We start from the raw sequence: 114,126 nt of genomic DNA, 5'->3' as shown, positions 1-114,126 counted from the left end.
CCTAAGCGACAACGCCGAAGAGGAGTACAACTACTTGAGGAACGTCATGCTAAAGGAAGGCGAAAAGTACCTCGAGCAGTGGGAGGAAAAGATGATGAGGAACATCTCCAGCAACTTCGTGAGGGAGCTCTACTGGCTGTATAGGAGCAAGTTGCCCCTGGAGAGGGTCAAGTCCCTTTACCCAATCGAGGTGTTTGCCCACTGGCTCATGATAAGGGGAGCTAGCGTTGGGAGGGTAGGGGTCAGGATTTACCCACTAAGCGACGCTGAGGTAATGAAGAGGATACTTAAGGTCTACAACTTCATGCTGAGTAACTACGATGCCTTGTGGGAAAAAGTAGAGAAAGAACAGAAAAATTTAGAACAAAAGAATCTTGAGAGAAAATTGATTATCTAGTTAAGTTTAAATCTAAAAAATAGAAGTAAACTTTTATGACCACATTAGATCTCAGGGGAAAATCCTGCGAGGAGTTTATCCTGGAGCTCTCAAAACACTTGGTCGCCCTTAAACCAGGGGAGAGTATCCAAGTAATAGCGGACTCCGACAGGATCTTGTGCACTCACCTGCTACTTAAGAACGCCCCAAGGTACCTCTTCAAGGGCGATGTTGTAGGGGACCACGCAGAAATAGTCATAAAAAGGCTAAGATAAGCAGATGGAGTTTTTGACCTTCTTTACTTTCAGTTCCTTGTTCTCCAGCCAATAAATAACGTAAGGGGAGAACGACTCGTCAATCCCTATATCGGAAATGTTTATGCATGATCCCTCGCTTAGTGTGCTTATGATCTGGCTGGAATTGCTTTCCATTAGGCTGAATAGGTCCTCCAGCACCTCCTCTTTAGACAGAATGTCCAGCACTTCGTTGACCTCGTCAATAGAGGCTAGGAACTCACTGAACTTGTCGTAAAGGCTCTTGGCGTCTTTTATGCTCTTCTGTAGTTTGTTTCCCGCGTTCAATATCCTTTCGACAAGGAAGGGAGGAAGCTTCCCGTTTGTGCGTGTATTGCTAATCTTCTGCACTTCCGAGTCTATTATCTTGTTTATTTCCCTGGTGGCCGCAACTAGCTGGTTTACTTCGTAGAAGGTTACGTTATCTAGGTCTATTAAGTTCAGATCTCTTGTAAGCTTTAGCTTTAGCTGAGTGATGGAGCTATCGTTGAGCTTGGCTAGAATGTCTTTTTCCATCTCTATTAAGCTCTTCATCCTCTCAATTAATTCCTTATTCAAGAGAGCCTCGGAGGCCTCAACTATCTTGTCTACGTTTTTGCTTAAAAGGAGGTTGAAGTTGGTGCCAAATATCTGGTTTAAGTTCTTAGCTGTCTCGTTGAGACTCTTTACTGTGGCGTCAAGGCTCGAGTTTATTGAAGAGATTACGCTGTATGCGTAGTCCACCCCGCTTGAGTTAAGCGTGAACTTCCTCTCTCCTGGCGGTATCTCTCCTACAGGCAAGTTGAGTTTCCTTAACTTCCTGGCCTTCTCGTTAAACTCTACGATGATTTTGAACAACTCCTCGTCTATCTGCCTTTCTATTTCCTCCTTCGCTCTGCTAAACTTCAGGGATAATTCCTCAGTGCACTTCCTGTCGTTGCACTTAGCTAGGTCGTTGTATACAGAGGCCAAGAATTCTAAGTTCTTTGTGCACAACGAAGAAAGCCTCTCGTCGTCAACCTTGTTGAGCCTTTGCAGAGAGATAATAGCTTCCTCCATACTACCGTTTAACGAATTCCTCAACTGCTCAAATTCCGACCTTTCGATAGACTTGTTCTCCAGGAACTGTAGGGCGACTGGTACCACGTTTATAGCTACAGCCAGGAGGGCGGCCTCAATTACTTGGCTTAGTGGCAAAGAATGTACTGCGTAGTATAGGGCCACTGCGGGCAACACTGCGCCTATCGGGCTAAAGGCTTTCTTGACCCCCATCATCGCTGCCCCTACTATGACGAGTGCTATCGCCAAGGACAGTCTATAGATCGGGGGGTCTACGAAATTGGGGTAGATCATCCAAATAACCAGGGGAAGCGACGATATGGAGTTAATGACCACGCTACGTTTCTCAGATATCCCAGCGAAAAGGAAAAGCGCCGATGCGGGAAAGGCTGTATAAGCCACCACGCTATTTATTCCTATGAAAGCTTGAAGGGACTTAAACTTCAGCTCCACTGTAACCGGTAACAAGATGCCCAGCACCGCGAGGAGAAATACGTCCAAGTAACCTTGGTAAAGGGCAAGTGTGTAATGGGCAGTCATATTGTAAATCATAGTGCTTACGTAGAGTACCGAGATAAACGATGTCATGAAGAACGGTATAAACACAGTTATTATAACTGCGAAGGGCACTAGCGCATACTCGTACAGCTGTGGGAAACCGAAATCCTTAACTAGCTCTATTGCCAAAAAGGAGTTCAATATGGCCAGTGCTCCTCTCTCTACGTAGTCGTTGAACTTCTCGGTGGTTACCTTAATTTTCATTTCTTTATCGCTAATATACTATAATATAAGGAGAATTATAAAATTTTGTTGGCGTTTATTCATTATGGGCTATACGTGGTAATACGATTTTCCTTTGTACTCATTAACTCGAAATAATTAGGATTTCCCGTACTATTTATAGGTTGCTCTCCTGTAGAGCCTTGTAGAGAGCGCCTAAGTCTAGGACTGTAAAGTGCTTGGGACTTCTAGCTAATGCGAAAGAGATAAAAGTTACTATCAATTAATTGTTGTTATGAGTTCTTCCATATCGTTCAAAAAGTACGAACTACCGCCCCTTCCATATAAGGTGGACGCATTAGAGCCGTACATAAGTAAGGACATAATAGACGTCCACTACAATGGACACCATAAGGGATACGTGAACGGGGCGAACTCCTTCCTTGACAGGCTAAACAAGGTCATAAAGGGAGAAGTGCAGTCAGGGCAGTACGACATCCAAGGTATTCTTAGGGGCCTCGTGTTCAACATCAACGGTCACAAGTTGCATGCGCTTTACTGGGAAAACATGGCACCCAACGGAAAGGGTGGAGGGAAGCCGGGAGGAGCACTTGCTGACTTAATAGACAAGCAGTTTGGCAGCTTCGACAAGTTCAAGGCCGTGTTTACTGAGGCGGCCAACTCCCTACCAGGGACAGGGTGGACTGTGCTATATTACGACACCGAGAGCGGTAACTTGGAGATCATGACCTTCGAGAACCACTTCCAGAACCACATAGCTGAGCTACCAATTATACTGATCTTGGACGAGTTCGAGCACGCCTACTACTTGCAGTACAAGAATAAGAGGGCAGACTACGTAAACAACTGGTGGAACATAGTCAACTGGGACTGGGCGGACAAGAAGTTACAGAAATACCTCAACAAGTAAAGCTTTTTTCTGCAGTCCTCTTTTATTCTTATGGTTTCTGCCATTGTCCTAGCTGGAGGCTACGCCACCAGGCTTAGGCCCCTCAGCCTTACCAAACCCAAGGCCCTCTTCCCCGTTTTAGGTAAGCCCATAATAGACTACATTCTGGACTCCATAGAGCTCGCAGGCATAAATGACGTGTACCTTTCCCTGAGGGTGATGGCGGAAAAGGTCATATCCCACTTGGAGGCAATGGGGAGGAGAGCAACGTTAGTGGTAGAAAAAGAACCCCTCGGCGATGCAGGCCCCTTAAAGTACATCTTCTCCAACTACAAACTCGACGAAACCGTACTTGTAGTGTACGGGGACATATATAGCGAGATTGACGTAAGAGAACTGCTCAAGTTCCACGAGAAGTCCGGTTGCCCCGCCACGGTTGTGGGCAAGAGAGTTGAGAACCCGAGGAGGTACGGCGTCCTCATCACGGAGGGAGACGTTCTAGCGCAGATCCAGGAGAAGCCAGAGAACCCCATTTCGAACTTAATCAACGCTGGGATTTACGTCTTCAACAAAAAGGTTTTCTCGCTCATAAGGAGGGACGGGGCAAGCGAGGCCTCAATTGCCAAGGACTTCTTGCCCAAGTTGCTCGACACAACGTGCGTCTCGGTCTACGAGTATAAGGGCGTTTGGGCAGACATTGGAGTCCCAAAGGACTACATGAAGCTCAACTTTAACTTGTTGGCCGAGAAGCATCCAAAGGGCTTCGTCTCCTCAGAGGCTAAGGTGAGCGAGAGGGCAACGCTCTCTCCTCCCTATTACGTCTCCCCTGGTGTGTCGGTAAGCGATGAGGCGGTGATATCCCAAAACTCGGTCATAGGCAAGAGCTCTGAGATAGGCAAAGGAGTCTTCCTGGGGAACTCAATACTAATGGACAACGTGAAAGTAGGGGATTACTCTTACTTAGTTGGGACCATTATAGCCGACAAGTCCAGGATAGGGAAGTGGAACCACCTAAGGGAGGACACCATAGTTGGAGAAGAAGTCCTTACAAGGGACGGAGTCCTCCTGAACAGGGAAACCGTTATATTGCCCAACAAAGAAGTTACTGAGCCGATATACGAAAGGGGGAAGATAATTCTATGATCTTGGAGGAAGCAATAGAGGAGCTGTCTTACGAGCTAAAGCAAAGAAAAGTAATCAACTTGTGTGTAGGAGTGGCCTTCACTTCAGTGATCTTGGACAATCAGAGCGTGGGACTTTCCCACACCGTGACGGAAGGGGAAGTTGAAAACGCGGGGGAAATAGTGGGAAAGAACGCGTATGACGTCGCCAAGGAAATAGACTCCCCCATAAAGAGGAGCATATCCCTCGCCATCTTGAACGCCTTAGGTGGAAGGAACCTAGAGAGGGGAGACCCAATGACCTTGTTCACGGGGAACAAGCTCTGCGTCTTTGGGTATCAGCCCTACGTCAACTCCTCAGGGTTTAAGGAGGTCGTGGCTTACGACTTCTCGAACAGCTCCAACTTCAAGCCGTTCTCCGAGTACAAGGGAGAGGTGTGCGACACTGCAGTGATATTCGCCTCATCCTTTGTCCTCAACACAACGGAGAATGTATTGAAGGGACTGAGGGCAGATCACCTAGTGCTCACAGGTGTGTCCTCCTTTGAGGCCCCACAGACGCTCAAGAAGTACGGTTTCGAGGTAGTTGGGAAGGTGATACCGACGGACAACTATAGGGTGTTTAGAATAGTGTGTGAAGGAGGAGGGGCGAGGCAGTTAAACAAGTTCGTAACTAGAGGCTTTAGAAGACTTTAGGCTTTATCTCCTCCAACGAGTTAAAGCACGTTCCATTAAACTCGAACTTACAGCTGGTGTGCCCAAGGTAGACCCTGTAGTCTGGTTCTGCTACCTTCTCGCTAGTTTTCACCTTCTCGTTGAGGACGACCATGGTAAGGGCTATCCTGGATAGCACCTTTATGTCCCTTGAGCCTGCGAAGGCGCACCTCATAGCCACCTCCACTAACTTCTTTGCCTCCTCGTTCTCTGTTACAGCCCACAGCCTCGCGAAGAACAGGGAAGCCTCTGCGTTGGCCAGGGGCTCCAGGAACAGGGAGGAAGTGACCTTGTCCCTTATTATCACGTCCCTGAAGCCCTTCTCCGTGGACAGGTTTTGCTTGACGAAGGAGAACACCTCCTCCGCCCTCTTCAAGTACTCGCTGTCCCCAGTCCTGTTGTAGAGCGTTATCAGAGCGTTCCCTGCCATGCTCTGATCCACTAGGTAACCGTAGCCCTCCTTCCTTTCGCTTCTGTAAACTAGGCCTCTCTCCCCAAAGAAGCGGTACAGCTCCTTGGGCTCAAGGAGGCCGTAGGACACAAGGAACGCTGTGGTGAAGACGTATTTGGCGTCCAGGGGGGGTCTTTCCCCTGTTACCACAAACTTGGCCAGCTCGTTCTCCGGGTTCAACGTCTTCAACGCCTTCTGGTACTCCTTGTGCACCGTGGACACGAGTTTTACGAACTCCGCACCCCTGAAGTCTACGGTCTCGCCAGACATCGCCCTGTTGAGCACTTCGTACAGCACGTCTAACGAGGGATCGTCCGGTTCAGGGGAGAAGGAAGGTATTTCCTCTCCCTTGTAGCCTTGGGAGTACCTTTCGTAGATTCTCCTCAAGCTTTTATCCACGAAGTTCACGTCGTTTGACTCCACAATACCTAGGAGCTTTACCTCTGGGGACACGACTACTATGGAGGGAACTAAGCCCCTGGTGAGCCTAATGAAGTAGTCGCTCCTCTCTATGGCGTCCACTTCAAAGAGGTAGAACCTCTTGGAGATGCTCAGCTCCTTAACTTTCTCAAACAAGGGCTTGCACACGTCGCAGTCCTCAGTGTAGAACAGCAAAGCTATGGGCTTGTTGTAGAACTTCGCGTCGGAGAGAGCTTTGTCTGTGAGCATATTTACCGTAATATTTATTTAGTATATAACACCTACTTTAGACCATGAGCCGTGCACCTACAAAGTGGACTTGCGATATATGCAAGAACACTATTTACTGGGACGAGTTGTTCACCTTTACCTCTAAGAAGACGGTGGTACACTACACGTGCTTCAGGGACAAGGCCATAAAGACCGCTAAAGTCGACGAGTCGCAAATAAAGGCGGTGCTGGACTCGCTGGAGGACGAGCTGAGGTTAATAACAGTATATAAGCAGAGGATGTCAGTGGTAAGCAACGAGGATGCAAAGAAGTTCATGGAGCAGGCCGAGAAGGACGCCGAGAAGAACGCCGCTATGTTTACTAGGGCTGTGGAGAAACTGAGTGGAGTTTTGGAGTGAGTAGGAGAAATACTAAGTTACTAGCTTTAAACGATGATTTTTATATACAAAGTAAATAAGGAAGCAATGTATGTTTCTCTGGTTTCCTATACCAAGGACGGCGAACGCGTTGTAGCAATCGCGTCGAAGATGAGCAGAAGTAGGAAGGGTTGGAGGCATCACGAGGAGACTATGTCTGACGACGAGGTTGAGACGTGGATAAAGGACGCCATCCTTCACGGGTATTGGTCAGTCCTGGAACACAGTGTGTACACCTTTTCCGTCGAGGGCATAAGCAGGGTAGCCTCTCATCAACTTGTGAGGCACCGTATTGCTTCATACACTCAGATGTCTCACCGCTTCGCCAAGCCAGTTGACGAGTACTATCAGCCTGTTATCCCACCTTCTGCCGAGAAGAGGGAGAAGGAGCTCATAGAGAAGGCGTACAAGGAGGCATATGATCGCTATTACGAGCTGTTATCTGCAGGCGTACCCGAGGAGGACGCCAGGTACGTGTTGCCCAACGGCGTCAACACTAACGTAGTCGTAACTATGAACGCTCGTGAGTTGTACAACTTCTTCGCGTTGAGACTGTGTAGCCGGGCGCAGTGGGAAATTCGCGCAATTGCGTGGAAGATGCTCGAAGAAGTGCGAAAAGTTCACCCACGCCTTTTCCGTTATGCTGGACCCAACTGCGTCATACACGAGAACTTCGTGCGCAACGACCCAGTTACTTTAGACGATGTTATGTCTAGGAAGGTGGAGTTCCTCTCGCAGAGGTGTATAGAGGGGGTACCAAGGGACGGAATTTCAAAGTGCATACTCAACTCGCGCTCAATAGTTGAAAAAATATGACACGCTTTTTTCTTTTAAACTAAAATTTTTAAATGGTATAAGCATTCTCAAACAACACTAAGAAAAATATTTAAGATTGTAGACGACGTAATATTTCTGATGTCCTACACGCAGGCTATCGTGGCTTTTGGCTTACCGGCTGTACTCTTCCTGTTAGCAGGTTACGGTGGGTATAAGGTAATTTCGCTTATAGTCCCACATGAACCGTCGCCTCTAAAGGTAAGTAGGTTTGAGGCTGGAAACATCCCGACCGGCGAGGGGAGGCTCTGGTTCCCTCTCCAGTACTACGGCTACCTTTTGGTGTACACCTCCCTTGAACCGATAGTAGTCCTGCTCTTTTTGATCGCCTCAGCACCTTACTATACTTCCCTTACCTTGTTCAGGAACCTCATGGTGGTGGTGTCATCAAGCGTCGTCGTCCTTTACCCCGTGTTACTCTACGCAGTTAGGCAAATCAACATGGCGTTAAATTGGGAGCTGAGGAGATAGGAAATGCAGAGACCAATAGACAACGTGTTAAACCTAGTTAAGTCAAAGTTTAACGCCCAAGTAAAGGCGGATAGTGACACTAGGGGGCAAATAGAGGTTGACAAGAAGGTAGTAGTGGAGGTAGCGAAGCTCTTGAAGGAGCAGGGCTTTGATCACGTGAAGTCAGTCACTGGGATAGACTTCCCCGAGGAAGAGAAGATACAAGTCGTTTACCACGTTTCCTCGTACTCAAATCCAGAATTGGCTAGGGTCATCTTGGCTTTGAAGACCTACGTGACGTATAAGGAACTGAAGATGCAGAGCCTCTACGAGGTGTGGGAGAGCGCGTGGACTGGGGAGAGGGAGACGTACGAGATGCTAGGAGTGTACTTCGAGGGCCACCCGGACATGAGGAGGCTCTTCTTACCGGAGGACTTTGAGGGAGTCTACCCCTTAAGGAAGAGTTACAAGATAAAGTTGGAGGGGTTGTTTGTTGACAAACAGGCTTGAGGACGTACTTGAGAACTCTGGAATGGCGGTAGACATAGTTCCAGTTGAGGGAGAGCTAAACGTAGGGCCCCAACATCCCGGTTCGGGGCACATGAGGATCCTAGTAAAGCTCAACGGCGACATCATAGAAGACGTTGACTTGGACGTGGGTTACGTCCACAGGGCAGTTGAGAAGCTGGGAGAGAACAGGAACTACATGCACCTCATACCCTTGGTAGAGCGCCCTGCCATCCTCGACTCAATCCACATGAACCTAGGCTACGTCATGGCAGTGGAGAAGATAATTAACGTTGACGTCCCCGAAAGGGCCCAGTACTTGAGGAGCTTCGCGGCTGAGGTAAACAGGATCGCTAGCCACTTGTACGGCCTCGGTATCCTGGGCATATTCCTCGGCCACTCAACTGCCTTCATGTGGGGCTTTGGGGACAGGGAAGTGTGGGTTCACATCCTTGAGATGCTCACTGGGGCAAGGGTGACGAACTCCTACATAATTCCAGGCGGGGTCAGGAGGGATCTAACGCCAGCAATTATAGAGGAGACAAAGAAGGCCATAACCTACATGAGGAAGAAGCTGGAGGACTGGAGGAAGATATTCCTCTACAACCCCACCATTAGGGCTAGGCTGGAGAACGTTGGCGTAATGACCAGGGAGAAGGCAATAGAGTGGGGAGCTGTCGGACCCAACTTGAGGGCCTCTGGTGTGTACTACGACGTGAGAAAGATCGAACCCTACGCCGCCTACCCCAAGTTGGACTTCGAGATCCCAGTGTACAAGGAGGGCGATGGCTACGCCAGGACCATGGTGAGGTTCGAGGAGGTCGAGCAGAGCTTAAGGATGCTCGAGCAGATAATCAAGGAGATCCCGGAGGGGAACATCTTGAGCGACAGGTTCTTCAAGCAGATCCCCCCAACTAGGCTAAAGAAGTGGTGGGAGGGCTACCGCAGGATAGTGCTCCCAGGCTATTACGCCTCATTTAGGCCCCCAAAGGGGGAGGCAGTAACTAGAGTAGAGGCAGCAAGGGGAGAGCTTCTCTACTACGTAGTAAGCGACGGGTCAGCGAAGCCCTATAGGCTGAGGATGGTGACCCCCTCATACCGTCTAATAAACGTGATGAGGAACTTGGCAAAGGGGAGCAGGTTCGCAGACCTGGTCTCGATTTACGGTAGCCTTGATTATTTCCCTCCGGAGGCTGACAGGTAATGGAGATACTAGGCCTTTTGAGGTTCTACATACTCTACCCCTCGTTCTTTGTTACTGTCATCTTCCCGGGGCTCATATTCGCCCTACTCCTGTTGCTGGTGACGATTTGGTTCGAGAGGAAGGCTGCAGCCAGGGTCCAGATGAGGATAGGGCCCTACTACGCCTCTAAGCGCCTCGGCGGAATTCTGCAGTTAGTGGCTGATGCCGTGAAGTTCGTTTTCTCAGAGATAATCATACCCAACGAAGTTAACCCCACGCTCTACGCTCTCGCGCCGGTATTAGTGGTGATAGCATCATTCCTCCCCATAGCTGTTATCCCCCTCTCCGTTATACCGCCCTCCGGCTCTGTGTTCTCCATCTACTTTAAGGACTTCTACGACCCCAACATCAATTCTGGAGTAGTAGCTGGACTGTTCGTCAACTACAACCTCCTGCTCGTCCTAGCGATAGAGTCCGTCTACCCAATATTTGTGGTTCTATTGGCGTGGAGTACCAACAACAGGTTCGCTGTGGTTGGAGCAGTTAGAGAGACCTACCTTTCGGTGAGCTACGACGTAATACTACTCATGTCCACGCTGGCTATAGCGTTGGAGTACCACACCCTAGACATAGCCAAGATAGTAAGCTACGGCATCCCGGGCATAGTTGCTAACCCACTAGCAGCCTTCCTGTTCTTCGTAGCCATGCTTATGGGCTCTTCCAGGTTCCCGTTTGACATATCCGAGGCAGAGACGGAGCTAGTGATAGGGCCCTACACTGAGTACAGCGGTTTCCTCTTCGTCTTGACCATGGCCGGGTCGTACGTGGGCAATTTCATCTACGCGTTAGTGTTTGCAGACGTCTTCCTGTGGGGGTGGTACCCCTTGTCGGGTTTCCCCGGGTTAGTCCTCACAGTGTTGAAGGCCGTAATAGTCCTCTTTTTTGCGACCTTCATGAGGTCGGTATACGGTAGGTACAGGATAGACCAAGCCTTGAGGGGGAGCTGGAAGTACCTACTCCCCTTGGCCTTCGCGTCCTTAATTTTAGGTGTGGTGGTGGGATACGTATGGATAAGGTGAAGGAGTACAAGAAGGCAAACCCGTTTAAGTTATTCGGAGATCACGTACAAGCAATAGGTACAGGGATAAAGTACTTTGTAAGGCCTCAGAGGATAACGTTGAAGTACCCAGAAGAGGCCCTTTCTCTACCCAGCGGTTACAGGGGGCTAATAAGGCTTTACAAGGACGTCTGCATAGGCTGTACGCTGTGTGCCATGGTGTGTCCAGCCGACGCCATGAAGATGGTAACGCAGGAGGGCAAGAAGTTGCCTACAATAAACTACGGCAGATGCGTTTTCTGCGGTTTCTGCGTCGACATATGCCCAGTAGACGCCCTAAAGGAGACCGGGGTCCACGACGCTGCCTTCACTAACAGGAGGGACCTAGTGTTCTACCCTGACAAGTTCAACAAGAGCTACGATGAGCCTCCAACGGAAAGGGTGGTAAAGAAGGTCAAAGCAGTAGTGGACGAAGAGAGGGGGATAAAGTATGTCCCTGATGAGTGACTTCCAGTTCGGGATATTCGCGTTCTTTTCAGTGGTAGCAATGGCGTCAGCAATATTCATAGTGAGGGCGAGGAACGTCTTCTACTCAGCAATAGCGTTGGCCTTCCTAGGAGTTAGCGTGGCAATGCTGATTGCTGACATCTCCCCAGAGGCTTACTCGATTTACTCTGCCTTCCACTTGTTGTTGTATGTAGGAGCCACGGTGGTATTCCTCTCCATATCCCTGGTCATGTTCAAGGGGATTGACGTCAAGGAAGGTAGGATACCTTGGTCGGGCGTCCTCTCCGTCATAGCGACGGCGGTGATATTCATTGTGATCCTAGTCACAGTAGGTAATTTACCGTCTATCTATCCCAAGACCGTGGATCTACAGAGCCTCGCTGTTGAGATACTTCAAGGTTACTGGTTCCCTGCAATAATACTTATCATAGGGCTGTTGACCACTGTGATAGAGGCCATCTCATTGGCCAGGAGGGAGTGAAGGTGCTGGTGTCCTACTTTGGCGTTACCCTCGCCGTAATCCTCCTGGGGATAGGGATTTTTGGGCTCACAAACAGCAAGAACGTAATAAGGATACTCCTATCCTCGGAGGTGATACTCAACGCCTCCATACTGTTCGTTTTCTCCCTGTCCAGCGTGCTGGGCAGAACTTACCTACCCATAGTGTTCTCGATCTTCGCCGTTGGGATGGCGTTAACCGAGGTAGTGGTCGCTTTCGCTGCGATAATCCTTTATTTCAGGCAGAAAGGTTCTCTAGAGGTAGACTAAGATGATCTCCCTGTTCATATTCGCGGTAACCTTTGCCCTCTCTTCCCTGGTTTTTGTAATAAGGGAAAAGAAGACTGCGTTTGCTCTCTCTATGGTAACCATTGCCCTAAACGCCTACTTCCTGTTTAAGAGGGGGCTGTTAGAGGAGTTCTACGTCGCCTCTTCCATTGGGTACTTTGGCTTCACCGTAAACGACTTGAACTTCGCCTTCCTAGTAACGATACTTGTAGTGTCTTTGTCGTCTGCAGTGTACTCACTGAGGTACATGGAGGAGAGGTTCGAGGAGCTGGGAGGTAACTGGGGACTCTACTTCGGCCTTTTCGACCTCTTTGCCATCTCCATGATATACGTTGTACTTTCAGTGAACTTGCTGGAGCTCTACATCTTCCTGGAGGTCGCCCTTATCACGTCTTTTCTGCTCATAATGCTTTATGGCTACGGGGACAGGAGGAGAATAAGCCTCCTCTACTTCATATGGACGCACGTGGGTACTATCCTGCTGTTAGCATCCATAATTGTGATTGGCGTAGCCACAGGGAAGATGGACATATACTCGTCATACGGTACCTTTGAGGACTACTCCTCGGTGAGCTACGCCCTCCTCCTCTTCCTCCTTGGGATAGTAGGGATGATGGTGAAGAGCGCGCAGGCTGGCTTCAACATATGGCTCCCCTACGCCCACGGTGAGGCTCCCACTCCAGTATCGGCACTGTTGAGCCCGAACACTGTGGGGCTCGGGGTGTTCGTAGTTATCCTGTACTTCTACCTCTTTCCCTCCTTTAGCTACTTGGCGGGGGCGTTCATAGGCTGGGCCCTCATAACCATGATATACGGTGGGGTCAACGCCATAGCCCAGAAGGACTTCAAGAGGTTCCTTGCCTACTCCTCCGTGTCCCAGATGGGCTACATGCTGCTCGGTGCCTCGATAGCTTACTTGATGGGGCTCGGTAGCTCTGCCGACGTCTTACCCTTGGGAGTGTTGGCATCCGTGCTGATATATGCCTCCCACGGCTTTGGGAAGGCCATCCTCTTCATGAGCGCCGGAGCGTCAATTACAGAGCTCAAGGAGAGGAACATTTACAATCTGGGAGGGCTCTACGCGTCTTCGCCCCTCCACTCCACGCTCGCCTTCATAGGAATGCTCAACATCTTAGGTCTGCCTCCCTCGCTGGGGCTAGTTAGCGAGGCACTACTCCTCTTCTCCGCTGGGGAGCTGGCAAGGGCAGTCGGGACAACGTGGGTAATAGTTGCGTTGGCGGTGTTCGTGGCCATAGGCATCTCTTCAGCTTACATGACGTACTTGTACAAGAGGGTGTACGGCGGTACCCCCCAGAGGAAGTCCATAGACGGGGTCGTGGAGTACAGCCTGCCAATGGCAATCCTGGCTTTAGTTAGCATGATAACCTTCTTCTTCCCCCAGTACTTGACGGCTTCCCTTAACGACTTCCTGGCGCCGTTGCTTAGCTCGGGGGACTTCTCACTCTTCCTCATAGTCTTCGCTCCCGCGTTAGGATCGCTAGTTGCCTTGGTCACTCCTAAGTCCCTCAACCAAGACGTAAGGGGAGCCATTGTAGTTCTCAGCATAGGCATCTCCATGGTCCTGTCCTACTTGAACTTGACGTCGGCAGTGCAGTTGAACAGGGTCTTCTACGTCCCCACCCAGTACTACCAGCTCTTTGGCTATTTACAGTTCAGCTCCTCCCTCCTCCAAGCTATCCTGGCCACGTTCGTGTCCACCCTGTCCTTCTTCATAGCCCTCTACAGCATAGGCTACATGAAGGAGGACAGCGTCCTCAGGAGGTACTGGGGGTTCTTCGGGTTCTTCGTCTCTTCAATGCTGGCCGTAGTCCTTTCTGACAACGTGCTCCTCTTCCTTGCCGGGTGGGAGGGCACGAGCTTAGCGTCGTACGGGCTAATAGGTTACTGGCTCGACGACAACGACAGGAACGTCGTAGGCGACTTCGGCAGGAAGGTTATTGGAGTTGAGTACTTGAGCAGGCCAACTACCAGCGCCATAAGGGCAATGATCTTCACTAGGGTAGGGGACGTGGGGCTCTTCCTAGGCCTAGGCTACTTGGTGTACTTAACCACAAACTCAGTCTTCTACGGCAACACCCTACTCTACGAGGGAGTCCTACCCTACCTCCACCTGTTTTCCGTCCTACCGCTGGGGTTAGTCCTCTTGGTGTTCACGTACTTGGGCGGTCTGTCCAAGAGCGCCCAGTTCCCCTTCACCCAGTGGCTCGTCACCGCCATGACCGGTCCTACGCCGGTGAGCGCACTGATCCACGCCGCCACCATGGTCAACCTGGGGGCGATATTCACCTTCATCACCTACCCCTACTTGGTGCCGGGAGGTAACGGGGTCGCCGTCACGTTCCTCTCCTTGGTTGCTGGTATATCAATATTTACAGCTGCGTACACCAGCCTCAACGCCCTAGTTTCCAACGAGCAGAAGGTCATACTGGCAAACTCCACTTCAGACCAGATATCGCTGATGATATTCTCCTCTTCCATGGGAGCGTTGTTCACCTTGGTCTATAGCAACCCGCTGTTCCTATACGCTGGGATAGGGGTCGGGCTCATACAAATGGTGGCCCACGGAATATACAAGGCCTCTCTCTTCATGAACGCTGGCTCCGTAATCCACGCTACGGAGACTAGGTACGTGGGAGAGTACCCCAACCTTTACAGGAAGCTGAAAGGCGTTTTCGCGCTGCAGACGCTCGCTGCGTTTAACTTGGCCAACGTCCCTCCCCTCATCGGGTTCTGGGCGCACTCCTTCATCTCCAGCTTTACCTCAAGTTACTTGTCCTACCTCTACGTGGCACTAGAGTTCCTGGGTAGCGTGTACATAATAAGGTATGTGGCTAAGACCTTCCTCTGGGGCAAGGGAGAGAAGGAGTTGGAGGGGCACGTGAGCAAGGTGATGCTCGTGCCGTCCCTTGTCTTGGTGCTGGCCTCAATAGGGCTAGGGGTCCTGATACCTCAAGTGGCGGCGTTCTTCTCCAAGGAGCTACTTGTTCCTGGCTTTGCGTTCCACTTCGACGTGGTCGACCTGGTCGCGTCCTTAGTGGGGATATTCATAGCGCTGGCTGTGTTCACTGGGAACGCAGACTTCGCTAGGTATTCGGCGCTTAGGCCCTTGATAGACTTCCTCTACTATGGCTGGTACGTCTATCCCCTCTTCGATTTGTGGGGGGCAATGTCTTTCAAGTTCTACAACGCTGTCTTTAAGTACATGGAGACTGGAGTAATAGACCAAGGGTTGAACGTGAAGTTGCCGGCTGGCGTTCTAAAGTACGGAGCCATTGCCTTCTCCAAGATACAGACTGGCGTGCTCAGGGATTACTTGGCGTACTACGTTGGGGGAGTGGTGTTGTTGGTTTTGATATTCCTCATTATTCTAGGGGTGGTATGATGCTAGAATACCTTCCTGTAGTAATTCCCTCAATTGTTCTGGTCTTCTCCTCCTTAGCTGTGCTCTTCTTAGACGTTGGGACGGAGAAGGCTTACAAGACAAGCTATTACTTGACCTTAGCCTCCTTGGTACTCGTAGTAGTGGTGCTAATGGCGTTCTTCGGTATGGGAGTCAACAACTTCTACTTGTTCTCCTACACGCTACACGTGGACGTAGTGGGTTACTTCCTTTCTATTGCCACGGCTTTGGGGGGAATTGTATCGCTAATGGGAGCTAAGGAACACCTAGAATCTTGGAAAACTAGGTCGTCAATGCTTTCACTTTCCCTGTTGACAGTCCTGGGCATAATATACATGGCCTTCTCCAATAACGTAATAGTTATCTTAACTGGATGGGGCATAGCGTCTGCAGCGAGCTACGCTATAGTTATGCTAAGGAAGGACTACGGTTCAGTTGTAGCTGGAATAAAGTACCTAGTGATGGGGTTGATCTCTTCCTCGTTCATGATAGCCGGTTTCGCCGCCTATTCCCTTGGCGCTGGTACCTTACAATTCAACTTCGCCTCAATTCCCTACCCGAGCTTGTTCACCCTAGGTCTCTTACTAATCTCCGTGTCCTTCCTCTTTAAGATAGGCGCGTTCCCGTTCCAGGGGTGGTTACCAGACGTGTATACCGGGGCAGACAGGATCTCCGTTTCCTTTATTTCCAGCGTGGGTAAGATGGTGGGAGTAGTGCCCTTGGTTAGGGTTCTTTTGGCTGTAGATCCAGTTCCCCTAGAGAGGACGCTAACCGTGGTTGTGTTTGCCCTAGTCTCTATACTGAGCATGACAATAGGCAACGTAATAGCCTTCTCAAGGAAGGACGTAGCTTCCATTCTGTCTTTCAGCAGTGTGTCGCAGATGGGATTCGTGATTATAGGCTTTGCCACGCTATTGCTCGACAAAGGGCTCGCGATTGCGGGAATAGTTGTGCAAATGATAGCCTACGTCATTGCGCAAGCTGGGCTCTTCAACTTCGTAAACCACGTGGAGAAGGTTTCTGGTACTTCCGAGCTTAGAGGGTTGAGGGGTTTGAGTTCAAAGGATAAGGGACTTGCAGTTTCCTCAACCATTCTGTTGCTAAGCCTTCTAGGAATACCGCCAATACTTGGCTTCTGGGGTAAATTGTTCTTATTCCTTTCTGCCTTTAACTTGCCTTGGCTTGTGGTAATTGCTGTAATTAACAGCGCTGTTTCTGCAGGATATTACATTCCAGTAATAAGGGAGATGTTCAGGGAAGGAGAGGAGTTCAGTCTAGTTAGGAGCTCAGAGAGAGACAGCGTTATATTTGCTTCCACCCTAAGTATAGCCTTGGGGCTAATTGCCCCATTGCTGTTGGTGGTGGTGTCTTGATAAAGGTTGCAATAGCTGGGGTTGGAAATTCCGCATCTGCCCTTCTACAAGGCTTAAGCTTAGCTAAAAAGGGGGAGGAAATTCCTGGGATCCTTAAGCTTCCTATTTCGCCTAGCGAAATAGAGGTTGTCGCTGCGTTCGACGTGGACAAAAGGAAGGTTGGCAAAAAGCTTTCTGAGGCGATCTTTGAGAAGCCAAACGTTGTGCCCAGATACGCGGAAGTAAAGAGCGACGTAATAGTAAAAAGGGGCCCAACCCTTGACGGCATCTCGGGGAAGTTATCAGAAGTTATAGAGGAATCTAGCGAACCTCCAGTTGACGTTATATCAACGTTGAAGGAGGAGAAAGTTGACGTGTTGTTAAACCTCTTGCCTACTGGAGCAGAGCAAGCCACAATGTTTTACGCAAAATCGTCTTTGAAAGCGTCAGTCGCATTTATCAACGCAACTCCCACAGAGGTGGTGAAGAATGCCGGAAAGGAGTTCGAAGAGAAAAGGGTACCGCTATTTGGAGACGATTTAATGAGTCAAGTCGGGGGAACTGCTTTCCACACAGGGATTATAGAGTTTTTGAAGAGCAGAGGGATTAAGGTGATAAGATCATACCAAATTGACATTTCTGGCAACACGGAGACCTACGTGACGTTAGAGGATTGGAGAAAAGAGATGAAGAAGAGGATAAAGTCCAATTTCATAACCTCTAGGTCTGACGGAGAAGTAGTTGCTGGAACCTCTGACTACGTGGAGTTTCTAGGGGATAGAAGGGTAAGCTACATTGTGATCGAGGGCGAATACGCGCTTGGAGAAAAGGTGAGGGTTGACATTTCGTTGAAAACGAGGGATGGGGCAAACGCTGTCCAACCTCTAGTGGATTTAATAAGACTCGCGAAGATAGTGAAGGAGAGGGGAATTGGAGGGGCAATAAAGCCAATTTGCGGATATTACTTTAAGAACTCTTATAGGTATGGAAGCTTTGAAGAAGCAAGAAAAGATCTAGAGGAATTCTTGAGAAAAGTGATGAGTGAACCCCGGACTGAGCGGTGATGCGACCGTGTGAGAGCTGAGCTCCTAAAGATGGTAAGAGGAAGGTAAAGGATTAGGCATAACGCAGTTTTCATGGGCACTAGAACTGGCAGTCTGTAAATCCCCATACCGGTTTTCGTTTAAGTTAGTACGCGATTAAGGTCAGCGTCGCGTTTTCCGGTATTGCTAAAAGGATAGCTTTAGTGAGTATGTGAGGAGGCAAAAAAGTCGGTATGTCGTCAGTTAGGCCAATCCTATAGAAAAATTTATATAGAATAAATTCGTAACTATCTTTAGAACCAAAATGAGATCGCTAAGAGTTAGGTCAACTAAATCCAAGAGGGGAATATCAGGAGCAGTAACAGCCCTAATCCTAGTGATCGCTAGCGTAATCATAGCTTTGGTAGTAGTAGGTTTTGCATTTGGTTTGTTCGGAGCTTTTAGTGGAACCCCACAAGTCACCCAGGTAGGAACTGGGACTATAGACGTTGCGACTGGTACAGCTACCTTTACCCTTAAGAGTTCTGGTAGTGTGCAAATAGTTAGCGCTCAGATAGTAGGGACAAGTTATACAGCAGGGACATCTTCTATAACAGCAACATCATTAACTCCTGGATTGAATACAGTTACTATTAAATTCGGTACTACTCATAACTTGCAGCCCGGCTCTACATACAATATATCTCTAGCCCTATCTGACGGAGAGACAGTTGTAGTATCCGTGATAGCACAATAAAAGTAATACATTATTTTTTGTTTTATTCTAATTATTTTTTGTCTAATCTTCTCAAATCCTTTTATACTTATGATAAAAAGTATTTCAAGTGTGAAATCCTAGGCTATAATGTATTCCAAACATTAGCCTCACTCAACGTATTTATATTTAGTTTTAATGCGATGGCAAGGTCAATCCTATTTTAAGGTCAAGGCTAGTTAAAATATTTATACATCTAAAGTACTTTGCATATATGTCAAAATGTCTAATTTACAGCTAATGGTCATATTGTTTCTTACGTTGCACATAGGGGCTTTTGTTGAATATCAAGCCACAACTTACTTTAATTCGCCTGGCAGTAATTTCATTTCGAATTTAATCATAGAAAAAGTAGTTAAGGTTTTCCCGAACTCCACTTTTGCTTATAACTTAACTGTGGTCTTTTTAAATTATTCAGAAATTTCCCCATCATCAGTCTTAGATAATCTTTCTTGTCCTTCCACTTTTTATTTTATTAATCACCCCGGAGATAAGATGATTCCTAGGAGTATCGGTCTTACGTTAGTTAACTACACCAATGGAACTTACGTTTATGAGGGCACTCAAAACGTTCAAGGCGTTACATTAAAGTATTTCTACTTCGTTAATTCGACGGGAGTTCCCTCAAAAATTGAGATCTTTCAATATTCTGTGACTGGAGAATTAGTGAGTAAGACTGTGTATAAATTGATTTCCTCTAATTTAATTAATCCAAATGCCACTTTGTATATCCCAGATAACCTAACTCAAGCTAAGACAATAAAGATAGTCATTGAAGGTCCTGACTATTACTTTGGCGAATACGTAGTTCTTTTTAATCTAATTGCAATTCCTACAATAATTTTACTTAAGAGAAAAATTTTTAGGTAAATTTTTACCCTTGACTTATAGAGTTAAATTATGGAGAGAAGGACTTTACTGGAGATTCTTGTTGTTCTTTTGCTCTCAGCTATTACGCCTTTGATAGCTCTTCGCCACGTTTTCCTTCATCAAGGCTGGATTTTCCAAAGGGACTCTTACCCCGCTTATTACCTAGACAGACAACAAACTGTGAACGCTTTCCTAGTATTTCCCGCAGTAATGGATAACACTTACGCCCCTCTTCTTCTCCTTCTTTACTTTAATTTAATTACCCCTGAGACCTTTTATTGGTTTCAGTACCTTCTCTTTCCTTTCGCGCTAGCAGTTCCTTCTATGTATTGGGCTGTTAGACACTTTATTTACGAAATTTACGAGAAGGTAGACTTCTGGAAAATGATGGCTATATCTTCTACCACTGCCTTTCTCTACGCGGTTACGCCTACTGCTTACTATTTTAGTCATTGGTCAAATTACGCAGGTTTTTACGCATTTATCCCAGCGCTAATAGCTGGAGTGGATTACTCCTTGAAGAAGAGAAATTACCTGCTATTAGCTCTTTTCATGTCTTTGACTACAACAGATCCTAGAGGTTTTGTTTTCGCTTTCTTCATCGCGCTAACATATCTGTTGGTGAGGAGAGATATCAAAACGTTTCTTTTATCTCTCCCTCTCTACTTCATGATAAATCTAAGGACTTTCATTCTTATCTTCTTCAATATCCCTGCATATAACGAGGTTTCTCAAGGGATATCAACTGTTCAACTTTGGCTAAACTACTATACCTTCCCTCTTTTGGATTCTCTTAGAGGCTTGGGCCTCTTTCACACTTTTACGCCAGCGTTAGGTGGAAATGTGGTAATTACTTATTTCCTTTCTTTCGCTCTTTTGGAATTTTCAGTGTTAGGCTACATCTTTGTGAAGAACAAGTTCACCACTTACTTTCTAGCTCTTTACCTTTTCCTTTCCTTCTTTATTTCCTCCAACGTTGTTTTTCTAGGCCATGTGATCAATCTAAATCCTTCTTACGCTGTGTGGGAAGCTTTACAAAATACTTTTCTCTTTAAGTATCTTTGGATATTTTTACCCACATATATTTCAGAAATGGTTTTGGCTCCTCTCTTTCTTCTCTTTTCCCTTGTCGCATACAAAATTAACGTCAAGACTACCTTACTATTGGTATTCGTGGTTACTGGCCAGCTTACTTTCTCTTTGCCAAACATTTTATCTGGAAATTACCAAGGTTATTACAACCCAATTCAGATCCCTCAGAGCTACATGGAGGTAGCAAAGTTTCTTGAAAGTCACGCAATTGGCAACGTAATAAATCTCGGCTTTCCACTTCTTTTGCCAAATCAATACTTTCCTCCTGTTCCTTTCATTTACCCAAAAAACGAGGGCAAGTTGCTTAATTCTCTGGGAGTTCAGTACGTAGTTGTTTACGCGGAAAACAAATCGCTAATAAACTACTTCACGGCTCAAGCGTTCTCGGTCGCTTTTAACAACTCCCAATACGTTATTTTTGAGAACCCAAACTTTACGTATAATCTTACTTCTCCATTCTATTTGCTTTTTGACTATCCTAACGCTAATCTCTCTCCCTTAAACACGTCTGTGAATTTGGCGCCAGCAGTTGTTAATATTAACAGCAGTTGGGTTGGAGGATACATAGGAAATTCCTATGCAGACTACTTAGTTTATAAAGCTATAAAGAGCGGATTAAAGCCTTTAACCTTTCATTTACAAAACCTCCCTAACCCTACTAACTTTACGTATTCCTTCTATGAAACGCTAAACAACACAGAGATTTATTCGTTTTTCCCTGGAGGTGTTATAAGCGTGGCAAAGCCATCTTCTCTTCACCTAAGCTCCATTTACGGGGATTACGAAGTGGTCTTAGCGTTTATTTCTTATCCCGACGAGGGGAGCTTTGTCGTAGGTAATGGGACCTATAACTTGAGCGTTAGCCCTTTTGGTCAAACTTCCCTAAAGTTTGAATATTTAGGAAATATGTCGTTCTCAGGCAATTTATTCTTGTATTATACTGGCAATTCCCCGGCTTACTTGTACCAAGTGTGGCTTATTCCTCATAACTTAACGTTTTCTAATCATTACATCAACGTTACTACAGTGCCATCAAGCACGTCGCTTTTGGGCAGGGCAGTACCAGTGAACGGCAAAAATTACACCAACGAGGCAATAATCCTTAACGCTTTGAGCTTCTTCCTTGCCATACTCGCAGAAAAGGGGGTAAGGGAACGGATTAGGAAAAGCGTTGGACAAGTAAGGCTAAGGATAATAAGCAGGAACATCTAAGGTAATTCCATCGCTTGTTACTAGTATCACGTAGTAGGTGTTACTATGCGTAAATGACGCTCCAGGAGGTAGAGGAACTGTCACTTTGTTAAGCCCTGTCTTTAAAGGTATGTTAACTGATAGAGAGAGTCCCTCAACTTGTACAGAAGTTATGTTTGCTGGAACGTTGGACATTATAGTAACATTCAAGTAATATGAATTTCCCTCCTGAAAAATTTGGTTTACTCCTCCGCTTACTTGAATCTTTTGGGCTGAAACTGCTCCAAGAAGTCCAAAGAAATACCCAACAACAACCAGCGTAATGACCACTGTGGCAACAAGGATAATTAGCTCTATAATCGGGTTACCCATGCCACCTTTTCTCGATTTCATTAGAGAACATTATCGTAGTCTAATCTATAAAAATCTTTTGTTTGTTATATTACTGCCTTCAGTTCCCTTTTTATTTCCTCCTCAAGCATTGTCTTTATTTCCTGTCTATGAACCCTTGTTAGATGCAAATAAAGTCCTTTCTTCGTGAAAGGACCCCTATTACACAGCTTGCAGTAAAGCAGGCTATTTTGAGTTTCAGCTAACCAAAAGGCTACCCTTTCAACTGCCCTCTCTGCCATTTGTTTCGAAGATATTCCGACTATTCTTTCTAGGTTTTCCTTGCTGGCTATCATTGAAGCCCTCTTGGCCGTGTAATCTACGAGTTTTTCAGCCGTTATTGAGATCCCGCTGTCCATGTCTTATCCCAGACCGAAGCAATTCCTATGGTTACAGTGAATATGGAAATCAGCCTAGAAAACTTTTCGTTGAGGTCGCTTACGTCAAGGAGGTGTGAGAATGCGTTAAGGTCCATTCCCAAAGCTCTCATTACCCTTTCTATCCTAACTTCCACTTCCTCGTAGTTGTACAGAATTTCTCCGTTGTCCAATCCCTTCTTAAACTCAGCTACTACCTCAAGGGTTTCTCCCAATTCGTCTTCCGATACCTCGTTAAAGACTTCCGTTAACTTTCTCTTCAACCGGGAGGATATGAGTTCCGCCAAGCCTGGAAAATACTTTATAGGCACAACTTCAGCTATCCACGCGTCTACGTACCTTCTCACCGTCTCTTTTACTTCCTCAGTCTCTCCCTCTATTGCTTCAACTATTGAGGCTGCGGCTAAAATGTGAGCAGTTGCCTCTCCAATTTTTATTCCGAGAACGTCGCTCGTTCTACTTAACGAATCAACGCTCACCTTAAACCACTGAGTTTTCTCTTCGCGTGATATTAATTAAAGGGGAAAGGAAAATAATACTCGGGGTTCAAGGGAAGAACTCAGATAAAACGGGTTAGGTATCGTCCATGAAGGAGACGGGAAAACGGTTAAAAGGGAATACGAGTTTCTTGTGAATTACAAGATATCAAAATTGAATTAACTGTGTTTCCTAAACAATAATATAATCAAGATAGAAAAGAGGCCAATAAAGATTATTCCCTCTTCAATTTTCTTACCCAAATTGAAGTATAGACTAGAAAGGTTGACCGAAATAGGCTTTATATGCCCCACGTTAAGCTTAGGCAGCGTAGCGTTTGAAAAGAAGTTGCTTGTCCACAAATTTATTATTGATTTACTGAGGAGAGCGCCGTTGGCCACGTCGCAGTCTACTCCCTTTACTACCACCCCCGAGGAGTTGAAGTAGAGTATTAACGTACTCTCTTCCTGTCCATTTAGCACAAGAGCTGACCTACCCACGTACTTGTAGAGCCCGTCTTCAGTGCCATTATATTCCAAGGAAGTGTTTCCGTCCTTTATTGTCTTGCCCAACATTTCTGGATCTACACGATATAGGAGGCCAAATTCAGAAGGATTTTGTATTCCTACTGTTGAGGAAACCGTTGAGTTTTGAGTTACGCTTACCACCGTCGAGTTCACTAAGTAGGAGCCGTTATTGTAGACCGTTAATACTTGCTGGATAATCACTATTTCATTTACTAGCGTTTTATTTTGATTGTAAATATATACAGTTTCGTTGTATACTAAGAACTTCCCTGGCGTAACTGTATATGAAATAGATGCCGTGAAAAGTAAGGGAATTCCCAAAATTAAGGCAATCAACGCTGTGGCTAACTTTTTATTCATCATTTCCTACTTGTTCTCCCCCTTATAAATAACGTTTTTCAAAACTTCCTCTAGACTTATATACTTAGTAGCAGAGTAATTTTTAACAAATACGTGTGAGTCGAGACAGATGGACGAAAAGATAGGTAACCTAAAAGGTGGAATGGAAAGCGTAAATGTAACCGCAAGAGTTCTCGAAGTAGGAGAACAAAAGACAATCCAGACGAAGAATGGTCCCCGAACCATTCGTGAGCTTGTTGTTGGGGACGAGACTGGTAGGGTCAAGCTCACGCTATGGGGGACCAAGTTCGACGACGTCAAGCAAGGGCAGGCAATAAGGGTGGAGAACGGCTGGACGACTGTCTTCAGAGGGCAGGTACAACTAAACGCCGGTAGCAAGTCTACTGTGTCCGAAGTAGAGGACAACTCAGCCCCAAGCGAGGACCAGATCCCAGAGAATATGCCCACCGACAACTCCTTCCAGCCTAGAAGAAGTTTTAGAGGTAGAGGCGGAGGAGGAAGGAGGTTCGGCAGAGGCCCTAGGAGACCTAGGGAAGAAGACGAAGAAGGAGGAGAAGAGGAGTGAACTTCGACGAAATAAAGGACGTAAAGCCGGTTAGGAAGGGAGAGGTAATAGACAAGTCTGAGGACGGAGAGAACTACATTATCAAGCTCGCAGAGGACAAGATCTACGAGGTAGCCCCCATAGCGTTTTACGTGTGGAACATGTGTGACGGAGAGAAGACCGTAAGCCAGATCATAGAGGAGATAAGCAAAGAGGCGAACATCGAGTCTTCTCAGATAAGGGACCCAATAGTAACCGTGTTAGAGCAATTGCAGGAAGCGTCCCTTATCTCCATATAAAAATAAATTTGTTTTTCCCCATCTTTCCCTTATGAGGGCTATTCTTCCAGAAGATTCACTGTTATCTGCAGAGGAGGCTCTCTCTATCTTCGAGGGCAGGCTCCCTCCGAGGCCCCTTGTAGTCTCTCTCCCCCTCCTAGACGCCCTAGGTAAGGCATCAGCGGAGGACGTCTTCTCCCCAATTGACTTGCCCCCCTTTTCCCGGTCAACAGTTGACGGCTTCGCTTTGAGGGCAGAGGACACGCCTGGCACCCTGAGGGTTGTAGGGAAGGTGCCCATTGGCGAGTACAAGGAGCTCAAGGTCTCCAGGGGAGAGGCGGTGGAGGTCGACACGGGGTCCCTCCTCCCAGAGGGGGCAAACGCCGTAGTCAAGGTGGAAGAGGTAGACGTCAAGGGAAACGAGGTCGTCGTTAAGGGAAAGGTAAGGTTTGGCCAGAACGTCGCGTGGGTCGGGAGCGACGTACCTAGGGGGTTCCAGCTCCTCAAAAGGGGCGAGGTAATAACCCCGGAGAAGGTGGCTGCCCTAGCCTCGGTCGGGGTGAAAGAAGTCAAGGTGTACTCTCCGAGAGTCTACGTTATAGTCACGGGGGACGAGCTCGTTGAGCCAGGCGAAAAGCTGGACAAGGGGAAGGTGTACGAGAGCAACGCTCACTACCTCCTCTCGAGGCTAAGGGACTACGTTTCCGTGGGCTACTTCCTAGTAAGGGACGACAAGGAGGAGATAAGGAAGGCGTTGGAAAACGCCCTCTCCATGGCCGACGTAGTAATCCTGACAGGCGGTACGAGCGCGGGGGAGAAGGACTACGTGCACCAAGTAATCAGGGAGATGGGGGAAATAGTTGTGCACGGCATAAAGTTTAAGCCCGGAAAGCCCACGATCCTGGCAGTAGTGAAGGGGAAGCCAGTGTTTGGCCTTCCGGGAAACGTCGTGTCCACCATCATGGTCTACGAACAAGTAATAAGGAAGTACCTAGACAGGATGGCGTCCCTAGGGCAGAGGGAGGAGGCAAAGGTGAAGGCAAAGGCGCTGTTGCCTGCAGAGGGGGACAAGAGGAGGTTCACCTACCTACCTGTGTACCTCCTACACGGTAAGGACTCGCTCTACTTCCTCTCAGTACCATTTGACAGCCACATGATAGGTACCTTCTCCTCTGCAGACGGCTACATAGTCCTCCCTCCTGGGGCGAGGGTGGAGGAGGACCAGGAGGCTGAGGTCGTGGTGAAGGTCAAGGAAGTACCGCCCACCCTGCTGGGGGAGGAGGACGTGTCCTTCAAGGACGTGGAGCTGAGGAAGGTATTCCTAGGCTCCTATCCCGCGTGCAAGGCGTTGGAGAAGGGTGTAGGGGAAGTCCTGGTGGTGAGCTCCCTCGTGTGCGAGCCAAAGGACTACACGTACTCCTTTGACAGGGACGTCCTAGTTAACGGCGAGGGGGAGGAGGTGGGCTACCACGAGTGGGTGGGGATGAGCAGGCTAGTCAAAAACCCCTCGGTGAGGCTCAAGTCCCCTTCCACCGCTCCCTACTTCTTGGGAAGGGCAAAGGTGTACGCCCCCAGGGGGTACATCGAGGGGCAGAGGGCCTTTACCGAGAGGATTTACGTTGTGAGCAGGATAGGGAAATTCCAGTGAGGAATTTTTTAAAACTGTTCAATTCAATAAATCTTATATGTGAAAGAGGTAGACCACAAGGTATGTCAGTTACTGCCAAGGCGTTTTCAAGTTCCGCGAACTTGGGTTCGGGCTTTGACGTGCTTTCAATGGCCCATAAGGCCTTCTACGACCAGGTGACCGCAGAACTGAAGGGGAGGGGCGAGCTAAAGGTTTCAGTTATATCGTCAGACACGCCACAGGACGTTGAAAAGAATTCCGCAGGTTACGCAGTGAAGAAATTGTTAGAAACGCTTGGAATAAAGGCAGAAATTTCATTATTAGTAAAAAAAGGTATACCCTACGGCCTCGGCCTCGGGAGCAGTGGCGCCTCTGCCTCAGCCGCCGTCGCAGCGGTTAACGAGCTCCTCGACCTCGGTTTGAGCCCCGACGAGCAGGTTGAGTTCGCCAAGCTTGGCGAGATAGCCTCCTCCGGTTCTCCTCACCCCGACAACGTGGCCGCGAGCACGTTTGGCGGGATAGTGGCAGTTACCTCTACTTCTCCCACGAGGGTCGTCAGGGTCCCCAACTCCCTTCACTTCAAGCTCCTCCTGATTGTTCCAGAGAAGGGAGGCGAGGGGAAGACGAAGAAGGCCAGGGAGATGTTGCCCTCCTCCGTGCCCTTGGAAAAGTACGTCGGCAACGCCAGGTACTTGGTCTCCCTCATAGTGGGCCTGACCAAGGGCGACAGGGACCTCGTAAAGCGGGGCCTCAACGATGACGTCTTTGAGGTGGCAAGGCTTCCCCTCTTCCCGCACTACAATAAGGTGAAGGAGGTCGCGTTGGAGAGGGACGCCGTGGGCGTCTGCGTCAGCGGTGCAGGTCCCTCAATCCTTGTCCTCTACGACGAGAGGACTGACGTAGAGGGAATTGTGTCGTCCTCAAGGGAGGTTTGCAAGTCCTTTGGGATTAACTGCAATTTCCTGAAGACTGAGCTGGCGGAGGGGGTAAGGGTTGAGAGAAGGGACTAAGATCTCCAGGGAGACCTACGACGACGAGACAGGGGCAATTACTACCCCAATATTTCAGTCAACAGCCTTTAGGTTCCCCAAGGGCGAGAAGTACCGCTATTCGAGGGAGGTAAACCCTACAACGGCGGAGCTCGCCAAGAAGTTCGCCGAGATAGAGGGCGGGGAGATGGGCGCGGCCTTTTCCTCGGGGATGGGGTCAATAACAACTACCCTCTTCTCCCTCCTCTCTCCTGGTTCCTCCCTCCTCGTGACCATGGACATGTTCGGCAGGTCCTTGAGGTTCGCCAAGGACTTCCTGAGGAACTGGGGGGTGAAGGTCGACGTATCCCCGCCGGGAAACGACAACCTCCTAGATATGGCTAAGAGGCATCACACGGTAGTGTTCGTGGAGAGCATAACCAACCCGTTGCTTCGTGTAGTCGACGTGGAGAACTTGGCTAAGATATGCAAGGAGAACGGTAGCGTCTTGGTGGTAGACTCCACCTTTGCGACCCCTGTGAATCAGAAGCCCTTGGAGTTGGGGGCGGACGTGGTCGTGGAGAGTGCGTCCAAGTTCTTGGCTGGGCACAACGACGTCATAGCGGGGCTCTCCGCAGGACCTGCGCCTATAATGACTAAGGTAGACCAGATGAGGAGGACCCTGGGTACGTCACTGGAGCCCTCCCCAGCTTACCTAGTATTAAGGGGGCTAAAGACTTTGAAGGTAAGGATGGACGTGATCAACAGGAACGCCATACAAGTGGCGGAGTTCCTCGAGGACCACCCCAAGGTGCAGAGGGTCTACTACCCAGGACTCGAGTCCCACCCAGACCACTCCGTGGCGAGGAGAGTGCTGAAGGGCTACGGCGGGGTCGTGAGCTTTGACGTGAGAGGGACGACAAACGACGCGTTAAAGTTGATGCAGTCCCTGAAGATAATAATCCCGGCCCAGAGCTTGGGAGGGGTTAACTCCCTGATCTCCCACCCTCCCACCATGAGTCACAGGACTCTCACGCCGGAAGAGAGGAAGGCAATAGGGCTAAACGAGGGGCTGTTGAGGCTGTCTGTGGGGATTGAGGACGTCGAGGATCTGATAGAGGATCTTGACCAGGCACTCAAGTCCATTTGACCTCCTCAGCGTCTAGGTTCCTTTAAGAGGAAGATTTTTATAGAAAAATTCACCTAAAAATTTTACGGAGTATGGCGAAAGTAAAGAGGGGTCTGTCGAACGCCTTTTCCACGCTGATTCTGGTCATTACATCGATAGTTATAGCCATATTATTGGTCGCGTTCTCCTTTGGCCTCTCCGGGGCAATATCCTCTACCCCAGTAGGTACTCAGCTTGGTACAGCCTACATCTCTCCCACAGGGGATGGCCACTACGAACTAACTGTGACCTTCAAGGTTACGGGAAAAGTCGACCTCGTCTCCGTTTCCTTGGACAACCAGAACGTCACCTTTTACGAAAGGGGGAACGCCACTGCCCCTGTAGTACTTTACACTGGCGTGGACTCGCTGACCCTGTGCTTAGTTCCCACTACCGCTGTACCTCAGGGCACCTACGTGACCCTTGACTTGGGCTTCAGCAACGGGGAAACGTTGCTCGTGACCGCAATTTACTTGAACCAGTGAAAGGTCTACGTCCTCCTTGCCCCCTTTTAACCTTTGTTTATAAGCTAAAAAATGTATAAAATATATTGTGGGAAGTAGTGGAAAATAGGCTATTAGAACTACCTAAGAAATTCCTTGAGTCCCTGTCTTCGCCCTTCGTAGGTAGGGAGGAGGAGGCCAAGGTAATAACCCTTGCCTTGATAACGAAGGAGCACGTTTCGCTAATAGGGGAGCCGGGCACAGCAAAGTCCGCCTTAGCCAGGAGGGCAGCTGAGATATTGAACGCCAAGTTCTTCATGTACCTGCTCACCAAGTACACTGAACCAGCCGAGCTCTTCGGTGCACTTGACATAAACGCCCTCAAGCAGGGGGTGTACAAGAGGATAACCAAGGACAAGTTACCGGAGAGCGAGCTCGCCTTCCTCGACGAGATCTTCAACGCCAACTCCGCTATCCTCAACGCCCTCCTCTCCCTGTTGAACGAGAGGGTAATATACGATGGGTACAACGTGATCAAGGTACCCCTGAGGACGCTCATAAGCGCCTCCAACAGGGTCCCAGACGAGCCAGAGCTTGAGGCGCTTTACGATAGGTTGCTGTTGAGGCACTACGCTAGGCCAATAGGGGAAGACCTATGGAAGAGCTTGCTGGACTCTGCGTGGGAGTTGGAGTTCAGCGACAAGTGGAAGGTGACTTCGCCAGTTATGTCCATACAAGACCTCGACGCCATTTACTCCATGCTGACGGAGGTGGACTTGAGCTCCGTGAAAAGCAAGTTGCTAAAGCTGTTTGCTATGCTTGAGGAAAAGGGGATACACTTAAGTGACAGGAGGAAGGGCAAGGTTCTAAAGCTAGTAGCAGCGCACTCACTGCTCAACGGGAGGCTGAGGGCCAGCGAAGAAGATCTAATAGTGCTCAAGTACATAGCCCCCAAGGAGATAGACGACTTCGAGAAGGTGTCGGCACTCCTCTCTGAGGAGCTTAAGACCCCCATCAAGTACATGAGGGAGCTCAACGAGATATACAACAACATCAAGGAGGCGGGGAAGTACGTTGACTCTGCCTCAGAGAGCGATCCAAGGCTAATTGACTTGATCAGAACGTTGAGGGCAACTAGAGACAGGGTGATCGCCCTAGGTAAGGAGAGCGGGGAGGAGAAGGTGGAGCAGTTCTCGAGGGAAGTGAGCTCCGAAATAGACAAGCTCCTTGAGAAGGTGGCCAAAAAGCTGGGGATATACTCATGAGCGGCCTTTTAGTTGGGGTGGACTACGAGGACCCCATAGTGAAGTATAGGGGAGAGAGGATCTCCTATACGCTGAAAAAGGTGTCGGGTAGAGAGTCCAACGTAGACCCGGCTTTCCTAATAGACACCTATTACATCCACTACCTACCTTTACCCTTGCTGAAGCCTAAGTCAGACGTGGATCCCAAGGACGGGATAAAGTTCACCCTCTTGGACATGACCTTGGCCTCTGACGTTGTTAACAGGAACAGGAACTACTCAATAGCAAACTCGGCAGTGAGTATGGCGCTCTCCGTAAGCTACGTCCAGAACTTAATCGAGGAGCTGGAGAGGATCAGGAGGACTTCCCAGTCCCAAGAGGAGAGGCAGGCGGCAGAGCAGATCCTCAACGGGCTCATGAAGGGAAGTTCAGGGAAAGAGGGCGAGGAGAAACAGCAACAACAGCAGTCGCAGCAGCCCCAGGAGTCCGTCAACAAGGTTATGAAGCAGGCACATGAAAAGGCCCTCTCCAAGGCAGCAGAGGATGCCAGTGCCGTGAGGAGCATGCAGAGGATAGTGGGAGGCAACGGAGCAGGGACAGGGAGCATGTTGAACTTTGAGGGGGAGATCCACGAGGTCCTGAGGCTAGCTAGGAACACCGAGATAAAGAAGATCCTCGAGTTCCTCAACGGGATACCCAAGCTGGGGAGCATAACCAAAAGGAGGACGACTAGGTACACTAAGGGAGAGCTCTACGGCTACGAGGAGGGTTCCGACCTAGAGAGGTTGGTGCCATCTGAGCTGGCGATGCCAGAGGAGCTCTTCTACGTGAAGTTAGCTGAGAACGAGCTGTTGCTTTACCAGAAACAGATAAAGGAGACCTTGGGCCCCATTTACCTCTTGCTGGACAAGTCGGGCAGTATGGACGGGGAGAAGATACTTTGGGCAAAGGCGGTTGCCCTTGCCCTCTACAGTAGGGCTAAGAGGGAGAACAGGGACTTTTACTTGAGGTTCTTCGACAACATACCCTATCCCCTGATTAAGGTCATAAAGAACGCAAAGAGCAAGGACGTGATAAAGATGGTGGAGTACATTGGCAAGATAAGGGGAGGGGGAGGGACAGACATAAGCAGGTCAATAATCTCGGCGTGTGAGGACATAAAGGAGGGCCACGTAAAGGGGGTAAGCGACGTCATAATCCTCACCGACGGTGAGGACAAGATAGCTGAGACCACGGTGAGGAGGTACTTAAAGGAGGCAAACGCGACTTTGATCAGCGTCATGATAAGGGGGGACAACGCCGACTTGAGGAGGATTTCAGACAACTACTTCGTGGTATACAAGCTAGACCAAAACGACTTGTTGAAGGTAGTAGAGGCGTAAGGGGTTTAGAAAAGCTTTTTTTGTAAAGCTCTAAACTAAATCTTGGCCATACCCAGCCAACGTTCCACGCAACCGTGGCAGAATGAGGCTGGGGCCTCCTCTCCTTTTCTTCACTTTTTCAACTTGGATAGGTAGTCCCTCAAAAACTCAAGGTCCTTTAGCAAGTCCGTTGGGCTCCGCTCTTGTAGCCACATTAGCCCTCCAGCAGCGTCCACCACTTCTCCTGAGAGCTTTAGCTCCTTGACTCTGTCCTTCCAGTTGAAGGGTAACTTGGAGATCACGTGTACGTAGATTTCTCCAGTTAGCCTCAGGTGTACTTTCCCCCACATGAGATCCTGAACCTTGTACTCTAGTTCCTTGGCGAAGGGTGCCCTCCCTGGTCTCTCTGACACTTCCTTCCATTCGCCGACCTCTGCGCCCGCCCTCTTTAACGCGTTCACGACTTCTTCCTCTATAGTCATTTCCACCACCTCAAGCGAACCCCTTTTCCTTGAGTACATTCTGGGTCAACTTACTTATCCCTAGCTCTTCTGGGGAGAAGCCAAATGCCAGTCCTAAGAGTTGGGTCACGTAGATGGCTGGGAGCGTCCAGTTTACACTGAACTCGTTCTTTACCTTTAGCTGGATGACGTCTAGCTGTAGGTGGCAGAGACTGCACGGGTGCACTAGGATGTCGGCGCCGGAGCTCTTGGCTGAGCTGAGCACGTTGTAGGCCAACTTTAGCCCGCCCTTAGGGTTGCTCCCCATGAGGGGGAAGCCACAGCACGCCGCTCTCATAGGGAAAGTCACCGGGGTAGCCCCAGTGGTAGAGATTAAGTCCTCCAGGCTATGTGGTTTAAAAGCCGGCTCGAACCCCATCACCTGCTCTGGCCTAAGCATCTGGCAACCGTAGTAAGCCCCTACCTTCAGCCCCGTCAAGGGCCTCTTAACGAGTGACTTTATCTTCTCCAGTCCTACGTCTCTCACTAGAACCCACACTATGTGCTCCGCGGTTGCCTTTCCAGAGTACTCAACCTTTGCGTCATTTAGTCTCTTGTCCACTTCTTTCCTCAAGTCCCTGTTCTCGTGGTACTTGTGCGAGGCAAGTCTGTGGCTCTGCAGGCACACGCTACACGGTGTGACCATCTTCTGTAGCCCCATCTTCTCCACGTTGGACAAGTTCCTCAAGTTTAGCGCAGTGTGGGTTACCTCGTCTCTCTCGTCCAGGAAGCCCCCACCACAGCAGTTCCAGTCCTCAACTTCGACAAGTTCTATCCCCAACACCTCTGCTACCTTTTTTGTCGCTATGTCCACGTCCTTTGAGAGCCCGTGGGTGGCACACCCAGGGTAATAGGCTATCTTGTTGCTGTTGTTTGTCATCTCACTCACCCATCAACTTTTTGAGTTGCTCAATGTTCTTAACCTTCTCTTCCTTAATAAGCGCGTACTTGAGCTTCCCGTTCTGGAACGCGTAGATGAGGTCGGTCAGGGAGCCTAGGACGCCGTAGGTCTTCAAGTAGACCGAGGCCTCCTGGATCTTCCCGGTCTCCCTTATTGACTCCTCTATCGCCTCGATGTGCCTTTCGCCGGTGTTGGCGACGGGCGTCCTTTCTCTCAAGAACCTGGTGTGGGCCCTCGTCTTCTTTATTGCCGTCACCGGTTCCACGTCCCTTGGGCAGACGTTAAAGCACATGTAACAGTAGGTGCACCTCCACGCGCTGTCCACCAGGATCTTGAGCCTCTCCTCGTATATTGTGTCCCTGGGGTCTGCCAGGAACCTATAGCCCTTTGCGTGCGCGGCGGGGCCTAGGAACTCCAGGTCTATCCTCACTGCAGGACACGCTGAGACGCATAGCCCACACCAGATGCACTGCTCGAACTTCCACAGCTCCCTCTGGTCTTCAGGCTTTAGCCTATGCTCTGCCTTTCCTTCCAGTACCTCCTTGGACGGGTAGAGCCTCGGCTTGACCTTGAACATCCTCGAGTAGAAGTCCTCCATGTCCACTATGAGGTCCTTCTCCCTCTTGAAGAAGTCCATTGGCTCTACCGTTATTACGTTAGAGCCGTACTTCTTGACAACGTCCAACGCCAAGGTCTTACATGCGAGCCTCGGTTCTCCGTTTATCTTCATTGCACAGCTACCGCACACGGCCATGTGGCAGGACGCCCTGTAAGCCAGGGTCGGGTCCTGCTCGGTCTTTATCCGCCTAAGCACTTCGGTCATCTGCGTAAACCTGTCTACCTTCAGCTTGTACTCCTGCCACCACTCTCCCTTCTCTTGGTTGAACCTCCTTACCCTTACAACGATCTCCTGCTCGTTCTCCATTTCAGTACACCCTCGCCTCCGGCTGGAACCTGGTGATCTTAACTGGATTGTAGTCTATCTCAATAGTGTTCCCCCTTAAGTAGGCAACGGTGTGCTTGAGCCAGTTCTTGTCGTCCCTCTCTGGGTAGTCGGTTCTGTAGTGGGCACCCCTAGACTCCTTCCTGTTCAAGGCAGCTGTGGCTATCACTATTGCCAGATCGAGCATGTTCCTCAGCTCCAAGGCGTTGAAGAACTCGGTGTTGTAGCTCTTGCTCTTGTCCAACACGTACATCCTCTTTGCCTCCTCTCTCAGCTTCAGCACGTCAGAGATGGCAGTCTTTAGCCCGTCCTCGTCCCTGAATATCCCCACGTTGTCCCACATTGTCTTCCTTAGGTTGTTGAGAATAACGCCGAAGTGCTCTCCGCTCTCGCTCTTGACGAAGGAGTACGCTTCGTCCACTACCTTCTCTGCCTCCTTGTCCACGCTCGCCGAGGACTCCGTCGCCTCCTTTAAGAACGAGGCCACTGCCCTCCCGGTCTCCCTGCCAAAGACCAAGGTCTCAAGAAGGGAGTTAGACCCCAGCCTGTTCGCCCCATGTACGGACACGCAAGCGGCCTCTCCCGCAGCGAAGAGTCCTATCAAGTCCCGGTTTGTCCCAGTTATGTCAACGTCGATCCCCCCCATGTAGTAGTGCTGTGCAGGCCTCACTGGAATGGGTTCCTTTGTGGCGTCCACTCCGGCGAAGTTCATAGCAGCCTCGTATGCGAGGGCCAGCCTCTCCTTGATGTACTCCTCGCCTAAGTGAGTTAAGTCGAGGCCAACGTATCCTCCAGGGAACCCTCTCCCCTCCCTTATCTCAGTTACTATTGCCCTAGACGCTATGTCCCTTGGGGCCAAGTCCAACTTCTTTGGCGCGTACCTGGCCATGAACCTCTCTCCCTTCACGTTCCTGAGTATGCCTCCCTCTCCCCTCGCGGCCTCGCTTATGAGGATATCTGAGGGGTAAAGGGCAGTGGGGTGGAACTGGACGAACTCCGGATCCTTTATTGCCGCCCCTGCCCTCAACGCCATAGCGTAGCCGTCCCCGGTGTTTATGTAAGCGTTCGTGGTGTGCTGGTAGAGCATCCCCATGCCCCCAGTGGCCATTACCACGGCCCTCGCCCTGAAGAAGGCGGGGCTCATGGACCTCATCTCCATTGCGACTAGTCCTACTACCTTCCTTTCGTCCTTTATCAGGTCCAGGGCGAACCACTCGTTGTAGAAGTCTATGTCGAGCCCTGACACCCTCTGGAAGAGGGCGTGGAGCAAGGCCATCCCTGTCTTGTCGCCCACGAACCTAGTCCTAGGGTAAGTTTGCCCGCCAAAGTACCTCACTGCAACCCTTCCGTCGGGTTGCCTGTTGAATAGTGTTCCCCAGCTCTCCATTATCTTGACTATCTCTCCAGACTTATTGGATAGGAGCTCCGCCGCGTCTTGGTCCACTAGGTAGTCCCCACCCTTGACCGTGTCGTAGGTCATGTAGTCGGGGTTGTCGTTTGGGTCGGAGTTCCCCGGGATGTAAGCTGCTATACCTCCCTCTGCAGAGGACGAGTGCGACCTAGTTGGGAAGACCTTAGAGATTACCGCTACCTTGAAGCCAGAGGACGCGATCTCGTGGGCTGCCATTAGTCCAGCAAGTCCGCCTCCCACGACCACTGCGTCGTAAGAGAGTTTGTCCATATGCATCAAGTCAGTTTAAAAAATATAAACTTTAGTCAGAAATTTCTGAGAGATTGTCTACAACGATCTTGGGCTTTACGTCGCTCCTCTCAACGTCCTCCTTCTTTGCTATTCCCGTGAGCACCAAGACCGTGTCGGCCCCAATGGAGTTCCCCATCCTTATGTCAGTCTCCAGCTGGTCGCCTATGACCACCACCTTACTCAAGTCCCTTATCCCGGAGATCTCCATGGCCACGTCTATGATCCACTTGTTGGGCTTCCCGGCTATGAAGTCCGGGCTCCTGTTCAGCGCATAGATGATCGCGCTGGCTAGGGCCCCGGCCCCCAGCTTCAGCCCGTCCTTCGAAGGCCAGAGCCTGTCCATGTTAGTTACCACGAACTTGGACCCCCTGGCTATGCACCTCATCCCTGCGGAGAGCTTGTCGTAAGTGCTCAGCCTGTCTAGTCCCAAGACTACCGCGTCTGGGGTGTTCTCCTCTACCTCGCTCATGTACATCACCTTGAAGCCGAAGTTCCTCATCTCCTCTATTAGTCCTTCCTCCCCGATAACGAAGACGGATCCCACGTTCATGCGCCTCTTCATGTAGATGGCAGCAGCTAGTCCACTGGTGATTATGTTGTTGGGCGTTACCTTTAGGCCCAAGTAGCTGAGCTGTCTTGCCAGGATAACTCTGCTGAACCCGGAGTTGTTCGTGACGAATACGACCTTCTTCCTCTCCTCCATCAGCCTCCTCATAACGGAGAGGTTTTCCCAGATGGGCTCCCCTTCCCTTACAATGACTCCATCTACGTCGCTTATGATCAACTCATAGTCCCTTAACAACTCTCCTCAACTCCTCGAGCCTCTCCTTTACTTTAGCGCTTAATTGTTTTTCGTCGAAGACGAAGCCGTAGAGGCCCCAGGGGCTGTAGAGGGCGTCGTAGCAGTCCCACCTCCCTGGAAAGGGAGGCATGACCTTGAAGTAGGTGACTTTACCCCTAAACAGGAAGAGGAGGTACTCCTCCCCTTCTCCCCTGAGCACGAAGAGGTCGCAGTCGTTTAAGCTATTGTGTATGACCTTCTTTACGCCGACCTCCTCAGCCTTTAGCTCTACCAAATTTAAACCCCCACAGTTGTCATTAAATCGTGGATTCAGAAAAAGTTACCAGAAAGTTCTACTCCAAGATGATAAGGTTACCCAGCAACGAAGTACTAGTTGGGGTAAACGGAGTTGAGTGGGCGTTGGTGTTGGCAAGGGGAATAGAGATAGGCATCGACTTTGCCCTGTCCTTTTTCGCTTACCTCTTCGCCCTTTTGTTGGTTTTCAGGTTAAAGTGGCGCACAGTTGTAGCCCTTTCCACTATATTCTCCTTCATCTACTTGGTCTTCTCGCTCTTCCCTGCATATTTCCTTTACTCTTTTGGGACTTTCCTCCCCCTAGTAGACTACCCCCTCCTTATTGACTACAAGGAGACAAAGGCAATATTACTCTCGACTTCGGCTACCTTCTTCCCCTTGTTAGTAACCCTTACCAAGGACTGGATCTTCTACGCTTACGTAATCGCTGTGGCCTTGCTGACGAGCTTTTACATTTACTCAATTAACAGGAAGGGCCTTAAGGTCATAGGCATCTCGTCCATGAACGTCGTAAGACCCTTCATAAGGGCTATTAACTACAAGAGGGAGGCAGAGGTAGAGAACTTCCTCGAGAAGATCTCCATCCCCTACTACGCCCACGTATACGTCTTGAAGGTCGACGGACAAAAGCTCGTCGTGCCGGAAGTCCACTACGGGTTGTACGGCACCGTGGGTAGCTCCTACTTCCCGTACGACCTAGAGGAAAAGGTAAATGACTCTACGGCCTTTCATGGACCGGGGAGCCATGACATCGACGTCCCGTCCAGGAAGTACTCCCTAGAGGTCATATCCAAGGTGTCCAAAGCGTTAGAGGATATGGAGGAGAACGAGTTTTACGGCATAAGGTTTAACGACATAGGGAGCTTTAGGTTGACCACTTTGTCCTTTGACAAGTCCTCCTTGACCTTTGTGGAGAGACCAGGGAAGGGCATAGACGACCTCCCCACTTCCCTCTGGAAGGACATGATCGCTAACAACAATTTCTTGGTTGACTGCCACAACGAGTCGCTTGTGGAGGATTTCTCCAAGGAAGAGATATCCCAGCTGAAGAGCTTCGTCAGGAGGAGGAGAGAGGGAAGGAGGAGGCCCCTCCTGTTTGCCTACTCAGAGGGATCATTAGACAAGGAGTGCGAGGGACTTTGCTCGAGGAAGGTCAAGGTGTTTGTCTTTAGTGACGAGGAGAAGAAGGTGGCCATAGTGTACGTGTACGGCAACAACGCGTCAAGAGAGTTGAAGGAGCAAGTATACGGGAAGCTTGCTGGACTCGTGGACAGGGCTATCCTAGTGACCCCAGACGACCACTCGTGCACTGGGACTAGTTTGGGCAACCTCTACACCCCTTCTCAGCCCTGTCCCTCCCTCGTGGATCTCTCCTACAAGCTGACCCTTGACGCCCTCAGCAAGATGAGGGAAGTCGACTCTTCACAGAAGGTGACAAAGGTTAAGACGAAAGTTATAGGTAAGATAATATCGGCAATGGTGGAGGGGCTGGAAAAAGTGGGCAACTATACCTTGAGGACTTTCTGGATACCCATAGCGTCCTCTTACGTCCTCCTCTTCCTCTTTTCCTCACTTTATGCTCTGCTCAAACTGTGAGAGCGCGTTTTCTACTCTTGCCTTCCACATGGGGAGTTCCTTGGGGTTCCTCGGGTACTCCTTGTAGATGGACTTCATCTCCTTCATGTACTCTGCCACGGTCTTGAGCTTGAAGAGCAGGGAGGGCTTGCCTAGGGCGGAGATGACCCTCATGGCCTTGTCCACAACGGAGAGCTGTAGGTCTCCCTTGAGGCTCGTCTCCAGCAGGTCCTCTTCCCTTATCACCCTCTTCTTCATGCCGTAGTTTATCTCGTCGTCGGAGAGCCTCTGGAGGAACCTCCTGAACAGCTCTAGGCTAGCCTGCTTTGCCCCGTACCTCTCGTTGTAGCATATGTTGGTCTCCCATAGGGACTCTGCAGAGAAGTCGCCCACCTCGAAGGCGTTGAGCACGGCCTTAGCTGCGCAGAACCCGGATATCATGGCCGAGCCCTTCCCTCCTCCGTGTACTGGGTTAGCGGTAAAGGCGGAGTCCCCTACCACTATTATGCCGTTCCAGACGAGGGTCGATATGGGTCTCCTAGTGGGGACAAGGGCCCCTCCCTTTACCACTACCCTGTCTAGGTCTGGGGCGTAGTCCTTCAAGTACTTCTGGTAATACGTGTATATACTGGGGTAACCCATTCCACCCTGGATTCCAAGACCTACGTTGACCTTGTCCTTGCCCTTGGGGAAGTACCACCAGTAACCTCCAGGTGATGCCTTCTGGTTTATGAATATCCTCAAGTACCCTGGGTCCTCGATCTCGTCCTTTGTTATTCCCACCTCCCTGTAGGCTATGTCAGAGTCCCTGTCGTCAAGTAACTCACTTACGGGGAGCTCCTGTGGCAACTTGCTCCTGAAGCTCATAGAGTACCCAGTTGCCTCTATCACGACCTTCGCCTTGACCTCAGTCTGCTGTTCCCTCCTCCTGTCGAAGATAACCGCGCCCCTTATGAAGCCGTCTTCAAATATGGGCTTCATAGCGGTTGTCTGATCCATGACCTCTACGCCCCTGTCCTGGGCCTCCCTAAGTAGCCTCTGGGTGTAGGCCGGGGCGTTTATCTCGAACCCCTCACCGTCAACTTTCCACATTGTCTCGTTGTCGGGGCTGTAAATCTTGATCCCCTGGATCTTCTGCTCGAGCTGTTCTCCTTCAGGATAGGGCATGCCTAAGTTGTCGAAGTGATCCTTGCTTACAGCGTCACCACAGGGCTTGTCCCCTATCCTGTTCCAAGGCTTGCTGTCTATGAGGAGGACTTTTAGTCCCTTCTTTGCGAGGTGCCACGCAGAAGTAGCACCCGCGAAACCTCCTCCAATAATTAACACGTCGTAGTTGTTCAAGATATTTCGCCTCTCTTTTTTGGCTTTCAATATTAAAAAATTACTTACATAAGTCCTTGAGCATATTTGCCTTTACTGAGTTCGGTAAGCTGTCTAGCACCTTCCTCAACGCGTACTTGTTCTCTTCACCGCAGACCATTATGACCCCCTTAATGTCCTTCTCCTCTTGTACCTTCTTGAGCATCTTGTCCAAGTCGCTCGTCCTCCAGACGTAGATCTCGAGCCCGAGGTCTATGTTGTCCAGTATCGCCTCCCTTGTCGACGCCAAGAAGTCCCAGTACTCCACGTCTTCTAAGACGTGCACGATGATCTTCTTGCCCTTCAAAGCCCTCACTTCCCTTAACAAAGTCCTGAAGAAGTCTGTGTTCTCTTCGAGCTTCGCGGAGAATATGGCTACAACTGGCCTGTAATCGGATTCCATAAAGGGGTAAAACCCGACGAGTTAAAAACGTTTAGCTAAGCGTCCTTATGTAGTGGTTGGAGTCGGTTATGACCAAGTAGCCCCTGGTCTCCTGCGGGAACTCCCTGGTTATCCCTCCCGTGTAGATGACCCTGGCCAACTTGTCTATTTCCAGCCTCTTTTGCTGGCCTACAACTATCCAGTCCCACGGCCCCGCCTTCAGGTCTTTCCTCAATTGATCAACCTCCCCCTGGTGCCCGTGCATTATGTAGTACTTAACCGAGGAAACGTCGGCCACGTACATGGTAGTGCCTATTATTTCCTCCCTGTACCTCGGTTCTGCCATGATGCACTTGATGGCGTGGGGGTCCATGTCCCCCTGGATGTAGACTATCTGTGCCCACGGCGCTATGCTCCTAATCACGTACAGGACGTCTATTACCCTTGGGCACTCGTAGTCCCAGTAGCACTGAGTGGTGTCGCCGTTGAGGACTATTACCTCGGGCTCCTCCTTCTTCACTATTGACGAGAGCGTGCTCTCTATGTGAGGCTCGGGGAACCTTATGTTGCTCATGACTAGTAGCTTCATTAGATTTCACCTTCAAACAAGAGAATCTTTTCTCCTCCGGGGTATTTAATTCCTCTAGGCATACCCTTGGTGTTGAAGAACGCAGTAGCGTGGCCCCTACTGTCTATGGCTATCATACCCAAGTTGTCCTTCCCAAAGAGCTCCGTCACCTTGTTGACCACGCTCCTCACGCTGTCCTCCACAGTGAACCCCATGGACACCAGTATGTCGACTTCCTTCGCTGGCAGAACCCTCAGTATGATTTCCCCTATCCCCGTGGAGGAAACTGCAACGTTGCTCGTCGCGTAGTAGCCAGCCCCGGGAATAGGGGAGTCGCCTACCCTGCCGGGCAACTTCCCCTTTATCCCGCCAGTGCTCGTGCCAGCCACGAGGTTCCCGTCCTTGTCCAGCGCCACTGCCCCGACCGTATCCCCGTCGTGGAGCCCCCTGCCAATGGTCAACGCCTCCTCAACCTTCCCCGTCATGAGCACGTGCCTGCCGTCTAACATGACCTTTAGGGCCTCCCTTATGGGGTTCTTCACCTTCACTGAGGCCACTGCCCCCACCCTCATGGCGTTGCCGTGCATTATCCCCGCGTCCATCTCGACCTCGCCCAACGCGTTCTTGTAGCTACCCTTGCCAGCGTCAAAGTAACCCGAGTCCTCCATGTACGCTATGCTCTCCACCACCGCCTCAATAGCGCTCCCCTTGGAAAAGAAATCGTAGCCGTAATCTAGGGCCCGCCTTATTTCCCTTAGGACGACGTCGTGTTCCCTTTCCTTCCAGCTCCCCGCGCCTCCGTGGACTAGGAGGACTGGCTGACTGTACTTCACGCGTTATATTACCATTAGATATTTTTATTTTTGTTAACTATTAACCAACGACCAAGATGAAGCAGTGGCAAACTACGTCAATCGCCATCCTACTCGTGTTATTGCCTGCTATCCCTGCCTTCGTCCGTTCCTTCTACGGTTTTGTAGGTGGGTCTGTTGTGGGCTTTGTTATAGCCCTCTACCTGTTCCTCCAGTACAAGCCTTGGGAAAGCCTGAACAACGCCGTGGTGTCCACGTTCTTCACGGGGATATTCGCCTTTGGCCTAGGCTTGGCGGTATTCCTAGACCTCCCAATGAAGCCAAAGGACTACGCCCTAGTGACGTTGGCCTTTTCCATACCGTTCGTGGTTAGCCTAGCGTTCCTGTTAAGGCCCTTGATCGGCAACCTCTTGAGGGTCGACTTGATCAAGTTCGGCAACGGCTACGTGGCCATGTTGATCGTGGTGATAATAGGGGCGATAATAGGGAGGTTCTTCCACAACTTCTACGAGCTTATAGTCTTGTATTCCGGGTTTATTACGCTAGGAATAATAGCTTATTTGTACTTTAAAGAGTGATATTTTTATGCAGATTGCAGTAGTGGGAGGAGGGCCAGCCGGGATATCGCTAGCCTACTTCCTAAGGGGCTCCAAGCACGAGGTCACAGTATACGAGGGCCTCTCCACCTTGGGCGTTAAGCCCTGTGCGTGGGGGGTGCTCTCAGACATAGACAAGGTAATAGACGTTTCAAAGGAGAGCGTCATAAGCGAGATCAAGGGGTTTAGGGTATACCTAGACAACAAGTTGCTGTACGAAGTGGGGAAGAAGTCGAAGCTCGGCTACATAGTTGACAAGCCGCTGTTCCTTAAGCTCTTGGCGGAGAAGGTTGACGTTAAGTTCAACGCCAAGGTGGTGACGAAGAACGGAAAGGTTTTCGTCAACGGGGAAGAGCTAAAGGCAGATAAGGTGATATACGCCACAGGGCACTACTCCCTGCCTAAGGAGTACACGATACCCGCGATACAGTACATGACCGACTATAACATTGACCCCGAAATAGTGGAGATGTACTTCTATTCCGACCTCCTGGGCTACGGTTGGGTCTTCCCGGAGAGGGATGGAGCTAAAATAGGCATAGGGGGTTACGCAGACGTAAACTTCCTAAAGGAGAGGCTAAAGACCATACTCAAGGGGAGGGTAAAGGGCTTCCAAGGGGCCAGGGTGAACGACTATGGCATAGTGGAGGAGAGGCTTAACGGTGACTACGTGGGGGAGGCCTTGGGCACAGTGTACGCGGTCACGGGCGAGGGGATAAGGCCTTCCATAATCTCCTCTAAGATAATGGCCAAGTCCATCCTGGAGGGTAAGGACTTCAGGAAGGAGTTCACGTCCAGCCAGCTCTACTCCAGTCTAAAGGTTCATGCGAGGGTAATAGCCCACGCCAAGAGGACAAACTCAGTCAAGGGACTTGAAAGGGTATTACTGAAGGCTGACCCTGAGTTGGTAATAAAGTTCTCCATGGGCGAGTTCAGTAAAATAGATCTGCTTAAATTATTCGGGAGGATGATATTTTAATGAACGATTTTTACTACCTAGACGACGTCGACAAGAAAATCCTGAACATACTCCAACAGGACTCTAGGATATCTTACTCGAAGCTAGCTAAGATGCTCAACCTAAGCGAGTCGACCATCCACATGAGGGTCAGGAGGCTCAGGGAGTCAGGGGTTATAAGGACCTTCACTATAGACGTCAACTTGGAGAAGGTGGGGTTAAACGTCCTTGCCTTCGTCCTCATAAAGGCAGATCCAAAGAGGTACGAAGAGGTGCTCAGGGAGATAGGGAACATGAAGGAGGTCTACGAGATATACGACGTCACTGGGGAGTACTACGCTCTACTCAAGGTCAGAGTGAGCGCCAAAGAGGAGTTGGCAAAGGTGCTGGACAGGATAGGCAACATGCCCGGCGTGACCTCAACTTACACCATGTTCGTGTTGAGGACTATCAAGGAAAAAAGGATGTTCGAGGAGTGATCAGGGCGAGAGCTCCACATCACTTCTCAGACGGTTTGCTTTTTCCTCATTTCCTACCGTTTCTTATGACGTGCTCCACTATGTACTTTGCGGGGTTAATGGACGTGGCAGTCATGAACCCCTTCCAAAGGGGAGCTCCGTTGACCTCTAGTACCTTGTAGCCCCCCTCCAAATCCTCCACTATGTCTATGCCGGAGTACTCCAAGCCGAGGACCTCGTTGACCTTCACGCTCAGCTCCACTATCTCCTTTGGTGGCACCATTACTTGGGTTGTTGCGCCTTGAGCCACGTTTGTCTTCCAGTTGTTGGGGGAAATCCTGTAGACCGCCCCCAGCACTTCGCCCCCTACCACGAAGGCCCTAATGTCCCTCCCTGGCTTCTTCACGTACTTCTGGATGTAAACTGGCTGGTTTATGGCCAAGATCGACTTTGCCACCCTAAAGGCAATGTCTGGATCGCTGGCCTTTACCGAGCCCAAGCCGAGGCTCCCTACCACGGGCTTTATCACTACTTCTCCCCACTTTTCCGTTAGCCTCATTGCCTCAATTGGGTCCTCCACTAACGCAGTCTCCGGAACCGGTATGTTGTTCTTCTTCAGCACCATTAGGCTCCTGAATTTGTCCCTCGCCAGCAACATGGAAGAGGGCCTGTTTACTATGTACACCCCGGAGGTCCTCATCTCTTCTAGTACGTCTATCCTCTTCATCAACTGCTCGGTAGTGACTATGAAGCCCAAGTTCCTCAAGATCCCTCCGTCAAAGCTCACCTCTCTCCCTGCATAGGTGAAGGTTATCCCGTCCTTCTCTATTATACCACTCAGCTTTGAAGGCCTAACGTAGTAGGCGACGTGGCCCTTGTTCTTTATCTCGAGTAATAACTGCTTAGAAGCCTCTGTGACCTTCTGAGACTCGTGGATGACCGCAATCCTTATGACTTTTCACCAAGATTTAACGCGACCTAAAACATTTTATTCTTTATTCCCGCCTCTGAGAGGAGACCGTACGCCAAAAAGTCCGGCAGTGCGTACAGGGTGTCCTTTAGCTCTGGGGATACCGGAATGGAGTCGAGGACCTTTAAGTACTCCGTCTTGTGCTCCTCTACCATAAGGGATACGAAGGGGTCAACTTTGCCCTGCGTGAGCTCGAAGAGTTGCCTCGCGCTCCCCACCAAGTTCTCCTTGTCCAAAGAGACGCAGTCCACGTAGTCGTCCACCAACTGGTATATGATACCCAAGTGCTTCCCTAGGCCAATTAGTCTGTCCACAAGGTCTTCCCTCTTGGAGGAAAAGGACGCCAACATTGTCGGAAGCTTGAAGAGGCTGGCCGTCTTGAGCTCTATGGTCTTGAGGTACTCCGACTTGTCCCCGTATAAGTCCTTTAGTGCCCCCACTGATGTGTCCTTCCAGAGCTCTATGCTTATGTTGAGGGCCTTGCTACCGTATCGGGAGATGATGTTGAGGGCTGTCGGTATTAAGTAGTTGGAGACGAAGATCACCTTCCTGTTTGTGTAAACGGCCCACGCTGCCTTCTTTCCCCTCCTGGTCTCGTCGTAGTCCACTATGTCGTCTAGTGCGAGTGAGGCGGAGTGGAGGATCTCCGTTGCCAGCGCCCCAGGGTACGCGTCCTCCTCCCTCCCTCCGAGGGCGTCGTTAAAGAGGAGCATCATTGTCCCCCTGAACCTCTTTCCGTCGTTCATTATGTACTTGCTTACCTCCAGCGTCTCCCAGTCCCTTATGTCGGCAAGGAAGCCCCTGATTATCTCGTCGATAGTCTGCTTGCTCTTCGCCCAGAACTCCAGGACGTCCACAGCAATCCCTTCACTTATTTGTTTAACTTTATTATATAAGATATTATTGTCAAGTATATTGGTGCCATCAAGGGGTCTACGTCAAGGAGAACTTCCTTGACCTTCATCGAATTCTTCCTTAGCTGAAAAGAAATTCTTCTCATCGTCAAGGCGTCTATCCCAGTAAATATCACGTTTGAATTATAAAAGTTTGTATCGTAATAGGTTTTAACGTTTTTACCTATGTTTTCCTCCACCAAAGACCTGGCTGGCATCAACACCGGGGAGAGGATCACGTCAAGTTCGGGGTCAATCTCCATAGCCTTCCTCTCCGCCCATTCCTTGAGGTCAGAGAAGTCCATCTCCTCTAACAACCTCCTCGCCCTGGCCGAGGTAGAGGAACTTAAGGCGGACTTTAGGACGGAGAGGGACAAATTGACCTCGCAGAGCTCCTCCTTTAGCTGTTGCACTCTTACGCCTCCCTTCCCCTCCACGTTGCCACAGGTGAAGAGGTCTGCGTTGATCTCCAGGGACCACAAGTTGTCTAAGGTCTCCTTTACCTCGCTCTGATCGTTGGCGAACACTAGGACGTCCTTTTCGTCCGCGTAAGCATCCTCGAGGAAGAGCATCTCGTGGAGCGGGACTACCTTTACCACTTTTCCCTCAAGCTCTATCTTCGCCCTCTCGTACGTGAAGGCGGGTAGCTCCATCCCCCTTCCGTACGCTACAAGGGAGTAGTTACCTAGGGGTAAGTCCTTGGGTTTGAGCTTTGAGATCAAACTAGAGCTGTCTTTAGGGAATTGCAACACGAACACTCCTCTGGCCTGTCTGGTAACCTCTTTATTACCTCGTATAAAAGCTTCCTGGCCTTCTCCGTGTTCTCGGCCATTACCTTGGTCACTTCCTCTGCAGTGACCGGGATGTCTGCAAAGACGTCATAGTCGGTGACCATGGCTATAGTAGCGTAGCACATCTGCAGTTCGCAGGCCAGGTTGACTTCTGGCACTAGCGTCATGCCTATTATGTCGGCCTTGAAGACCTCCTTCCATACCTTGCTCTCAGCCCTAGTGGAGAACCTAGGCCCCTCTATGCATATGTAGGTGCCAGAGGGATGAGTGTTTATGCCCAGGTCCCTCGCCGCTCCTATTATCACCTTCCTCAAGCTATTGCAGAAGGGGTCAGCCATGGAGACGTGTGCTACAACGGGGCCGTCGAAGAAGGTGTACTGCCTTCCCTTTGTCATGTCTATGAACTGGTCTGGCACTACGAAGTCCCCTGGCTTGTAGTCCATCCTTAAACTACCCACAGCGGAGACAGATATCACCCACTTCGCCCCAAGCTCGTGGAGGGCCCACAAGTTCGCCCTGTAGTTTATCTTGTGCGGGGGTATCCTGTGCCTCCTGCCGTGCCTAGGAAGGAAGGCTACCTTCCTTCCCTCCACTGTGCCTACGGTTATGAGGTCGCTGGTGTCGCCATACGGCGTGTACACCTTTATCTCCTTGGAGTCAGAAAAAATCTTGGGGTCGTAAATCCCGGAACCGCCGATGATCGCCACGTCCACCTTCTCGTAGTTGAGCATAGGGAAAAGTTGTAAACCTAGTATTAAAGTCTAAACCAAAAATTTGATTAATGTTTATTTTCAGATATTTTGGGTAATATAACTTGCCAAAAATCCCCGTGAAGGTTGTAAAATGGGAGGACGTAGTCCAGTGGTCAACCGACCTAGCCGAGAAGATAAGGGACAAGTACTCCCCTGACGTCATAATAGCAGTGGCGAGAGGGGGACTAGTGCCCTCGAGGCTGGTGGCGGACGTCCTCGGTATAACAGACGTCCTTTCCATAAAGGTAGAGCACTGGGTAGTCACTGCATCCCATACGCCCGAGGCAAAGATAAAGTACCCCTTTAAGGTCGACTTGAGCGGTAAGAGGGTGATAATCATAGACGACATAACGGACACAGGGGACAGCCTAATCCTAGCGGAGAAGTACGTGAGGGAGAACTTCAACCCCCTTGACGTCAAGACCGCTACAATGCAGCACATCAAACCCTCCTCTAAGTACGTCCCTGACTTCTACGCCTTCGAGGTAACTGACTGGGCGTGGTTTATGTACCCCTGGAACTACTGGGAGGACGAGATAAACCTAGTCAGGAAGATCTTGGCGGAGAAGGGGGAGATGGAGCTTTCCCAGTTGGAGAAGGAGTTCAGGGAGAGCTACGGCATAGAGCCACCAATCCCCCTGAGCAAGATATTGGAGGAAATGAGGAGGAGAAAAATCCTCTAGTCTACCTTGAACCTCAGCTTTCCAACAGCCCCTCCGAACGTCTTTTTTATCCACTCCGCCTCTGGTAACTCGTCCCCCACCACGTACACCTTGGTGCCGTACTTTTCAGCCTCTTGGATAACCTTCTGCAGTTCAAGGTTTTCCTCGTCGTACACTATTAGGCTGTCAACAGCTCCCATCTCGAGCGCCTTCTTTATGTAGTCGAGGCCGTAGACTATGAGGCCGTCGTCCTTTGCCAAGTGGTACTTGAGCTCGTCCATCAAGTTCTGAACTTCTACGTACTTCTGGGACTTCAGCACATCCTTCATCCTCATCACCATCTCCCTCAGTCCTGCCTCTCCCTGGTCTCCGAGATCTACTAGGGGCTCGAGCACAAGTTTCTTAAGCCTATAGTCCATGTAGTCGCCGTCGAAGAAGTCCTTCTTGGCGTAGCCTGGCCCTCCCAGCAGGATTCCCTTAAGCTTGCCCTCTTCAAGGAGGGGGACAAAGTGCTGGTTCACCTTCTCCCCTACTTCCTTGAGGAAGTTGTGGTACATCTCCTCGATGATCCTATCTATTCTTCGTTGCGACTGACCTCCCATCATGTGTTTGCCTGGAACGAATCCCTCGAACTCCTCCAGGACGAGTATCCTAGAACCCCTTAGGATGCCTATGGTCGCCTGGTCCCTCTCCACTATTATGAGCCCGTAGACCTCGTTCTCCTCGGTCATGTCCTCTAGGAACTCAGTGTGGAAGTACTTGTCCGTCCTGTAGAAGTACACAGTCACCTTTTCTGGAGGAGAGAAGACGTAGCACTTGTACTCCTCCGTGTCGAAGTTCTCACCGCAGAAGAGGACTAGGCCGTTGTCCGGTACCTTTGAGAAGCTCATCAGCCTGTCTATTGCGCCAGATATTGCAGCCTCAACAGCGTCCCTAGTCCTCTTTAGCTTGATGTTCTGGGCTATCGACGCCTCTTGCCTCAACATGTTCACTACGTCTGAGATCGGCCTACCAGGAGGTATATAGAGCGAGAGAAGGACTGTGGCGGGGGCAGACCACTTCTTGAGTTCCCTTAACAGGGTCTTCAACTCCTGCTTACTTAGGACGTACTTGTCAAAGACTCATCCCTAATCAGAAGAAATTAGTGAGTCTCCACTTAAAAAGTTGGTGAGAAGCACGAGACGGATAGAAAACGTTTTTAGGTTTTGAAGAGGATTTTAAATTGCGGGGATGCCCGAGCTAGGCCAAAGGGGGTGGACTGAGGCTCCACTGGCGTAGGCCTGCGTGGGTTCAAGTCCCACTCCCCGCACGATGCATGCCAAAAGGGATTGAAAGAAGTATTGCAAGAGGTTACAGAATGTGGTTTGAAGAATAAGGTAAAGTCGTTGCTAAGGGCTAACATTTACAAGCAAGAGAGGAATGAACATTCCTCTTTACCATCACACTACATTTACACTGCTTGTGAAGATGCAAGCATTAGGTTAAAGAGTTTTATGAAGAGGAAGAAACAAGGTAAGGCTTATACTGATAAGCCGGAGTTAAAGAACGTCTCTGTGCACTTAGAGATGATCACTTATGGAAGTTTTCACTGAGCGAGGTGAGAATCTCGACAAAGGATGGTTGGGTGTCACTAGAACCATTTTTCACAAAACTCTTTTGGAAGTATTACAATAACGGTTGGGTTTTAGCTAGTGAATCATCTTTCAAACTGTGTAAGGGGAGCGTGGTAAAATTATACTTAGTTTTTAAGAAATCATCAAAGCCTTACGATGCTAAAGAGTATATATCAGTTTGAGTTAAATGAGAATAACGTTTCCCTACTGCTAGATGGTAAGCCATTATTGGTAGAGACTAACATTAAGAGGATAACTCTTGGATATGCTTATAAGAGGAAGAAGATTGAGAGTGATAGGTCAACGAAGACTAGGGAGGCTAAGAGGGCTTTAAAGATGAGAGAGGTTTAAGAAGTTAGACATTAGAAGGAAGTTGGCTAAGTTAATTGTTTTGGAAGCACTTGGAGAGAGAGTAAGGGCATAGTTTTAGAGGACTTGCCTAAGAATACTCCGGAAAAATAGTTCGAGATATTAAGGATAAGCAGTTGAGGGATAGGATTTATAAGTCAGCTTTTGCCTCTTTAAAGAGTGCTATTGTTGAGAAGGCTAGGGAGTTTGGTGTACCAGCGTTACTAGTTAATCCCGCTTATACTTCTTCTGTATGCCCTATACACGAGTGTAAAATTGTTTACTCACCGGATGGGGACTCTGCTCCAAGGGTTGGGTGTTTGTGATAAGGGAAGAGAAAAGTGGCATAGGGATGCAGTTGCTTTGTATAATCTTTTAGGGAAGGCTGGTAATGTGAGCCCCGTGCCGTTGAGCTCGAAGAGTCCCATAACCCTCCTACCTTAAGGTTAGGTAGGTGGTTGAGGGCTAAGTCTCTACACTTGACCTTGAGTGTCAATAAAATGACGGGAAGGACAGTGTAGAGACAAACGGTACTCTGTCCTTCCCTATCTTAACCTCACTCCCTCATGAGACCCTAGGAACCAGAATAACAGCTTGCAAGTGACAAGAAGCTGAAGGACGTACTTTATTTTAGTTCCAATACGGCTGTTTTGTAAGAGGCCCCATTTCCCGTTGTTATAACCCCTAAGATACTACACCTCTCTGTACAGGACGTATGACAGTATTACAGCGTAAGGTATTGTTAATATGTCGACAACAGGAAAGAAGGACAGAACTGAGGCTATGTAGACCACGAGAAAGGACACGGGATCCTTCTGGAGGGAGTTACTGAGCCAATCTAGGGCCTTCCCAACGCCCTTTAGCCTTGACCTATACACGAAAGGGTAAGAGAGGAACAGAAAGGATAGGGATAAGGCGTCGACCAACAAGGACAAGGGCAAGAAGGAAAAGGCGAGCAGGAACACCCCAAGCACTACACCGAGGGCTATTACTGAGCCAAGCCTCGAGTTCACGTCGCTTACCACGTCGCTCAACCTAGGGGATATCATGTAACCTGAGAACGCCATCCCCGCCTCAAGGGAGAACGCTATCCCCTCTATGAGGTACACTATCACGTTGGTGAGCGGGGAAGGGAAGAAACGCAGGAGCACTAATTCCAGGAGGAAGGCCACCACTGATATTATTATCACGGGCAGTATAATCGGTAGCCTGGAGACCAGCTCCTTGAAGGCGTATTCCACCCTCGACAAGCTTAACCCTCTAGATGACCTTTCCTCCTTGGTACTTCCCCGAATAAAGCATTTTCGCTGGTTCGTCAAGCCTAAAGAAGACTAGGTGCACTACCCTAGTCCCCTTCCTAAGCTTCGCCTTGTAGAAGGAGGTTAACGCAATAGTTATCTTCCCCCTGTATCCTGCGTCCACCACTGTGGGTGGTGAGACGAACCCGTTCCTGGCAAAGGTGCTCCTCAGCGTCATTGCCCCGGCCACGTCTGCGGGCATCGCCACCTCTTCGCAGGACTCGAACAGGTAAGTCCTTAGGGGCTCAAGCTCTGCGTACTCCTTGAACTCCAGCTCCTTCAAGGAGGAAGCCGAGTCTGGGAGTGTTGCCCCTCCTTCCACCTCGTAGTACTTGTCCCCGCAAATCCTTAAGTCGTAGCCATTTTCTCTAACGCTCTCCTCGGAGAATCCCTTGAAGTTCTTTGCTAAGGAGTAGACGCTCTGGTGGCTCAACATAAGATGATGGCTAATTACAGCTATTAAAGGTCTTCAAGGGTTATTTTCTTTAATACCATAACTTAACGCGTGAAGAGGAATACCCTTGCCAACGCAGTGGAACTCTTCGAGAGGTACAAGAGGACGAGGGAGCCGGAGCTCTTGGATTCCGCGATATCCATACTCGAGGACCTCGAGAAGAAGGACAGCGGGTCCCTCAACCTCTTAGGGCTTTGCTACTTGGAGAAAGGTGACGCCAGGAAGGCCCTCGAAGCCTTTAACGAGGCCTACAAGAGGGCAAAGGACGAGGAGAGCAGGGGAGTTATACTGCTGAACAAGGCAATGGCACTCATGAAGCTGAGGGATTACCAAGAGGCGTACGACGCCCTAAAGGAAGCCATCTCCTTGAGGACTTCGGTAAAGGGAGAGGCAAAGAGGTTGCTGGCGAAGGTATGCTTAGCCAGGGGAGGGAAGTACGTAGAGGAGGCAAAGGACATACTGGAGAGCTTCGAGATACCAAACGAGGACTTGGCCGTCGCGTACATACTCTTGGCGAGGAGGGGCAGGAAGGAATACGTGAAGAAGGCAATAGAGGTGTCGAAGTTCCTGAAGGACGACCGCCTGTTGGCCGAGGCCCTTCTCTCTTCCGGGGAGGAGAAGGACGTTGCAGAAGCCTTAGAGCTCTTCAGGAGGGTGGGGGACCTCAGGGGAGAGGCCAGGGCCCTCCTCGTACTCTCCAAGTACAGGCCGGAGCTGGTATACGAGGCGGCGTCAAAGCTAGAAGAGGTAGAGGACGAGAGCCAGGAACACCTACAGCTGTTGTACGAGGTGTACAAGAGGACTGGGGTAGTGGAGCTCTTGAAGAGGGCCATAACCATTGCTGAGAAGCTGAAGGACCCGCTCTTCCTAGCCAGGGCCTACGTAGAGCTGTCAAAGGTCGAGAACGAGGTGGAGAACTTGAGGTTGGCAGTAAAGTACTACGAGGAATACGTAAGGAGGGCTGAAGGGAAGTGAGGCTAGCCAGGGAGCTAATGGGTTTGGGAGAGGCAATACACGGGGGAGACGTGGAGAGGAGGATACTCGAAAGGCTTAGCAAGGTATTTAAGGATGCGAAGAAGGTGAAGGTAAAGACCAAGTTCTGGGAAGTTAGAAGGGAAGAAGTCTACTTGAACGGGGAGAGGGTAAGGGGAGCCCTAATGCCCTACACCTCGGGCTGTGTCAAGGGCAAGGTGGGCAGGGAAATAAAGGTAGTCAGGATGCCATCCCATCCCTTTGAGCTATCTCAGCCAGAGGGTTACGAGGGGCTTGTAATAGTGGACAACAAGCTTAGGAGGATTTCCCTACCAAAGCCTAGTCCAATAGCCTTCTCCGTGGACAGGGAAGTGGAGGGCTACGTGGAGCTCTGCGGAGAGGCGGAGCTCAAGGAGGCGACGTCCTACAACCTAGAGGTGACGTTAAAGGAGGGGGAGGACTACATCGTGGTGGGGGCACACGTAGACCACTGGCTCACTGGCTTCCACGACAACCTCTTTTCCGTGGAGCTGGCCCTTTCCCTTAGGCCTAGGCTGAGGAACCACGGTCTTAAGCTCGTCTTCTTCTCGTCGGAGGAGGGGCCTAGGTGCTGTACTGGTTCACTCCAGCACCCAAAGGAGGACACTTTAGTCATGATCTCCTTAGACGCCCTATTCCCGGACAGGGTCGTTTTCTCCTCAACCCCAGACCTCTGGGAGCTCTCGTCGTTCTTCAAGGTTAAGAGGGTGGAGATGCCGACGCCTTTCTCCGACCATTTCCCTTATGTGATGGAAGGGTACCCTGCAATGGTCTTGTACAACGACGATTTAATTCCGCTTTACCACTCTGACGCTGACTTGCCAGTCGAGGGAGACGAAGAGTACTTCCTCAAGCTAAAGGCGTCCTTGGAGAGGGCCATAGAGTTCCTGGACTCAAGGGACAGGGAATATCTCGACAGGAAGTTCTTCCTCTACTCCGGGCTTAAGGAGAGGAGGGGGGCAATAGTGCCCAAGGGGTTGACTTCAGTCTTTAAAAGGGCGTGAAGAGAGGGATTTGCGTGGAAGAAACTAAAGGGGCGAGGAGGGAGCAGGAGTGATAGAGTTCGTGGTCTCCAGGGAAATAGACGACCCAGAAAAAGTGTGGAAGGTAGCCAGCGACGTCTACTCAATACCCGAGTTCTGGAAGGGAGTCTCGAAGCTCGAAGTGAGGAGAGTAGGCGACCACTACGAGGGGAAGGTGAGGTTTGCCTTCCCCTCAACCTCTGAGGTGAGGATAACGGTAGACGACAGTAACAGGGTATTGAGGATAGAGTTCTTGAAGGGCATAATCGTCGGGTTTAACGAAGTGAGGGTCACAGAAAGGGAGATATTATCCCATTGGAAGGTCAAGACTTCGCCTCTGATTAGGTTCTTGGAGAGGAGGAACTACCAACACTTCAAACTAGGCGCGGAGCACGCCCTAGAGAGGATAGCGAAAAGGGCCAAGGAAAGTTAAGAGTTTTAATGCGTTGCAGAGATCTAATACTTATGACTGATTACAAAAAGGAGTCCATTGATGAAGTGCTCAGAGAGCTGGGTACGTCGCCAGAGGGTCTCAGCGAAGAGGAGGCAAAGAAGAGGCTGGAGAAGTACGGCTTTAACGAGGTCAAGGAGAAAAAGGTAAATCCCGCCGTCAAGTTCTTGAAGAAGTTCTGGGCCCCAGTACCTTGGATGCTCGAGGTTACCATAGTTTTAACCTACGTGCTGGGAAAGTACCTAGACATGTACATAATAGCCTTCCTCTTGGTATTCAACTCCGTGGTTTCCTTTATCCAAGAGCATAGGGCAGAGAACGCAGTGGAGTTGCTGAGGCAGAAGCTCAGCGTACAAGCAAGGGTGTTGAGGGATGGTAAGTGGAAGCTGATCCCAGCAAAGTTCCTAGTGCCGGGGGACGTAGTGCACATAAGACTTGGCGACATAGTGCCAGCTGACGTCAAGATATTGAAGGGCGAGGTCTCCGTAGACCAGTCTACACTTACAGGGGAGTCGCTCCCCGTGGCTAAGGACAGGGGGAACGTGGCCTACTCAGGGTCGATAGTGAGGAGAGGAGAGGCAGATGGAGTAGTTATAGCTACTGGTGCTAAGACCTACTTCGGCAAGACAACTGAGCTGGTGGAAAAGGCCAGGGCTGAGTCGCACTTGGAGAAGCTAATACTCAATATAGTTAAGTACCTAATTGCCATAGACGTGGTCTTGGTGCTAGCGTTAACAGCGTACTCCCTCATCTCTGGGGTAAGCTTGTCCGACGTCCTACCCTTTTCACTAATAGTGTTAATAGCCTCCGTCCCAGTTGCCCTACCCGCGACCTTTACCATAGCGATGGCCCTTGGTGCCCTGGAGATGTCAAAGAAGGGGATCCTCGTCACTAGGCTTACCGCCGCTGAAGACGCAGCCTCCATGGACGTGCTTAACTTGGACAAGACTGGGACGATAACCGAGAACAGGCTTAGGATTGGAGACCCAGTCCCCTGGGAGGGCTTTGGCAAGGAAGACGTGGTCAAGTACGCCTATATGGCCTCCGATGAGGCTAGCCAAGACCCAATAGACAACGCCGTGATAACGTGCTTGAGGGAGAACAACGTGAAGGTTGAGCGTTACGAAAGGGTAGACTTTAGGCCCTTTGACCCTTCCACCAAGAGGACTGAGGCGGTAGTGAAATTAGAGGGGAAAACGATTAGGGTGACGAAGGGGGCACCCCAGGTAATAGCCCAACTGGCAAACGTAAACGACGAGAGGTACTTCAAGGTCTTGGAGGACTTGGCCTCCAGGGGGTTTAGAACCATCTCAGTGGCAGTAGGAGAGGAAGAGGGAGAGCTGAAGCTCGTGGGGATCCTTCCGCTCTACGACAGGCCGAGGAAGGACAGTAAGCAGTTCATGGAGGAGATCAAGGGCCTAGGCGTGAAGCCCAAGATGATTACAGGGGACAACAAGCTCATAGCAAGGGAGATAGCGAAGGAGGTGGGGATAGGAGAGAGTATATGTAACATAAGGGAAATAAAGACCCTGAGAGAGGAGGAACAAGTCAAAAAGATAGAAGAGTGCGACGTCTTTGCGGAGGTGTATCCCGAGGACAAGTACCTTATAGTCAAGAGCCTTCAGAAGACAGGCCATATAGTAGGCATGACAGGGGACGGGGTAAATGACGCTCCTGCGCTAAAGCAGGCGGAAGTCGGGATAGCGGTGTACAACGCTACCGACGTGGCCAAGGCCTCTGCTAGTATGGTGTTGACCCACGAGGGGCTCACCGACATAGTGGAGGCTATCAGGTCCGGGAGGAAAATATACCAAAGGATGCTGACTTACACCTTGAATAAGATCATCAAGACCCTCCAAGTTGTCTTGTTCCTCACCCTGTCCTTCTTTGTAGTTAGGTTCTTCGTCACAACGCCCTTTGACGTCATACTCTTGCTCTTCTTGAACGACTTCGTCACTATGTCCATCGCTACAGACAACGTTAGGTACTCCAAGTACCCGGAGAGGTGGGACGTCAGGAAACTCATTTCCGCGTCCCTCATCTTGGCGTTCCTGGTGGTGGTCGAGTCCTTCTTTACGCTGTGGGTAGCGTTAGTACAAGGCCTCCATGTAGACGAGATCCACACGTTTGTGTTCGACCTGCTAGTCTTCAGCGGGCAACTCACTGTCTACGTGGTGAGGGAAAGGAGGAGCATGTGGTCTTCTAGGCCAAGCAATTTCCTAATGTCGTCTAGCGTCGCGGACATTGTCTTTACCGTCCTTATCTCCTGGCTGGGCATTTTGGTCACTCCCCTGCCTTTGCTCTACGTGCTAGAGGTATTGGTAGTCTCGTTTGCTTTTGCCGTGGGGATAGACCTAGTGAAAAACGTATCGTTCAAAACGGTGGGAATATGAAGTAACCTTTTAAGTATGGTCTCACACCCTCATCTCAACAAAGCTTATGAGACCCTACCTCCTGCTCGTTTCCTTGGCTCTACTTGCCTTAGGGATCGTGTCCTCTCTTTTTTCGATACAAACCTTCCCCTTTTCCGTTGTTGACTACGGCAACTCGAGCGTAGCTATGCCACCGTCTGGATGGGAGTATCAGTACTGGGCAGTTCTGAGCAAGGGGTATCCCAACTCGACTGTTATCACGAGCAAAGGCGTAACGCAATTCCAAGGGGTCCACCCGCTTAAACTAAACGACACAGAACTGTACATCTATGTGGTGAAAGGATACGTGCAGCCGCTTGCCTACTTGTCTGTGCCATCTATCTTCCTGATCTTTCTGGGGACTGCCTTGGGTTTCAGGGGTACCATATTGCTGATCCAAGAGAGGGAGCTTGGAGAGCTCTCCAGGGGCAATGCAGTGAGCAGTTCGATTTACAAGTACGCGTTAAAGAGGTTCTCGAGCTTAGTCATTTCCTTGGTCGTAGTGGTTGCAGTTGTTGCGCTCTTGGAGACCGTCAAGGAGTTCACTCCCTCTAGCGAACTCCTTAGCCTCTTAACGTTTAACATGGGCCTCAGCAAACAAGGCGTCAGCGTCGACTCCTTGATCCTCACCTCCCTTTCCTACTCGAGTTTTCTGACCGGAATATCCTTCTCCCCCACGGTTTACACTTCCTCCCTCTTGGTGATGTACGCCATTAGGAAGAAGGGGTTCACAATGAGTTTAATACAAAAGTGGAAGTACATCGGTAACGCCTTAGCCTCGTGGGTCATAGGCATAGCCCTACTCTACGCGTTCCACTACAACTTTCCCGTCTTCCCAGTGGGCTCGCCCAACGGCGACCTATTGCCGTATCTGGTTTTACCAGCTGTGTCCCTCTTCTTTTCGTACATAGGCATCTTCGCCAACAGGGTGGTGTACACTGTCCTCTCAACCCCTCCCTTGGTCACTAAGGCCAAGGGCTTAAGCGAGGACATAGTGATGTACCGCCACGTCCTCGGCAACCTCATGGTAGTCACGCTCTCCTCCATATCCTCTGCCCTAGTCGAGATGTTGGTGGCTGAGTTCCTTATAGAGACCATATTCTCGTGGCCAGGGCTCGGCTACCTGCTAGGGACCAGCGTCGACGCCGGGGACATAAGGGTGGTGGAGGGAGTCCTGTTGATCTACTCCACGATAGTTTTGGTCTCTAACTTCCTCGCAGACCTAGTTTACGGAATAGCCGATCCCAGGGTGAGAAGGTGATGAAGCTCAGCCTATTAGCCTTCCTGGCTGTGGTAGCGTTGTCCCTCTTCTTTTCCTTCTACAACTTACCCTATGGCCCACCTCTTACTCCCCCAAGTCCTCAGTTCCCCCTAGGTACTTACGTCAACGGAAAGAACATGGTAAACGTAAATGCAGTTGCCGTGCTGGACACTCTAATCTTCGGAGGGATGGTGGGGGTAATAGAGGTTTCCACTGCATTAGCCTACGGCTTTGTCTCCGCGACCAGCGGGAGGAGAAGGACGGTAATGGTGAGGTTCTTGGACGCGTTCAACTCCATCCCAAGGCTACCCTTCCTCTTCGCCCTAGCCTTGTTCTACGGCTCTTCTGAGGGCACCTTCCTGAGGGCTAACTTCTTCTTGACTGCCCTAATAGTGGCTTTGACGGGCTGGTTCAACTACGCTAGGCAAGTAAGCGAGAAGTTGTACTTCTCCTATTCCCCGCTTTTGACGAAAATACCCGGAGAAGTTCCCCTCTACCTTCTCCTCCCCCAGTACTTGCCCACGCTGGAGGGAATGGGCGTCAAGTTCTTCCTCCCGGCGGTAATTGACGGTATATCCACCTACACTGCCATGGGAGTTATCGCGGGCGTAGGGGATCCGAACTTCCCCACTCTCACTACCCTGTTAAACGCGTCCAGGCTTTTCACTTACTGGTGGCTCTTCTTAGTGCCGGCGCTCTTTAGGGCAATCGTGATAGTAGTGCTCTACGTTATCTCCGATGAGGTGAGCAAAAGGTATGCTTGAGTATTCCTGCGTTACCACTGATAGGCTGAGGTGTTTCAGCCTAAAGCTCTCCAAGGGAGCTAGGGTCGGGGTGCTGGGCCAAAGGGACAGCGGTAAGGAAGACGCGATAAACGTGGCGTTGAGGTTAAAGAAGGCAGTCTCCGGGGACGTGCTTCTGGACGGACAGAGCGTCTTATCCTTAAGCGAAGTCGAAATGAACGAGGTGAGGTGGGCGAGGATTTCTGCGGTATTCTACGATCCATATGCCCCGTTTAACCCAATATACGACGTGGCCTCCCACTTTGCCGAGATAGTCGTGTCCCATGGGCTAGGCGACTACCACGTGGCAGTGGAGTTGGCAAAGGAGTTCCTACGCCTTCTAGGAGGAAAAGAGGAGCTCCTCTATAAGTACCCCCTGGATCTCACACCATTGGAGGCGAAGAAAGTGTCAATAGCCATGGCCTCCTTTTTGGAACCAGACTACATACTCCTCGACGACATAGAGTACAAGCTAAACGACAACGGCAGGGCATCGGTACTGAACGCCTTAATAAACTTGATGGGGACTATTAGCTCTGGTTTCCTTATCTTAGACAATGACCCTGCTGTGTTGTCTAGGCTGTCCAATTACTTCCTAGTCGTGTACAGGGGGGAGGTCGTAGAAGAGGGGGAAGAAGTTGTGTTTCAGCCCTACCACCCCTATACCATGGATCTGCTGAGCGGTAACGTGGGGGAGAGGAACTTGGATGGCAAGGGGTGCAGGTACAGCGAGAACTGCAAGTTCTCCAGCTTCAAGTGCAAAGAGGAGGAACCTAAGTTCACCTCAGTTGGGAAGAGCAATGTAAAGTGTTTCATGTACCCGTGGTGACCATGATAGTCGTAGAGAACTTGAGTTCAAAGAATCTCTACGACGTGTCCATGGTAATTGAGGGAATAACCTGTGTATTGGGCTACTGGGACAAGGACAAGGAACAGCTCGTTAGCGCTGTCTTGGGGAAGACGAAGTTTGAAGGCAAGGTATTCAAGTACCCCGAGGGTACGTTGAGGAGAGAACATGTAAGGGTCATACCAAGGGAAATGGAAAGGATAAACGTAAAGGCGAGCCAGTTCCTCAAGTACTTGGCAAGGAAGTACGGGGGAAACTGCGAGGCGATAATGAGCTTCCTGCAGATAGAGGACAAAAAGATGACCGAGATGGGAGACCTAGAGCTGTTTAAGGTCTACTTGGCGCAAGCGTTCATGGGAAAAGTAAGCTTAATAATCTCAGAGGATTTCCTAGAGCTCTTTGAGGAGCAGGCCAAGGTTAAAGCAATCAAATACCTTGTTAAGACGGCCAGTCTTGTCAAGTCCTCGCTCTTGCTCTTCACAAGTTCCGCGGAGCACTTGGACTTCTGCAATAGGACTTACGTTATCTACGGAGGTAGGGTACTGGAGGAGGGTAAAAGGGAACTCTTCCACCCCTATGCCGTCACTTTGAAGAACTCCACAATATCCTTAGGCAAGCCGATGGAGAGGCTGGAGGTCATAGAGATAGGCAAGCCAAGTGACAGGGGATGTCCATTTCACGAGTACTGCTACGCAACTAAGAACAGCAAAGAGCTCTTTAAGAGATGCGTAATGCATATGCCCCCCATGTTCGTCAAGGATAAGAATAAGGTAGCATGCTGGCTCTACGAGGGCTAACGATTATAAGCTGGCTGCCTTCAGGATAACTATGAAGATAGTAGTTCAAGTTTCAGATTACAACTCGTTAACCAAGGCAATTAGGTCAGTCAATAACTTGAGGAATGAGATGCCAGAAGCCCAAATTGAGGTGGTTTTTCACCAGGACGCAATAAAGGGCTTGACAAAGGACAGCGAGTACAAGGACGCGATACGAGAGCTCCTCAGCAAGGGAATAGAGGTAATGGCGTGCAGGAACAGCATAAACGCCTTTAGTCTAAAGGAGGAGGACCTACAGGGAAACGTCAAGGTGGTGAAGTCTGGAGTAGCTGAGATAGTGAGGAAGCAAGCCGAGGGATGGATCTACCTAAGGTTATAAAAACGCTCTCACCTAATAATCTTGAGTTGAACGAGTTCCAGCAGAAGTTCTTGGAGGCTTATAACTCAAACCCCATGAAGAACTACCTGCTTTCGGCGCCTACGGGCTCCGGCAAGACCTATCTCGCCAAGTACGTCCTAGAGAATAGGGAGAGGATAGCGGTATACGTTTCCCCATTGAAGGCACTAGCCAAGGAGGTGTACGAGGAAGTAAAGGAAAAGAGGAAGGCAAAGTACGTGGACTCGGAAGTCTACGAGGACGACCTGGGCAAGTTCAACGCAGACATCCTCCTCTCTACTTACGAGAAGTTTGACAGCGCCATTAGGCACCAGTACAAGTGGCTGAATGAAGTCAGCGTAGTGCTCATAGACGAAGTCCACAACGTGGAAGGCGAGAGGGGCATGGCTATAGAGAACATAGTCCTCTGGGCCAAGAACAACGACGTCCCCTTGATCTCCCTAAGCGCGACCTTGCCCAACCTCGAGGAGTATAGGAAGTGGTTAAACGCCGAAGTCATCTCCCAGGATAAGAGAGCTGTCCCTCTCCACGAGTGCGTGGCCTACCCGTTTGTGTTGAGGTGCTACGATAACGACTTCAACCTACCGCTAAACTCTTTCGCTCACGTCAGGAACGCAAAGCTACAAGTTCTCCTCTCGGTAATGGAGTACATCAAGAACTTGGGTAAAAACGCCCTCATATTCGCTAGGAGCAGGAAGTCCACAGAGGCATTGAGGGACACCTTGCTCAAGTTCGGCTTCAAGGTCGAGAGGTATCACAGTGGAGTACCTCCAGAGGAGAAGAGGAGGATCATAGACGCCTTAAAGAACGGGGACGTCAACTTCTTGGTTACTACGACAGCGTTGGGCCAAGGTGTGAACTTGCCGGTGTTCGCCACGGTCTTTTACGACATCTACTTGCCCAGCACCGGCGAGAAGGGGGAGTTCAAGGGCTGGAGGGAGCTAGACCTAATGGAGTTCAAGCAGATAGCAGGCAGGGCAGGGAGGCCAAAATACGATAAGGAGGGTATGGCCATAATCGTAGCCAGTTCCATTAGGGAGGCTGAGGAGCTGAGGGGGAAGTTCTTCTCCAACTCCTACCAGACCAAGTTGACATCCTACAAGGTGGAGAACTTGTCCATAGGCATGATCTCCTGGGCAGAGGGGATAGGAGAGAAGGAGTTCTCAGACTTGATTAAGGGTTCTTTGAAGTTCAAGGGAATAAGGAAAGAGGAAGTGGCACAAGTTCTGGAAAGGCTAACTAACCTAAACTTAGTGAAGAGGCACAGCGGGCTATACTTGACCTCCCTCGGAAGGGCGGTGTCGTGGAGCTACATAGACGTCGACTCCCTAGCCTCTTTCCCGATCTCCCAGGAGTCCTTCGACGTGCTTGACGCAGTGGTAAACTCCAGCGCAGTGATGCAGAACTTGAGGGGGTGCAAGGAGGGGAAGGAGCTGCTGAAGAGATGGATCCAGGGGGAGCCCATATCTGACCTCTGCAGGGAGCTCTCCGCTAAGGACATTAACGAGGTAATAGACAACGCCAGGTGGATTTCCTTCGCCCTTTACAGGGTATTGAAGGCCTTGGGCAAGGACTACGAGAAGGCCTACAAGGTCTACGTGCAGATGAAGTACGGTGTGCCCATGGAAGTGGTTAAGCTGGCCCAGTTGGGGCTGGACAGGGAGACCGCCTTGAAGTTAAAGGACGTTGCAAAGGACGATCTAGACCTTTGCGTCAAGGCAGGACTGCCACAGATAAAGCAAGTACTGAAGGAGAGGGGCTACACTGCAGAGGGACTGTGCAGGAAGTACTACTCCACCTATCCTGAAGTGTTCGACATGATGAGGGCTCTCGAAAAGTTTTACGGGAAGGAATTCGAGTTCAAGGAGCTCGCGAACAGGTACGGGAAGGACGTTTTCTATAAGCTCGCCGGAAAGGGCTACATAGCCAAAGCAGGCAGTGGGAAATACGTGGTCAACCTCCCCTAGTTGTTGGTTACAGATAAATGCTGATAAGTAAGAAGACAAATCTCGCCTTTTAAGGCGGAGTTTTAAGGTTTTAAACATGAAAAACATTCCTTTTATGGCGCTTCCTTCTGGTGAACTTAGTCAAGATGAGGAGCGGGAGCCGATTACTTCCGCGATGAGGAAAGCGTTAGAACAATCGTTGTCTATTTCCTGAGGAAGTTGGCAGACGCAACAGCAAAGCTGTGGAACGAGACAAACTACGAGAGGAGGCAACAATTCTTTCAGCAAAAGAATGTCAACTTTAAGGAAAAGTGGTACAAGTATTATGAGAAGTACAAGAAGGTTCTAAGAGCTAACGCTCAAGCTGTTTTCAGAAGAACAACTTGGTCGTCCTTCTTCTCCTTACTAAAGAAAGACCTGTCATTTATCAACCACTTCTCACCACCAAGCTATTGGAAGGACAGTAAGAGAAAATTAATCCTAGTCATTAGGCAAGACCGTTATGAGGTCGACGAAGAAAGGCACGTCATCTCTCTGAAGGATTGGAAATGAAGATGCCCTTTGAAGGTTAAGGTGGTTTGGCGCACAAGGTAGACTGGAGATTCGCGTTGAAGGTAACAACTTTTACGCCCACATTTCGTTGACGTTGGTAGGACTGTAGCAAAGAAAAGCGTAAGCCAATGAAGAACTCTCTCGTCGTCCACGGCGAAAGAGATTCAGTTGAGAGACCTAAAGGTGAGAAGATTGCGTCAATTGACCTTGGCGTAAACGCGTTGGCTACTGTCGTTGTTGAGAACGTACTGTTCTCTTTTACCGCGGTTCAGCAGTGAAGAGCGAACTTCTACTTTGAGAAAAAGATCGCCGAACTCGATGAGTTGAAGAGCGAGACAGAAAAGGTCCAAGAAGTGATAGGGAAGAAGTGCTGAGGGAAAGGAAAAGAATCACTAAGCTTTACCGTAGGCTTCTTCGTTTACAGAACTTTAGTATCTCACTTGGCTAACTCTTTGTGGTCTCTCGGCGTCTCCACAGTTTACTTGGGCTATCCTTACTTCATTCCTAGGATAAGGGTAACAAGTTCACTTCAAATTTGGTCTTATCGCAAGTTGGCGCTATAGTGAATGAGTACGGCATAATCGCGTTTCTAGTTGTTGAGTACAATACTTCGCGGCTCTACGCCTTCCATAACGTTAAGGTTGGCAGAAATCCCAGGAGTGTCGTTAACTGTCCTTTTGGCCGTAAACTTCACAGCGACGTCAACAGTGCGTTAAACATTGTGAAACTAGGAGTGAAGAAGATTGTCAACGCTTTGGCTCTTTCCTTTCTCTTCACATCACGGAGTATCTCCCTTAAAGGGGAGTAACGCCTTAGACCTATGCAGAACCCTCGCAGGGAGGGGAGTAGGTCAGTTGAACGTCAACGCGAAAAGACTATGCCTTCATTTTCTCCGCTAGCTTCCTCATAAACTCCTCCTCGTTAACTACGTACCTCTCGTGTATGCCTTCCCCTATTAGCACGTCCTTCCAGTACGCCTCTACCTTGAACACGAGCCTCTTACCTTCCACCTTCACCAAGGTAGATCTAACCTTTACCTCGCTGTTTATTGGCGTTGGGTGGAGGTGCCTTACGTCCACATGTATGCCCACGGTGGTCTCGCCCTCCTTAGTAAACCTCTTGGCTAAGTTAAAGGAGACGTCCTCCATATATGCTATCATCATAGGCGTCGACAATACGTCCACTGCCCCGGACGAGATCCTGCTCGCGGCGTGTTCTGGTTTTACCGTGAATGTTTTCTCCAGGGATTCTGTCATACTATTAATTTAGGAAAAGCTTTTAAGAAATTAATCTAAGCGTCACTGGGGAATACAGATGGAAGAATCCTAGAAGGCATTAACTTGTCTTACACTTATCCCAACGGTTATGAGGTCTTCAAGGACATCAACGTCTTCACCGGCGATGGCGAACTCGTGTCAATTGTGGGCCCTTCTGGTATAGGTAAGTCCACCCTTCTCAGGATTCTCGGTGGGTTCATAAAGCCCACCTCTGGGGAAGTAAGGCTCATGGGCAAAAAGGTCACCTCTCCCACCCCCAAGATTGCCTTGATTCACCAGTCTATAGCTACTTTTCCCTGGCTCACTGCCCTAGATAACGTGAAGCTGGGGCTGAAGTACAAGAAACTGAGCAAGGAAGAGGAGGACAAAATAGCGAGAAAAATGTTAGAGGTAGTCGGGTTACAAGGGTTCGAGAACTTCTATCCAAAGCAGATGAGCGGCGGGATGAGGCAGAGGGTGGCCATAGCTAGGGCACTGGCAGCAGACCCCTTTGTTCTCCTCATGGACGAGCCCTTCTCTCACCTAGACGAGCTGACCGCAGAGGGGTTGAGGCACGAGGTGCATAACATGATCTTCAATGAGGAGACCTCCTTGCGGTCAGCAGTACTCGTTTCCCATAACCTCACAGAGGTTTTGGAACTCTCGGACAGGATATTTGTGCTCAACAACAGACCAGCGAGCGTGGTAGGAGAGATAAAGGTGGAGCTGGAGAGGCCTAGGAATCCGAAGTCAGAAGAGTTTCAACGATACCTAGACGAGCTCTACAAGCTACTTACTCCCATACCTAAGAAGATAAGGGGGAATGGGAAAAACGATTGACTTGTTCTCCGCTATATTGGCAACTTTGGTTACCTTAGGTAGAGTCTCTATTACTTTGGCGCTGTCAGTGGTTACAGGTTGGCTTTTAGGTTACGCTGCAATAAAGAACAGGATCTTTGAGAACATCTATGTTTCCCTGTCAGAAGTGCTCGAGTCAGTACCGGTAATCACATTCTTCCCAGTGGTCTTAATATTCTTCGTCTACGAGATCGGCGGAGGGCTAGGAGTTGAGCTCGCAGTAATCTTCTTAGTGTTCACAGCAGTAGTTTGGAACATTTGGATGGGGATCTATCAGGCATTTAAGACTGTGCCAGAACACCTGGTTGAGACAGTGGAGAACTATAAGCTAGGTTTCCTAGGAAAGATGTCAAAGCTCTATATCCCCTTTTCAGTCCCTAGGATAGCTGCCAACTTGATCCCAAGCTTCGCCGACGCCTTGTTTTACATAACCGTCAGCGAGGTCTTCAGCGTCGGTGTCCACACCTACCAAGTGTTCGGTATAGGGACCTTAATCTCTAATTACGTGGCCGAGGAAGACTACGGCGATGCCTTAGTGGCGCTAGGAGTCCTCGCAGTGTTCACCACTACGCTAACGCTTTTACTCAGGGAGTTTGCCGCATATTCCGTCAACAAGTACGGCCTAGACACAGAGGCCACGAACTTAGCCCTCAAGAGGGGGAGGTTTAGGATAAGGTACTCCTCCAGGCTCAGCAGCGCTAAGGCTCCCTTGGTAAAGCTGGCCAAGTACGTCAATAGGCCAATAGCTAGGAGGCCTAGGGATGTAATCGAGAATGACGAGAAAAGGAGGAGATTCCCTTGGGGAAAACTCGGAGCAGGCATTGGAATCCTCCTCTTGTTTGCAATGGCGTATTCGGCGTTTCTGGTTGTAAGGAACGTAACCCCCTCCACTTGGGCTTACCTATTCTCGACCCTTCCGCAAGACTTACTGGAGATAGGAGTGGACTACTTGAGGGTGGCTGCCATAGCGTTGGCGTCTCTGGTTATCTCGATATTTTCTGGTTACGCGCTGGTCAGAAGTCGCCTGGCTGAGAGGATAACAATACCTTTAGTCCAGTCCATAGCATCCTTTCCTGCCCCAGCCTATTTTCCGTTACTTTACGGGGCATCCTACCCCGCAGTCTCCAACCTGCTCCATGGCTATACTAACGAGTTCTACGTTCTGCTACTGGGCTTCCTCTCTACGTTTTACTACGTTTTCTACAGCTATTGGCTAGGGGTAAAGAACATACCGTACGAGTACTGGGAGCTGATGGACAACCTGAAGCTATCCTTCTGGCAAAGGATGACCAAAGTAGTCATACCCTCTGCTTTTCCCTATATAGTCGCCGGGCTCTCCAGCACTGTCAACAGCGCGTGGGGAGGGCTGGCAATTGGGGAGTACTGGCCAGACATATATAATAACTATAACCTTGAAGTGAGGACTGGGCTCATGAGGGAGTTGGCTTTAGCTGACGCCAACGGACAACTCGCCCTCGTGGGCTGGCTCTCCCTAATGTTCGCCTTAATCGTCGTAGTCTATTCTATCCTGTTCACCAGGAAGCTAATGGACCTAGCTAGGAAGAAGTACGTAGTGGAAGAAGGAATTTACTCGGCCTAATTTTCGCAAAAAATTTAGTTTCTCTTTTCCTTATCCACTCGAATGATGTGGAATCCGGGAACTGAACAGTGAGGAGAAACACGAACACTGATTTTTTGATTTTCATGTCTAAAAATTGTTAGATAAAAACTTTTTAAACTGTTAAAGTTGTATATATATGAGACGTTATGCCTCCGTTTAATAGAGTTTTAGTCGCGAATAGGGGAGAAATAGCAGTAAGGGTAATGAAGGCAATTAAGGAAATGGGGATGATAGCTATAGCTGTGTACTCGGAGGCGGACAAGTACGCAGTTCACGTCAAGTACGCCGACGAGGCCTACTACATAGGCAAGGCACCTGCACTGGACAGCTACTTGAACATACAACACATCATTGACGCTGCAGAGAAGGCACATGCTGATGCAGTGCATCCAGGCTACGGTTTCCTCTCCGAGAACGCGGAGTTCGCAGAGGCAGTGGAGAAGGCCGGGATGACGTTTATCGGGCCGTCCGCAGAGGTTATGAGAAAGATCAAGGATAAGCTGGATGGGAAGAGGGTAGCTAGGATGGCGGGCGTGCCCATTGCGCCTGGCTCCGATGGGCCAGTGAGCTCCATTGAAGAAGCGTTGAAGCTGGCCGAGAAGATAGGCTACCCCATTATGGTGAAAGCTGCCTCCGGAGGTGGAGGTGTAGGTATAACCAGGGTTGACACCCCAGACCAACTGATGGATGTGTGGGAGAGGAACAAGAGGTTGGCATCGCAAGCGTTCGGGAAGTCTGATCTATATATTGAGAAGTACGCTGTGAACCCAAGGCACATAGAGTTTCAGCTAATCGGTGACAAGTTCGGCAATTACGTAGTCGCGTGGGAAAGGGAGTGTACTATCCAGAGGAGGAATCAGAAGCTGATCGAGGAGGCGCCTTCTCCCGCGCTTAAGATGGAAGAAAGGGAGTCGATGTTTGAGCCAATAATGAAGTTCGGGAAGATAATCAACTACTTCACTTTGGGCACCTTTGAGACGGCCTTCTCCGACGCCACCAGGGAGTTCTACTTCTTGGAACTCAACAAGAGGCTCCAAGTGGAGCACCCTGTCACAGAGATGATATTTAGGGTAGACCTAGTTAAATTGCAGATTAGACTCGCAGCTGGCGAGCCCTTACCCTTCACCCAAGAGGAGCTTAACAAGAGAGTTAGAGGGACAGCGATAGAGTTTAGGATAAACGCTGAGGATCCACTAAACGATTTCTCAGGTAGCTCTGGATTCATCACTTATTACAAGGAACCCACTGGGCCCGGAGTGAGGGTTGACAGCGGAGTTACAACTGGCAGCTACGTACCTCCGTTCTACGACTCCTTAATCTCTAAGTTAATAGTCTACGGCGAGAGCAGGGTGTATGCTATCCAGGCAGGACTTAGGGCCCTAAACGACTACAAGATAGGAGGAGTGAAGACCACCATAGAGCTCTACAAGTGGATTATGCAAGAACCCGACTTCCAGGAGGGCAAGTTCTCCACTTCCTACATAGCGCAGAAAAGGGAGGCCTTCTTGAAGTATTTGAAGCAGCAGGAAGAGATGAGGGTAGCGTTAGCTGCTGAGCTACAGGCAAGGGGACTAATGAGGTCTTCCTCCACTGTACAGACCTCTTCCAATAAGACTAGTAACTCAGCGTGGAAGACATATGGTATTATGTCCCAAGCTTCTCCTAGGGTGATGTGGTAATGAAGCTGTATAGGGCTTACCTAGATACAGGAGACACATACTTGCTTGCCGTAGACTCAAAGGGAGATAAGAGCGTTGTAAAGACAGAGACAAATGAGTTCACAATAGAGTACCTAGGCAAGGGAACGAGGGAGAACGAGTACTTGTTTAAGGTCAACGGGGCAGTCCACAGGGTTTATGTGGACAATGGCTACGTTCTAGTGGACGACGCGAGCGTCCTAAGGCTAGAGAGGCTAACAGAGTTGCCCACAAAAGAGGGCGAGTCGATAGAGGAGTTGATCAAGGGCAGAGAAGGCGAAGTGATATCTCCATTACAAGGCAGGGTAGTCACGATAAGGGTCAAGGAAGGTGACGCAGTGAACAAGGGACAGCCGCTACTGGCCATTGAGGCAATGAAGTCCGAGACCATCATTTCAGCCCCAGTAGCGGGGATAGTGGGGAAAATCCTTGTAAAGCAAGGACAAGGAGTCAAGAAGGGAGACGTGCTCCTGATAATTAAGTGAAAGTCAATTAAATTTTTCCTAATGTTTAAGTAGTAAAAGTATATATTCCCCGTATGGAATGTAAAGGGTGAGGTAAAAATGGCAGTCTCGTCTGAAAAAAGTGGTCTTGACAAGTTAGTGGAACAGTTAAGGGAACTTAAGGCAAAGGCATACCAAGGTGGAGGAGAGGAGAGGATCAAGGCGCAACACCAGAAAGGGAAGCTGACCGCTAGGGAGAGGCTGGCCCTGCTTTTCGACGAGGGGTCTTTTAACGAAGTTATGACCTTTGCCACTACTAAGGCAACGGAGTTCGGCCTTGACAAGAACAGGGTCTACGGAGACGGAGTAGTGACGGGCTGGGGAAAAGTAGAAGGAAGAACCGTGTTCGCCTACGCCCAAGACTTTACGTCTATAGGAGGGACGCTGGGAGAGACACACGCAGCGAAGATAGGTAAGGTTTACGAACTCGCGTTGAAGGTAGGGGCTCCAGTGGTTGGCATTAACGACTCGGGCGGCGCCAGGATCCAGGAGGGAGCTGTGGCGCTTGAGGGCTACGGTCTTGTGTTCAAGTACAACGTATGGGCCTCTGGCGTCATACCGCAGATAACCATCATGGCCGGTCCAGCTGCAGGAGGAGCTGTGTACTCTCCTGCGCTTACTGACTTCATAATCATGATCAAGGGAGACGCGTACTACATGTTTGTGACGGGGCCTGAGATAACTAAGGTAGTCCTAGGAGAGGAAGTGACGTTCCAAGACCTAGGAGGCGCAGTCGTTCACGCTACTAAGTCCGGCGTGGTGCACTTCCTCGCAGAAAGCGAGCAGGAGGCATTACAGATAACAAAGAGGCTCCTTTCATACTTGCCCTCCAACAACATGGAGGAGCCTCCATACATGGACACGGGAGACCCAGCCGACAGGGACGTCAGTGGCGTAGAACAGGTAATGCCGACGGACTCAGCCAAACCCTTTGACATGAAGGAGATCATCTACAGGATAGTGGACAACGGCGAGTTCCTGGAAGTGCACAAGCACTGGGCCCAGAACATAGTTGTGGGCTTTGCAAGGATAGCCGGGAACGTCGTAGGTATTGTGGCCAACAACTCCAACGTGCTCGGAGGGTCTATTGACGTGGATGCCGCAGACAAGGCTGCAAGGTTCATCAGGTTCTGCGACGCCTTCAACATACCGCTAATTAGCATCGTGGACACTCCAGGCTACGTGCCCGGGACGGAGCAGGAGTACAAGGGGATAATAAGGCACGGGGCAAAGATGTTGTACGCCTTTGCGGAAGCAACAGTGCCAAAGGTCACGGTAATAGTGAGGAAGTCCTACGGTGGAGCCCACATAGCTATGAGCATCAAGAGCTTGGGAGCAGACCTAGTGTACGCGTGGCCTACAGCGGAAATCGCTGTAACGGGACCAGAGGGAGCAGTGAGGATCTTGTACAGGAGGGAGATCCAGAACTCCCCCAACTCAGACGAGTTAATAAAGCAGAAGATCGAGGAGTACAGAAGGCTGTTTGCCAACCCCTACTGGGCAGCAGAGAAGGGAATAATAGACGACGTGATTGAGCCAAAGGACACCAGGAGAGTAATAGTAAACGCGTTAAGCATGCTGAAGAACAAGAGGGAGTACAGACCGCCGAAGAAGCACGGGAACATCCCGCTTTAAACTACAAAACGACCAGTTTTTTACCCCTTATTTCACTCTTTACTCCTAGGGCCAGCAAAACCTTCCTTAACTTCTCCAAGGTCTCCTGATCTCCTTCAAACTCCCTTTTTCCGTTAACGTACTCCAGCAATAATTCTTGCAGCCTCCTTTGCAACCTTCTCACCAATCTTCTGTCCCAATAACCCCTTTACTTTCTCCACGTTCATGACCACGTCTTCTGGTCTCTTTATGCCGTTGCTGTAAAGGAGCCTAGCCCTCTTCCTACCCACGCCGGGTATCTGCACTAGGGGTATTAGCTCCTCCTTGATCCCGTCCTTCACTCTCTTGTTTAAGGTCAATAGATTGTCGTAGTGGTCTTCCCTGCCTATGACCTTGGCGATGTGGTAACCGCTGTAGCTCAACCAGTCCATGGTCTCTACTAAGTTCCTCAAGTCTCCAGAGCCTATCTGGTAGCGTTGAAGTATGACGTCCTCGTCCACTTCGTCAATCCAATCGCTCATTATCAACGCCACCTTAATGGCAGACAAGTAGTTGTAGAACTCGTCGTTGTCCTCTGGCTCGTCCACGAATAGGGGACAATACACTTCGTCCAATAGCCTGTCCTTCTCGCTCTTTGAGACACCCATTGAGGGGCCATCTGGAGTGTAGGCCAAGAGGTGGAGGTAAGCCAAGTTACAGCCGACCTCCGACCCGCTTAAGTAGTCCCTCACAATCTTAGCGGTGAACGGGTTGACGTAGAGGTCTGAGACCCTCCTACCAAAGGTGGTCAACCTCAGCTTGTCCTCACCCTCTATGAAGCCGTTCTCCTTGAGCCACTTGACGCCCGATTGGAAGTAGCTCCTCGCTATCTCCTTGTCCAAGAGCGTCTGGTCTACGAAGTCCATCAGCTCCTCTTCGCTTAAGGCCCCCTCGCTGGCCAGGATCCCGAGAACGAACTTGTAGAAGGAGGACTCGTTGCCCAGCTTAGACTCTATGGGCTCTGGGTCTGAAAGTACGTACTTCTTCATTACCCTCTCTACGTTCTTCCTGTCCCTCACGACTATGAGCGACTCGCCGTAGTCGTCGAACCCCGGTCTCCCCGCCCTCCCGCTCATCTGCTTGTACTCCATCACAGATATCTCCTCTTTGTAGCCAATCAGCTTCCTGTTAAAACGGTAGATGTCCCCCACTATGACGACCCTAGCGGGCAAGTTAACTCCAGCTGCCAGGGTAGGGGTGGCTACGATGACCTTCAGCTTCCTCTCCCTGAAAGAGGCCTCTATCACGTCCCTTAGTCCCTTGGACAGACCAGCGTGGTGAAACGCAACTCCCCTCAGCGCCAGTTCGCTCAGCAGTTCCCTCTCACCTTCTCCGCCGTCCTCGACCTCCTTAAACCTCCTTGAGACCTCCAGGAGCTCCTTATCGTTGAGGTCCACTTCCTCCATGGCAACTGCTAGCTTCTTAGCCGTGGTCTCAGCGGTCTTCCTAGAGTTCCTGAACACCAACACTTGTCCCCCGTTCTTAACTACGTGAAGGGTATAGGAGGTTATGGCGTCGTTCCCCCTCAAAGTGAGCACAGTGTTGTCTTGGAAGATAACTGTGCACCCCTTCTTGTCCTCCAGGATTATCCCCTCCTTTAAGGGGACGGGCCTCCAGTTGGTAGCTATGGGCTCGGCGTTGAGCCACGACGCTATTTCCTTGTAGTTGCTCACCGTAGCGCTCAAGGCCAGTAGGTTCCTCTTCTTTGCCCTAACTGCGACGCTCTCCACGACCGGCCCCCTCTCGGAGTCGTTGAGGTAGTGTAGTTCGTCCAGGACGTAATAGGTGACCTCCTTTAACCAACTGGGCCTATGCCTCCAAAGCGAGTCCAACTTCTCGTAGGTGGTCACGATGACGTCGTAGTCCCTTAACCACTCGTCGTCTGTGTCATAGTCGCCAGAGGACATCTCCACCTTCAAGCCCAATCTCTCCCAGTGCTTGAGCGTCGCAAACTTCTCCGAGGTAAGGGCCCTCAAGGGAGTCACGTATACGGCCTTTCCTCCCTCGTCCAAGATCCTGCTTATCATCCCGAGCTCCGCTATCAGCGTCTTACCGGAGCCCGTGGGGGTCGTCACGAGGAGCCTCCTTCCCTCTAAGAGCCCACTCCTAACTGCCTCTGACTGGACAGGGTTTAGCTTAGTTATCCCCCTGGACTTGATTACCTCAATTACCCTCTGGTCTACGTTAAGCTGGTCAACGGGCAGAAACTCCACAAATGCTTTTTAGTTAGCCCAATTAAAAAGCGAAATTGCCTAGCAAGAGAGACTGAACTTCTGTTGACTCACCACGCGAGCTCACGGGTAGCTAGGTTTGAAAGTACGGTAACACGTTCTACAAAAAGTTTATCTAATATAGGGAGGCATATACTATGATGAGCAGATGGACGCCGTAAAGAAGTTGCCCGGCGGTATTATTGAACTGGACATAAGTCAAACCGTAACAATATCCTTCAAGTTAGAGGAAGAGCTTTTAGAAAAGATAGATAGCCTAGTGAAAGAGTTGGGCTACCAAAACAGGAGCGACCTAATCAGGGACGCAATCTACGAGTACATAAGATACCTAGACTCAAAAGGTACAAGGTAAATGTTCATTAGCCTCCTTATATTCGTCGTAGGACTAATCTCGTCCTTCATTGTCGGGGGCAACAACTCCGCAACGGCACTAGGTATACTGGTGTCCACTAATGCACTGAAGAGGAAGTACTCCTACCTAATCAGCGCCGTGAGCATCTTCTTGGGTACTGCCGTTGGCAGCTACACTATGGCGTCCTCAATTTACGGCGAGATTGGAGGGCCTGAGCTGTTGGGGGAGATAACAGTCTTCTCAGCCCTCTTTGCGTCAATAGTAGCCTTCTACTACTTAAACAAGGCTGGTATCCCCTCTTCCCTAAGCCAAATGATATACCCTTCTCTGGCAGTTATTGTACTGGTGTCTAGGGATCTGAACTTCAACTGGTTCAAGTTCTGGTTTACCGTGGTTTCCTGGGGCTTCTCACCCCTCCTTGCCATAGCGTTTTCCCTGGCCATGTACTTCACCCTAAGCAGGATAGTGAGAAAGGAGAAGAACCTACTGAGGGAGATGAGGATATACAAGGTTCTCATAATCTTCTCGTCAGTGTTCACCTCCTTTGTGACGGGGGCAAACGCCATAGGCATCATAGTCTCTGCAGGGTTAGTTGCATTTCCATACTACGTGGTAGCTCCACTTTACGCCCTTGCGGCGGCTCTGGGCATATACTTCAGCTCCAAAAAGGCATCTATAGTCGTGGGGTTCAGAGTGACAAAGCTGGGCTACGTTAGCGCTACCTCAGCCCTGCTTGGAAGCGACGTTATATCCGAGGTATTCACCGTCCTCGGCGTGCCCATATCCATAACTCAGACCACCATGGGAGGGATAATAGGCCTCAGCTTTAGGAGCTTCGGCTACGACGTGAGGAGGCAGTTAAAGCAAGTGGCTAAGGGGTGGGGGACTTCCCCCTTTATCGCCATCATAGCTTCATTAGCAGCCTTTGGGGTCATAAAAAGTATACTAGGCCTTTAGCGTTGCGTACAAGGTCTCTATAGACAAGGAGCTCTCCTCCATGCTGTCCAAGATGTCGTCGAGGAATATTATCACGTCCTTCATCTGTAGGATGCTGATTATATCGCTGTCCTTCTCTATCTCGTATAACCTCTGTATCAATGCGTCCTTTATGTCGTCCCCGTTCCTTTCCAATAGCTGTATCTCCTTCCCTATTTTTACTGCCTCTCCCACGTCCTTCTGGAGCAACGAGATCATGGTGACGAGCTTTTCGGACGCGTCGTTTATCGTGGAGAGGTAGATCATTATGTTGCTTTGGAGGGCAGAGCAGAGCTTCTCGTCAGGCCTCCTGGACGATATTGCCCTTCCGGAGTCCTTTATTGCCTTCATGGTCTCGTAAAGGGACTGGGTCAACATCATCATGGACTCCTTGAAGTCCGGCAGGAAGGCCTCACCGTAGATCATGGAGACCACCTCTTCCCTAATGAGGGCTATCCTCTCGTAGACCCCCTTGATCCTAACCATTTCAGCTAGGGCATCGTTGTAGTTCCTGCGGAATACGTTCTCGTAAAGCGAGGTCAGCCTGTTGGTCCCGTCTTTTATGTTCTCCGCTATCTGCAGTACCTTGGAGAACAGTATTTGTTCTTTATTTAGGGTTAGTTTGATCACAAGAAATCTATCGTTCATCCATTATTAAAAGCTCATTGCCTATCGTCTATTGGGACGTACTTCCTGCCTATCTCGCCAACGTAGATAGCCTTTGGCCTAATTAGCCTGTTGTTCTTGAGGTACTCTATTACGTGGGCCGTCCATCCCACGACCCTAGCTGAGGCAAATACCGTGGGGAACATGTCAGCGTCAAAGCCTAGGGAGTAGAACACTAGGCCAGAGTAGAAGTCAACGTTTGGGTATATCCCCTTGCTCCCCAAATACTTAACGCCTACTTCTTCGACCTTCTGGGCCACTTCGTACAAGTTGTAGATCCCCTTTTCCTTGGTTACGCCTTCAGCGTACCCCTTCAGTATCTTTGCCCTCGGGTCGTAGGTCTTGTAGATCCTGTGGCCGAAGCCCATCAGCCTCTCACCCTTTGCCAGCTTGCTGAGGACGTACTCCTCGGCCTTCTCCTTGTCGCCTATCTCCATGAACTGTTTTAGTGCCTCGCTATTTGCCCCGCCGTGGAGGGGACCCTTGAGCGCCGAAATCCCAGCTACAACAGACGAGTATATGTCGGACAAGGTGGAGGCCACAACGAGACACGCGAAGGTGGAGGCGTTCATCTCGTGGTCCATGTGCAGGATGAGTGCTACGTTCATGGTCTTGCTCTCCAGATCGCTGGGCCTCTTTCCGTTCACCATGTAGTAGAAGTTTTCGGCGTGTGAGAGGGACTCGTCAGGGTGGACAATGTCTTTACCCCGCCTCAACCTCAAGAAATAGGCTATGATAGTCGGTATCTTTGAGGCTATAGATATGGACTTCTCCATGATGCTCGAGCTATCGGTGTCATCCACGCCTAACATGCTTACCGCCGTCCTGAGGACGTCCATGGGGTTGCTGTCCTTTTTTATCTCCATGAGGTACTTCGTCACAGAAGGAGGTAGCTCCCTCTTGGAGGCGAGCTTCTCCCTTATTTCCCCGAGCTCTTCCCTGTTAGGAAGCTTTCCGTACCATATTAGGTAGGCGGTCTCCTCGAAGTTGGAGAACTCCGCCAAGTCGAAAATGGAGTACCCCCTGTAGTAAAGCCTCCCCAGTTCGCCGTCAATGTAGGTTATGCTGGTCTCCTTTACTGCTATGTCCTCAAGTCCTTTCCTTAACTCCAAGCTTAATTTCCCTTATTTTATTCAAAGATAGGCTTTTATCTTTTTTATCCAGTCTCGCCCTGTTGACGAAGTCCTCCAGCGTCGTTATGACCTCCTCTGCAACCTTTACGTTGACGGGGTAAGGGATTCCGTCCTTTCCGCCTATGGCGAACGCGTACTTGAAGGGATCGTAGGGGGTGGTAACCGGGTCGTTATAGGAAGGAGGTTCCCTGTAGATTAGGTCGGCGATCAAGTAGAGGGCCCTAGCGGTCGAGGGCCCTACTCCCTGTAGCAGGGCCTCCTCTAGGCTGTCTGGCTGTTGGCTGTAGACGTTTTCGAGCACTTGCCTAACCCTTTTCACGTCGACTGGCTTCATGTATATTAACTTTGCCTCCCTAGAGATTGCCGCCATCGTACCCCCCTTTGTCCACGCGTCCAAGGTGGACTGTCCCCTCAACGCCGAGAACGCTCTCAAGTAGTCCTCTACTAAGCGCTTCGGGTTCTCCCTAAGGAGGTCAAGCACTAGTTTCCTAGTGCTCGCCTTTTCCTTCTCAACTACGTTTACAGCTATTCCCTTTGTCCCGGAGATTGCCTCGTGGGGGGAAGAGGTGAAGTTCTCAGTCTTCTTCCAGTGGTACCTCCTGGCAAACCTCGTCTCCAAGTTCATGCCCTGCTGGATCACAATCCAGTAACCCCTCTCTGTCACGGCTAAGGAGTGGTGGTAGAGCTGGTGGCCGTCCTGGATCAAGGTCGTGTCTACCTTGGCGATAAGCCTGCTCATCCTGGCTATCTCCTCAGGGTCTACGTCGTATACCTTGGACAGGGCTACCGCCTCCTCGGGCACTTTAAGGGCGTTGCTCCCCTTCCCTCCAAGCACTGCGAAACCCTCTTCCCTGGGATCCACTACGTCCTTTAGGATGCCCATCGTTACGGTCGTAGAGCCTGAGGAGTCCCAGTCCATCGCTATGGCGTTGTTGAATCCCTGGAACCAGAGCGGGTTCGAGAGCCTCTCCAGTACTTTCTCTGGGCCCCACTCCACCACCATGACGTCTATTATTGCCTTTGCCAACCTCCTCATTATTGGCACTAGCCACTCCGGAACCTTCCCAGTGTGTAGAGGTAAGTCAGCTATACCCTCAATTTCCATAGTTATTAATCCCAATGTAGTACTATTAAACTATGCTAATTGGCGCAATATCCGACATTCATTCCCCTAGGTACCTAAATGACTTCTTCGTCGCATTCAGGTACCTCCCAGAGGTAGAGCTAGTCCTCCTAGCTGGTGACCTGACGGAAAAGGGAAACTACCTCCACTTCGACCCAGTGTATAACGCGCTAAAGAAGTTCAAGGTAGTGGCTACCTTTGGAAACGAGGACTTCGTAGAGTACAGGGAGAAGTTCAGGGAAAAGTACCCAGAAGTGATATGGCTAGAGGACCAGAAGGTGGAGCTTGGAGGGATCACCGTGGTCGGGAGCGAGGGGGTAATAGAGAAGCCCACCTTTTACCAAAGGCTTAAGAGCTTCGACGAGTCCTTCTATATCAAGAGGAAGGAAAAGATCGAGGAGTTACTGTGTTCCTCCAGTGGTTTTAAGATCCTCCTCACGCATTACGCCACCACCTTCGCTACGGTCTACGGGGAGAAGAGGTTCGCCTACCCTGGTCTTGGTTACAACTTGTTGGAAGAGGTTAAGTGCCTCCCTCACGTCTCCGTTCACGGCCACGCTCACTACGCCAAGGTTACTTACGCGGTGGTCAGAGGAGTAAAGGTTTACAACGTGGCGTTACCTGCCAACAAGAAATTTACGATAATAAGGATTGACGAAACAGAAGTAGACGGAGAGGAGAAACCTAAAAACAAAATAAATTGAAAAAATCAGACTCTTTGATCTTGAGGCAGTTCCTCGTACTTCTTAAACACTAGGTACCACGCCTTAGCGTTAGGCATCTTTATCCTGAACTGTGCCTCATCTAGGGTAGTAGGTGCTCCTATCACTACTTCCTTGCCTGGCTCCCAGTCTGCCGGTGTGGCCACCTTAGCCTTGTAGGCTACCATGACTGCCTTAGTTATCCTTACCATCTCCTCAATCTTTCTACCAGCTTCGATTGGATACTGCGCCAGGAACCTTATTGTCCCTGTTGGGTCAACTATGAACACTCCCCTAACAGTTACTCCGGAACTCTCGTCCACTAAGTCAAGTAGCCTAGCCAGCTTCTTGTCGGGGTCGGCAATTACGGGGAACTTTATCCTTTCGCCATACCTCTGTTCAATGTCGTTGAGCCAAGCTATGTGGGAGTAGATGCTGTCCACGCTAAGTCCCATTAGCTGGACTCCCATCCTGTCGAACTCGTCGTAGACCTTGTTGAAGCCGACGAACTCGGTAGTACATACTGGCGTGAAGTCAGCTGGGTGTGCAAACAGGAACAGCCACCTTCCCTTTCCAAATATGTCCTTGTAGAAGTCAATAGGTCCCTTAGTTGTGATGACTTGCACATCTGGGAACTTCTGGTATACCTTCACCATTTAGACTCACTACAAACTACTAGTTAAAGCGGATTTAAAACGTTTCCACCTTAACGCTGTTGGGTAAAGTATTTTAAGTTTGTTGAGAAACATATAGTTTTACAGAAAGGGGAGTACTCGCTCCAGAGGACTCACTTGTACTCCGTGAAGCCCTCTTCCTTTATCACGTTACTTACCACGTTTGACACCCAGTTAAGTGCCGGGGTGACCCAGCCAAACCTCCTGAGCACTCTGTAGATTAGGGGTAACTTAAGTCCAGCCCCCGCAGCTAACGGGTGGCCTCCACCCCCTAGCCTTACCGCGAACTTCCTCACCTCGTAGCGGTTGCTCCTGAAGGATATTGCCTTGCCGTTGGCCGAGGCAAACACCACTGCTCCAGACCTGGTCATTATGTATTGCCCAGCGTAGCTTATGTCAGGGGCACCCTTCCACCTTATCGCCACCGCCACCTTCTTCCCGTCCACTTCTATAACCTTGTAGTACTTCTTCAGCCTCTGGTACCCCCTCAACTCCTCGTCGACCTTGTCCTCCAAGATCTTCTGGAACTCGTCGTTCCAGAGGACGCCGTTGTAGAAGGTCTGTATTAGCTTCTCCTTCCACGCGAAGTCTCTGTTCCCTTCTACCACCCTCCTAAGCTTCTCTCCCATGGGGTCGTCGTGCAACCAGATGTCAACTGAGCAGTCCGCTGAGACCAACTTCGCCGAGAACTCGTCGTTTGGATTCATGTACTTGTGTACTACCCCTGCCCCACAAGTTGAGGTGTCGTGGTATACCTCTACCCCAATTTCCTTTAGCTTGCTCTTCCATTCCTCCTTCCACACGTGGTGGTCAAACCACTGCACTTTAGCCCCTTCTCCCACTAGCCTCTTCAAGCTCTCCACTATTGACGGTAAAGTGGAGGCGTTTATCCCTAGGTCTGCTATCATTACGTTGCTTACTCCCCTTAGCTCTAGCTTCGCCAGAAGGTTGTGTAACTTGGTGGGTTCCGTGAACCAGACCTTCTTTGGTAAGGAGTTCACGGCCCTCGAGTACACCGCTGCGGAGGCAGTACCGTCAAAGTCGTTGTGAACTATCGCGTAAAAGTCCATTTTAAGTAAAAGCCACTCTAACTACTATTAAACTTTATTCCAGAAGACGAAGTCACCTTGCCCTTGTAGAGGAAGGTGACCTGCCTTAAGGTGGCGTAGTAGTCAAAAGCGTCCAAAGCGGAGATGCCGTCCTTCGGCATAACCACGTTGTACCACCTTAGGGCAGCGCTACCTGCAGTGTGTAGGACGCAGATGTTAGCTACCGTCCCCACTACCACCACGTTCTGCACGTTCTTTACCCTGAGTACGTAGTCCAATGGGGTCTCAAAGAACGCATCATACCTATACTTCTTGACCAGGAAGTCGTCCTTTTCCGGCTTGAGCTCGTCGATTATCTCCGCCCCCCAAGTACCTGCTAACGCGTGTTCTCCCCATATCTTGAACTCGGGGTCGTCCTTCATGTGCCAGTCTTGGGTGTAGACCACGAGGGCCGAGGACTCCCTAGCTTTTCTGAGCAGTTCCCTTATCGCCGGGATAGTCCTTTCAGCTTCTGGTACGTAAAGCTTCCCCTCCTTCCTCACGAAGTCATTCTGCATGTCTACCACCACTAGGGCTGTCTTCCTGGGGTCTAGTACTACTTCCTTCTCCTCGGGTATGGGTGGAACTCTTACCTCCATAAGAAGTAATACGAACACGTGTTTTTATCTCTTTAACTCCTTGGACAGCTTGTCTGCTACCCTCAGCACTTCCGGGTAGCCCCTCTTGGAGAGATCTAGGGCGTCCTGCAGGTCAGTCCTGTTGCCGGGGCTATAGTAGTACTTGCCAGCCTTTACGCCTACCTTTTCTCCGTTGACCACCACGTACTGGACCCCTCCCTCCTCCACCAGGTCCCCAACCAACTTCGACTTTGCTACCCCCATTGTGTGGGCCTCGAGGAGAACGCCGATGACCGTAGCTATCCCGCTTTTCCTTGGGTGGGCTAGGCCGTGGCCATCCACTAAAATGAGGTCGCAGGAGAGCCCCTCGAGTGCCTTCAGCATTATTGGCGCCTCGCGCATGAAGAGGTAGCCGGGAATGTAAGGGAAGTCCACCTTTCCCTTTACGGCGTTGTGCTGGTAGCTATTACCGTCAAACCTCACCGCTACAGCGACCCCCTCCTCTCCCTTGTACGCCACGTCCACCCCGCAAATTGACTTGGCGTTTTCCAGTCCAAAGTGTTCTATTGCCACGTTCTTCGCTATCAACTGTTGGAGGAGCCTTAAGAAGTTTACAACGTAGTCCACTTTCTCTCACTCAGCCTAAGCAGGAACTGGAACTGCCGTAGGGACTGAACTGCGTTGGGGCGGTAACGCCTCACCTCTTCAACTGCCTCTTGGGCGTCGAGTCCGAGCTTTAAGATCAAGTACGCCGAGATCACCGTGCCCGTCCTCCCGATACCGCCGACGCAGTGGACTAGGTTCCCCCTTCCCTTGCTGAGCCACTTGTATATCTCCTCCATCTGTTCTTCAGTGGGAGGGTAGTTGTCCGGAATTGGTACGTGGAGGTACTCAAAGCCCATCTCCTTTAGCAGGGAGAAGTAGTAATCTGCGCTACCCCACACCTCCTCTATCTCCCACTCCTCTGGTAGGACGAGAACCCTCTTAACCCCCTGGGACTTCCACTCCTTTAGCTCATCTAAAGCGTAAGGTATGTGAGATCCGCCAATCTCGTTCTTTATCACCCAGTACATCCTCATCCCTCAGTAGATCCGCTGTTCTTCATCTACCTTTATTTACTCTCACGAGAACTTTAAGCTTATGCAGAGGCTGTCAACTGGTATATCAGAGTTCGACAAGCTCATCGAGGGAGGCATCCCGCAGGGATTCTTCGTGGCCCTCACGGGGGAGCCCGGCACTGGGAAGACAATCTTTGCGGAGAGCTTTATAAACGAGGGGCTGAAGGAGGGAGACCCCTGCATATACGTCACTACAGAGGAGAGCAGGGACTCCATAATTGCCCAAGCGAAGCAGTTCAACTGGAACTTCGAAAACTACTTGGAAAAGAGGCTCATCATCATAGATGCTCTCATGAAGGAGAAGGAAGACCCTTGGTCCCTGCTCGAGCTGACGCCAGAGGAGCTAGTGAACAAGGTAGTTGAGGCAAAGCAGAAGCTCAGGACTTCTAGGCCAGCCAGGCTAGTAATAGACTCGCTAAGCGCCCTATTCCTGGATAAGCCAGCCATGGCAAGGAAGATAAGTTACTACTTGAAGAGGGTGCTCTACAAGTGGAAGTTCACGATCCTTGCCACGTCCCAGTACGCCATAACCACTTCGGAGGCCTTCGGCTTTGGGGTAGAGCACGTGGCAGACGGCATAGTGAGGTTTAGGAGGTCGCTCAAGGACGGTAGACTCAGGAGATTCATAGTCATTGAGAAGATGAGGCAGACCAACCACGACAAGTACGTGTGGGAGATAGACATAGTTCCAGGGAAGGGCATAGTGCTCCTAGGGAGGCTAAACGAAAGGGTTGAGGACTACGCGCTTCCGGAGAAGGTGAAGGAAAAGATAAAGAAGAGCAAGGAAAAACAGGGAGAGCTATAGACTCTTTATGTAGTTCATTATGCCGCCTTTCTTCAGGATCTCGAGGGCCATCCCGGTTATCCCCTTACCCTTGTACACCTTTCCGTTTACCTCTATTTCCCCCGTCTCCACGTTAACCTTCACGTAGTCTACCTCGTTTATTAGCTCCTTTGCGTTCGGCAGGACTATCACTGGTAGACCGTTGTTTATGCAGTTCCTGTAGAATATCCTGGCGAAGCTCTCCGCAATTATAGCCTTTACTCCCGCTGCCTTGAGGGCTATCGCTGCCTGCTCCCTTGAGGACCCCATGCCAAACACCTTCCCCGCCACGAGGATGACGCCCTTAGACGCCTTCTTGTAGAACTCCGGGTCAATGGGCTCCATGGCGTGCTGTGCCAGGTACTGGGGGTCGGTGTACTTGAGGTGGCGCGCCGGGATGATTATGTCTGTGTCTATCTTGTCCCCGAACTTCATCACTGGACCTTCCACTATCATTCTAGATCCCTCGGGTCAGTTATCTTCCCGGTTGCCGCGGTGGCAGCTGCTACCGCGGGCCCCGCTAGGTATACCTTTGAGTCCACGCTCCCCATCCTCCCCTTGAAGTTCCTCGAGCTCGTCGAGACTATTGTCTCCCCGGGTCCAGCAACGCCGAAGTGGCCTCCCAAGCAGGGCCCACAAGTTCCATAGGTCACGATACATCCAGCGTTTACTAAGGTCTCCACGTAGCCCAGCTCCATGGCCTGCTTGAACATCTTATAAGAGGCTGGAATTGCAATGCACCTAGTCTTCACTGTCCTTCCCTTCAGTATCTTAGCCGCGACCTCAAAGTCGCTTAACCTCCCGTTAGTACAGGAGCCTATGTAAACTTGGTCGACCTCTATTCCCTCTGCCTCCCTCGCAGTCCTCACGTTGTCTACGCTGTGGGGTGCGGCCACCAGAGGCTCCATCTTGTCTAGCTCTATGGTATAGGTGTCCACGTACTTGGCCCCCTGGTCTGGCCTAACCACAGGAGGTTCGTAGTCCCTCATTGTCTTTATGTAGTTTACGGTCTCCTCGTCCGGCACAAACATCAACGCGTCGGCGTTCATCTCTATGCCCATGTTGGACACCGTAGCTCTGTAGTCCATTGGGAAAGCCCTCGGCCTCTCGACCTCAACCTCTATGGACATGCCGTTAAAGTAGTCGGCTTTGAACTCGCCCAATATCTTCAGTGCCACATCCTTTCCGTTTATCCACTTGGCCGGCTCTCCCTTTAAGACGACCTTGAACGGCTCTGGAACCATTAGCCACGTCTTCCCGGTTATCACCGCAGCAGCTATGTCGCTTGCCCCCATGCCTTGGGCAAAGGCACCTACTGCACCAGAGGTAGTCGTGTGGCTGTCCGCTGCGACTATTACTTGTCCGGGGTTTGCGTAGTCCTCTATGAGCACCTCGTGCAGGATGCCGAAATTTGTGTCGTGGAAGTTGGGCAGTCCCATCTTCCTGACGAACTTCCTTATGTAACCCTGGATCTCGGCGCTCCTCTGGTCTGGAGGAGGGGCCAAGTGGTCAAAGGCTATTACGACCTTGGACTTGTCGAACACCTTCTCTAGGCCTGCCTTTTCCATTACCTCTATTACGTGATACCCCGTTAAGTCGTGGAATCCCACTATGTCGACCTTTATCTCCGCCACGTCCCCTGGGGAGACGGTCCTCCCTGCAGCCCTAGATAGGATTTTCTCGGTTAGTGTTTGCATAAGAGAAGAAAGAGGTACGTGAATAAATAAATCTTTTATTTAAGAACAGTTCTCTCCTCGAACTTATTCCCTCCCCCTGACTCTATTACGCCTTTACCTATCTCGTAGGAGATGAAGACATATCCGCACTCCGGGCAGACCTTAGTCACCCTCTTACCTTCCTTTATGAGCTTCTCCTCGACTACCTTTTTACAGACTGGGCAATATCTCCTAGCCATGCCAAAGTCATTGTCTTAAACTGTTAATAAGGGAGACTGCACAGTAATTGGTACATACTGATTGTAAAAATTGAGGAAAGTTGTTAAGAGTTCCTGGGATAATCTATATATCTAGGTCTACAGATACCGTTAATTATGGACGAAATAAACAGGAAGATTTTACTAATGCTATTAAGGGACTACAACACCTCCCAGAGAAGGATAGCCAAGGAACTAAACTTGTCCCCTCCCGCCGTCAACTACAGGATCGATAGGCTTATCTCCGAGGGAGTTATAAAGAAGGTCTCCCTTTACGTTAACCCTAACTTTTACGGCAAGTACCACGGCTACGTGTCCTTCAGCAACGTGAACTCTTGGGAAGGGGAGTACGTCTCAAAGTTCACCTGCTTGGAGAAGCTGACTGTTTACGAAATAGAGGGCAGTTCGCTCCAACAGCTCGAGGACACCATATCCAAGATGAAGGAGAAGCTTGGAGAGTCCAAGATGGTCTACGTGCCCACCCAGTTCCCCTACAAGCCCTCCACCTTTGACGTGAAGTTGGTCTCAATGCTGAAGGAGAACCCCACCATGGACAGCCTAGAGTTGGCTGAGAGGATGAAGGTGTCGTCTAAGACCGTGAGGAGGCATTTAAGGTACTTGCAGAGCAAGGGGTTACTCAGGCTAGTCCCCATAGTGGACGTGGCAAAGGCAGGGATAGTGATGTTCGGGATATTCACCAAAAGCGTTGAGGTTACCAGGAAAGTGCTTTCCCCGGTGATGTTCAGGGAGATAAGCGACGATAAGGCCGGGATCTTCGTGAGCATCGCTAAGGACTTTGAGGAGACCAAGCTTTACGTGGACAAGGTAAGGAAGTTCGACCCAGACGCCGACGTTATGATAACTTACAGTTACGAGTTCTCCGAGTGACGAGTTAACTTTTTAACTTGGATAGCCTATCCAAACTTATGAGTTACCGAGTAGTTGCCCTAGCTGTACTCGTCATCGTGGCGTTCACGGTGGTCGGGGTTTACGACTTTTATAAGCTCCACTCTTCCCCAACTTCCGTTAGAACAATGAGGATAGTCTCCCTTTCTCCTAGCGATACGCAGGTCCTAGTCTCCCTGGGGTTGGGGAAGGACATAGTAGGCTTGGACTCCTACTCCTATTCCCTCATCCAGGAGCTCAACGACACTTCTTACCTGCCCAAGAACGTCACTGTCTTCCCGCAAATATACCCAGTTAACGTGTCCGGGGTCATTTCGTTAAGCCCAACTGCGGTGGTTGGCGAAGAGGGCCTCATAGGTAGTTACGTGCAGAAGATGGAGGAGGCTGGGTTAAACGTAATAGTTACAAACGCAGACTACGCCTCAAACTTTTACCAGATAGAGAACATCATATCCTACCTAGGTAAGGAGTTTAACGCTACGCAGGAGGCCCAGAACTTGACGTCTTGGATGAACAAGGAGATAGCCAACTTTACTGTCACGGGTAACATCACGGTGGCGTACTTGCTGTGGATATGCCCTAACGAGGACTTCTACACTGCTGGGGGGAACACTTTCATTAGCGACGTGATATCCCTGGCAGGGGGAGTAAACGTGTTCGCTGGGCAGTCAGGCTACCCGCTACTGGACCCCTCCCAGCTACTCTTGGCCAATCCGCAAGTAATGGTAGTCCAGGAGGTGTACAACTTGAGCTACACGGAGTACCTCATATCCCACATCCCGGGGGTGCAGAACTTAACTGCGTACAAGGAGGGGAGGATCTACGTGCTCTCAGACAACCTACCTGCTGACCTCCTCAACGAACCAGGGCCCTTGGCAGTGTACGGGGTGGAGATGATGAAAGAGATTATACAGGGAGAGACCCCCAGCTTTGTAAGCACGGAGTGGGTTAAGGAGAACTTGAGGCCCTCACTGCCGGTGTTCTAGATGGAGAAAGCAAAGGTCTTTTTCCTGTTCTCTTTCCTAGCCCTCTCTTTCCTCTTGGCTACGCTTTACGGCTCAGTTTACATTCCTCCAAAAGAGCTCTTTGCTCCCCACGGCGTGTATAAGGAGATCCTCCTTGACATAAGGTTGCCCACGGTAGTTTCGGCAGCGCTAATAGGGGCGTCCCTTGCTGTCTCAGGGGCAGTCCTCCAGCTACTTCTGAGGAACCCTATCGTAGACCCCTACATCACCGGTACGGCCTCAGGAGGAGCTTTCGGCGCAGTGCTTGCGTATTTCCTTTTGGCGTTTGGTCTCCCCTTTAACTGGGTAATCTACTTCTCACCGCTAGTGGCCTTCGTCTTCGCCCTGTTCTCAACTCTCGTGACCATAGCCATAGGGAGGAGAGGGGGCGTGTACGGGATAGTGGTCGGAGGAGTAGTTGTGTCCTACCTCTTCTCCTCTCTCATAACCATAATGCTCACCCTCATAGAGCTTCGCTTCCCGCAAGTACCACCCCTGACGTTCTGGCTACTGGGAGACGTGCAAGTTATTGGCTGGGAATACGTCGTAACGCTAGCGCTACTCTTTTCCGTCTTGCTCTCAGTTGGCGTTGCCAACGCTAGGAGGATAGACCTAGTCTCAATAAGCGACGAGATGTCCTACGCCCGTGGAGTCAACCCATCAAGGTTTAGGGTATTCTGGGTAGTCATGCTCAGCCTTGTTACTGCCTTCATAGTTTCCCAAGTAGGAATTGTGGGCTTCGTGGGCATAGTAGTCCCCCACGTTATAAGGAGGTTCGTCGGCGGTAGCGCAACGTCCCTAGTGCCCTTTTCCGCCCTCCTAGGGGCCTCCACCTTGCTCCTGAGTAACGTGGTGTCGGACGGAGCCCTAGGGGTGAAGATACCCATTACCGCAATAACAGCAATCCTTGCTTTCCCGGTGATAGTGTACGCCCTGGTGAGGGGAGTTGCTAATCAGGGGGCTTAAGGTAAGGCTCTCAAACAAGTTGGTTCTTGACAACGTTACAGTTGAGCTAAAGGACGGGGTAAACTTGATCCTGGGCCCAAACGGGTCGGGAAAGACCACGTTGCTGAGGACAATAATAGGCATGGTAAAGCCCATGGGAGGAGAGCTAAAAGTGGAGGGAGAGAGGTCTTACGTCCCTGCAGAGTTCTTCAACGCCCAAATGAAGGTAATAGACGTCCTCCTCTCAGGAGGAGGGAGTCGGCTAGAGGAATACTTGGATTACGTTGACTACTTGAACCTCAGGGACTTCCTTGAGAGGGACTTCTCAACCCTAAGTACTGGGGAGAAGAAGTTGACGTTAATAGCCAAGGCGTTAGCTGAGGGTGATCTCGTGATCATGGACGAGCCCACCTCTGGCCTCGATTTGAGGAACTCGGCAAAGGTCGTAAAAGTGCTTAGGGAGGTCAAAAAGACCTTCATAGTGGCGACCCACGACTTACACTTCCTGAGGGTGGCCTCTTGGGCAATCCTAATGAAGGAAGGCAGGGTGGTGTTCCAGGGGAGCCCAAGGGACGTGGACGACGTGACGCTCACCGAGTTGTACGGTACTCCAGTGAAGAAGGTTAAAGTGGACGGGGAGGTCTACTTCCTGGCTTGAAGCTTAGCCCTCCCTGAGCTTCTGGAACAGTAACCAAGACGCGTGCGACGCGGACTTCACTGTCTCCAACGTGGGGAAGAGCCTCCACTCTACCTCACCGTGGGCAAGCAAGTTCCTCACGTTTATTGACAGCCTAAAGACGAGGCTAGTCCTCCTGTCCATGAACCTCTCGGCCCACGCCAACAGGGAACCCTGGGAGTAGGGGAACGTCTCGTTGTTTACCTTTACCTTGTACTTGCTCCACCCCTTTCTGAGGATGTAGAGCTTTAACCTCCTGTAGTCTAAGTCCTTTACCTTCACCGCCTTACCCTTGTACCTTATGATCACCACGTCCCCTAGCCACTCAGAGTAAAGCGATCTGAGGGACATTTCCATGACTAGGTAAGCTTCCAGTGTAGCCACTTCGTTTAGCCCCCCCATTTCCAAGAGCTTTAAGGCGTCCGACTGCACCTTCACCACTTTTTCCGGCAAGTCCCAGTGCAGTTCTCCCTCGCCCAACACAGCATAAGGCACGTTAGCCAAGAAGACGCCTAACGCATCCCTTTTCCTCTCCACCTTAACAACTTGATCCCTTATTCTCACCTTCCCCTTCTCGTACTCCAGGTTGGAGAGGGCCTCCTCCAGTATTTCGTCATCTCCAGCCCTACGGTACTGGAAGAAGTCATTGACTTCCTTGATGACCCTTTTCCTCAAGTCCACAGCTAAGGTTTAATTTGACGCAATTTATCTTTTCCCATGCCTGGAGGAAGAGGTAGGATAGGCGTAATATTGCCCGCAAACAACGCTGGTATGGAGTACGACCTATGGAAGATGACCCCAGAGGGCGTCACCATTCACGTAACTAGGATGAGGCCTACGAGAGGGTGTGAACCCTCAGACCCAGAGGAGTTCGAAAGGGAACTCAGGGAGGCGTACCACCTCTTAGAGGAGGTGTCCGACGTCGTAGTTTACGGCAGGACTTACGGTACCCACAAACACGCCCACGTGATAAGGAAGGCTATAGGCAACGTGGTAATCCCAGAGGAAGAGGTGGTGAAGCTCCTTAAGAAGTTGGGCGCCAAAAAGGTCTGGGTTGGCACACCCTACGTTAAGGAGAGGACTTTGGAGGAGGTCTCGTGGATAAGGGAGAACGGCTTCGAAGTGACAGGATACGACGGGCTAGGGAAGGTAAAGGGAGTGGACATATCCAACACCCCCGTCTTTACAATCTACAGACTCGTGAAGAGGAACTTACAAGAAGTGCTTAAGGCAGACGCAGTCTACATAGCGTGTACTGCCTTGTCCACGTATGAGGCGGTAAAGTATTTAAGGGAAGACCTCAAGATGCCCGTGGTTTCGGAGAACGCGGCTGCTATGTGGGGCGCACTTAACGCCATCAAGGTAAACTTCAAGGTCCCTGGGGTTGAGGAGTGACAACTTTTATAATGTAAAATTAGCGATTATAAGAGGAGAATGAAAAAGAGCTACGTAATCTTAGGCTTTGCCCTTATGGTGTTGTCCATCTTTGCCGTAATTTACGTGTACACGGGCATAAAGCCCATAACTAACGTGTTAAATCCAAACGAGACTTTCAACTTTAAGGTAGACCAACCTTCTGTCGTACTTTTTCACGATGTAACCCCTGTGGACTTCTCCTTCCACAACTTGATAGTGATAAGGGAGGGGAACGACATCGTAGTCCAAGGTTACAACGGTAGCATCGTGGTAATCAACAATACTACCCACCCCGTGACGCTGAAGTACACTGTAATCGCCGAGGACGTCAGCTTTGGGCTGAACTTCGCGCTTTTGATAATAATCTTTGTAATAGGGGCTGGGCTAGTAGTGGTCGGGGCAAAGAGGTGAACTATAGTTATAGTAATGAAGGCTTTTAAGTAATTTAAGTTAACATAAACCCATGGGTTACTTCGATACCATACCAACTAAGGACAAGGCCAGGGCTTTTCTAGTGTCCTCCTCTGGCTTTCTGCTAGACGGCTACGACCTGTCCGTGATCTCCTTTGCCGAGCCATTCATCCAGAAGGAAATGTCTTTAAGCTCAGCACAGCTGGGGCTCGTTGTGTCTTCATCCCTTATCGGAATGATAATTGGCTCCCTTCTCTTGGGAAGGCTCTCCGACAGGGTAGGCAGGAAGAAGCTAATGGGCATCGACTTGTTTTTCTTCCTCGTGTTTGCCCTTACTTCGGCGTTGTCCGAGAACTTCGCCGAGCTCTTCTCTTCTAGGCTACTCCTAGGCGTAGGAATCGGAGGGGACTACCCCATAAGCAGTACCCTGCTGTCGGAGGTCTCCCCCTCAAGGAGCAGGGGACAGTACCTAGTGGGCGCAGTGGCCATGTACTGGGTTGGGGCGTTGCTTGCTAACGTTGCCAACTTGCTCTTCCTACCAGCTGGCCCCTACTTCTGGAGGTACGTCTTCCTTCTAGGCTCAATAATCTCAGTCCCAATAGTGATAGCTAGGATAAAGCTACTCGAGTCCCCAAGGTGGCTAGTATACGTGGGGAAGGTAAATGCCGAGGTACCCAGGGAGCTGGAGTCAAAGGGGGCACACGGCTTCTTGGACATCTTTAAGGGGACACTGTTGATAGTGGCCGTAGTTACCTCTGCCGTGTGGTTTCTCTTCGACGTTGCTGCCTATGGCATAGGGCTCTACTATCCCTACATACTCAAGGAGTTCGCGTTCCCGTCCTACTACAGTGTGATATACGGCACCATATTGATCTCCTTGGCGTCTCTAGCCGGTTACCTCGTCGCTGTGACAGTAATAGACCGCCGGTTAGGAAGAAGGGGGGTAATGCTAGTGGGACTGGGCTCCATGGCCTTCCTGCTATACTTGGGCGCATTTACGAAGATAGTCGGGCCAGTACTGGTTCCCTACTTCATGGCATTTGTGGCGTTGGAGCAGTGGGCAGGGGCAGTGACGCTCTTCTATCCCACGGAGCTCTTCCCCACGTCAGTAAGGTCAACTGGGCAGGGGTTTGCGACTGCAGTGAGTAGGGTTGGGGCAGTGCTCGGGGTATACTACTTCCCCCAGATGACCAAGGAACTCGGCTTCTCCACCTCCCTCGAGGTCTTCGCCACTACTAGTCTGGTCGCGTTCTTAGTGTCGTTATGGTTCGTCAAGGAGACTAGGAGGATGCAATTGGAGGAGACCTCTGTCGGGGTAAGCGAACCCCTCAGAAAGGCTATATAAGCTTAATGGGCACAACGCCATTTTTTACTTGTGAGGCTTGCAGTAGACATAGGCGGGACATTTACAGACCTAGTCTACGTTGACGACGACGGTAACGTGAGGTTTTACAAGCTCTCTAGCACGCCCAAGGCCCCTGAGGAAGGCCTGCTCCAAGGGATAGAGGAGATGGGCGTGAAGCTCACGGAAGTAGTCCACGCTACCACCGTAGCTACAAATGCCCTTCTAGGGCAAATCAACTTGGAGTTGTCCCCAGTTGCCTTGATGACTACAAAGGGCTTCAAGGACGTAATAGAGATAGGCAGGCAAAACAGGCCAGAGCTCTACAACCCGTACTTCGAGAGACCCAAGCCACTCGTCCCAAGGGAGTTGAGGTTGGAAGTGGAGGAAAGGGTGAACGCAGAGGGCAAGGTGCTTGTCCCCTTGAACGAGAGGGAGGCCGAGGAGCTAGCAAAGGAAGCGTCAAAGGTCGCTATAGCCTTAGCCATTTCTTTCCTTCACTCCTACACTAATCCTAAAAACGAAGTCAAGGCTAAGAAAATAGCCGAGAAGTACTTTAAGTACGTGAGCGTCTCGAGCGAAGTAGCCCCTGAACCCAGGGAGTACGAGAGGACGTCCACGACGGTAGTCAACGCAGTGCTAATGCCAATAGTGTCGAGGTACTTAAACGCGTTGGAGGGAGTAATGGCAAAGTACAACGCTAAGCTCTACGTCATGGCGAGCTCGGGCGGGCTAGTGGACTCCAGCGAGGCCTCCAAGAGGCCAATACAGATCATAGAGTCTGGCCCCGCCGCGGGGCTTGTGGGAGTTCAAGCTTTCTCCAGGGAGTTGGGAATCGACAACGCCATAAGCTTCGACATGGGGGGTACCACTGCCAAGGCTGGGACAGTGATAAATGGCGAGGTCAACGTTACTACTGAGTACGAGGTCGGGGGGAGGACCCACTACGGCAGGATAGTCAAGGGCTCCGGCTACCCAGTTAGGTTTCCCTTCGTGGACTTGGTGGAAGTCTCAGCGGGCGGCGGTACTATCATATGGAGGGACGAGGCTGGGGCTTTAAGGGTAGGCCCAACGAGCGCTGGCGCAGACCCAGGCCCAATGAGCTACGGTAAGGGAGGGAAGAGCCCTACCTTGACTGACGCCAACCTAGTTTTAGGGAGGATAGGGGAGAGGTTGCTCTCAGGGCAGATGACGTTGAGGAAGGACTTGGCCCTAATGGGGCTCTCAGCCCTAGGAGACCCAGAGGAGGTCGCTTTGAACGCCTTGAGGCTTGCAGTACTGGAAATGGCCAGGGCGATAAGGCTGGTAACAGTGGAGAGGGGGATCGACCCATCCACCATGACGCTCTTCGCCTTTGGTGGCGCAGGGCCACAGTTCGCGCTGGAAATAGCTGAGGAGCTGGGGATAAGGCAAGTAATAGTCCCACCCCAGCCTGGCCTCTTCAGCGCAATGGGTATGCTCTTCGCCGACAAGAAGTTCGAGGCCCGGAAGTCCTTTCCAAATGATCTGGAGAGGGACTTCCAAGAGCTAGAGAGGGAGCTGGCAAAGAGGCTCGGGGAAGTGGACTACTTCCTGAGGTACGCTGACGTGAGGTACGAGGGGCAGGGGTGGGAGCTCACAGTCCAAATCAATGACGTGAACAAGCTCAAGGAGGAGTTCGAGAGGAAACACGAGTCTACGTACGGGTTTAAGCTAGACAGGCCGATAGAGGTGGTGACCATAAGGGTATTCGCTGTGAGGAGGACGAGGAGGCCGAGAATGCCAGACCCTCCCACTTACTGTACGCCTTCAGTAAGTAGCCGTGAGGTGATGTTCGACTCCTGGCAGGAGGTCCCGGTTTACGTAAGGGAAACGTTGCCCATGGGCTTTGAAATTGAGGGGCCTGCAGTCATCGAGGAGTACAGCTCGACCACCGTCCTGAGGCCAGGGTGGAGGGCTAGGGTAGAGAAGATGGGGGCTCTGAGGTGTTGGAGATGAGGTGGGAGCTGGTTCACAGGGCCTCAGTGTACATAGCTGAGGAAATGGGAGCCTCGCTAAAGAGATCAGCGTTCTCCCCAAACATCAGGGAAAGGATGGACCACAGTTGCGCAATTGTGGACGAGGATGGTAAGATAGTCGCGCAGGCAGAGCACATACCGGTGCACTTGGGCTCGTTCAAGGTGGGCGTGCAGAACGTCCTCTCCTTCCTTGAGAGGGAGGGTATGGAGCTGGAGGACGGGGACATGGTGGTGTTTAACGACCCTTACATCTCAGGGACCCACTTAAACGACGTAGGTCTCTTGGCCCCCATCTTTCACCGGGGGAAGTTAGTAGGGTACGTAGTCAACAAGGCCCACCACGTAGACGTTGGTGGACCCATGCCCGGTAGTCTCAACCCATTCGCTAGGACAATATACGAGGAGGGCGTCGTTATACCACCAACCAAGCTGGTAAAGAGGGGGGAGGTCAACAAGGAGGTGATCTCGTTCGTTAGGGAGAACTTCAAGGTCCCGGACTTCTCAGTTGGCGACCTAAACGCCCAGATAGCGTCTAACAAGGTCGGGATAGCCAGGGTAAGAGAGTTATTCTCGAAATACGAAAACGTGAAGGAAAGCTGGGAGGCCTCGATAAGCTACGGCAGGGAGATGGCGTTGTCGAGGATAAGGGAGTGGAGGAAGGGGAGGTTTGAAGCCGAGGACGTCCTAGAGTGGGGCCAAGGCTTCCTGAGGATAAGGCTTAGCCTAGAGGTGAGGGAGGACGGAGTGGTAGCGGACTTCACTGGGACAGACAAGCAGGTGGAGGGACCGTTAAACGCCGTCCTAGGCGTCACTTACTCCGCAGTTTCCTTTGCAGTTAGGTCAATGGTAGGAGAAGTCCCCACTAACGAGGGTTTCTACTCCGTTGTTAAGGTTGTGGCGGAGGAGGGTAGCCTCCTGAACCCGAGGAAGCCATCGGCAGTGGGAGGGGGAAACGTAGAGACCTCCCAGAGGGTAGCCGACGTCACTTTCCTAGCCCTGTCAAAGGCACTCCCAGGAAGAGTGCCCGCAGCCAGCTCCGGGACCATGATGAACGTTATGCTCGGCGGGATGTGGAACGGGAGGTTCTGGTCGTACTACGAGACAATAGGGGGTGGCAGTGGGGCTAGGCCCTTCAAGGACGGAGTATCAGCTGTGCAGAACAACATGACAAACACGTTAAACACGCCAATAGAAGTTGCAGAGAAGAACTACCCACTGCTCTTCACCTCCTACCGCGTAAGGGAGGGAAGCGGCGGTAAGGGAAAATACAGGGGAGGGGACGGAATAGTGAGGAGCTTCAAGGTATTAGAGAGGACAACCATGTCCTTGATTGCTGATAGATTTGTGAAGGGGCCGTGGGGCCTAGAAGGAGGAGAAGCGGGAAAGCAGGGAAGGGCGGTCATAAGGAGGAAGGATAAGGTAGACGAAATGCCCGGCAAGTTCACGGTAACTCTGGAACCGGGGGACGAGGTAGTCCTGGAGTCGCCAGGAGGAGGAGGGTACGGTAAGCCTTGTTCCTAAGCGGGAACTCCAAGTGAAACTAGGTGTTCTACGTTGTATCCTTAAATATCTGGAACATGTTATCTCCGAATATGGAAACAAAACTAAGGGTAACCTCAGCCCTCCTCTTAGCCTTGTTTGGGCTATCGCTAGTAGGAGTAATGGCCCAGGGGTTTTCTCACCAAGTATCGTACACGGTATACTATTCAAGGTATGATTCAATATACAGGTCTTTTTCCATGTCAGGGCCGATAATGGGCATCCATTCAGGAATAATGCAGAACTACACAGTCTACATGGTCTCATCTGAGAACTTCAGCTCCACCGATTACCAAGGTAACGTCATAAAGATGGACGAGAACTTCACTACTTACGTGTTAGACCAAGGGAGCCTCAAGCAAGTGACACTGAACTACACAGTAGAGGTCAAGGGCGGAATGTTCATAACAGTATCTTCTTCCCCCCAGCTTATCAGAGTACTAGTGAGCTCCGACGGGAGAACCCAAGTGGCTTGGGCTGGCTTCCTGTCCACTGCAGGGACAGTCCAGGGGTACACCTACATTAACTACACCGGTACCGTGATCCTGCAGTACGCCAACGGCACGTCCATCTATAACGTAAGCGTAAAGGTCTCGGACAACACTGCCGTGAAGGGATCCACGACTGTAGACCTACTTCAGATGAGCGTAGCCAAGGTTACCACTCACGTTAAGACGTCAGTTGTAGTCACTAACGTACCGAGGAAGTACGAGTTCTACAACTTCTTGACCGAGATAAACGGTACAAACATAAGCTCCCTAGGCAAGTACAACGTAACCTTGGCAAGGTTTAACGGCACGCTGTTGCCTGCGATCGTGTGGAATGCCTCTGCGCAGTTTGAAACGAGTAGTCTCGTCAACTTCAATGGGCAGAACTTCGGCATCTCCAACTCCGGAAACGTGAACAACGTTATGATAGCCTTCTACGGCGTTAACGGCACGCTGGTTGCAGTAGTGAGGGAGGACAACTTCTTCTCCCAGAAGGAGGTGAACAACGGACTGTTGAACTCCTCCTTCATTGGCATGAGGGGTGTAAGCGACATCGCGTACTCCTCCATAATGATAATAAAGGTCAACGGTGTCCTGGCTGAGAGTCCCTTGAGCGTTGGAGTAGTTAACGTAAACGGGAACAAGGTAGTTGTAGTTATGACCGATCACTACGACGTGGAGACCACCGCTAACGTGAGCTTCACCCACGAAGTGTTCGTAAACACGCTTGGAGTCCTCGTGAAGGTATACGTAAACTCCACCGGCACCTACGTAGTGGTCTTCAAGAACAACGAGACCGGCGTAGTGAAGCAAGTTAAGCCCGTCAATGTGACCAACACAACCGTGTCCTACAACGGGGCCACTTACGTAGCACAGAAGGTCGAAGTAAACGCTACCGGTTACGTGTTGTTTAACGTTACTCCGATAATGAAGACGTCACACATCATCGTAGTAGAGGTAGAGAACGGCAATTTTGTCGCCTTAAACAGTAGCGACTACTTCATCGTAAACAACACCATCGAGGTATTCACGGACCCTGCCCAGACGTACTACGTGCTGTACTCGCCACAGTCTACCGCGACTTCTACCACGTCCACTACAACTACCTCTCAGTCCACTGCACCGTCCACTACAACTACCTCTCAGTCCACTGCACCATCTACCTCAACCACGTCCACCGTAACAACTACAAGCACTTCTTCTTCCTCTGAGTCAACATCTCCAAGTCCATCCGCCTCAACCACTCCCGCCACCTCGTCCCCGCTGATGTACGCAGTGATAGGGATCATAGTGGTAATTATAGCGGTCTTGGCGGTAGTCTTAATGAGGAGAAAGTAAAACCCTTTTTTACCTCTTCGTGAAGTTCTCGTACATCTTAAGCTGTTCTTGCGTCACTGATGGCTTTACCCTGGAAAGTACCTTCCTAAAGTCGTCCATTGTGACCCTCGTCCTTAGAGTCCCGGTCTCGACTGACTCCCTCAGTAGGTCTCTCTTCACTTCCTCCACGACAAGCTTTAGGTCGGAAGGAGTGTAGAGCTGGGTTGCCCTAGCCAGTTCCCTAAGCGTCTCGTCGTCAACTTCTAGGCCCTTGATCAGCACCTTGAGCACCTTAAACCTACCCTCCTCGTCTGGTGGAGGGACGTAGATGACCTTATCGAACCTCCCCGGCCTCAAGATGGCGGGGTCGAGATCCCAAGGCCTATTTGTAGCTCCGACCACTATGATGTCGCTGAAGTTCCTGAGCCCGTCCATCTCAGTGAGGAGTTGGGTGAGCGCGTTCCTCCACTCGTTGAAGCTCCTGGCCCTAGCTATCATGTCCACTTCGTCGATGAAGACTATAGCAGGAGCGTTGTCCTTAGCTATGTTGAACTTCTCTGAGATTATTTCCGGCGCCTTGAGGAGGCCCGCTGAGGACACTTCGTCCCCGGAGATGACTATGAACGACGCATTTACCTCATTTGCCAAGGCCTTCGCTATGCTGGTCTTCCCAGTGCCAGGGGGGCCGTAGAGCAAAACGCCCTTTACCGGCTTTATGCCGATCTTCTCGGCGAACTCCCTTTTCTTCAAGGGTAGCTCTATGGACTCCCTTATCACCTTCTTCACCTCCTCAAGGTCCCCTAGGTCGTCCCACCTAACGTCAGGGACGCCGTAGTAGTGGACCTTAATCTTAGTCCTCGAGTACTTCCTGGCTATGGTCTCGAACTTCACCAAAGTGGATATCGACACTGAGGGCTTGTATACCTCTAGGTACTTGAGGAAGTCCTCCGTTTTGGGGGAGCTAACCTCGGAGAGGACTCTCTCTGCCACTAGCTTTATGTCTGCAGGGGAATATCTATAGCTCTTCTTAGCTAGCAGAGAGTAGTCTATCCCTTCAAGCTTGACGTACCCTCTCCATATCTCCTCCCTCTCCTTTTCGTCCGGCAGAGGGACGAACAGCACTTCGTCGAACCTGCCTGGCCTCAGGAAGGCCTCGTCGATCTCCTGCGGTATGTTGGTTGCCCCTATGACCAAGAGCTTCAGCGACTTGTCGTGGAACTCTTGCAACTTAGTGAGCAATATGTTCACCAGCCTGTGCGTTACCTCGTGTATCTCCCCTTCCCTGCTCATGGCGAACCCGTCTAGCTCGTCTATGAAGAGCACCGCAGGCGCGTTGTTCTCTACCTCGCTGAGGAAGGAGTAGAGCAAGTACTCGCTCTCTCCATACCACTTGCTTAAGACGTCGTTGGCCTTAAGTTCAAAGAAGTTCCACTCCATCTTATTGGCCAGGGCCTTGGCCATCATGGTCTTCCCAGTGCCAGGGGGGCCAAATAGGATGACCCCGTAAGTCCTCCCCTTGCTCACCTCCTCCGCTATCTTCTCTAGTCTCTCCTTTACCTCCCTCCTGTCAAATACGTCTTCCCACCTCACAGCGGGGATGTAAGCGGTCTTCCTCACCTTCTTCCTAGAGTAGAGATTTGCCCTTATCATCATAAGGTAAAAGATTAGGGGCACAAGGAAGAAGAGTACGTAAACCACGTCAGTGGCTATACTTATGATCTCCGAGGCGTTCACAAGAAAACATAGCAAAGAAAATTTAAAAATCACGTGTAAGGAGGTATGACCTCTCCTTCAGTGGGGTCCTTGCTGTAGTCGACGTACACGTTCTTCACCTTTACGTACTCCTCTACGCCGTACTTGGAGTTCTCCCCAGCTTGTCCCGATAGCCTGAACCCAGTGTGGTACCCTTGTGTTGCCTCTGGACCGGGCATGTTGACGTAGAGCTCCCCGAACTTGATCTCCCTGGCCGCCTTCATGGCCAACGACACGTCCCTTGTGAACAAGTAAGAGGCAAGCCCGTAGTCTGAGTCGTTCGCCAGCCTTATGACTTCGTCGAAGTCGTCCGAGACCTTCATTGCGCCGATAACGGGGCCGAAGATCTCCTCCCTGAAGATCTCCATGTCCTGCGTCACGTTGGTGAGTATTGTGGGCATGTAGAAGAACCCCTTGGAGTACCTGTCCGGGAGCTCTGGCTTTTTACCTCCATATAGTATCTGGGCCCCATGTGCCACAGCCCTCACCACGAAGCCTGACACCTTATTCCACTGCTGGCTGTTTATCAAGGGCCCCATGTCGCTCGACCTAGGTTCACCTATCTTCAGTTGCCTCGTCTTCTCCATGAAGAGCTGTAGGAACTTGTCGTACACGGCCTCGTGTACGTAGAGCCTCTCCGCAGCTATGCAGGACTGTCCGGCGTTCCAATACTTGGCCCACATTAGCACCTTGGCGGCCAGCTCAAGGTCTGCGTCCTTCCAGACTATGAACGGCGCCTTCCCTCCAAGTTCCAGGATCACCTTGGCCATTATGGAAGAGGCCGACTTCATCACCTGCACCCCTGTCCTAGACTCACCAGTTAAAGTTATCACAGCCACTTTCTTGTGGGAGGTCAAGTAGTCTCCTATAACGCTTCCCTTCCCGGTGACCAAGTTAACTGTCCCAGGAGGGAAGCCGGCTTGCCTGACCTTCTCCACTATCCAACCGGCTACGAGTGGGGTGTCCGACGACGGCTTGAGCACAACAGTGTTCCCAGTTATCAAGGCGGGGCCTATTTTCCTCGCTATCATTGCAGCCGGGAAGTTCCAGGGGGTTATGGCCAAGACTACGCCGTAGGGAACCTTGTACTGGAAGATCACCCTCTCCGGCTTTGTTCCCTCAACTACGTCCCCGGTTATCTTCCTGGCGAACTCGGCGTAGTACTGGAGTTGGTCTATTACTCCGTCTACCTCTTGCGCTGCCTCTTTTCTCGGTTTCCCTACCTCGTCCATTAGGAGGTTTTCCAACTCCTCCCTGCTCTCCCTTATGAGGTCTATTAGCCTGTACAAGTACTTGCTCCTCTCCACTGAAGTTAACTTCTCCCACTTCTTTTGCGCCTCGTATGCAGCGTCGATTGCCCTGTCTGCGTCTTCTCTAGACGCGGAGGCGAACTTCCCGTAGAGCTCCCCAGTGCTCGGGTTGTACTTATTGAGGTACTCGTCAGAGGAGGGCTTTACCCACTCTCCGTTTATAAAAAGGTTCTGAACTCTATCCATACACAATTTACGACTTCTTTGTTTAAAAAGAGACCTTCTATAATATTGCCCTTTTTATTTTTAACCACGTTTTTCATTTGAAAAATAAAAACACACTTTTTCTTGGAGTATTAAATTGTGAGAACCTCCTAATTGCGTGCATGCGTTCATTTTAGCAGACGTTGTCTCCTGTGGTGCTGCAGGTTAGGAAGATGACCAGTTGATCTGTGAACTGCCACCTCAGCGCTGTAGTGAGGCGTAGGTTTATTGGAAAATTCATCCGTTATCGGATCGCTCTACCAGAGGATACTTGACGAGGAGAAAGCGAGCTAATACTCCTAGTTTGGAGGGGTGATGGAAGGCCTGCCCACAAACTCGACAAAAACTTTTATTTAAGATATTTTGCCTAAACACTTTTGAAAGATCATGTAAATTTTTTTAGTTAAGCCCCGAGCTAGTTATATGGAGTTTAGGTACTCTATATTTTTAACAACTCTGGTTATTTTGGGAATACTAGGTTCAGTACCTCTAGGCTCTACAGGGGTATCTGGGACAACCCTGCAGGTCCACCTCTCCGGCTTCAAAGTAGTGGGAACCCTAAGCTCCGACACCAACGTGGTATTTGCGGTCTTCTTACCCTTAAAGAACGAGGGGTACCTCTTCTACTACGCCGAGGCTGTGTCTAACCCCTCCTCTCCCCTCTACCACAAGTTCCTATCGCAACAGCAGGTGGAGAAGCTCTTCTACCCAGTGCAAACATACGAGTACGTCTTAAACCAGCTGAAGCAGGACGGCTTCAACGTTCTGTTTACTGCCTCTGACTCAGTCATAGTAGCAGAAGGCACTGTGGCCCAAGTCCACAAGTACCTGGGAGTGTCGTATGAGGTCTTTAGCAACGGTACAGTATCCTATTACTCCGCCTATGGGGTGCCTAGAGTTCCAGGGTTTATCTACTCAAGTAATGTGAGCGAGATAGTGTTCTCCCACCCGACCACCTTGGTCACACAGAAGGACGTGTTGAGCCCGCCCGTACCTAACTACACTGCCCCCATAGAGGCTTATTGGGGCACTGCCCTGCAAAAGGTCTACAACGCCACAGCGCTCTACGCCAAGGGCGACGAGGGACAGGGAAGGGCAATAGGCATCCTCGACTTCTTCGGTGACCCTTACATATACCAGCAATTAGTGTACTACGACAAGGTAACTGGCCTCCCCAACCCGCCCAGCTTTAAGGTAGTACCTATAGGCCCCTACAACCCCAACCTCGGAATAACCACGGGCTGGGCAGGGGAGATAAGCCTAGACGTGGAGATTGCCCACACTATGGCCCCTGAGGCAAACATCACCCTATTTATTGCAAACGGTGCCCTACCATTGGCCTCCATAATAGCGGAGATAGACAGTCTCGACAACGTCAACGTAGTTTCGCAGAGCTTTTCCATTCCAGAGTCGTTCTTTAGCCTGTTCAACGCACAAGCGTTCTACGCGTGCGTAGTGGAGACAGACGTGTACTACGCTATGGGCAACGCTGAGGGCATAACATTCCTTGCAAGCAGTGGGGACGCAGGTGGCTCAGGGTACAGCAACGGTCCTCTAGGCACAGTTGGCTATCCTGCCACCTCTCCCTTCGTGACTGCTGTGGGAGGAACTACCACCTATGTCCAGTTCCCAGGGTCAAGCTACCAGACAGCGTGGTCCAACTACGGCTTCGTGCCTAACGACGTAAACTACGGAGGTTCAACTGGAGGGATAAGCGAGATAGAGCCTAAGCCCTTCTATCAGTGGTCGCTGACGACTCCTAGTAGCTACCCCAACGGCAAGGAGATCCCAGATATATCTGCAAATGCCAACATTTACCCTGGGATCTACATAGTCTTCCCTGGCAACCAGACCTTTATAACTGGTGGAACCAGTGAGGCCTCGCCCTTAACTGCGGGACTCCTAACGTTGGTGATGGACTACGTCAACAGTAGCCTAGGAAACGTGAACCCCATGCTCTACGAGCTGGCTTACAACTCCTCCACCTACAGCAAGGTGTTCAACCCAATCACTTTTGGTTACAACATACCGTGGACTGCCAGCTTTGGATACAACCTAGTTACCGGTTGGGGCACCCTCAACGTAGGGGAGTTGGCATGGTATGCAAGTAAAGTGGAAAGGGAGCCGTCCCTAAGTGTGGTTGTAAACGTGGAGAACGCTACTGGGCAGACTCCCGTGGAGTTCTTCCCAGGGGAAGTAATGAGGGTGCTGGCTAACGTAACGAACAACGGCACTGAGGTCACCTCCGGGAAGTTCTACGCTGCAGTCGAGTCGACTGAGGGCAACTTGACCATAGTTCCGTTAGTTTACAGCCCATCCCTAGGTATGTGGACAGCCAACGTCACTCTACCCAGCGACGCTAACGGCGTACTCTTCGTAAATGTTTATGGGACATCTGACGGGTTGAGTGGAAAGGGCTTCTTCGAGACCTTCAGCGGATATTATGTACAGTTCCTCTTCCCAATGACCTTTATCCCAGTTTACACTGGCCTTCCTACGCCAGTAGTAGCCAACGTAACGAACGTCTACGGGGAGCAGGCCACGTCCCCTGTGACTGTGAACATCTACTATTACAACCCGCTGAAAAACGAGTATTCCCTAGTTAACAACATTACTCTTACGCCAGTCAGCGGCGCCACATTAGGGTTACCTGGCCTAATTTGGGTATCTCTGCTACCACAGCTACCAGTAGGTGATCTGTACATCTCTGCTACCAACGCTTTCGGTTATGTGTCGTTCACCAACGGGATCTACCTGCAATCCCTCTTCGTTCTTCCACAAGTGATAGCGGAGCCTGGGGCTGTATACCCAGGGCAATACCTACTTGTTGAGGGCAACGTGGTACCCCCTGTACAAACGGGTCAGAGCACCTCTCTACAAAACGGACTTCCAGTATCTAACAACATAGAAGTAGGCTCCAACATAACAGCAGAACTAGTGAGCCTTTCTGGGAAAGTAGTAAGTACTGCAAGTATTCCCTTCAATGGAATAGAGTACTTAGGTTACTTATACGTACCTAACGTGACCTCCGGGCTTTACATGGTTTTCCTCAACGCAAGCTACGATTCGATAACGCTGGGCGAGAACGTTACTGGGTTCTTCTACGGAGAGGTCTACGTTGGCCCCCAGTCCTTGGTTAACGTCAAAGTAACGAATTACGCCTATGAGGGGCAGACGGTTGAGTTCACTGCAGACGTGACCTACTCTAACGGCACTCCAGTCACTTTTGGCATGTTCTCGGCCACGGTATACCCACAACAGCTCTCCGGCCAGTACTCGACCATCAGTCAAATCCTAGAGGTCCCGCTGTGGTATAACGCCACGCTTGGGCAATGGGAGGGGAACTTCACCCTGCCCTCTGCGGAGTCCCCAGGGAACCTCACTTACGATCAAGGGGTTTACTACTATGGCGCTCCCTTCGAGATCCTGATTACTGGAGTATCTAGCTTGGGTTCCCCCACTTCTACGGCCTTGAGCCATGCGAAGACGTTCTACGTGTTACCTTACACGGAAATAGAGGGGAAGACGTTAGATGGCTTCCAGTCCTACTACGCTTACCTAGTTAAAGACATGATAGCAGGCAACGTAACGCTGATGGACGACGTGATGTACAACGACACTGTTGAGGGGCAGGTAAAGGTGGTGGACTCCAACGCTAGTGACGTGACCTTCTACAACTCCGATGTGTTGCTCTACCAGGTCCAGGGAAGTGGACTTACCTTCGTCAACTCTAAGGTAGTGGTCATGGGCTCAGACGTGGAAGGGATTAAACTAGTTAATTCGTCTATCTCCTACTCCCAGTCTGTGCTGAACGGCATATCTCCTGCCCTACCTACTGTGAGCTTCGTTTCCCCTAGCGAGGCTTCAAACTTGACTGGTAACGTAACAGTAAAGGTAACCATTACAGGGGATGACGTGGCAAAGGACTACCTCTACTTGGACGGGGCAAGGCTGGCCACGTTTACTGGCAACGGCACTTTCACCTACACCTTGGACACAGCTAGCTACCCAGACGGGACGTATAACTTGACCTTCGTGGCAGTCCAAGCTGATGGGATGAGCTCTTCCTCAAGCGTCCTCGTCAACTTCAACAACGAGCTGTCCTCCCTTTCCCAGGGGTACTCCAACCTCTCGCAGAAGTACCAGAACTTGTCCACCAAGCTTACCAGCCTTGAGGAGAGCCTAGCGTCCAACGCGTCGACGTTGAGCTCCGGCATAGCCTCACTGAACAACAACCTAAACGGCGTGAAGTCGGCCCTCTCCGACGTAGGAGTACTTGCCGTGATTGCCTTGATAGTTGGGGTTGTAGGGATAGCGCTAGCCTTAAGGAAGAGGCCACAAGGCTAACTTATTTTTTCTGCTAACCTTTCCCCTTCTTCAGTTAAGGATATTTTACCTTTCCATCTCTTCACGAGCCCCTCTGCCTCAAGGTCAGACAACGCCAGCTTCAGTGAGTCAGTGGAGGCTCGGACGTTGTCCTTTATTTCCTTAAACGTCGAGGGTCCGTTCTCCTTTAGGAAAGCTAAGACCCTCCTCTTTACAGGGGAACTGAGAGCCCTCTCAGTCATAGCCATAGTCTAATACTACGTGGATAATACAGTTTCCTCGAGGTTTTCCAGCGTGAATCAAGGACCTCCAGTAGGCTAAAGTGTAAGTGGTAATACTTATAAGTTCCAGTTTATTTATCTATTTACGATGGGGCGTAATTGGTTTTCGACGAGTCGTAATTTGCGGTTTTTGAGGCTTTTCGGTCCAGCGTGGCTCGTTATGATGGCGGACATGGACGCCAGTAGCACCTTGGGGGCAGCGGAGACAGGAGCCGTATTCAAGTACGGGTTAGTGTGGTTCCTCCTCCTATTGGCAATCCCCCTCTACTTCGTCCAGGAGGTCTCTGGGAGGATTGGTGTAGCGACGGGAAAGGGACTTGGCGAGATCATAAGGGAGAACTACAGCGGGAGGATGGCGGTATTGCTCACCGTCCCCATGTGGTTAACTGACGTTTTGACGTACGTGGTGGAGTACCTAGGCATAGCAATAGGGCTCAGCATGGTGGGTATACCTCCGGCAGTGTCGGTGCTCATGGTCTTCCTTCTCCACATCTTCATAGTGACAAAGAGGAAGTACCTTCAAGCGGAGAAGTACCTCCTATTGACCTCGTCCGTGATGGTGGTAGCCTTTGCCCTAAACTTAGCGGTTAGGGGCATTAAGCCGTACACCCCCTTCTACTTTATACCCTCCCCAGAGTTCCTATACCTGCTGGCCGTTAACGTGGGGGCTGTGATTATGCCGTTCATGCTCTTCTTCCAAGCCTCAGCCACTGCGGAGAAGGTCAAGGCAATGAGCATAGTTAAGGCATGTGACAAACTGGAGGCCGTGTCCCACGTTAGGAAAGAGACCTTAGTGGGGGCGTTGGCAACTGAGGGGCTCATGGCGTTGGTCGAGATGGCTGTTGCGGGGATAGACCCCTCCACGAACTTGGTCTCGGCCAGGGATCTGGAGGACGCCCTTTCCGCGATAGCCGGGGCCTACTCCCCCTTGATCTTCGGTATAGGGTTGGCGAGCGCCGGGTTCCTTGCTCTGGTCGTCATCTCGCTGGGGAGCGCGTGGGGGCTTTTGGAGGCATTGGGAATACCGAGGGACAGGGCATTTCTGGTTTACGCGTTGGAAAGCGTACCGGCCCTCGTAGTTTCCCTAGTCCTCCCCGCCTCGGATATGCTAAACGCGGTGCTAAACCTGTTAGTGGCTTTCGTCTTCGTGCTCATAGGGCCAGCAGTTGTGATGGGGGTGTTGGCAAATAATGAGAAGGTAATGGGGGAGCTGAGGAACACCTTTTGGCATAACTTGGCCTACTGGTCGAGCCTGGCCTTCGTGGTGGCATTTGGGATACTAGCGTTAGTGTGACTTAGGGCCTTGATGGGCTCCTGCACATGCTTTCGTTGTGGCATTTTGAGAACCAAGACATTAGTTATCGTAAAGTGATTTAATACTCCTTGAAGAATCTTTTTATCCTCCTTCTCTTAACTCAATCTGTTCCGGTGATGCTCGATTAGGCTGTCATTTCACAGCCACAAGGGAGGGCAGGGGAGGTCCTTTGTCGCCTTTAACGTGGGTAGGGCGCTGGCTGAGTTGGGTAAGAGGGTCTTGTTAATAGAGGGCGATCCCCTAGGCTTCTCTTCCCTCCTTGGGATAAGGGAAGGGCTAGTCGGGTCGATAATCAAGGGCACTAGCGCGAGCGTCCTCAGCCTAAACTTCGGCTCCGAGAGTATGGACGTGATCAAGCTCTTCTCGGAGGACTTTTACAGCAACTACGAGTTCGTTCGCCTGGTCACCGACAAGGAGCTCGTTGACAGGTTCAAGGAGGTCTACTCTAGGTATACCTCCAAGGACTACGACGTCTACGTCTTTGACGCCCCTAGGTTCGGGCTAAAGGACGTAGTAGAGGTGGAGAGGAGGATATTCCACTCTTGCCACCCCGAGGAGAGGGACAAGGTGGTGGTCGTGAAGGATTACGTCTCGCCCCTACACGAAGTGGTCCCGCTGATAAGGAGCTCTATTGAACCAAGGTACGGGGAGCTGTATGGGTTAGTGATAAACATGGTTCCAGCCAACGACGTAAGTAAAGCTGTTGACGAGCTAAATAAGGCAGTAAAGGACTTGGGGTTTACGATAGGTGTAGTTGTGTACTTTTCGGACAAGTACTTCAAATTGACTAACCCCTTGGACGCAGAAGTCCCGAGACAGCTCAGGGAGATGGCCAGTAAGGTTTTTTCTAATGAAAAGGTTTATTATATACTGAGTTTCAGTGTAATCTAGATTACTTTGTCACACTTCCTCTCTCCTTTCAGAAAAAAGGTCGAAGATCCGTGGAAGTTCCTCCCCAGCCTTATATCTAAGGGGGACGTAGTTGCCGAGCTTGGTTGCGGACCCGGGTATTACTGCAACTACCTCGCGAAACTCACAACCAACACGGTCTACTGCGTCGACAAGGAGAGGGACTTCATAGAGGAGGCAAAGAGGTACGTCAACTCCCAGAACGTCGTCTTCTTGGTTGAGGACGCAGGAAGGACGTCAATACCATCATCCAGCGTGGACAAGGTCCTCTTGGCCAACTCTTTCCACGACTTCAGGGACAAGCAAAGGGTCTACGAAGAGATCAAGAGGATACTCAAGGGCGACGGGAAAGTTATCGTAGTTGACTGGAAAAAAGGGCACACGGGTTTCGGGCCCCCAGTTTACGTGAGGATGGGGAAGGAAGACTATCTAAGGGTGTTCAGGGACTTCGAGCTGGAAGCGGAGTTCGAACCCGGTTCATATCACTTTGGACTAGTATTAAAAAGGAAAGATGAAAGTTAATATCATGGACAAGTACTCTGAGGAGAGCGGGGAGCTCTTTGAGACTCCCCTCTGGCACAGGGGTCGCCTTTACTGGGTGGACATTCTAAAGGGGGTAATTTACAGGAGGGGAAAGGTTGAGGAGAAGCTACGCCTAGGGGACTACGTCAGCTCCATCCAGCCACACGTCTTGTGGGAGCTAGTTGTGACCTCAGGGAGGGGCTTCTACTTGGTTAACTTTCCCTCTGACGTGAGGCTGGGGTACGAGGTAAAGGAGTGGGACTCGAGGAACAGATTTAACGACGGCAAGTGCGACGCCTTGGGGAGGTACTGGGCTGGGACGATGAACCTCGAGGAGAGGTACCCCACGGGTGGTCTCTACGTACTCGACCTAAACGGGAGTTACAGGGAAGTCATCTCTGGCACCACCATATCTAACGGGATGGCATGGAGCGTGGACAACAAGGTCTTCTACTTCATAGACACGCCCACCAGGAAGGTGTTCTCATTTGAGTTTGACTTGGAAGAGGGTAGACTAGGAAAGAAGGGGGTAGCGTTTGACTTCAACTCGACTAGGTTGAACGGGAACCCGGACGGAATGACGATTGACTCAGAGGGTAAGCTATGGGTTGCCCTTTTTGGCGGGGGGAAAGTTGTAAGGGTAGACCCAGAGTCCCACGAGCTCCTCGAGACTATAGAAGTTCCAACTTTAAACGTCACTTCCGTTACCTTCGGGGGAGAAAACCTAAACACTCTGTTCGTGACCACCGCATCAATACACCTAAAGGAGAGGGACAAAAACGCCGGCTTCGTGTACTACGAGAAGACCACCTACAAGGGTTTAGAGAGCTTCCTATGCAGGGTCCCTACCTAGTCCTCCAGCCCTCCTGCTTCCATAGGGTAAGCAGAGCGTAGAAGGCTGCCGCCATCTGGGCAATGAGGGCTATGGAACCTATGGTTATTACCTTTACCTTGTCCCTCTCCACCATCTTAAACACGGCGACGGCAAAGGGCAAAGTTGACAGGGAGCTCATGAGGTGTATTGAGGACGTCAACAACGACTCACGAGAGAACGTCCTCCCCCACACGTGTAGTACAATACTTGGATCTCCATTGCGTATTCCAACGAGCTTAGTCGCTATAAAAATTGGTACAGCCCCACTCATCATGAAGTCGAGTATGCGGTATATTAGGTGTACTGTCAGCCTCATGTAGGTCTGGGGGTCGAGATTTATCTTAAACCCTAAAATCAGTGTCTCGTAGAACATGGTTCCTAAAACTAGAAAGGGCAGGACGTTCGTGTAGAAGGCGTTGAACACGTAAAGCGTCCCCTTGTTAACTATTGTCCCTTTCAACACGTCCTCGAAGAAGTACAAGTAGTTGGCCTTCGTCCACCTTATTAGCTGGTTGAAGAAGCCCTTTATGTCTTTGGGAGGCATGGTATACGCAACCGCCCTGTAGTCTATCTTCGCCTTGTATCCGTGGTTAAGTACGTAGTTCGTGAGCTGTCTGTCGTCGCCTATGAGGATTCTCATTCCAAGCACTTTGGGCTGGACAAAGTCCTTGGAGAGCACTAGGCCCTTTATGGTGTCCCTCCTATACAGGGCACAGTGGCCGTAGAGCACTGCAGCTTTACCCTGCCTGCTGAGTGCCCTCTGTAACACCTCCGACATCCGCTCGAAGAACTCCGCGTAGTAATAGGACCACTTCCCGTTGTTTATCATCAGTATTCTTGGGCTCACGCCTCCCACATCCTCATCCATCGAGCTCAGCATTTGCTCCAAGGCCCCTTCCTCGAGGACTGTGTCGCTGTCCAGGAACAAGACGTACTTGGTCTTGACTCTTTTGAACCCCTCAGCCATGGCGGCCCTTTTTCCTGACCGCTCCTTTTGGCGTACGAACTCCCCACCGTACTTCTTGGTTATGGAGTAATAGGGCTCTGAACAGCCGTCCCCTACTACGATGAACTTTATCTTTGAGACGCTCTTGACTACCCTCTCGAACAGCTCTGGGTCTTCATTGTATACTGGTATTACCGCAGTTATCTCTCTTATATCTGGCTTTACTCTCCTTTCCTCCTTACTCTCGGTCACGGCTAAATAGGAGTTTACGGTAAAGTAAAGGAAACCGATTAGTAACGAGACCGTCAGAAAGAGAAGGTATGCACTATCTTCCATTGTACTGAGACTGCTTTCAAGAGTTAAAATATTTTTCCCGAAATTGTAGATCCTTAAGATAAATTTATTGTTGTATTATATACGTTAGATATATACGTTAGATCTTCCTGGAGATCCTCTCCAGTCTAATCTTTTCGTCAAAGCCCCTAGAGAAGCTGTCAAACCACGACCTTATGAAGGGAGCTGACAGCCTGTCGAACCACCCCTCGTACTCGAACTTGACCTTAACGTTTCCGTCGAAGCAGGAGATCACAAGTTTCCCCCCGCTGTCCCTCTTGTCGTTCATAGTAAGCACGTAAGTGACTGAACTAGGTGACGAGTAAACGTTACCGGACATTTGGAACCCCTGGAGCATGAACTTGCCCGTTGCAACGAACCCTACAGTCCCCCTTAATTCCACCTCTTTCACGGGAGGGAACAAGTTCTTGATCAAGAACCTGGGGTCCTTCATTATAGATAGGACTGCGTCGCATTCGTGTGAGGTCTTAAACTCCCTGTAAACCGTGGTCATTATTTAAATATTCGTAATTGCCATTATTATTTTTATCTTAAAATCTTTCTACAATCAAGGGAGTAATGGAGACCTTAAATTGAAAAGATTTTCACCCACATGGCGAGTACTTTAAATCTAACATCAAGTTATTGCTTCAGTGGATTAAACTATCAATATAGATCTTAAAAAATTTAAGTGATATAAGTACTTTAAAGTAATGCAGAAAAGCTTATATAAAGTGACTTATATGTTAAATACCAAATGCTCGAGAAAAAACACTTAGCTCTCTTGGCGTTGGGCACTTCCCTCTCTTTTTGGGACATATTCAACGTACCTTACATAGTGAACTACGCGTCAAAGATATTTAACGTGTCGCAAACTGTCGCTAACTTACCCTTAAGTAGCGAGATGCTTGGGTACTTCTTAGGCGGGGCTATAAACGGCTTCATAGCTTCCAAGTTCGGCAGGAAGAAGGGGCTCATCTTTACCATGGGCCTCATCTCCTTAGGTTCCATCCTGGGCCTACTCTCCCCAAACTTCTACTACCTTGTGGTCGCTGAGCTAATTATAGGCATGGGGATCGAGGGAGAGGTTGCCATAGTCCCATCTTACATAGCTGAAATGGTCACCTCAAGGGGCAGGACAATAGGACTAGTGGAGGCCTCAGGGTTCCTCATGAGCCTAGTAGTAGGCCCAGTTGCTGTGCTGGCAGGGACGCGATTCTGGAAACTCCTCTTCCTTGCTGGGGTCTTGATAGCAGTGCCTTCTTTCGCCTTTAGGTTTCTCTTGCCAGAGTCCAGGATGTGGGAGGCTACAGCAACCCAAAAGGCCAAGTGGGACTCCGTAGTTTTCGCCTTTCTTTTGGCGTGGTTCTTGAGCTACTTTGCTGGCTACGCCCTGTTCTCGAAGCCAGTGTTCTCGTTAATAACGTCTAAAGGCTTTGAGAACAGTTCGCTTTACTTCACCTATGTGTTGTACGGCGATCCCTTGGGCGTCGTGGTAGCTTCTCTAGTCAACGACAAGCTAGAGAGGAAGTTCACCTCTTTTGCCTCAAACTTCGCCAGCGGTGCACTCATGTTAGCTTGGCCCCTGGTCTCTGGGCTCAGCTTTCTTGCTATTGGGTTCGCGATAATGTTCTTCCAAGGGTTCAAGTTCCCCGTGTGCTACACTTACACAGCGGAAAACATTGGTACAAAGCTGAGGACAATAGGCTTTGGGATAGCGGACGGTATAGGGCACTTGGGTGGGGTGTTGGGACCCCTAGCTCTCTCCTTCTTCTACGGGCAAAACGTGGAGTTGGCTTTCGCGGTCACTGCAATAGCTTCAATGGTAGCTGGAGCAATGTTCGGGATCTACGGTGTAAGGACCAAAAACCTACCATTGGAAAAAATAAAGGGTTAAGGTGGCTTAACATCTATAGCTGCCACAGGACACACGTTTACGCAGGCCATGCAGAATATACAAGCCTGTTCGTTAACTGGGTCTGCCTTTTTCTCTGACGCTGGGTGACCTGGGGTGTCGTACCACTGGAACACGTTGACCGGGCACGCTGTTATACACGAGCCGTCAGCAATGCATATGTCGAAGTCCACTCCCACTATGGTCCCGTGGATTCCCAAGACTTTTGGTGGCTCAACAGGGCCGTATACCTTGTGTCCCGCGTGTTCCTCAACTACTTGCCTTGAGGTGCGGTAGTTCGGATCGATGCCCAATTTATCACCTTGGTAACTTAATGATGAGAATATAAAATAATGTAACCCCTAAGTTTTTCGGGATCATAACTCTTATTTATCAGAATATTTAGTTAATTTGAGATTAACTATATTTTGATACATCAACGTAGTACTCCAATGCCTCTATTAGTACCTCGTTGACGGTCATGTTCCTCCTTATGGCTATTGCCCTTATCTGATCGAATAGCTCGTCCGGAATAAACAACTGGACATTCATAATTAAGGGAAAGTTTACGCCCATTTTATCCTTATCTCTATAAGGTATATAATGCTGATTGATATATTTTCATTAGTAATTTAGTAAAATTAGAAAAATGTCAATATGAATGGACAATAGATCATAAACTTGTCGCTCAAAGATTCACTCAAAGATGGACTTGTCTAGCTCGTGATACGCTGCTATTACCTTTTTACCTAACTCGGTCAGTTTAATATAGTGAGATTTGCTTTTCTTGTACCTCTCTATTACCTTCAGCCTCTCAAGGACCCTAATTATCACGGGATGAGAAGTCTTGTCGCCTATTATCTTCCTTGAGTCTGAGAGAGACAGATCCCCCTTCTCGTTCAACGCGGTTAAAAGAGCTATTATCTTGTCCACTGACACGCGGACTTTCTTGTCTAAGAGCACTATGCCCCATACGGCGTGTAGTTCGTCCATTACTGAAAGCTTTAACATGTATTTAAAAACTTTAGTACAATCTGTTTTATTTCCTTATGTTATTAAGGAGAAAATGTTTAATCACTGCGTAAAAAATCCACACAACATTAATAAAGTATTATGATAACTTCAATCCTTGAAAGATCTAGGTGAAGGCGGATCGCAATTGTTTCACGTGCTCTTTGACCTAGGAGATGAGTACTACGCCCTTACCTCGGCTCTGCATCCCATTGGTATACAGAAGGTAAGGAAGGTAATGATGATTTTCGTAGACCATGGTTACGACAGCAAAGACCCTTGGGGGGACGCGCTGGACTACTGTTCCAAGTTCACTGAGTGTGGCGACACCGCGATCTTCATGACCGCTGCAAGGAACTACGCGTACAAGATAAGGGACTGGGGAAAGCTAATGGTTAGCGCTGGCATTGGGAAGAGCGGTGAAAACGCTGGGAAAACGATCAACGTTGCAGTGTTCCTGGACTTTGGTGTCAGCATCAACGGGATGGTGGACTTAATAAGGACCGTCACTGAGGCCAAGTCTGGTGCCCTTCGAGACTTGTCCTACGAATTCACGGGCACTGTCAGCGACGCAGTTGCGGTAGGTGGCAAGCCAGGTGAGGTAAGTTTCTTAGGGCCCGGGACAGACGTGGGCAGAAAGGTAGCTAAGGAAGTAAGGCAGACCATAAGGTTATTACTTGAAGGCGAGAAGGAAAAGAGCAATGCCCTCGGAAGCTAAGATAAGGGAGTACATTAAGAGGATAACAGAGGAGGTCTCAAAGCTAAAGAGCGAGTACCCAGACGTTGTTAGGGACTACCAGAGCATAGAGTTGCAAGAGGAGATAAAGGTAGAGGGCCTTGGAGAGGTGAAGCCACTGTCCTTAACAGGGTCCTCAACAGGGCAGTCAGGACTCACCGTGTTCGCAGTCGACTCTTCCACTCGGTACTTGAGGGACACATCTGTGGGAATGGTTTTACTAGGTATGTCCACCTTTTCCACTACAGAGGGGCTCAAGCTCTACCCTTACTACGGCAAGTCGAGGTTCCTGGGGTTGTGGGCAAACGAGGGTATACTGAAGGAACTGGAAAAGGTAATAGACAAGGACTACGTGGCAGTCAGGAACAGGGTAGGTGACTACTACGAGGAGAGGAGTTACCCCTACCTCGACGACGTTGCCGACGAGCTCAGGTTCGAGTCTGAGACAGAGGCGTTGAAGACCGCAAACGCGGACCTTGTGATTGTAGACGGGCCTATCTACCCTACTCCTCTTGAGCTTGTGGTAGACTTCAGCTACTCACCCGGAAACCCGAGGGTGTCCCATAGGCGCGCCTACGCTCTCCTGATAAAGGACAGGTTAGACGTCGCTAAGGGGAAGAGTGTACTGGGGGTTGTGAAGAGGTTGGAGAAGTCGAGGAAGCTATACAAGGTGAAGGAGGTCAACGACGTCCTTGGAAACCTGCCCTCTATGCCGGACCCCGAGGTGATGCGGATGCTGTACTCAAAGCTGTGCAAGGGAGAGCAGGTATGTGCCTTTGGCCCCTTCAAGCTGGAGTACGACATAAGCGTAGAGGGCGTTCTGCAGGGAGTTCCACCAAAGTACGCCTACTACGTTGTTGTAAGGAGGGTCGTTGGGCCTTGGAGCTTCTTCAGGGTGGAGGCGTTGGATATGGACACGCTGAACTACGCGGGCGTGGTGTTCTCGAGGCTTAGCGAAAGGGGAATCCCTACCTGGATAGAGGTGGTGGACAAGGCAAGCAAAAAGGTAAGCGCTTCTCTCTTCGTCATAGGCTACAGGATCGCATCCCAGTTCCTCGACGTAATCCACGACGATAAGCTGGCTTTTGAGACGGCGCTCACGGAACTAGGGACTTGAACAGGACGTTAGTGAACCTCATGCTCCTTATTAGCCCTACCCCCGGCTCTGCGTTTGTCAGTATGTCTGCGTAGTCCTCAGCGCTTAACTTCTTGAGCACTTGGGGGTCGTTCCTCATGATCACCTTAGTGTTGGAAAGCTGGATCACGAGCTCGTTCAGGTCGTCTGGGTAGTGGGTTGCAAGGACTACCCCTAACCTCCTAACCCTTCCGAGCCTCATGAGCTTGTTTATCAAGTCCTCTATAACCCCCTTTGTGCTCTCGTTGCTCGCTTGGGGGAAGTACTCGTGTGCCTCGTCCATGATCAAGAGGGAAAGCGTGGTCTGTTGGCCTTGTTTGTACATATCGTCCTTGTACTTGAAGAAGTCAGACAGTAACTTGTAGGAGATCGTGGCTAATGCCTCCACGGAGGCAGTGTAGTCAAGGATCCAGCTCAAGTCCACTATTATGTTCTTTTCCTTCCATACTCCTTTGCCCACGCGGTTGAAGGTACCCATGACGTCGAATATGCCGAACTCCTTGTACGACTTCAACACCCTGATAATCGATTCCTTGGTTTGCGGGGCTAGGCTCAGCGACTCCATGGCATTTTCGAAGGCCTCCGGCACGTCTACCAGCAGGTTACCCTCGTTGTCGGAGTTCACAAACCCTGTTTTCTTGCCCTTCACAACTTGAAGTTTCTTCGGCTTGAAAGAAACGGACCTCTCAGTGAGGTTGTCTATTTAGAGTCTTGGCTTGATCTCCGTCTCGTAGAGCTCCCACGCCCTCGGATATGGGAGTGTCTCCTTCCCAAAGTAGTCCACGAGTTTATATACCAACAGCTCCCTGGTCTTTCTCATTAGCGATTCCCACACTAAGCTCGCTGCGGGCGATATGTAGGGGGTCATCTTGTGGAAGTTCGCCATAACTTCGCTAAAGGCTATCGAGTACGGCACCAGGTAGATCCTAGAATTTTCGTACTCGAGGCTCACGTATTCATCGTCAA

Annotated in this window: 119 protein-coding genes, 1 tRNA gene and 1 pseudogene (2 of these 121 cut by a window edge); 75 read left to right on the top strand and 46 right to left on the bottom strand. The window is 50.4% G+C overall.

What is annotated here, in order from left to right; translation table 11 throughout:
• Nucleotides 1-397, top strand: partial view of a thioredoxin family protein gene (locus MPF33_00905; protein MCI2413804.1) — the 3' portion only. 386 nt of this gene lie to the left of the window's left edge; only the last 397 of its 783 coding nucleotides appear in the window; the start codon falls outside the window, past its left edge; it ends in the stop codon at nt 395-397.
• Nucleotides 398-432: 35 nt separating this feature from the next.
• A complete protein-coding gene (locus MPF33_00900) occupies nt 433-651 on the top strand; it encodes a hypothetical protein (protein MCI2413803.1) in 219 nt (72 codons plus the stop codon).
• On the opposite strand, the gene MPF33_00895 is transcribed toward MPF33_00900, so the two are convergent.
• Nucleotides 643-2,469, bottom strand: a complete 1,827-nt coding sequence (locus MPF33_00895) for a hypothetical protein (GenBank protein MCI2413802.1) — start codon at nt 2,467-2,469, stop codon at nt 643-645. The genes MPF33_00900 and MPF33_00895 overlap by 9 nt on opposite strands.
• Nucleotides 2,470-2,722: 253 nt before the next feature.
• Between MPF33_00895 and MPF33_00890 the strand changes: the two genes are divergently transcribed.
• Genes MPF33_00890 through MPF33_00880 form a run of 3 tightly spaced genes read left to right on the top strand, consistent with a single transcriptional unit; the run spans nt 2,723 to nt 5,154 of the window.
• Complete coding sequence (locus tag MPF33_00890) at nt 2,723-3,358, top strand: superoxide dismutase (protein MCI2413801.1); 636 nt, start codon at nt 2,723-2,725, stop codon at nt 3,356-3,358.
• Nucleotides 3,359-3,388: 30 nt separating this feature from the next.
• Nucleotides 3,389-4,480, top strand: a complete 1,092-nt coding sequence (locus tag MPF33_00885; protein MCI2413800.1) for an NDP-sugar synthase — start codon at nt 3,389-3,391, stop codon at nt 4,478-4,480.
• Nucleotides 4,477-5,154, top strand: a complete 678-nt coding sequence (locus MPF33_00880; GenBank protein ID MCI2413799.1) for a DUF364 domain-containing protein — start codon at nt 4,477-4,479, stop codon at nt 5,152-5,154. Before MPF33_00885 ends, MPF33_00880 begins: the two co-directional genes overlap by 4 nt.
• Here MPF33_00880 and MPF33_00875 read toward each other — a convergent pair.
• Nucleotides 5,141-6,292, bottom strand: coding sequence for a hypothetical protein (locus MPF33_00875; GenBank protein MCI2413798.1), 1,152 nt, complete (start codon nt 6,290-6,292; stop codon nt 5,141-5,143). The two genes, MPF33_00880 and MPF33_00875, sit on opposite strands and share 14 nt — an antisense overlap.
• A 44-nt stretch (nt 6,293-6,336) precedes the next feature.
• Between MPF33_00875 and MPF33_00870 the strand changes: the two genes are divergently transcribed.
• The 15 genes from MPF33_00870 to MPF33_00800 all read left to right on the top strand — a co-directional run bounded on the left by MPF33_00870 (nt 6,337) and on the right by MPF33_00800 (nt 21,758).
• A complete protein-coding gene (locus tag MPF33_00870) occupies nt 6,337-6,672 on the top strand; it encodes a DUF2175 domain-containing protein (GenBank protein ID MCI2413797.1) in 336 nt (111 codons plus the stop codon).
• Between the two features lie 66 nt (nt 6,673-6,738).
• A complete protein-coding gene (thyX, locus tag MPF33_00865; GenBank protein MCI2413796.1) occupies nt 6,739-7,506 on the top strand; it encodes an FAD-dependent thymidylate synthase in 768 nt (255 codons plus the stop codon).
• Nucleotides 7,507-7,605: 99 nt separating this feature from the next.
• Entirely contained in the window at nt 7,606-7,995 is a 390-nt protein-coding gene (gene ndhC / locus MPF33_00860) for an NADH-quinone oxidoreductase subunit A (protein MCI2413795.1), read from the top strand.
• Between the two features lie 3 nt (nt 7,996-7,998).
• Nucleotides 7,999-8,484: an NADH-quinone oxidoreductase subunit C gene (locus MPF33_00855; protein ID MCI2413794.1), complete on the top strand. Its 486-nt coding sequence runs from the start codon at nt 7,999-8,001 to the stop codon at nt 8,482-8,484.
• 22 nt (nt 8,485-8,506) lie between these two features.
• Nucleotides 8,507-9,685 (top strand): NADH-quinone oxidoreductase subunit D, encoded by a 1,179-nt coding sequence (locus MPF33_00850; GenBank protein MCI2413793.1) that lies wholly within the window; start codon nt 8,507-8,509, stop codon nt 9,683-9,685.
• Complete coding sequence (gene nuoH / locus MPF33_00845) at nt 9,685-10,743, top strand: NADH-quinone oxidoreductase subunit NuoH (GenBank protein MCI2413792.1); 1,059 nt, start codon at nt 9,685-9,687, stop codon at nt 10,741-10,743. The genes MPF33_00850 and nuoH overlap by 1 nt, the downstream gene beginning before the upstream one ends.
• Complete coding sequence (nuoI, locus tag MPF33_00840) at nt 10,731-11,228, top strand: NADH-quinone oxidoreductase subunit NuoI (protein MCI2413791.1); 498 nt, start codon at nt 10,731-10,733, stop codon at nt 11,226-11,228. The genes nuoH and nuoI overlap by 13 nt, the downstream gene beginning before the upstream one ends.
• A complete protein-coding gene (locus tag MPF33_00835) occupies nt 11,212-11,709 on the top strand; it encodes an NADH-quinone oxidoreductase subunit J (protein ID MCI2413790.1) in 498 nt (165 codons plus the stop codon). Before nuoI ends, MPF33_00835 begins: the two co-directional genes overlap by 17 nt.
• Before the next feature lie 2 nt (nt 11,710-11,711).
• On the top strand, nt 11,712-11,996 hold the full coding sequence (locus MPF33_00830; GenBank protein MCI2413789.1) for an NADH-quinone oxidoreductase subunit K: 285 nt from the start codon (nt 11,712-11,714) through the stop codon (nt 11,994-11,996).
• A gap of 1 nt (nt 11,997) precedes the next feature.
• Nucleotides 11,998-15,417 (top strand): oxidoreductase, encoded by a 3,420-nt coding sequence (locus tag MPF33_00825; protein ID MCI2413788.1) that lies wholly within the window; start codon nt 11,998-12,000, stop codon nt 15,415-15,417.
• The gene (nuoN, locus tag MPF33_00820) at nt 15,414-16,808 is read left to right on the top strand and encodes an NADH-quinone oxidoreductase subunit NuoN (protein ID MCI2413787.1); all 1,395 of its coding nucleotides are present in this window, start codon (nt 15,414-15,416) and stop codon (nt 16,806-16,808) included. Before MPF33_00825 ends, nuoN begins: the two co-directional genes overlap by 4 nt.
• On the top strand, nt 16,805-17,851 hold the full coding sequence (locus MPF33_00815) for an L-myo-inositol-1-phosphate synthase (GenBank protein MCI2413786.1): 1,047 nt from the start codon (nt 16,805-16,807) through the stop codon (nt 17,849-17,851). Before nuoN ends, MPF33_00815 begins: the two co-directional genes overlap by 4 nt.
• A gap of 283 nt (nt 17,852-18,134) precedes the next feature.
• The gene (locus MPF33_00810) at nt 18,135-18,566 is read left to right on the top strand and encodes a DUF973 family protein (GenBank protein MCI2413785.1); all 432 of its coding nucleotides are present in this window, start codon (nt 18,135-18,137) and stop codon (nt 18,564-18,566) included.
• A gap of 240 nt (nt 18,567-18,806) precedes the next feature.
• Nucleotides 18,807-19,454 (top strand): hypothetical protein, encoded by a 648-nt coding sequence (locus MPF33_00805; GenBank protein ID MCI2413784.1) that lies wholly within the window; start codon nt 18,807-18,809, stop codon nt 19,452-19,454.
• A 30-nt stretch (nt 19,455-19,484) separates the two neighbouring features.
• A complete protein-coding gene (locus MPF33_00800) occupies nt 19,485-21,758 on the top strand; it encodes a hypothetical protein (GenBank protein ID MCI2413783.1) in 2,274 nt (757 codons plus the stop codon).
• Here MPF33_00800 and MPF33_00795 read toward each other — a convergent pair.
• The 4 genes from MPF33_00795 to MPF33_00780 form a co-directional block, all read right to left on the bottom strand.
• Nucleotides 21,732-22,130: a DUF973 family protein gene (locus MPF33_00795; protein MCI2413782.1), complete on the bottom strand. Its 399-nt coding sequence runs from the start codon at nt 22,128-22,130 to the stop codon at nt 21,732-21,734. The genes MPF33_00800 and MPF33_00795 overlap by 27 nt on opposite strands.
• 44 nt (nt 22,131-22,174) lie before the next feature.
• Entirely contained in the window at nt 22,175-22,486 is a 312-nt protein-coding gene (locus MPF33_00790; protein MCI2413781.1) for a hypothetical protein, read from the bottom strand.
• On the bottom strand, nt 22,465-22,983 hold the full coding sequence (locus MPF33_00785; GenBank protein ID MCI2413780.1) for a hypothetical protein: 519 nt from the start codon (nt 22,981-22,983) through the stop codon (nt 22,465-22,467). The genes MPF33_00790 and MPF33_00785 overlap by 22 nt, the downstream gene beginning before the upstream one ends.
• 177 nt (nt 22,984-23,160) lie before the next feature.
• Nucleotides 23,161-23,871, bottom strand: a complete 711-nt coding sequence (locus MPF33_00780) for a hypothetical protein (GenBank protein MCI2413779.1) — start codon at nt 23,869-23,871, stop codon at nt 23,161-23,163.
• Between the two features lie 106 nt (nt 23,872-23,977).
• Between MPF33_00780 and MPF33_00775 the strand changes: the two genes are divergently transcribed.
• From MPF33_00775 to MPF33_00740, 8 genes are all read left to right on the top strand, one after another.
• The gene (locus MPF33_00775; protein MCI2413778.1) at nt 23,978-24,433 is read left to right on the top strand and encodes a single-stranded DNA-binding protein; all 456 of its coding nucleotides are present in this window, start codon (nt 23,978-23,980) and stop codon (nt 24,431-24,433) included.
• Nucleotides 24,430-24,711: a PqqD family protein gene (locus MPF33_00770; protein ID MCI2413777.1), complete on the top strand. Its 282-nt coding sequence runs from the start codon at nt 24,430-24,432 to the stop codon at nt 24,709-24,711. The genes MPF33_00775 and MPF33_00770 overlap by 4 nt, the downstream gene beginning before the upstream one ends.
• A gap of 31 nt (nt 24,712-24,742) precedes the next feature.
• Nucleotides 24,743-26,338 (top strand): molybdopterin-binding protein, encoded by a 1,596-nt coding sequence (locus MPF33_00765; protein ID MCI2413776.1) that lies wholly within the window; start codon nt 24,743-24,745, stop codon nt 26,336-26,338.
• Nucleotides 26,339-26,400: 62 nt separating this feature from the next.
• Entirely contained in the window at nt 26,401-27,327 is a 927-nt protein-coding gene (locus MPF33_00760) for a homoserine kinase (GenBank protein MCI2413775.1), read from the top strand.
• Nucleotides 27,311-28,435 (top strand): aminotransferase class I/II-fold pyridoxal phosphate-dependent enzyme, encoded by a 1,125-nt coding sequence (locus MPF33_00755; GenBank protein MCI2413774.1) that lies wholly within the window; start codon nt 27,311-27,313, stop codon nt 28,433-28,435. The genes MPF33_00760 and MPF33_00755 overlap by 17 nt, the downstream gene beginning before the upstream one ends.
• Before the next feature lie 71 nt (nt 28,436-28,506).
• Nucleotides 28,507-28,938, top strand: a complete 432-nt coding sequence (locus MPF33_00750; protein ID MCI2413773.1) for a hypothetical protein — start codon at nt 28,507-28,509, stop codon at nt 28,936-28,938.
• Between the two features lie 65 nt (nt 28,939-29,003).
• A complete protein-coding gene (locus tag MPF33_00745) occupies nt 29,004-30,161 on the top strand; it encodes a MoxR family ATPase (protein MCI2413772.1) in 1,158 nt (385 codons plus the stop codon).
• Nucleotides 30,158-31,522, top strand: a complete 1,365-nt coding sequence (locus tag MPF33_00740) for a VWA domain-containing protein (protein ID MCI2413771.1) — start codon at nt 30,158-30,160, stop codon at nt 31,520-31,522. The genes MPF33_00745 and MPF33_00740 overlap by 4 nt, the downstream gene beginning before the upstream one ends.
• Nucleotides 31,523-31,632: 110 nt before the next feature.
• Here the strand turns inward: MPF33_00740 and MPF33_00735 are convergent, their stop codons facing one another.
• From MPF33_00735 to MPF33_00710, 6 genes are read right to left on the bottom strand one after another with little or no spacing between them, the layout of a single operon-like run.
• The gene (locus MPF33_00735) at nt 31,633-31,983 is read right to left on the bottom strand and encodes a succinate dehydrogenase (protein ID MCI2413770.1); all 351 of its coding nucleotides are present in this window, start codon (nt 31,981-31,983) and stop codon (nt 31,633-31,635) included.
• A 10-nt stretch (nt 31,984-31,993) separates the two neighbouring features.
• Nucleotides 31,994-32,881, bottom strand: coding sequence for a CoB--CoM heterodisulfide reductase iron-sulfur subunit B family protein (locus MPF33_00730; protein MCI2413769.1), 888 nt, complete (start codon nt 32,879-32,881; stop codon nt 31,994-31,996).
• A 1-nt stretch (nt 32,882) separates the two neighbouring features.
• A complete protein-coding gene (locus tag MPF33_00725) occupies nt 32,883-33,827 on the bottom strand; it encodes a succinate dehydrogenase/fumarate reductase iron-sulfur subunit (protein ID MCI2413768.1) in 945 nt (314 codons plus the stop codon).
• Nucleotide 33,828: 1 nt separating this feature from the next.
• Complete coding sequence (locus tag MPF33_00720; GenBank protein ID MCI2413767.1) at nt 33,829-35,526, bottom strand: succinate dehydrogenase flavoprotein subunit; 1,698 nt, start codon at nt 35,524-35,526, stop codon at nt 33,829-33,831.
• Nucleotides 35,527-35,557: 31 nt separating this feature from the next.
• The gene (locus MPF33_00715; protein ID MCI2413766.1) at nt 35,558-36,349 is read right to left on the bottom strand and encodes an HAD-IIA family hydrolase; all 792 of its coding nucleotides are present in this window, start codon (nt 36,347-36,349) and stop codon (nt 35,558-35,560) included.
• Nucleotides 36,333-36,623, bottom strand: coding sequence for a hypothetical protein (locus MPF33_00710; GenBank protein MCI2413765.1), 291 nt, complete (start codon nt 36,621-36,623; stop codon nt 36,333-36,335). Before MPF33_00710 ends, MPF33_00715 begins: the two co-directional genes overlap by 17 nt.
• A gap of 29 nt (nt 36,624-36,652) precedes the next feature.
• Between MPF33_00710 and MPF33_00705 the strand changes: the two genes are divergently transcribed.
• On the top strand, nt 36,653-38,239 hold the full coding sequence (locus tag MPF33_00705; protein ID MCI2413764.1) for a DUF2070 family protein: 1,587 nt from the start codon (nt 36,653-36,655) through the stop codon (nt 38,237-38,239).
• Here MPF33_00705 and MPF33_00700 read toward each other — a convergent pair.
• From MPF33_00700 to MPF33_00685, 4 genes are read right to left on the bottom strand one after another with little or no spacing between them, the layout of a single operon-like run.
• Complete coding sequence (locus MPF33_00700; protein MCI2413763.1) at nt 38,213-39,562, bottom strand: geranylgeranyl reductase family protein; 1,350 nt, start codon at nt 39,560-39,562, stop codon at nt 38,213-38,215. The two genes, MPF33_00705 and MPF33_00700, sit on opposite strands and share 27 nt — an antisense overlap.
• Nucleotides 39,563-39,599: 37 nt before the next feature.
• The gene (locus MPF33_00695) at nt 39,600-39,980 is read right to left on the bottom strand and encodes a hypothetical protein (protein MCI2413762.1); all 381 of its coding nucleotides are present in this window, start codon (nt 39,978-39,980) and stop codon (nt 39,600-39,602) included.
• Between the two features lie 31 nt (nt 39,981-40,011).
• Complete coding sequence (locus tag MPF33_00690; GenBank protein ID MCI2413761.1) at nt 40,012-40,548, bottom strand: phosphoesterase; 537 nt, start codon at nt 40,546-40,548, stop codon at nt 40,012-40,014.
• On the bottom strand, nt 40,548-41,360 hold the full coding sequence (locus tag MPF33_00685; GenBank protein MCI2413760.1) for an isoaspartyl peptidase/L-asparaginase: 813 nt from the start codon (nt 41,358-41,360) through the stop codon (nt 40,548-40,550). The genes MPF33_00690 and MPF33_00685 overlap by 1 nt, the downstream gene beginning before the upstream one ends.
• A 56-nt stretch (nt 41,361-41,416) precedes the next feature.
• Here MPF33_00685 and MPF33_00680 point away from each other — a divergent pair, with 56 nt between their 5' ends.
• Genes MPF33_00680 through MPF33_00670 form a run of 3 tightly spaced genes read left to right on the top strand, consistent with a single transcriptional unit; the run spans nt 41,417 to nt 43,372 of the window.
• On the top strand, nt 41,417-41,917 hold the full coding sequence (locus MPF33_00680; GenBank protein MCI2413759.1) for a hypothetical protein: 501 nt from the start codon (nt 41,417-41,419) through the stop codon (nt 41,915-41,917).
• 7 nt (nt 41,918-41,924) lie between these two features.
• Nucleotides 41,925-42,914: an NAD(P)/FAD-dependent oxidoreductase gene (locus tag MPF33_00675; protein ID MCI2413758.1), complete on the top strand. Its 990-nt coding sequence runs from the start codon at nt 41,925-41,927 to the stop codon at nt 42,912-42,914.
• On the top strand, nt 42,914-43,372 hold the full coding sequence (locus MPF33_00670; protein ID MCI2413757.1) for an Lrp/AsnC family transcriptional regulator: 459 nt from the start codon (nt 42,914-42,916) through the stop codon (nt 43,370-43,372). The genes MPF33_00675 and MPF33_00670 overlap by 1 nt, the downstream gene beginning before the upstream one ends.
• Before the next feature lie 46 nt (nt 43,373-43,418).
• On the opposite strand, the gene MPF33_00665 is transcribed toward MPF33_00670, so the two are convergent.
• From MPF33_00665 to MPF33_00650, 4 genes are all read right to left on the bottom strand, one after another.
• Nucleotides 43,419-44,138, bottom strand: a complete 720-nt coding sequence (locus MPF33_00665; protein ID MCI2413756.1) for a RimK family alpha-L-glutamate ligase — start codon at nt 44,136-44,138, stop codon at nt 43,419-43,421.
• A 191-nt stretch (nt 44,139-44,329) separates the two neighbouring features.
• Nucleotides 44,330-45,178 carry a polyprenyl synthetase family protein gene (locus tag MPF33_00660; GenBank protein ID MCI2413755.1) on the bottom strand — a complete coding sequence of 283 codons (849 nt, stop codon included), beginning with the start codon at nt 45,176-45,178 and terminating at the stop codon, nt 44,330-44,332.
• Between the two features lie 14 nt (nt 45,179-45,192).
• A complete protein-coding gene (locus tag MPF33_00655; GenBank protein ID MCI2413754.1) occupies nt 45,193-45,963 on the bottom strand; it encodes a hypothetical protein in 771 nt (256 codons plus the stop codon).
• A complete protein-coding gene (locus MPF33_00650; protein ID MCI2413753.1) occupies nt 45,933-46,736 on the bottom strand; it encodes an S-methyl-5'-thioadenosine phosphorylase in 804 nt (267 codons plus the stop codon). The genes MPF33_00655 and MPF33_00650 overlap by 31 nt, the downstream gene beginning before the upstream one ends.
• An 83-nt stretch (nt 46,737-46,819) precedes the next feature.
• Here MPF33_00650 and MPF33_00645 point away from each other — a divergent pair, with 83 nt between their 5' ends.
• Nucleotides 46,820-47,440, top strand: a complete 621-nt coding sequence (locus tag MPF33_00645; protein ID MCI2413752.1) for a phosphoribosyltransferase — start codon at nt 46,820-46,822, stop codon at nt 47,438-47,440.
• Here MPF33_00645 and prf1 read toward each other — a convergent pair.
• On the bottom strand, nt 47,437-48,507 hold the full coding sequence (gene prf1, locus MPF33_00640; GenBank protein ID MCI2413751.1) for a peptide chain release factor aRF-1: 1,071 nt from the start codon (nt 48,505-48,507) through the stop codon (nt 47,437-47,439). The genes MPF33_00645 and prf1 overlap by 4 nt on opposite strands.
• 136 nt (nt 48,508-48,643) lie before the next feature.
• On the opposite strand from prf1, the gene MPF33_00635 reads away from it, so the two are divergent.
• Together MPF33_00635 and MPF33_00630 are read left to right on the top strand one after the other, a co-directional pair.
• A tRNA-Leu gene (locus tag MPF33_00635) sits at nt 48,644-48,728 on the top strand.
• A pseudogene (locus tag MPF33_00630) lies at nt 48,700-49,901 on the top strand (transposase). Before MPF33_00635 ends, MPF33_00630 begins: the two are co-directional and overlap by 29 nt.
• Nucleotides 49,902-50,072: 171 nt before the next feature.
• On the opposite strand, the gene MPF33_00625 reads toward MPF33_00630, so the two are convergent.
• Nucleotides 50,073-50,630 (bottom strand): hypothetical protein, encoded by a 558-nt coding sequence (locus MPF33_00625; GenBank protein MCI2413750.1) that lies wholly within the window; start codon nt 50,628-50,630, stop codon nt 50,073-50,075.
• A 10-nt stretch (nt 50,631-50,640) separates the two neighbouring features.
• A complete protein-coding gene (locus MPF33_00620; protein ID MCI2413749.1) occupies nt 50,641-51,114 on the bottom strand; it encodes a deoxycytidine triphosphate deaminase in 474 nt (157 codons plus the stop codon).
• A gap of 69 nt (nt 51,115-51,183) precedes the next feature.
• Between MPF33_00620 and MPF33_00615 the strand changes: the two genes are divergently transcribed.
• From MPF33_00615 to MPF33_00555, 13 genes are all read left to right on the top strand, one after another.
• On the top strand, nt 51,184-52,107 hold the full coding sequence (locus MPF33_00615) for a tetratricopeptide repeat protein (protein MCI2413748.1): 924 nt from the start codon (nt 51,184-51,186) through the stop codon (nt 52,105-52,107).
• On the top strand, nt 52,104-53,147 hold the full coding sequence (locus MPF33_00610; protein ID MCI2413747.1) for a M28 family peptidase: 1,044 nt from the start codon (nt 52,104-52,106) through the stop codon (nt 53,145-53,147). The genes MPF33_00615 and MPF33_00610 overlap by 4 nt, the downstream gene beginning before the upstream one ends.
• A 49-nt stretch (nt 53,148-53,196) precedes the next feature.
• Nucleotides 53,197-53,598, top strand: a complete 402-nt coding sequence (locus MPF33_00605) for an SRPBCC family protein (protein ID MCI2413746.1) — start codon at nt 53,197-53,199, stop codon at nt 53,596-53,598.
• A 32-nt stretch (nt 53,599-53,630) separates the two neighbouring features.
• Nucleotides 53,631-56,009 carry a plasma-membrane proton-efflux P-type ATPase gene (locus tag MPF33_00600; GenBank protein ID MCI2413745.1) on the top strand — a complete coding sequence of 793 codons (2,379 nt, stop codon included), beginning with the start codon at nt 53,631-53,633 and terminating at the stop codon, nt 56,007-56,009.
• Nucleotides 56,010-56,082: 73 nt separating this feature from the next.
• Nucleotides 56,083-57,288 (top strand): ABC transporter permease, encoded by a 1,206-nt coding sequence (locus MPF33_00595; GenBank protein MCI2413744.1) that lies wholly within the window; start codon nt 56,083-56,085, stop codon nt 57,286-57,288.
• Nucleotides 57,288-58,052 (top strand): peptide ABC transporter permease, encoded by a 765-nt coding sequence (locus MPF33_00590; GenBank protein MCI2413743.1) that lies wholly within the window; start codon nt 57,288-57,290, stop codon nt 58,050-58,052. The genes MPF33_00595 and MPF33_00590 overlap by 1 nt, the downstream gene beginning before the upstream one ends.
• Complete coding sequence (locus tag MPF33_00585) at nt 58,045-58,899, top strand: ATP-binding cassette domain-containing protein (protein MCI2413742.1); 855 nt, start codon at nt 58,045-58,047, stop codon at nt 58,897-58,899. Before MPF33_00590 ends, MPF33_00585 begins: the two co-directional genes overlap by 8 nt.
• A gap of 2 nt (nt 58,900-58,901) precedes the next feature.
• Nucleotides 58,902-59,714: a hypothetical protein gene (locus tag MPF33_00580; GenBank protein MCI2413741.1), complete on the top strand. Its 813-nt coding sequence runs from the start codon at nt 58,902-58,904 to the stop codon at nt 59,712-59,714.
• Between the two features lie 31 nt (nt 59,715-59,745).
• A complete protein-coding gene (locus MPF33_00575; GenBank protein MCI2413740.1) occupies nt 59,746-60,072 on the top strand; it encodes a DsrE family protein in 327 nt (108 codons plus the stop codon).
• A gap of 26 nt (nt 60,073-60,098) precedes the next feature.
• A complete protein-coding gene (locus tag MPF33_00570) occupies nt 60,099-62,057 on the top strand; it encodes a DEAD/DEAH box helicase (GenBank protein ID MCI2413739.1) in 1,959 nt (652 codons plus the stop codon).
• A gap of 198 nt (nt 62,058-62,255) precedes the next feature.
• Nucleotides 62,256-62,588: a hypothetical protein gene (locus MPF33_00565; protein MCI2413738.1), complete on the top strand. Its 333-nt coding sequence runs from the start codon at nt 62,256-62,258 to the stop codon at nt 62,586-62,588.
• Between the two features lie 128 nt (nt 62,589-62,716).
• A complete protein-coding gene (locus MPF33_00560; protein MCI2413737.1) occupies nt 62,717-62,866 on the top strand; it encodes a transposase in 150 nt (49 codons plus the stop codon).
• A gap of 257 nt (nt 62,867-63,123) precedes the next feature.
• Nucleotides 63,124-63,396 (top strand): transposase, encoded by a 273-nt coding sequence (locus tag MPF33_00555; protein MCI2413736.1) that lies wholly within the window; start codon nt 63,124-63,126, stop codon nt 63,394-63,396.
• Between the two features lie 67 nt (nt 63,397-63,463).
• Here MPF33_00555 and MPF33_00550 read toward each other — a convergent pair whose 3' ends face one another.
• Nucleotides 63,464-63,844 (bottom strand): thioesterase family protein, encoded by a 381-nt coding sequence (locus MPF33_00550; GenBank protein MCI2413735.1) that lies wholly within the window; start codon nt 63,842-63,844, stop codon nt 63,464-63,466.
• Between the two features lie 126 nt (nt 63,845-63,970).
• Here MPF33_00550 and MPF33_00545 point away from each other — a divergent pair, with 126 nt between their 5' ends.
• The 5 genes from MPF33_00545 to MPF33_00525 all read left to right on the top strand — a co-directional run bounded on the left by MPF33_00545 (nt 63,971) and on the right by MPF33_00525 (nt 70,158).
• Nucleotides 63,971-64,684, top strand: a complete 714-nt coding sequence (locus tag MPF33_00545; GenBank protein ID MCI2413734.1) for an ABC transporter ATP-binding protein — start codon at nt 63,971-63,973, stop codon at nt 64,682-64,684.
• Nucleotides 64,668-66,302, top strand: coding sequence for an ABC transporter permease subunit (locus MPF33_00540; protein ID MCI2413733.1), 1,635 nt, complete (start codon nt 64,668-64,670; stop codon nt 66,300-66,302). Before MPF33_00545 ends, MPF33_00540 begins: the two co-directional genes overlap by 17 nt.
• 167 nt (nt 66,303-66,469) lie before the next feature.
• Nucleotides 66,470-68,002 (top strand): acetyl-CoA carboxylase biotin carboxylase subunit, encoded by a 1,533-nt coding sequence (locus MPF33_00535; protein ID MCI2413732.1) that lies wholly within the window; start codon nt 66,470-66,472, stop codon nt 68,000-68,002.
• Nucleotides 68,002-68,505 carry a biotin/lipoyl-binding protein gene (locus tag MPF33_00530; protein MCI2413731.1) on the top strand — a complete coding sequence of 168 codons (504 nt, stop codon included), beginning with the start codon at nt 68,002-68,004 and terminating at the stop codon, nt 68,503-68,505. The genes MPF33_00535 and MPF33_00530 overlap by 1 nt, the downstream gene beginning before the upstream one ends.
• Nucleotides 68,506-68,583: 78 nt before the next feature.
• A complete protein-coding gene (locus MPF33_00525; protein MCI2413730.1) occupies nt 68,584-70,158 on the top strand; it encodes an acyl-CoA carboxylase subunit beta in 1,575 nt (524 codons plus the stop codon).
• Nucleotides 70,159-70,271: 113 nt separating this feature from the next.
• Here MPF33_00525 and MPF33_00520 read toward each other — a convergent pair whose 3' ends face one another.
• The gene (locus tag MPF33_00520; protein MCI2413729.1) at nt 70,272-72,389 is read right to left on the bottom strand and encodes a DEAD/DEAH box helicase; all 2,118 of its coding nucleotides are present in this window, start codon (nt 72,387-72,389) and stop codon (nt 70,272-70,274) included.
• 166 nt (nt 72,390-72,555) lie between these two features.
• Between MPF33_00520 and MPF33_00515 the strand changes: the two genes are divergently transcribed.
• The gene (locus MPF33_00515) at nt 72,556-72,759 is read left to right on the top strand and encodes a ribbon-helix-helix domain-containing protein (protein ID MCI2413728.1); all 204 of its coding nucleotides are present in this window, start codon (nt 72,556-72,558) and stop codon (nt 72,757-72,759) included.
• Nucleotides 72,760-73,716 (top strand): inorganic phosphate transporter family protein, encoded by a 957-nt coding sequence (locus MPF33_00510; protein ID MCI2413727.1) that lies wholly within the window; start codon nt 72,760-72,762, stop codon nt 73,714-73,716. It begins immediately after the preceding gene.
• Here MPF33_00510 and MPF33_00505 read toward each other — a convergent pair.
• From MPF33_00505 to MPF33_00495, 3 genes are read right to left on the bottom strand one after another with little or no spacing between them, the layout of a single operon-like run.
• Nucleotides 73,705-74,364 carry a DUF47 family protein gene (locus MPF33_00505; protein ID MCI2413726.1) on the bottom strand — a complete coding sequence of 220 codons (660 nt, stop codon included), beginning with the start codon at nt 74,362-74,364 and terminating at the stop codon, nt 73,705-73,707. The genes MPF33_00510 and MPF33_00505 overlap by 12 nt on opposite strands.
• A gap of 32 nt (nt 74,365-74,396) precedes the next feature.
• Nucleotides 74,397-75,512, bottom strand: coding sequence for a citrate synthase/methylcitrate synthase (locus tag MPF33_00500; protein ID MCI2413725.1), 1,116 nt, complete (start codon nt 75,510-75,512; stop codon nt 74,397-74,399).
• Nucleotides 75,490-76,638: a DUF763 domain-containing protein gene (locus MPF33_00495; GenBank protein ID MCI2413724.1), complete on the bottom strand. Its 1,149-nt coding sequence runs from the start codon at nt 76,636-76,638 to the stop codon at nt 75,490-75,492. The genes MPF33_00500 and MPF33_00495 overlap by 23 nt, the downstream gene beginning before the upstream one ends.
• 32 nt (nt 76,639-76,670) lie before the next feature.
• Between MPF33_00495 and MPF33_00490 the strand changes: the two genes are divergently transcribed.
• Nucleotides 76,671-77,360: a metallophosphoesterase family protein gene (locus MPF33_00490; GenBank protein MCI2413723.1), complete on the top strand. Its 690-nt coding sequence runs from the start codon at nt 76,671-76,673 to the stop codon at nt 77,358-77,360.
• Between the two features lie 5 nt (nt 77,361-77,365).
• Here the strand turns inward: MPF33_00490 and MPF33_00485 are convergent, their stop codons facing one another.
• The 5 genes from MPF33_00485 to MPF33_00465 all read right to left on the bottom strand — a co-directional run bounded on the left by MPF33_00485 (nt 77,366) and on the right by MPF33_00465 (nt 80,770).
• A complete protein-coding gene (locus MPF33_00485; GenBank protein MCI2413722.1) occupies nt 77,366-78,013 on the bottom strand; it encodes a peroxiredoxin in 648 nt (215 codons plus the stop codon).
• Nucleotides 78,014-78,144: 131 nt separating this feature from the next.
• Nucleotides 78,145-79,101: a DHHA1 domain-containing protein gene (locus tag MPF33_00480; protein MCI2413721.1), complete on the bottom strand. Its 957-nt coding sequence runs from the start codon at nt 79,099-79,101 to the stop codon at nt 78,145-78,147.
• 17 nt (nt 79,102-79,118) lie between these two features.
• Nucleotides 79,119-79,718 (bottom strand): cysteine hydrolase, encoded by a 600-nt coding sequence (locus MPF33_00475; protein ID MCI2413720.1) that lies wholly within the window; start codon nt 79,716-79,718, stop codon nt 79,119-79,121.
• Between the two features lie 24 nt (nt 79,719-79,742).
• Nucleotides 79,743-80,324 (bottom strand): endonuclease V, encoded by a 582-nt coding sequence (locus MPF33_00470; protein MCI2413719.1) that lies wholly within the window; start codon nt 80,322-80,324, stop codon nt 79,743-79,745.
• A complete protein-coding gene (locus MPF33_00465) occupies nt 80,309-80,770 on the bottom strand; it encodes a dual specificity protein phosphatase family protein (GenBank protein MCI2413718.1) in 462 nt (153 codons plus the stop codon). Before MPF33_00465 ends, MPF33_00470 begins: the two co-directional genes overlap by 16 nt.
• A 67-nt stretch (nt 80,771-80,837) precedes the next feature.
• Here MPF33_00465 and MPF33_00460 point away from each other — a divergent pair, with 67 nt between their 5' ends.
• Nucleotides 80,838-81,620 (top strand): KaiC domain-containing protein, encoded by a 783-nt coding sequence (locus tag MPF33_00460; protein ID MCI2413717.1) that lies wholly within the window; start codon nt 80,838-80,840, stop codon nt 81,618-81,620.
• Here the strand turns inward: MPF33_00460 and MPF33_00455 are convergent.
• The 3 genes from MPF33_00455 to MPF33_00445 are packed head-to-tail and all read right to left on the bottom strand — an operon-like array spanning nt 81,615 to nt 83,553.
• Complete coding sequence (locus tag MPF33_00455; protein MCI2413716.1) at nt 81,615-82,094, bottom strand: 3-isopropylmalate dehydratase small subunit; 480 nt, start codon at nt 82,092-82,094, stop codon at nt 81,615-81,617. The genes MPF33_00460 and MPF33_00455 overlap by 6 nt on opposite strands.
• Nucleotides 82,091-83,335, bottom strand: coding sequence for a 3-isopropylmalate dehydratase large subunit (locus MPF33_00450; GenBank protein MCI2413715.1), 1,245 nt, complete (start codon nt 83,333-83,335; stop codon nt 82,091-82,093). Before MPF33_00450 ends, MPF33_00455 begins: the two co-directional genes overlap by 4 nt.
• Nucleotides 83,336-83,370: 35 nt before the next feature.
• Complete coding sequence (locus MPF33_00445) at nt 83,371-83,553, bottom strand: hypothetical protein (GenBank protein ID MCI2413714.1); 183 nt, start codon at nt 83,551-83,553, stop codon at nt 83,371-83,373.
• A gap of 135 nt (nt 83,554-83,688) precedes the next feature.
• On the opposite strand from MPF33_00445, the gene MPF33_00440 reads away from it, so the two are divergent.
• The 4 genes from MPF33_00440 to MPF33_00425 are packed head-to-tail and all read left to right on the top strand — an operon-like array spanning nt 83,689 to nt 87,084.
• Complete coding sequence (locus MPF33_00440; protein MCI2413713.1) at nt 83,689-84,459, top strand: winged helix-turn-helix transcriptional regulator; 771 nt, start codon at nt 83,689-83,691, stop codon at nt 84,457-84,459.
• Nucleotides 84,460-84,497: 38 nt separating this feature from the next.
• Nucleotides 84,498-85,463: an ABC transporter substrate-binding protein gene (locus MPF33_00435; GenBank protein ID MCI2413712.1), complete on the top strand. Its 966-nt coding sequence runs from the start codon at nt 84,498-84,500 to the stop codon at nt 85,461-85,463.
• The gene (locus MPF33_00430) at nt 85,464-86,447 is read left to right on the top strand and encodes an iron ABC transporter permease (protein MCI2413711.1); all 984 of its coding nucleotides are present in this window, start codon (nt 85,464-85,466) and stop codon (nt 86,445-86,447) included.
• Entirely contained in the window at nt 86,428-87,084 is a 657-nt protein-coding gene (locus MPF33_00425; protein ID MCI2413710.1) for an ABC transporter ATP-binding protein, read from the top strand. The genes MPF33_00430 and MPF33_00425 overlap by 20 nt, the downstream gene beginning before the upstream one ends.
• Before the next feature lie 3 nt (nt 87,085-87,087).
• Here the strand turns inward: MPF33_00425 and MPF33_00420 are convergent, their stop codons facing one another.
• Nucleotides 87,088-87,783 (bottom strand): hypothetical protein, encoded by a 696-nt coding sequence (locus tag MPF33_00420; GenBank protein ID MCI2413709.1) that lies wholly within the window; start codon nt 87,781-87,783, stop codon nt 87,088-87,090.
• Between the two features lie 36 nt (nt 87,784-87,819).
• Between MPF33_00420 and MPF33_00415 the strand changes: the two genes are divergently transcribed.
• From MPF33_00415 to MPF33_00390, 6 genes are all read left to right on the top strand, one after another.
• Nucleotides 87,820-88,497 (top strand): arylmalonate decarboxylase, encoded by a 678-nt coding sequence (locus MPF33_00415; protein ID MCI2413708.1) that lies wholly within the window; start codon nt 87,820-87,822, stop codon nt 88,495-88,497.
• A 39-nt stretch (nt 88,498-88,536) separates the two neighbouring features.
• Nucleotides 88,537-88,929 (top strand): hypothetical protein, encoded by a 393-nt coding sequence (locus MPF33_00410; GenBank protein ID MCI2413707.1) that lies wholly within the window; start codon nt 88,537-88,539, stop codon nt 88,927-88,929.
• A 52-nt stretch (nt 88,930-88,981) separates the two neighbouring features.
• Entirely contained in the window at nt 88,982-90,274 is a 1,293-nt protein-coding gene (locus tag MPF33_00405) for an MFS transporter (GenBank protein ID MCI2413706.1), read from the top strand.
• Between the two features lie 30 nt (nt 90,275-90,304).
• Complete coding sequence (locus tag MPF33_00400; GenBank protein MCI2413705.1) at nt 90,305-92,248, top strand: hydantoinase/oxoprolinase family protein; 1,944 nt, start codon at nt 90,305-90,307, stop codon at nt 92,246-92,248.
• The gene (locus MPF33_00395; GenBank protein MCI2413704.1) at nt 92,245-93,789 is read left to right on the top strand and encodes a hydantoinase B/oxoprolinase family protein; all 1,545 of its coding nucleotides are present in this window, start codon (nt 92,245-92,247) and stop codon (nt 93,787-93,789) included. The genes MPF33_00400 and MPF33_00395 overlap by 4 nt, the downstream gene beginning before the upstream one ends.
• A 71-nt stretch (nt 93,790-93,860) precedes the next feature.
• A complete protein-coding gene (locus tag MPF33_00390; GenBank protein ID MCI2413703.1) occupies nt 93,861-95,633 on the top strand; it encodes a hypothetical protein in 1,773 nt (590 codons plus the stop codon).
• A 9-nt stretch (nt 95,634-95,642) separates the two neighbouring features.
• Here MPF33_00390 and MPF33_00385 read toward each other — a convergent pair whose 3' ends face one another.
• Nucleotides 95,643-97,346, bottom strand: coding sequence for an AAA family ATPase (locus MPF33_00385; protein ID MCI2413702.1), 1,704 nt, complete (start codon nt 97,344-97,346; stop codon nt 95,643-95,645).
• A gap of 29 nt (nt 97,347-97,375) precedes the next feature.
• Nucleotides 97,376-98,860: an aldehyde dehydrogenase gene (locus MPF33_00380; protein MCI2413701.1), complete on the bottom strand. Its 1,485-nt coding sequence runs from the start codon at nt 98,858-98,860 to the stop codon at nt 97,376-97,378.
• Nucleotides 98,861-99,301: 441 nt separating this feature from the next.
• Between MPF33_00380 and MPF33_00375 the strand changes: the two genes are divergently transcribed.
• On the top strand, nt 99,302-103,225 hold the full coding sequence (locus MPF33_00375) for a protease pro-enzyme activation domain-containing protein (protein MCI2413700.1): 3,924 nt from the start codon (nt 99,302-99,304) through the stop codon (nt 103,223-103,225).
• Here the strand turns inward: MPF33_00375 and MPF33_00370 are convergent.
• Complete coding sequence (locus MPF33_00370) at nt 103,222-103,446, bottom strand: hypothetical protein (protein MCI2413699.1); 225 nt, start codon at nt 103,444-103,446, stop codon at nt 103,222-103,224. The two genes, MPF33_00375 and MPF33_00370, sit on opposite strands and share 4 nt — an antisense overlap.
• A 160-nt stretch (nt 103,447-103,606) precedes the next feature.
• Here MPF33_00370 and MPF33_00365 point away from each other — a divergent pair, with 160 nt between their 5' ends.
• The 4 genes from MPF33_00365 (at nt 103,607) to MPF33_00350 (ending at nt 107,084) form a co-directional block, all read left to right on the top strand.
• On the top strand, nt 103,607-104,779 hold the full coding sequence (locus MPF33_00365) for a divalent metal cation transporter (GenBank protein ID MCI2413698.1): 1,173 nt from the start codon (nt 103,607-103,609) through the stop codon (nt 104,777-104,779).
• 204 nt (nt 104,780-104,983) lie between these two features.
• Nucleotides 104,984-105,691, top strand: a complete 708-nt coding sequence (locus tag MPF33_00360; GenBank protein ID MCI2413697.1) for a hypothetical protein — start codon at nt 104,984-104,986, stop codon at nt 105,689-105,691.
• A 6-nt stretch (nt 105,692-105,697) separates the two neighbouring features.
• Complete coding sequence (locus MPF33_00355; GenBank protein ID MCI2413696.1) at nt 105,698-106,231, top strand: class I SAM-dependent methyltransferase; 534 nt, start codon at nt 105,698-105,700, stop codon at nt 106,229-106,231.
• Between the two features lie 4 nt (nt 106,232-106,235).
• Entirely contained in the window at nt 106,236-107,084 is an 849-nt protein-coding gene (locus MPF33_00350) for an SMP-30/gluconolactonase/LRE family protein (protein ID MCI2413695.1), read from the top strand.
• Here MPF33_00350 and MPF33_00345 read toward each other — a convergent pair.
• Nucleotides 107,077-108,387, bottom strand: coding sequence for a glycosyltransferase family 2 protein (locus MPF33_00345; protein ID MCI2413694.1), 1,311 nt, complete (start codon nt 108,385-108,387; stop codon nt 107,077-107,079). The two genes, MPF33_00350 and MPF33_00345, sit on opposite strands and share 8 nt — an antisense overlap.
• Nucleotides 108,388-108,484: 97 nt before the next feature.
• Nucleotides 108,485-108,898 carry a DUF3211 domain-containing protein gene (locus MPF33_00340; GenBank protein ID MCI2413693.1) on the bottom strand — a complete coding sequence of 138 codons (414 nt, stop codon included), beginning with the start codon at nt 108,896-108,898 and terminating at the stop codon, nt 108,485-108,487.
• Between the two features lie 243 nt (nt 108,899-109,141).
• Between MPF33_00340 and MPF33_00335 the strand changes: the two genes are divergently transcribed.
• Nucleotides 109,142-110,281, top strand: coding sequence for an MFS transporter (locus tag MPF33_00335; GenBank protein MCI2413692.1), 1,140 nt, complete (start codon nt 109,142-109,144; stop codon nt 110,279-110,281).
• On the opposite strand, the gene MPF33_00330 is transcribed toward MPF33_00335, so the two are convergent.
• Both MPF33_00330 and MPF33_00325 read right to left on the bottom strand, forming a co-directional pair.
• Entirely contained in the window at nt 110,278-110,592 is a 315-nt protein-coding gene (locus tag MPF33_00330) for a 4Fe-4S binding protein (protein ID MCI2413691.1), read from the bottom strand. The two genes, MPF33_00335 and MPF33_00330, sit on opposite strands and share 4 nt — an antisense overlap.
• A 382-nt stretch (nt 110,593-110,974) precedes the next feature.
• Nucleotides 110,975-111,271: a hypothetical protein gene (locus MPF33_00325; GenBank protein MCI2413690.1), complete on the bottom strand. Its 297-nt coding sequence runs from the start codon at nt 111,269-111,271 to the stop codon at nt 110,975-110,977.
• Between the two features lie 136 nt (nt 111,272-111,407).
• On the opposite strand from MPF33_00325, the gene MPF33_00320 reads away from it, so the two are divergent.
• The gene (locus MPF33_00320; protein MCI2413689.1) at nt 111,408-112,007 is read left to right on the top strand and encodes an adenosylcobinamide amidohydrolase; all 600 of its coding nucleotides are present in this window, start codon (nt 111,408-111,410) and stop codon (nt 112,005-112,007) included.
• Nucleotides 111,991-113,142 carry a DNA double-strand break repair nuclease NurA gene (locus tag MPF33_00315; protein ID MCI2413688.1) on the top strand — a complete coding sequence of 384 codons (1,152 nt, stop codon included), beginning with the start codon at nt 111,991-111,993 and terminating at the stop codon, nt 113,140-113,142. The genes MPF33_00320 and MPF33_00315 overlap by 17 nt, the downstream gene beginning before the upstream one ends.
• On the opposite strand, the gene MPF33_00310 is transcribed toward MPF33_00315, so the two are convergent.
• Both MPF33_00310 and MPF33_00305 read right to left on the bottom strand, forming a co-directional pair.
• Nucleotides 113,123-113,809, bottom strand: a complete 687-nt coding sequence (locus MPF33_00310) for an ATP-binding protein (GenBank protein MCI2413687.1) — start codon at nt 113,807-113,809, stop codon at nt 113,123-113,125. The genes MPF33_00315 and MPF33_00310 overlap by 20 nt on opposite strands.
• Before the next feature lie 54 nt (nt 113,810-113,863).
• Nucleotides 113,864-114,126: the 3' portion of a DUF87 domain-containing protein gene (locus MPF33_00305; GenBank protein ID MCI2413686.1), read on the bottom strand. The gene runs 478 nt beyond the window's last position; the window shows 263 of its 741 coding nt (coding positions 479-741); the start codon falls outside the window, past its right edge; its stop codon occupies nt 113,864-113,866.

Source organism: Candidatus Aramenus sp. CH1, assembly GCA_022678445.1.
In the GTDB taxonomy this organism is placed as follows: Archaea; Thermoproteota; Thermoprotei_A; order Sulfolobales; family Sulfolobaceae; genus Aramenus.
The sequence above is the reverse complement of the archived record's forward strand: the minus strand, read 5'-3'. Positions and strand labels throughout refer to the sequence as shown.

Excerpts from the sequence above, each read along its gene's own strand:
- MPF33_00900 (MCI2413803.1), top strand. The coding sequence starts at position 433 with ATGACCACATTAGATCTCAGGGGAAAATCCTGCGAGGAGTTTATCCTG.
- MPF33_00895 (MCI2413802.1), bottom strand. The coding sequence starts at position 2,469 with ATGAAAATTAAGGTAACCACCGAGAAGTTCAACGACTACGTAGAGAGA.
- MPF33_00890 (MCI2413801.1), top strand. The coding sequence starts at position 2,723 with ATGAGTTCTTCCATATCGTTCAAAAAGTACGAACTACCGCCCCTTCCA.
- MPF33_00885 (MCI2413800.1), top strand. The coding sequence starts at position 3,389 with ATGGTTTCTGCCATTGTCCTAGCTGGAGGCTACGCCACCAGGCTTAGG.
- MPF33_00880 (MCI2413799.1), top strand. The coding sequence starts at position 4,477 with ATGATCTTGGAGGAAGCAATAGAGGAGCTGTCTTACGAGCTAAAGCAA.
- MPF33_00875 (MCI2413798.1), bottom strand. The coding sequence starts at position 6,292 with ATGCTCACAGACAAAGCTCTCTCCGACGCGAAGTTCTACAACAAGCCC.
- MPF33_00870 (MCI2413797.1), top strand. The coding sequence starts at position 6,337 with ATGAGCCGTGCACCTACAAAGTGGACTTGCGATATATGCAAGAACACT.
- thyX (MCI2413796.1), top strand. The coding sequence starts at position 6,739 with ATGTATGTTTCTCTGGTTTCCTATACCAAGGACGGCGAACGCGTTGTA.
- ndhC (MCI2413795.1), top strand. The coding sequence starts at position 7,606 with ATGTCCTACACGCAGGCTATCGTGGCTTTTGGCTTACCGGCTGTACTC.
- MPF33_00855 (MCI2413794.1), top strand. The coding sequence starts at position 7,999 with ATGCAGAGACCAATAGACAACGTGTTAAACCTAGTTAAGTCAAAGTTT.
- MPF33_00850 (MCI2413793.1), top strand. The coding sequence starts at position 8,507 with ATGGCGGTAGACATAGTTCCAGTTGAGGGAGAGCTAAACGTAGGGCCC.
- nuoH (MCI2413792.1), top strand. The coding sequence starts at position 9,685 with ATGGAGATACTAGGCCTTTTGAGGTTCTACATACTCTACCCCTCGTTC.
- nuoI (MCI2413791.1), top strand. The coding sequence starts at position 10,731 with ATGGATAAGGTGAAGGAGTACAAGAAGGCAAACCCGTTTAAGTTATTC.
- MPF33_00835 (MCI2413790.1), top strand. The coding sequence starts at position 11,212 with ATGTCCCTGATGAGTGACTTCCAGTTCGGGATATTCGCGTTCTTTTCA.
- MPF33_00825 (MCI2413788.1), top strand. The coding sequence starts at position 11,998 with ATGATCTCCCTGTTCATATTCGCGGTAACCTTTGCCCTCTCTTCCCTG.
- nuoN (MCI2413787.1), top strand. The coding sequence starts at position 15,414 with ATGATGCTAGAATACCTTCCTGTAGTAATTCCCTCAATTGTTCTGGTC.
- MPF33_00810 (MCI2413785.1), top strand. The coding sequence starts at position 18,135 with ATGAGATCGCTAAGAGTTAGGTCAACTAAATCCAAGAGGGGAATATCA.
- MPF33_00805 (MCI2413784.1), top strand. The coding sequence starts at position 18,807 with ATGTCTAATTTACAGCTAATGGTCATATTGTTTCTTACGTTGCACATA.
- MPF33_00800 (MCI2413783.1), top strand. The coding sequence starts at position 19,485 with ATGGAGAGAAGGACTTTACTGGAGATTCTTGTTGTTCTTTTGCTCTCA.
- MPF33_00795 (MCI2413782.1), bottom strand. The coding sequence starts at position 22,130 with ATGAAATCGAGAAAAGGTGGCATGGGTAACCCGATTATAGAGCTAATT.
- MPF33_00790 (MCI2413781.1), bottom strand. The coding sequence starts at position 22,486 with ATGGACAGCGGGATCTCAATAACGGCTGAAAAACTCGTAGATTACACG.
- MPF33_00780 (MCI2413779.1), bottom strand. The coding sequence starts at position 23,871 with ATGATGAATAAAAAGTTAGCCACAGCGTTGATTGCCTTAATTTTGGGA.
- MPF33_00775 (MCI2413778.1), top strand. The coding sequence starts at position 23,978 with ATGGACGAAAAGATAGGTAACCTAAAAGGTGGAATGGAAAGCGTAAAT.
- MPF33_00765 (MCI2413776.1), top strand. The coding sequence starts at position 24,743 with ATGAGGGCTATTCTTCCAGAAGATTCACTGTTATCTGCAGAGGAGGCT.
- MPF33_00760 (MCI2413775.1), top strand. The coding sequence starts at position 26,401 with ATGTCAGTTACTGCCAAGGCGTTTTCAAGTTCCGCGAACTTGGGTTCG.
- MPF33_00750 (MCI2413773.1), top strand. The coding sequence starts at position 28,507 with ATGGCGAAAGTAAAGAGGGGTCTGTCGAACGCCTTTTCCACGCTGATT.
- MPF33_00740 (MCI2413771.1), top strand. The coding sequence starts at position 30,158 with ATGAGCGGCCTTTTAGTTGGGGTGGACTACGAGGACCCCATAGTGAAG.
- MPF33_00735 (MCI2413770.1), bottom strand. The coding sequence starts at position 31,983 with ATGACTATAGAGGAAGAAGTCGTGAACGCGTTAAAGAGGGCGGGCGCA.
- MPF33_00730 (MCI2413769.1), bottom strand. The coding sequence starts at position 32,881 with ATGACAAACAACAGCAACAAGATAGCCTATTACCCTGGGTGTGCCACC.
- MPF33_00725 (MCI2413768.1), bottom strand. The coding sequence starts at position 33,827 with ATGGAGAACGAGCAGGAGATCGTTGTAAGGGTAAGGAGGTTCAACCAA.
- MPF33_00720 (MCI2413767.1), bottom strand. The coding sequence starts at position 35,526 with ATGGACAAACTCTCTTACGACGCAGTGGTCGTGGGAGGCGGACTTGCT.
- MPF33_00695 (MCI2413762.1), bottom strand. The coding sequence starts at position 39,980 with ATGGAATCCGATTACAGGCCAGTTGTAGCCATATTCTCCGCGAAGCTC.
- MPF33_00690 (MCI2413761.1), bottom strand. The coding sequence starts at position 40,548 with ATGAAGCTACTAGTCATGAGCAACATAAGGTTCCCCGAGCCTCACATA.
- MPF33_00680 (MCI2413759.1), top strand. The coding sequence starts at position 41,417 with ATGAAGCAGTGGCAAACTACGTCAATCGCCATCCTACTCGTGTTATTG.
- MPF33_00675 (MCI2413758.1), top strand. The coding sequence starts at position 41,925 with ATGCAGATTGCAGTAGTGGGAGGAGGGCCAGCCGGGATATCGCTAGCC.
- MPF33_00670 (MCI2413757.1), top strand. The coding sequence starts at position 42,914 with ATGAACGATTTTTACTACCTAGACGACGTCGACAAGAAAATCCTGAAC.
- MPF33_00650 (MCI2413753.1), bottom strand. The coding sequence starts at position 46,736 with ATGCTCAACTACGAGAAGGTGGACGTGGCGATCATCGGCGGTTCCGGG.
- MPF33_00620 (MCI2413749.1), bottom strand. The coding sequence starts at position 51,114 with ATGTTGAGCCACCAGAGCGTCTACTCCTTAGCAAAGAACTTCAAGGGA.
- MPF33_00600 (MCI2413745.1), top strand. The coding sequence starts at position 53,631 with ATGACTGATTACAAAAAGGAGTCCATTGATGAAGTGCTCAGAGAGCTG.
- MPF33_00590 (MCI2413743.1), top strand. The coding sequence starts at position 57,288 with ATGAAGCTCAGCCTATTAGCCTTCCTGGCTGTGGTAGCGTTGTCCCTC.
- MPF33_00585 (MCI2413742.1), top strand. The coding sequence starts at position 58,045 with ATGCTTGAGTATTCCTGCGTTACCACTGATAGGCTGAGGTGTTTCAGC.
- MPF33_00580 (MCI2413741.1), top strand. The coding sequence starts at position 58,902 with ATGATAGTCGTAGAGAACTTGAGTTCAAAGAATCTCTACGACGTGTCC.
- MPF33_00575 (MCI2413740.1), top strand. The coding sequence starts at position 59,746 with ATGAAGATAGTAGTTCAAGTTTCAGATTACAACTCGTTAACCAAGGCA.
- MPF33_00560 (MCI2413737.1), top strand. The coding sequence starts at position 62,717 with ATGAAGAACTCTCTCGTCGTCCACGGCGAAAGAGATTCAGTTGAGAGA.
- MPF33_00550 (MCI2413735.1), bottom strand. The coding sequence starts at position 63,844 with ATGACAGAATCCCTGGAGAAAACATTCACGGTAAAACCAGAACACGCC.
- MPF33_00540 (MCI2413733.1), top strand. The coding sequence starts at position 64,668 with ATGGGAAAAACGATTGACTTGTTCTCCGCTATATTGGCAACTTTGGTT.
- MPF33_00535 (MCI2413732.1), top strand. The coding sequence starts at position 66,470 with ATGCCTCCGTTTAATAGAGTTTTAGTCGCGAATAGGGGAGAAATAGCA.
- MPF33_00530 (MCI2413731.1), top strand. The coding sequence starts at position 68,002 with ATGAAGCTGTATAGGGCTTACCTAGATACAGGAGACACATACTTGCTT.
- MPF33_00525 (MCI2413730.1), top strand. The coding sequence starts at position 68,584 with ATGGCAGTCTCGTCTGAAAAAAGTGGTCTTGACAAGTTAGTGGAACAG.
- MPF33_00515 (MCI2413728.1), top strand. The coding sequence starts at position 72,556 with ATGGACGCCGTAAAGAAGTTGCCCGGCGGTATTATTGAACTGGACATA.
- MPF33_00510 (MCI2413727.1), top strand. The coding sequence starts at position 72,760 with ATGTTCATTAGCCTCCTTATATTCGTCGTAGGACTAATCTCGTCCTTC.
- MPF33_00495 (MCI2413724.1), bottom strand. The coding sequence starts at position 76,638 with ATGGAAATTGAGGGTATAGCTGACTTACCTCTACACACTGGGAAGGTT.
- MPF33_00490 (MCI2413723.1), top strand. The coding sequence starts at position 76,671 with ATGCTAATTGGCGCAATATCCGACATTCATTCCCCTAGGTACCTAAAT.
- MPF33_00485 (MCI2413722.1), bottom strand. The coding sequence starts at position 78,013 with ATGGTGAAGGTATACCAGAAGTTCCCAGATGTGCAAGTCATCACAACT.
- MPF33_00480 (MCI2413721.1), bottom strand. The coding sequence starts at position 79,101 with ATGGACTTTTACGCGATAGTTCACAACGACTTTGACGGTACTGCCTCC.
- MPF33_00475 (MCI2413720.1), bottom strand. The coding sequence starts at position 79,718 with ATGGAGGTAAGAGTTCCACCCATACCCGAGGAGAAGGAAGTAGTACTA.
- MPF33_00465 (MCI2413718.1), bottom strand. The coding sequence starts at position 80,770 with ATGTACTGGGTGATAAAGAACGAGATTGGCGGATCTCACATACCTTAC.
- MPF33_00460 (MCI2413717.1), top strand. The coding sequence starts at position 80,838 with ATGCAGAGGCTGTCAACTGGTATATCAGAGTTCGACAAGCTCATCGAG.
- MPF33_00455 (MCI2413716.1), bottom strand. The coding sequence starts at position 82,094 with ATGATAGTGGAAGGTCCAGTGATGAAGTTCGGGGACAAGATAGACACA.
- MPF33_00450 (MCI2413715.1), bottom strand. The coding sequence starts at position 83,335 with ATGCAAACACTAACCGAGAAAATCCTATCTAGGGCTGCAGGGAGGACC.
- MPF33_00445 (MCI2413714.1), bottom strand. The coding sequence starts at position 83,553 with ATGGCTAGGAGATATTGCCCAGTCTGTAAAAAGGTAGTCGAGGAGAAG.
- MPF33_00440 (MCI2413713.1), top strand. The coding sequence starts at position 83,689 with ATGGACGAAATAAACAGGAAGATTTTACTAATGCTATTAAGGGACTAC.
- MPF33_00435 (MCI2413712.1), top strand. The coding sequence starts at position 84,498 with ATGAGTTACCGAGTAGTTGCCCTAGCTGTACTCGTCATCGTGGCGTTC.
- MPF33_00430 (MCI2413711.1), top strand. The coding sequence starts at position 85,464 with ATGGAGAAAGCAAAGGTCTTTTTCCTGTTCTCTTTCCTAGCCCTCTCT.
- MPF33_00415 (MCI2413708.1), top strand. The coding sequence starts at position 87,820 with ATGCCTGGAGGAAGAGGTAGGATAGGCGTAATATTGCCCGCAAACAAC.
- MPF33_00410 (MCI2413707.1), top strand. The coding sequence starts at position 88,537 with ATGAAAAAGAGCTACGTAATCTTAGGCTTTGCCCTTATGGTGTTGTCC.
- MPF33_00405 (MCI2413706.1), top strand. The coding sequence starts at position 88,982 with ATGGGTTACTTCGATACCATACCAACTAAGGACAAGGCCAGGGCTTTT.
- MPF33_00395 (MCI2413704.1), top strand. The coding sequence starts at position 92,245 with ATGAGGTGGGAGCTGGTTCACAGGGCCTCAGTGTACATAGCTGAGGAA.
- MPF33_00390 (MCI2413703.1), top strand. The coding sequence starts at position 93,861 with ATGGAAACAAAACTAAGGGTAACCTCAGCCCTCCTCTTAGCCTTGTTT.
- MPF33_00380 (MCI2413701.1), bottom strand. The coding sequence starts at position 98,860 with ATGGATAGAGTTCAGAACCTTTTTATAAACGGAGAGTGGGTAAAGCCC.
- MPF33_00375 (MCI2413700.1), top strand. The coding sequence starts at position 99,302 with ATGGAGTTTAGGTACTCTATATTTTTAACAACTCTGGTTATTTTGGGA.
- MPF33_00370 (MCI2413699.1), bottom strand. The coding sequence starts at position 103,446 with ATGACTGAGAGGGCTCTCAGTTCCCCTGTAAAGAGGAGGGTCTTAGCT.
- MPF33_00350 (MCI2413695.1), top strand. The coding sequence starts at position 106,236 with ATGGACAAGTACTCTGAGGAGAGCGGGGAGCTCTTTGAGACTCCCCTC.
- MPF33_00345 (MCI2413694.1), bottom strand. The coding sequence starts at position 108,387 with ATGGAAGATAGTGCATACCTTCTCTTTCTGACGGTCTCGTTACTAATC.
- MPF33_00340 (MCI2413693.1), bottom strand. The coding sequence starts at position 108,898 with ATGACCACGGTTTACAGGGAGTTTAAGACCTCACACGAATGCGACGCA.
- MPF33_00335 (MCI2413692.1), top strand. The coding sequence starts at position 109,142 with ATGCTCGAGAAAAAACACTTAGCTCTCTTGGCGTTGGGCACTTCCCTC.
- MPF33_00325 (MCI2413690.1), bottom strand. The coding sequence starts at position 111,271 with ATGGACGAACTACACGCCGTATGGGGCATAGTGCTCTTAGACAAGAAA.
- MPF33_00315 (MCI2413688.1), top strand. The coding sequence starts at position 111,991 with ATGCCCTCGGAAGCTAAGATAAGGGAGTACATTAAGAGGATAACAGAG.